This window comes from Janthinobacterium sp. GL_088, from assembly GCF_057837845.1.
This window is the reverse complement of sequence record NZ_CM174453.1, coordinates 3,477,022-3,591,440: the sequence shown is the minus strand read 5'-3', so window position 1 is coordinate 3,591,440 and position 114,419 is coordinate 3,477,022. Positions and strand designations below refer to the sequence as shown.

General features: G+C 64.5%; 93 protein-coding genes (2 of these 93 only partly in view). 58 read left to right on the top strand and 35 right to left on the bottom strand.

What is annotated here, in order from left to right; all coding sequences use genetic code 11:
• From AC3IQ7_RS16120 to AC3IQ7_RS16110, 3 genes are all read left to right on the top strand, one after another.
• On the top strand, positions 1–791 hold the 3' portion of the coding sequence (locus AC3IQ7_RS16120; protein ID WP_489206653.1) for a LysR family transcriptional regulator. It extends 121 nt beyond the left edge of the window; the window shows 791 of its 912 coding nt (coding positions 122–912); its start codon lies beyond the left edge, outside the window; it ends in the stop codon at positions 789–791.
• Positions 792–1,000: 209 nt separating this feature from the next.
• Entirely contained in the window at positions 1,001–2,998 is a 1,998-nt protein-coding gene (locus AC3IQ7_RS16115; RefSeq protein ID WP_489210465.1) for a c-type cytochrome, read from the top strand.
• Positions 2,999–3,081: 83 nt separating this feature from the next.
• Complete coding sequence (locus AC3IQ7_RS16110) at positions 3,082–4,383, top strand: NRAMP family divalent metal transporter (protein WP_489206652.1); 1,302 nt, start codon at positions 3,082–3,084, stop codon at positions 4,381–4,383.
• Positions 4,384–4,389: 6 nt separating this feature from the next.
• Here AC3IQ7_RS16110 and AC3IQ7_RS16105 read toward each other — a convergent pair whose 3' ends face one another.
• On the bottom strand, positions 4,390–5,181 hold the full coding sequence (locus AC3IQ7_RS16105; protein WP_322426899.1) for an SDR family NAD(P)-dependent oxidoreductase: 792 nt from the start codon (positions 5,179–5,181) through the stop codon (positions 4,390–4,392).
• A 71-nt stretch (positions 5,182–5,252) separates the two neighbouring features.
• Between AC3IQ7_RS16105 and AC3IQ7_RS16100 the strand changes: the two genes are divergently transcribed.
• The 7 genes from AC3IQ7_RS16100 to AC3IQ7_RS16070 all read left to right on the top strand — a co-directional run bounded on the left by AC3IQ7_RS16100 (position 5,253) and on the right by AC3IQ7_RS16070 (position 10,846).
• Entirely contained in the window at positions 5,253–5,645 is a 393-nt protein-coding gene (locus tag AC3IQ7_RS16100) for a MerR family transcriptional regulator (RefSeq protein ID WP_322426900.1), read from the top strand.
• Between the two features lie 3 nt (positions 5,646–5,648).
• Positions 5,649–6,299: an SMI1/KNR4 family protein gene (locus AC3IQ7_RS16095; RefSeq protein WP_489206651.1), complete on the top strand. Its 651-nt coding sequence runs from the start codon at positions 5,649–5,651 to the stop codon at positions 6,297–6,299.
• A 736-nt stretch (positions 6,300–7,035) separates the two neighbouring features.
• Positions 7,036–7,587, top strand: coding sequence for a DUF4142 domain-containing protein (locus AC3IQ7_RS16090; RefSeq protein ID WP_489206650.1), 552 nt, complete (start codon positions 7,036–7,038; stop codon positions 7,585–7,587).
• A gap of 103 nt (positions 7,588–7,690) precedes the next feature.
• Positions 7,691–8,077: a hypothetical protein gene (locus AC3IQ7_RS16085; RefSeq protein WP_489206649.1), complete on the top strand. Its 387-nt coding sequence runs from the start codon at positions 7,691–7,693 to the stop codon at positions 8,075–8,077.
• A 13-nt stretch (positions 8,078–8,090) separates the two neighbouring features.
• On the top strand, positions 8,091–8,528 hold the full coding sequence (locus AC3IQ7_RS16080; RefSeq protein WP_489206648.1) for a hypothetical protein: 438 nt from the start codon (positions 8,091–8,093) through the stop codon (positions 8,526–8,528).
• A gap of 239 nt (positions 8,529–8,767) precedes the next feature.
• Positions 8,768–9,235 (top strand): cache domain-containing protein, encoded by a 468-nt coding sequence (locus AC3IQ7_RS16075; protein WP_324847106.1) that lies wholly within the window; start codon positions 8,768–8,770, stop codon positions 9,233–9,235.
• Between the two features lie 60 nt (positions 9,236–9,295).
• Positions 9,296–10,846: a methyl-accepting chemotaxis protein gene (locus AC3IQ7_RS16070; protein ID WP_489206647.1), complete on the top strand. Its 1,551-nt coding sequence runs from the start codon at positions 9,296–9,298 to the stop codon at positions 10,844–10,846.
• Here the strand turns inward: AC3IQ7_RS16070 and AC3IQ7_RS16065 are convergent.
• Positions 10,843–11,925 (bottom strand): hypothetical protein, encoded by a 1,083-nt coding sequence (locus tag AC3IQ7_RS16065; protein WP_489206646.1) that lies wholly within the window; start codon positions 11,923–11,925, stop codon positions 10,843–10,845. The genes AC3IQ7_RS16070 and AC3IQ7_RS16065 overlap by 4 nt on opposite strands.
• A 10-nt stretch (positions 11,926–11,935) precedes the next feature.
• The gene (cadR, locus tag AC3IQ7_RS16060; protein WP_034787498.1) at positions 11,936–12,367 is read right to left on the bottom strand and encodes a Cd(II)/Pb(II)-responsive transcriptional regulator; all 432 of its coding nucleotides are present in this window, start codon (positions 12,365–12,367) and stop codon (positions 11,936–11,938) included.
• Between the two features lie 99 nt (positions 12,368–12,466).
• Between cadR and AC3IQ7_RS16055 the strand changes: the two genes are divergently transcribed.
• The 3 genes from AC3IQ7_RS16055 (at position 12,467) to AC3IQ7_RS16045 (ending at position 17,343) form a co-directional block, all read left to right on the top strand.
• Complete coding sequence (locus tag AC3IQ7_RS16055; RefSeq protein ID WP_489206645.1) at positions 12,467–14,746, top strand: heavy metal translocating P-type ATPase; 2,280 nt, start codon at positions 12,467–12,469, stop codon at positions 14,744–14,746.
• Between the two features lie 85 nt (positions 14,747–14,831).
• A complete protein-coding gene (locus AC3IQ7_RS16050) occupies positions 14,832–16,271 on the top strand; it encodes an alpha/beta fold hydrolase (RefSeq protein WP_489206644.1) in 1,440 nt (479 codons plus the stop codon).
• A 28-nt stretch (positions 16,272–16,299) separates the two neighbouring features.
• Positions 16,300–17,343, top strand: coding sequence for an alpha/beta fold hydrolase (locus AC3IQ7_RS16045; RefSeq protein WP_099376760.1), 1,044 nt, complete (start codon positions 16,300–16,302; stop codon positions 17,341–17,343).
• Between the two features lie 4 nt (positions 17,344–17,347).
• Here the strand turns inward: AC3IQ7_RS16045 and AC3IQ7_RS16040 are convergent, their stop codons facing one another.
• Complete coding sequence (locus AC3IQ7_RS16040; RefSeq protein WP_489210463.1) at positions 17,348–18,832, bottom strand: MFS transporter; 1,485 nt, start codon at positions 18,830–18,832, stop codon at positions 17,348–17,350.
• Between the two features lie 127 nt (positions 18,833–18,959).
• A complete protein-coding gene (locus AC3IQ7_RS16035; protein ID WP_158301090.1) occupies positions 18,960–19,544 on the bottom strand; it encodes a GNAT family N-acetyltransferase in 585 nt (194 codons plus the stop codon).
• Positions 19,545–19,641: 97 nt separating this feature from the next.
• Between AC3IQ7_RS16035 and AC3IQ7_RS16030 the strand changes: the two genes are divergently transcribed.
• Positions 19,642–20,523, top strand: a complete 882-nt coding sequence (locus AC3IQ7_RS16030) for a LysR family transcriptional regulator (RefSeq protein WP_199534239.1) — start codon at positions 19,642–19,644, stop codon at positions 20,521–20,523.
• Positions 20,524–20,560: 37 nt separating this feature from the next.
• On the opposite strand, the gene AC3IQ7_RS16025 is transcribed toward AC3IQ7_RS16030, so the two are convergent.
• The 3 genes from AC3IQ7_RS16025 to AC3IQ7_RS16015 are packed head-to-tail and all read right to left on the bottom strand — an operon-like array spanning position 20,561 to position 24,806.
• The gene (locus AC3IQ7_RS16025; RefSeq protein ID WP_489206643.1) at positions 20,561–22,696 is read right to left on the bottom strand and encodes a peptidase domain-containing ABC transporter; all 2,136 of its coding nucleotides are present in this window, start codon (positions 22,694–22,696) and stop codon (positions 20,561–20,563) included.
• A gap of 41 nt (positions 22,697–22,737) precedes the next feature.
• Positions 22,738–24,024: an HlyD family secretion protein gene (locus AC3IQ7_RS16020; protein ID WP_489206641.1), complete on the bottom strand. Its 1,287-nt coding sequence runs from the start codon at positions 24,022–24,024 to the stop codon at positions 22,738–22,740.
• Positions 24,025–24,065: 41 nt separating this feature from the next.
• Positions 24,066–24,806, bottom strand: coding sequence for a CPBP family intramembrane glutamic endopeptidase (locus AC3IQ7_RS16015; RefSeq protein ID WP_489206640.1), 741 nt, complete (start codon positions 24,804–24,806; stop codon positions 24,066–24,068).
• A gap of 958 nt (positions 24,807–25,764) precedes the next feature.
• On the opposite strand from AC3IQ7_RS16015, the gene AC3IQ7_RS16010 reads away from it, so the two are divergent.
• Complete coding sequence (locus AC3IQ7_RS16010) at positions 25,765–26,229, top strand: hypothetical protein (RefSeq protein WP_489206639.1); 465 nt, start codon at positions 25,765–25,767, stop codon at positions 26,227–26,229.
• A 17-nt stretch (positions 26,230–26,246) separates the two neighbouring features.
• Here AC3IQ7_RS16010 and AC3IQ7_RS16005 read toward each other — a convergent pair whose 3' ends face one another.
• Both AC3IQ7_RS16005 and AC3IQ7_RS16000 read right to left on the bottom strand, forming a co-directional pair.
• Positions 26,247–27,308 carry an NAD(P)/FAD-dependent oxidoreductase gene (locus AC3IQ7_RS16005; RefSeq protein ID WP_489206638.1) on the bottom strand — a complete coding sequence of 354 codons (1,062 nt, stop codon included), beginning with the start codon at positions 27,306–27,308 and terminating at the stop codon, positions 26,247–26,249.
• An 18-nt stretch (positions 27,309–27,326) separates the two neighbouring features.
• Positions 27,327–27,872 (bottom strand): GNAT family N-acetyltransferase, encoded by a 546-nt coding sequence (locus tag AC3IQ7_RS16000; protein WP_489206637.1) that lies wholly within the window; start codon positions 27,870–27,872, stop codon positions 27,327–27,329.
• Positions 27,873–27,972: 100 nt separating this feature from the next.
• Here AC3IQ7_RS16000 and AC3IQ7_RS15995 point away from each other — a divergent pair, with 100 nt between their 5' ends.
• From AC3IQ7_RS15995 to AC3IQ7_RS15985, 3 genes are read left to right on the top strand one after another with little or no spacing between them, the layout of a single operon-like run.
• Positions 27,973–29,145, top strand: coding sequence for a citrate synthase family protein (locus AC3IQ7_RS15995; protein WP_199534240.1), 1,173 nt, complete (start codon positions 27,973–27,975; stop codon positions 29,143–29,145).
• A 45-nt stretch (positions 29,146–29,190) separates the two neighbouring features.
• Positions 29,191–29,682, top strand: a complete 492-nt coding sequence (locus AC3IQ7_RS15990) for a MarR family winged helix-turn-helix transcriptional regulator (RefSeq protein ID WP_099376774.1) — start codon at positions 29,191–29,193, stop codon at positions 29,680–29,682.
• Between the two features lie 33 nt (positions 29,683–29,715).
• Positions 29,716–30,168 carry a PaaI family thioesterase gene (locus AC3IQ7_RS15985; RefSeq protein WP_034748275.1) on the top strand — a complete coding sequence of 151 codons (453 nt, stop codon included), beginning with the start codon at positions 29,716–29,718 and terminating at the stop codon, positions 30,166–30,168.
• A gap of 550 nt (positions 30,169–30,718) precedes the next feature.
• Here AC3IQ7_RS15985 and AC3IQ7_RS15980 read toward each other — a convergent pair.
• Positions 30,719–31,702 carry a tyrosine-type recombinase/integrase gene (locus tag AC3IQ7_RS15980; protein WP_489210461.1) on the bottom strand — a complete coding sequence of 328 codons (984 nt, stop codon included), beginning with the start codon at positions 31,700–31,702 and terminating at the stop codon, positions 30,719–30,721.
• 257 nt (positions 31,703–31,959) lie between these two features.
• On the opposite strand from AC3IQ7_RS15980, the gene AC3IQ7_RS15975 reads away from it, so the two are divergent.
• Positions 31,960–32,976: a DNA-binding protein gene (locus AC3IQ7_RS15975; protein WP_489206636.1), complete on the top strand. Its 1,017-nt coding sequence runs from the start codon at positions 31,960–31,962 to the stop codon at positions 32,974–32,976.
• A gap of 157 nt (positions 32,977–33,133) precedes the next feature.
• Here AC3IQ7_RS15975 and AC3IQ7_RS15970 read toward each other — a convergent pair whose 3' ends face one another.
• From AC3IQ7_RS15970 to AC3IQ7_RS15945, 6 genes are read right to left on the bottom strand one after another with little or no spacing between them, the layout of a single operon-like run.
• Positions 33,134–33,310 (bottom strand): hypothetical protein, encoded by a 177-nt coding sequence (locus tag AC3IQ7_RS15970; RefSeq protein WP_489206635.1) that lies wholly within the window; start codon positions 33,308–33,310, stop codon positions 33,134–33,136.
• The gene (locus AC3IQ7_RS15965) at positions 33,310–33,786 is read right to left on the bottom strand and encodes a DUF3592 domain-containing protein (protein WP_489206634.1); all 477 of its coding nucleotides are present in this window, start codon (positions 33,784–33,786) and stop codon (positions 33,310–33,312) included. The genes AC3IQ7_RS15970 and AC3IQ7_RS15965 overlap by 1 nt, the downstream gene beginning before the upstream one ends.
• Before the next feature lie 35 nt (positions 33,787–33,821).
• Positions 33,822–34,265 carry a GNAT family N-acetyltransferase gene (locus tag AC3IQ7_RS15960; protein WP_322426923.1) on the bottom strand — a complete coding sequence of 148 codons (444 nt, stop codon included), beginning with the start codon at positions 34,263–34,265 and terminating at the stop codon, positions 33,822–33,824.
• A 21-nt stretch (positions 34,266–34,286) separates the two neighbouring features.
• Positions 34,287–34,838 carry a hypothetical protein gene (locus AC3IQ7_RS15955; protein ID WP_489206633.1) on the bottom strand — a complete coding sequence of 184 codons (552 nt, stop codon included), beginning with the start codon at positions 34,836–34,838 and terminating at the stop codon, positions 34,287–34,289.
• Positions 34,835–35,269: a DUF1801 domain-containing protein gene (locus AC3IQ7_RS15950; RefSeq protein WP_322426925.1), complete on the bottom strand. Its 435-nt coding sequence runs from the start codon at positions 35,267–35,269 to the stop codon at positions 34,835–34,837. Before AC3IQ7_RS15950 ends, AC3IQ7_RS15955 begins: the two co-directional genes overlap by 4 nt.
• A 29-nt stretch (positions 35,270–35,298) precedes the next feature.
• On the bottom strand, positions 35,299–35,835 hold the full coding sequence (locus tag AC3IQ7_RS15945) for a hypothetical protein (protein WP_489206632.1): 537 nt from the start codon (positions 35,833–35,835) through the stop codon (positions 35,299–35,301).
• 182 nt (positions 35,836–36,017) lie between these two features.
• Here AC3IQ7_RS15945 and AC3IQ7_RS15940 point away from each other — a divergent pair, with 182 nt between their 5' ends.
• Together AC3IQ7_RS15940 and AC3IQ7_RS15935 are read left to right on the top strand one after the other, a co-directional pair.
• Positions 36,018–36,941, top strand: a complete 924-nt coding sequence (locus AC3IQ7_RS15940; protein WP_489206631.1) for a VirK/YbjX family protein — start codon at positions 36,018–36,020, stop codon at positions 36,939–36,941.
• 136 nt (positions 36,942–37,077) lie between these two features.
• Positions 37,078–38,430, top strand: a complete 1,353-nt coding sequence (locus AC3IQ7_RS15935; protein WP_489206630.1) for a serine hydrolase — start codon at positions 37,078–37,080, stop codon at positions 38,428–38,430.
• 3 nt (positions 38,431–38,433) lie between these two features.
• Here the strand turns inward: AC3IQ7_RS15935 and AC3IQ7_RS15930 are convergent, their stop codons facing one another.
• The 3 genes from AC3IQ7_RS15930 to AC3IQ7_RS15920 all read right to left on the bottom strand — a co-directional run bounded on the left by AC3IQ7_RS15930 (position 38,434) and on the right by AC3IQ7_RS15920 (position 41,941).
• Positions 38,434–38,787, bottom strand: a complete 354-nt coding sequence (locus tag AC3IQ7_RS15930) for a hypothetical protein (RefSeq protein WP_158301097.1) — start codon at positions 38,785–38,787, stop codon at positions 38,434–38,436.
• Positions 38,784–40,352 carry an EAL domain-containing protein gene (locus AC3IQ7_RS15925; RefSeq protein ID WP_489206629.1) on the bottom strand — a complete coding sequence of 523 codons (1,569 nt, stop codon included), beginning with the start codon at positions 40,350–40,352 and terminating at the stop codon, positions 38,784–38,786. Before AC3IQ7_RS15925 ends, AC3IQ7_RS15930 begins: the two co-directional genes overlap by 4 nt.
• A gap of 92 nt (positions 40,353–40,444) precedes the next feature.
• Entirely contained in the window at positions 40,445–41,941 is a 1,497-nt protein-coding gene (locus AC3IQ7_RS15920; protein ID WP_489206628.1) for an MFS transporter, read from the bottom strand.
• Between the two features lie 63 nt (positions 41,942–42,004).
• On the opposite strand from AC3IQ7_RS15920, the gene AC3IQ7_RS15915 reads away from it, so the two are divergent.
• Complete coding sequence (locus tag AC3IQ7_RS15915; protein ID WP_489206627.1) at positions 42,005–42,901, top strand: LysR family transcriptional regulator; 897 nt, start codon at positions 42,005–42,007, stop codon at positions 42,899–42,901.
• Here the strand turns inward: AC3IQ7_RS15915 and AC3IQ7_RS15910 are convergent.
• Positions 42,898–43,470: a helix-turn-helix domain-containing protein gene (locus AC3IQ7_RS15910; protein WP_489206626.1), complete on the bottom strand. Its 573-nt coding sequence runs from the start codon at positions 43,468–43,470 to the stop codon at positions 42,898–42,900. The genes AC3IQ7_RS15915 and AC3IQ7_RS15910 overlap by 4 nt on opposite strands.
• A gap of 91 nt (positions 43,471–43,561) precedes the next feature.
• On the opposite strand from AC3IQ7_RS15910, the gene AC3IQ7_RS15905 reads away from it, so the two are divergent.
• Positions 43,562–44,092 (top strand): GNAT family N-acetyltransferase, encoded by a 531-nt coding sequence (locus AC3IQ7_RS15905; RefSeq protein WP_489206625.1) that lies wholly within the window; start codon positions 43,562–43,564, stop codon positions 44,090–44,092.
• 13 nt (positions 44,093–44,105) lie between these two features.
• On the opposite strand, the gene AC3IQ7_RS15900 is transcribed toward AC3IQ7_RS15905, so the two are convergent.
• Positions 44,106–45,296, bottom strand: a complete 1,191-nt coding sequence (locus tag AC3IQ7_RS15900) for a low temperature requirement protein A (RefSeq protein ID WP_099376790.1) — start codon at positions 45,294–45,296, stop codon at positions 44,106–44,108.
• Positions 45,297–45,473: 177 nt separating this feature from the next.
• On the opposite strand from AC3IQ7_RS15900, the gene AC3IQ7_RS15895 reads away from it, so the two are divergent.
• The 5 genes from AC3IQ7_RS15895 to AC3IQ7_RS15875 all read left to right on the top strand — a co-directional run bounded on the left by AC3IQ7_RS15895 (position 45,474) and on the right by AC3IQ7_RS15875 (position 62,715).
• Positions 45,474–45,932, top strand: coding sequence for a hypothetical protein (locus AC3IQ7_RS15895; protein WP_489206624.1), 459 nt, complete (start codon positions 45,474–45,476; stop codon positions 45,930–45,932).
• Positions 45,933–46,392: 460 nt separating this feature from the next.
• Positions 46,393–46,770, top strand: coding sequence for a hypothetical protein (locus tag AC3IQ7_RS15890; protein ID WP_077404342.1), 378 nt, complete (start codon positions 46,393–46,395; stop codon positions 46,768–46,770).
• A 180-nt stretch (positions 46,771–46,950) separates the two neighbouring features.
• Positions 46,951–50,619 carry a hypothetical protein gene (locus AC3IQ7_RS15885; protein ID WP_489206623.1) on the top strand — a complete coding sequence of 1,223 codons (3,669 nt, stop codon included), beginning with the start codon at positions 46,951–46,953 and terminating at the stop codon, positions 50,617–50,619.
• Entirely contained in the window at positions 50,616–52,115 is a 1,500-nt protein-coding gene (locus AC3IQ7_RS15880) for an endonuclease/exonuclease/phosphatase family protein (protein WP_489206622.1), read from the top strand. The genes AC3IQ7_RS15885 and AC3IQ7_RS15880 overlap by 4 nt, the downstream gene beginning before the upstream one ends.
• Before the next feature lie 67 nt (positions 52,116–52,182).
• Positions 52,183–62,715: a LysM peptidoglycan-binding domain-containing protein gene (locus tag AC3IQ7_RS15875; protein ID WP_489206621.1), complete on the top strand. Its 10,533-nt coding sequence runs from the start codon at positions 52,183–52,185 to the stop codon at positions 62,713–62,715.
• Between the two features lie 15 nt (positions 62,716–62,730).
• On the opposite strand, the gene AC3IQ7_RS15870 is transcribed toward AC3IQ7_RS15875, so the two are convergent.
• Together AC3IQ7_RS15870 and AC3IQ7_RS15865 are read right to left on the bottom strand one after the other, a co-directional pair.
• Positions 62,731–63,681, bottom strand: a complete 951-nt coding sequence (locus AC3IQ7_RS15870; RefSeq protein ID WP_489206620.1) for a 2-hydroxyacid dehydrogenase — start codon at positions 63,679–63,681, stop codon at positions 62,731–62,733.
• Between the two features lie 112 nt (positions 63,682–63,793).
• The gene (locus AC3IQ7_RS15865) at positions 63,794–64,483 is read right to left on the bottom strand and encodes a hypothetical protein (RefSeq protein WP_158301099.1); all 690 of its coding nucleotides are present in this window, start codon (positions 64,481–64,483) and stop codon (positions 63,794–63,796) included.
• A gap of 233 nt (positions 64,484–64,716) precedes the next feature.
• Between AC3IQ7_RS15865 and AC3IQ7_RS15860 the strand changes: the two genes are divergently transcribed.
• From AC3IQ7_RS15860 to AC3IQ7_RS15820, 9 genes are all read left to right on the top strand, one after another.
• A complete protein-coding gene (locus tag AC3IQ7_RS15860) occupies positions 64,717–66,936 on the top strand; it encodes a TonB-dependent receptor (protein WP_489206619.1) in 2,220 nt (739 codons plus the stop codon).
• A 101-nt stretch (positions 66,937–67,037) separates the two neighbouring features.
• The gene (locus tag AC3IQ7_RS15855) at positions 67,038–67,913 is read left to right on the top strand and encodes a hypothetical protein (protein WP_489206618.1); all 876 of its coding nucleotides are present in this window, start codon (positions 67,038–67,040) and stop codon (positions 67,911–67,913) included.
• A 68-nt stretch (positions 67,914–67,981) separates the two neighbouring features.
• Positions 67,982–69,139, top strand: a complete 1,158-nt coding sequence (locus tag AC3IQ7_RS15850) for a sensor histidine kinase (RefSeq protein WP_489206617.1) — start codon at positions 67,982–67,984, stop codon at positions 69,137–69,139.
• Positions 69,140–69,267: 128 nt separating this feature from the next.
• A complete protein-coding gene (locus AC3IQ7_RS15845; RefSeq protein ID WP_322426942.1) occupies positions 69,268–70,722 on the top strand; it encodes a circularly permuted type 2 ATP-grasp protein in 1,455 nt (484 codons plus the stop codon).
• Complete coding sequence (locus tag AC3IQ7_RS15840; RefSeq protein WP_099376800.1) at positions 70,716–71,660, top strand: alpha-E domain-containing protein; 945 nt, start codon at positions 70,716–70,718, stop codon at positions 71,658–71,660. Before AC3IQ7_RS15845 ends, AC3IQ7_RS15840 begins: the two co-directional genes overlap by 7 nt.
• Positions 71,660–72,469 carry a transglutaminase family protein gene (locus AC3IQ7_RS15835; RefSeq protein ID WP_489206616.1) on the top strand — a complete coding sequence of 270 codons (810 nt, stop codon included), beginning with the start codon at positions 71,660–71,662 and terminating at the stop codon, positions 72,467–72,469. Before AC3IQ7_RS15840 ends, AC3IQ7_RS15835 begins: the two co-directional genes overlap by 1 nt.
• A gap of 91 nt (positions 72,470–72,560) precedes the next feature.
• Positions 72,561–73,439, top strand: a complete 879-nt coding sequence (locus tag AC3IQ7_RS15830; RefSeq protein ID WP_099376802.1) for a proteasome-type protease — start codon at positions 72,561–72,563, stop codon at positions 73,437–73,439.
• Positions 73,440–73,547: 108 nt separating this feature from the next.
• Positions 73,548–74,888 carry an alpha/beta hydrolase gene (locus AC3IQ7_RS15825; protein ID WP_099376803.1) on the top strand — a complete coding sequence of 447 codons (1,341 nt, stop codon included), beginning with the start codon at positions 73,548–73,550 and terminating at the stop codon, positions 74,886–74,888.
• A 102-nt stretch (positions 74,889–74,990) separates the two neighbouring features.
• A complete protein-coding gene (locus AC3IQ7_RS15820; protein WP_034787417.1) occupies positions 74,991–75,416 on the top strand; it encodes a Fur family transcriptional regulator in 426 nt (141 codons plus the stop codon).
• 14 nt (positions 75,417–75,430) lie between these two features.
• Here the strand turns inward: AC3IQ7_RS15820 and AC3IQ7_RS15815 are convergent, their stop codons facing one another.
• The 4 genes from AC3IQ7_RS15815 to zigA are packed head-to-tail and all read right to left on the bottom strand — an operon-like array spanning position 75,431 to position 79,038.
• Complete coding sequence (locus AC3IQ7_RS15815) at positions 75,431–75,949, bottom strand: GNAT family N-acetyltransferase (protein WP_489206615.1); 519 nt, start codon at positions 75,947–75,949, stop codon at positions 75,431–75,433.
• A gap of 44 nt (positions 75,950–75,993) precedes the next feature.
• Entirely contained in the window at positions 75,994–76,782 is a 789-nt protein-coding gene (locus AC3IQ7_RS15810) for a HoxN/HupN/NixA family nickel/cobalt transporter (protein WP_099376805.1), read from the bottom strand.
• On the bottom strand, positions 76,779–77,792 hold the full coding sequence (locus tag AC3IQ7_RS15805; RefSeq protein ID WP_489206614.1) for a CobW family GTP-binding protein: 1,014 nt from the start codon (positions 77,790–77,792) through the stop codon (positions 76,779–76,781). Before AC3IQ7_RS15805 ends, AC3IQ7_RS15810 begins: the two co-directional genes overlap by 4 nt.
• A gap of 19 nt (positions 77,793–77,811) precedes the next feature.
• Positions 77,812–79,038: a zinc metallochaperone GTPase ZigA gene (gene zigA, locus AC3IQ7_RS15800; RefSeq protein ID WP_489206613.1), complete on the bottom strand. Its 1,227-nt coding sequence runs from the start codon at positions 79,036–79,038 to the stop codon at positions 77,812–77,814.
• Positions 79,039–79,181: 143 nt separating this feature from the next.
• On the opposite strand from zigA, the gene AC3IQ7_RS15795 reads away from it, so the two are divergent.
• From AC3IQ7_RS15795 to AC3IQ7_RS15770, 6 genes are all read left to right on the top strand, one after another.
• Positions 79,182–79,838, top strand: coding sequence for an ABC transporter ATP-binding protein (locus AC3IQ7_RS15795; RefSeq protein WP_489206612.1), 657 nt, complete (start codon positions 79,182–79,184; stop codon positions 79,836–79,838).
• Positions 79,835–81,031, top strand: a complete 1,197-nt coding sequence (locus tag AC3IQ7_RS15790) for an FtsX-like permease family protein (RefSeq protein WP_489206611.1) — start codon at positions 79,835–79,837, stop codon at positions 81,029–81,031. Before AC3IQ7_RS15795 ends, AC3IQ7_RS15790 begins: the two co-directional genes overlap by 4 nt.
• 11 nt (positions 81,032–81,042) lie before the next feature.
• Entirely contained in the window at positions 81,043–81,510 is a 468-nt protein-coding gene (locus tag AC3IQ7_RS15785; protein ID WP_489206610.1) for a DUF3299 domain-containing protein, read from the top strand.
• On the top strand, positions 81,507–81,962 hold the full coding sequence (locus AC3IQ7_RS15780; protein ID WP_489206609.1) for a TlpA family protein disulfide reductase: 456 nt from the start codon (positions 81,507–81,509) through the stop codon (positions 81,960–81,962). Before AC3IQ7_RS15785 ends, AC3IQ7_RS15780 begins: the two co-directional genes overlap by 4 nt.
• Before the next feature lie 83 nt (positions 81,963–82,045).
• Positions 82,046–84,148, top strand: a complete 2,103-nt coding sequence (locus AC3IQ7_RS15775; protein ID WP_489206608.1) for a bifunctional 2',3'-cyclic-nucleotide 2'-phosphodiesterase/3'-nucleotidase — start codon at positions 82,046–82,048, stop codon at positions 84,146–84,148.
• Between the two features lie 56 nt (positions 84,149–84,204).
• Positions 84,205–84,897 (top strand): tetratricopeptide repeat protein, encoded by a 693-nt coding sequence (locus AC3IQ7_RS15770; protein ID WP_489206607.1) that lies wholly within the window; start codon positions 84,205–84,207, stop codon positions 84,895–84,897.
• 25 nt (positions 84,898–84,922) lie between these two features.
• Here the strand turns inward: AC3IQ7_RS15770 and AC3IQ7_RS15765 are convergent, their stop codons facing one another.
• Positions 84,923–85,804, bottom strand: coding sequence for a LysR family transcriptional regulator (locus AC3IQ7_RS15765; RefSeq protein WP_099376811.1), 882 nt, complete (start codon positions 85,802–85,804; stop codon positions 84,923–84,925).
• A gap of 112 nt (positions 85,805–85,916) precedes the next feature.
• On the opposite strand from AC3IQ7_RS15765, the gene AC3IQ7_RS15760 reads away from it, so the two are divergent.
• Positions 85,917–86,990 carry an alkene reductase gene (locus tag AC3IQ7_RS15760; RefSeq protein ID WP_489206606.1) on the top strand — a complete coding sequence of 358 codons (1,074 nt, stop codon included), beginning with the start codon at positions 85,917–85,919 and terminating at the stop codon, positions 86,988–86,990.
• Positions 86,991–87,272: 282 nt separating this feature from the next.
• Complete coding sequence (locus tag AC3IQ7_RS15755; protein WP_489206605.1) at positions 87,273–88,709, top strand: catalase; 1,437 nt, start codon at positions 87,273–87,275, stop codon at positions 88,707–88,709.
• A gap of 94 nt (positions 88,710–88,803) precedes the next feature.
• Here AC3IQ7_RS15755 and AC3IQ7_RS15750 read toward each other — a convergent pair whose 3' ends face one another.
• Positions 88,804–89,136, bottom strand: a complete 333-nt coding sequence (locus AC3IQ7_RS15750; RefSeq protein ID WP_489206604.1) for a hypothetical protein — start codon at positions 89,134–89,136, stop codon at positions 88,804–88,806.
• Positions 89,137–89,295: 159 nt separating this feature from the next.
• Complete coding sequence (locus tag AC3IQ7_RS15745) at positions 89,296–90,477, bottom strand: chymotrypsin family serine protease (protein ID WP_489206603.1); 1,182 nt, start codon at positions 90,475–90,477, stop codon at positions 89,296–89,298.
• 256 nt (positions 90,478–90,733) lie between these two features.
• Between AC3IQ7_RS15745 and AC3IQ7_RS15740 the strand changes: the two genes are divergently transcribed.
• From AC3IQ7_RS15740 to AC3IQ7_RS15730, 3 genes are read left to right on the top strand one after another with little or no spacing between them, the layout of a single operon-like run.
• Positions 90,734–92,698 carry a serine protein kinase gene (locus AC3IQ7_RS15740; protein ID WP_322426958.1) on the top strand — a complete coding sequence of 655 codons (1,965 nt, stop codon included), beginning with the start codon at positions 90,734–90,736 and terminating at the stop codon, positions 92,696–92,698.
• A gap of 2 nt (positions 92,699–92,700) precedes the next feature.
• On the top strand, positions 92,701–93,891 hold the full coding sequence (locus AC3IQ7_RS15735) for a DUF444 family protein (RefSeq protein WP_489206602.1): 1,191 nt from the start codon (positions 92,701–92,703) through the stop codon (positions 93,889–93,891).
• On the top strand, positions 93,888–95,399 hold the full coding sequence (locus AC3IQ7_RS15730; RefSeq protein WP_489206601.1) for a SpoVR family protein: 1,512 nt from the start codon (positions 93,888–93,890) through the stop codon (positions 95,397–95,399). The genes AC3IQ7_RS15735 and AC3IQ7_RS15730 overlap by 4 nt, the downstream gene beginning before the upstream one ends.
• Positions 95,400–95,543: 144 nt before the next feature.
• Here the strand turns inward: AC3IQ7_RS15730 and AC3IQ7_RS15725 are convergent, their stop codons facing one another.
• The gene (locus AC3IQ7_RS15725) at positions 95,544–96,818 is read right to left on the bottom strand and encodes an SDR family oxidoreductase (protein ID WP_489206600.1); all 1,275 of its coding nucleotides are present in this window, start codon (positions 96,816–96,818) and stop codon (positions 95,544–95,546) included.
• A complete protein-coding gene (locus AC3IQ7_RS15720; RefSeq protein WP_489206599.1) occupies positions 96,818–98,134 on the bottom strand; it encodes a nucleotide sugar dehydrogenase in 1,317 nt (438 codons plus the stop codon). Before AC3IQ7_RS15720 ends, AC3IQ7_RS15725 begins: the two co-directional genes overlap by 1 nt.
• A 219-nt stretch (positions 98,135–98,353) precedes the next feature.
• Between AC3IQ7_RS15720 and prsT the strand changes: the two genes are divergently transcribed.
• From prsT to AC3IQ7_RS15705, 3 genes are read left to right on the top strand one after another with little or no spacing between them, the layout of a single operon-like run.
• Entirely contained in the window at positions 98,354–101,137 is a 2,784-nt protein-coding gene (gene prsT / locus AC3IQ7_RS15715; protein ID WP_489206598.1) for an XrtA/PEP-CTERM system TPR-repeat protein PrsT, read from the top strand.
• 3 nt (positions 101,138–101,140) lie between these two features.
• A complete protein-coding gene (locus AC3IQ7_RS15710; RefSeq protein ID WP_489206597.1) occupies positions 101,141–103,609 on the top strand; it encodes a hypothetical protein in 2,469 nt (822 codons plus the stop codon).
• Positions 103,606–104,376 (top strand): S1 family peptidase, encoded by a 771-nt coding sequence (locus AC3IQ7_RS15705; RefSeq protein ID WP_099376823.1) that lies wholly within the window; start codon positions 103,606–103,608, stop codon positions 104,374–104,376. The genes AC3IQ7_RS15710 and AC3IQ7_RS15705 overlap by 4 nt, the downstream gene beginning before the upstream one ends.
• A gap of 4 nt (positions 104,377–104,380) precedes the next feature.
• On the opposite strand, the gene AC3IQ7_RS15700 is transcribed toward AC3IQ7_RS15705, so the two are convergent.
• Together AC3IQ7_RS15700 and AC3IQ7_RS15695 are read right to left on the bottom strand one after the other, a co-directional pair.
• Positions 104,381–105,127: an N-acyl amino acid synthase FeeM domain-containing protein gene (locus AC3IQ7_RS15700; RefSeq protein ID WP_099376824.1), complete on the bottom strand. Its 747-nt coding sequence runs from the start codon at positions 105,125–105,127 to the stop codon at positions 104,381–104,383.
• Between the two features lie 200 nt (positions 105,128–105,327).
• The gene (locus tag AC3IQ7_RS15695) at positions 105,328–105,951 is read right to left on the bottom strand and encodes an XrtA/PEP-CTERM system exopolysaccharide export protein (protein WP_099376825.1); all 624 of its coding nucleotides are present in this window, start codon (positions 105,949–105,951) and stop codon (positions 105,328–105,330) included.
• Between the two features lie 255 nt (positions 105,952–106,206).
• On the opposite strand from AC3IQ7_RS15695, the gene AC3IQ7_RS15690 reads away from it, so the two are divergent.
• The 7 genes in view from AC3IQ7_RS15690 to AC3IQ7_RS15660 are tightly spaced (at most 17 nt apart) and all read left to right on the top strand, a layout consistent with a single transcriptional unit that may run on beyond the window.
• The gene (locus tag AC3IQ7_RS15690; RefSeq protein WP_099376826.1) at positions 106,207–107,736 is read left to right on the top strand and encodes an XrtA system polysaccharide chain length determinant; all 1,530 of its coding nucleotides are present in this window, start codon (positions 106,207–106,209) and stop codon (positions 107,734–107,736) included.
• Positions 107,737–107,753: 17 nt separating this feature from the next.
• Positions 107,754–108,605, top strand: a complete 852-nt coding sequence (locus tag AC3IQ7_RS15685; protein WP_099376827.1) for an XrtA-associated tyrosine autokinase — start codon at positions 107,754–107,756, stop codon at positions 108,603–108,605.
• Positions 108,589–110,118 (top strand): TIGR03016 family PEP-CTERM system-associated outer membrane protein, encoded by a 1,530-nt coding sequence (locus tag AC3IQ7_RS15680; protein ID WP_489206596.1) that lies wholly within the window; start codon positions 108,589–108,591, stop codon positions 110,116–110,118. Before AC3IQ7_RS15685 ends, AC3IQ7_RS15680 begins: the two co-directional genes overlap by 17 nt.
• Before the next feature lie 10 nt (positions 110,119–110,128).
• Positions 110,129–111,289 (top strand): non-hydrolyzing UDP-N-acetylglucosamine 2-epimerase, encoded by a 1,161-nt coding sequence (gene wecB / locus AC3IQ7_RS15675; protein ID WP_489206595.1) that lies wholly within the window; start codon positions 110,129–110,131, stop codon positions 111,287–111,289.
• Entirely contained in the window at positions 111,286–112,146 is an 861-nt protein-coding gene (locus AC3IQ7_RS15670) for an XrtA system polysaccharide deacetylase (protein ID WP_489206594.1), read from the top strand. The genes wecB and AC3IQ7_RS15670 overlap by 4 nt, the downstream gene beginning before the upstream one ends.
• Entirely contained in the window at positions 112,146–113,225 is a 1,080-nt protein-coding gene (locus tag AC3IQ7_RS15665; RefSeq protein WP_489210459.1) for a FemAB family XrtA/PEP-CTERM system-associated protein, read from the top strand. The genes AC3IQ7_RS15670 and AC3IQ7_RS15665 overlap by 1 nt, the downstream gene beginning before the upstream one ends.
• A 15-nt stretch (positions 113,226–113,240) precedes the next feature.
• On the top strand, positions 113,241–114,419 hold the 5' portion of the coding sequence (locus AC3IQ7_RS15660; protein ID WP_489206593.1) for a TIGR03087 family PEP-CTERM/XrtA system glycosyltransferase. It continues 117 nt past the right edge of the window; only the first 1,179 of its 1,296 coding nucleotides appear in the window; its start codon is at positions 113,241–113,243; the stop codon falls past the right edge of the window.

The following is a 114,419-nucleotide window of genomic DNA, read 5'->3' as shown; positions in this document are numbered from 1 at the left end:
CTTCCGTCAGCGTGCAGCTGGGCAAGCTGCGGGCCGCTTTCGATGACCCGCTGCTCTTGCCCGGTCCGCGCGGCATGCTGCCCACGGCCCGCGCGCTGGCCCTGCTGGCGCCCTTGCAAGCCGTGCTGGCCCAGCTGGAGCAAGTCTTGCAACCGGAATCGGCGTTCGACCCGGCCACGGCCCAAGTGCGCTGGAACCTGGCGGCGGCCGACGCCACGGAATATGCGATCTTGCTGCCCCTGCTGCCCGCTCTGCGCGCGCAGGCGCCGCTGTCGCGCATGGCCGTGTTCGAAGCCGTGCCGGCGCGCATGGCGCACGAGCTGGAAAGCGGCCAGGTCGACCTGGGATTCCTGGCCCGGGAAGAAGCGCCGCCCGGCTTACGCCACCGCACCCTGTTCACCGAGCACTATGTGCTGGCGGGTCGCCGCGACCACCCGCTGTTGCAAACGCCGCCCGACCTCGATCAATTTTGCGCGCTGGAATTCATCGTCGTCTCGCCCAACGGCGGCGGTTTCCGCAGCAACGTCGATACGGCGCTGGAACTGTTGGGCCGAACGCGCAAGGTGGTGCTGTCCGTGCCGCATTTTCTGATCGTCCCGCCCCTGCTGGCGGCGTCCGACATGGTGGCCCTGCTGCCGTCGCGCCTGCTGAAAAACGCGCTGGGCGCCCTGCGCACGTGGGAGCCGCCCGTCACCCTGCCCGACTACGAGATGGCCATGGTGTGGCACGAGCGCATGCACCTGGACCCGGCGCACCGCTGGCTGCGCGAGCGCATCATGGCCAGCTTGTAGGCTGCCTACACGATTTTTCAGGCGAAAACACTAGGGAAGATTACCTAGTTAATCGAAAGAAACTCCCAATTTCCGCCGTGGCGACGACTGCGTAAGCTTGGCCCTGATAATAAAGGGTCACCATGAACGCCATTTCCATCCTGCATCGCGGTTCGCGCCGCCCTCCCGCCTTCTTCTTTTCCATCACGACCTGGCTGCTGCTCCTGGGCATGCTGGCCTTCTGCGCCAGCGCCGTGGCTGCGCCTGCGCCCACGGCGTCGGCCGAGCTGATCAAGCGCGGCGAGTATGTCGCCCGCCTGGGCGACTGCGTGGCCTGCCACACCAGCCCGAACGGCGCCGCCATGGCCGGCGGCCTGGAACTGAAAACGCCGTTCGGCACCATCTACAGCACCAACATCACGCCCGACGCGAAGACGGGCCTGGGCACGTACACGTTCGCGCAGTTTGACCGCGCCATGCGCAAGGGCGTGGCGGCCGACGGGCACAATCTGTACCCGGCCATGCCCTACCCTTCCTACGCCAAGATCACGCCCGACGACATGCAGGCGCTGTACGCCTATTTGCAGCGCGGCGTGGCGCCCGTGGTGCAGAAAAACCGCGAAACGGATATGAAATGGCCGTTCAGCATGCGCTGGGGCTTGTCCTTGTGGAATGCCGTCTTCCTCGACGACGCACCGTTCAAGCCCGACAGCGCGAAGTCTGCCCTGTGGAACCGGGGCAGCTATCTGGCCCAGGGGCTCGGCCATTGCGGCTCCTGCCACACGCCGCGCGGCGTGGCTTTCCAGGAAAAAACCATGGGGCAGGATGGCAGCGGCGGCAAACACTACCTGTCCGGCTTCACCTTCGACGGCTGGCATGCCGTCAACCTGCGCAATCTGTGGACACCGGGCGACATCGTGCAATTGCTCAAGACAGGTCGCAACAGTTTCGGCACGGCCGCGGGCAGCATGACGGAAGTCATCACGCACAGCACGCAATACTTCACGGATCGCGACCTCGATGCGCTGGCGCACTACCTGCACGGCTTGCCGGCCAAACCGGGCGCGCAAGTGTCGCAGACAAAACCGGCGCCTTCGGTCGCAGCCAGCAACGATGCGCTGTACAACACGCGCGGCGGCCTCGGCTACCTGCAGTTTTGCGCCACGTGCCACCGCCGCGACGGCCGTGGCGTGGACAACATCTTCCCGCCGCTGGCGCAGAACGACTCGGTGCAATCGAAGGATGCCACTTCCGTCATCCATATTGCGCTGACGGGCTGGCAGTCGGCCGTCACGCAGCAGTCGCCCCGCTCGTTCGGCATGCCCGCGTATGAGCGCCTGTCCGACACGGAACTGGCGGAAATCCTCACCTTTGTGCGCGGCAAGTGGGGCAACCAGGGCGCGCCCGTCACGCCTGCGCAGATCGCCAGGGTGCGCAAGGAACTCAAGCTCAAGGCGCCGGACGCGGGCGGCTTTGTCACGCCCCGCTTCGCCGCCCTGACGGCTGATCCGAATGCCAGCCAATTGATCCACGGCATGCAGCTGATGACGGAAACGCGCGCCCGCCTGCCGCAAAACGTGGGCAACGACCTCAACTGCAGCAGTTGCCACCTGAACGGCGGCACCGTGGCCAACGGTTCGCCCTTCCTCGGCATTTCCGCCTTCTTCCCGGCGGAAGCGCCGCGCGCGGGCAAGGTCATCAGCCTGGGCGAGCGTATCAATGGCTGCTTCCGCCGCTCCATGCACGGCAAGCCGCTGCCCGTGGACGGCCCCGACCTGCAGGCGATGGTCGCCTACATCGACTGGATGAAGGGCGCCACGCAGGCGAACGACAAGGTGCCAGGGCGCGGCGTGGCGAAGATATCCCGCGCCCTGCTGCCCGATCCCGTGCACGGCAAAAAAGTGTATGCCGAGCAATGCGCCGTCTGCCATGGCGCGAATGGCGAAGGCATCCGGGGCACTGGCGGCGAAGTGGCCTTCCCGCCGCTATGGGGCGAGCGCTCGTTCAATATCGGCGCCGGCATGGCCCGCACCTACACGGCGGCCGGCTTCGTCAAGGCGAACATGGTGATGGGCCATGGCCAGAAATTCCCGCTGGGACAAGGCAACCTGTCCGACCAGGACGCCGTTGACGTGGCCGAATATTTTACGCACATGCCGCGCCCGGACTTCCCCGACAAGGTCAAGGACTGGCCGAAAGGCGGCAAGCCCAAGGATGCGCGCTACTGAGCCGCATGTTTTCCCGGGCGGCGCCCTTTCTGGCCGCCGCCCGCCTGTGATACGCTGCTCGCTCCACCACACAGGAGTGACGCATGCAGATTGACAGCGGCCGCGCGAAGGCCGTCCGCCAGCAGGCGGACCCATCCGACACCTGGCTGGGCAAGCTGGGGCCGGGCCTGATCACGGGCGCGGCCGACGACGATCCCAGCGGTATCGCCACGTATTCGCAGGCGGGCGCCCAGTTCGGTTTTGGCATGCTGTGGACCGTGTGCCTGACGTTTCCCCTGATGCTGGGCATCCAGGTGATCAGCGCCAAGATCGGCCGGGTCAGCGGGCATGGGCTGGCGACGAATATTCGCCGCCATTATCCGAAATCCTTGCTGTACGCCATCGTCAGCTTGCTGCTGTTGGCCAATGTCATCAATATCGCCGCCGACGTGGCCGCCATGGGCGATGCCTTGACCCTGATCATCGGCGGTCCCACGCACCTGTACGCTGTCGGCTTCGGCCTGCTATCCCTGCTGCTGCAAGTGTTCATTCCCTATCAACAATACGTGCGCATCCTGAAATGGCTGACCCTGGGCTTGCTGGCCTATGTGGCCACCGTGCTGACGATCCACATTCCGTGGCGCGAGGTGGTGCTGCGCACCGTGTGGCCCCAGTTCACCTGGTCGACCGCCTCGGTGACCATGATCGTGGCCGTGTTCGGCACGACGATCAGTCCATACTTGTTTTTCTGGCAGGCATCGCAGGAAGTGGAAGACTTGCAGGCCGATGCTGGCGCGCAAGCCTTGCGCCGCACGCCCGAGCAGGCGCCGCGGCAATTCCAGCGCATCAAGATGGACACGGCCATCGGCATGGGTTTTTCCAACCTGGTGGCGTTTTTCATCATGCTGACGACGGCCGTGACCCTGGGCGCGCAAGGCATCACGCATATCGACACCTCGGCCCAGGCCGCCTCCGCCCTGCGCCCCATCGCTGGCGACTTCGCCTTTGCCCTGTTCAGCCTGGGCATCATCGGCACGGGCTTGCTGGCCATTCCCGTGCTGGCCGGCTCTGCCGCCTACGCCATGGCCGGCGCCTTTCACTGGAAAAACAGCCTGGAACTGGCGCCCAGGGCGGCCAAGAAGTTCTACGGCATCATCGTCACGGCCACGGTGATCGGCGCGGCCCTGTGCTTTTCGCCGCTCGACCCCATCAAGGCCCTGTACTGGAGCGCCGTCATCAATGGCGTCATTTCCGTACCCATCATGGCCCTGATGATGGTGATGGCGTCGCGCCCAACCATCATGGGCACCTTGACCATTTCGCGCCGCCTGCGGGCGCTGGGCTGGCTGTCGACCATCGTCATGGCGACGGCCGTGCTGGCCATGTTCGCCACCATGGCGTTTTGATGCGCATCAAGTCCGTGGCTTGAGCATGCCTTCCACGATGCCCAGCACGGTCTGGCGGGGCAGCAAGCGCGGCAGCCAGGCCAGCAGCCGGTTGGGCCGGCCCGCCACGTGGCTGCTGCGGCCCCGGTCCAGCGCCCGCAGCGCCTCATCGACGACGGCTTGCGGCGCCATGCGCTTGCCCACGGCCGCCTCGGGCGCGGCCACCACGTCGAAGAAGGCCGTTTCCGTGGCGCCCGGGCACAGGGCCAGCACGCGCACGCCGCGCTGGCGGTTTTCCGCCCACAACGCTTCCGAGAACGACAACACGAACGCCTTGCTGGCGCCATACACCGCCATGTAGGGATCGGGCTGCAGGGCCGCCGTGGACGCGACATTGATGACGGCGCCCCGCCCCTGGGCCAGCATGTGCGGCAAGGCGCAGTGCGTGAGTTCCATCAGGGCCGTGCAATTGACGGTTACTTCGGCCGCCTGGCGCGCGAGGTCGATGCTTTCGAAGCGGCCATGCGTGGCGAAACCCGCGTTATTGATCAGCACATCGGGCGGCATGCCCAGCGCGCACGCCTGCGCATGGGCTTGTGCAGCGGCGCCGGGCAGGCTCAGATCGGCCACCAGCGCGTGGGCGCGGATGCCGTGGCGCTGGGAAAGGTCCCTGGCCAGGCTGTCGAGCACGGCGCCGGAACGGGCCAGCAGCAGCAAATGGGCGCCGCGCGCGGCCAGCGTTTCCGCAAAGACGCGGCCGATGCCGGACGAGGCGCCCGTGATCAGCACGGTCTGCTTGGTGTAGTCGTATGGGAGCATGGCAAAAGTGTCGTAGTTGAAAGTGTTTCTACTGTAAACTGCGGTCTTTAGTCCACGGTCAAGGGAAAACGATGCGCATCGGAGAAATTACCCGCCTGACGGGCGTCAGCAAGGACACGGTGCGTTTCTACGAGCGCCAGGGTTTGCTGGACGAAGCGCCGCAGCCGGGCCTGACGAATAATTACAAGGAATATTCGGCGCAAGCCTTGCGGCGCATTGAGCTGATCGGTCACGCCAAGGCGCTGGGCTTTACCTTGAAGGAAATCGCCGAAGTCATAGTCGTCTGGCAGGAAAATGCGCTCGATGCGCAGACCAAACGAGCTATGCTGGAAACGAAAATTGCCCAGATCGACGAGAAGGCCCGTTCGATGGCCGTGCTGCGGGCCGGCCTCGTCGATGCGCTGGCCAAGGTGGAGACGGGCTGCGAGGACGGCGTGGCGGTCAAAAAAAATTTACAAGGATAATCAATGACTTATTACACGCAATACCGCCACCTTGCGCTCGAGGGCGCCAAGCCTGCCCCCACGGCGCAGCAGATCGCCGCCATCGAAGCCTTGCTGGAAGCACCGTTGCCGCCCGCCTTCCTGGCGTTCTTGCGAGTGGCCAACGGCGCCTGGTTCGACTACACCAGCGATGTGCCGGACGGTAATGGTGGCGTAGAAAAAATGGGTTTTAATACCTTTTTCAGCGCCGACGAGGGAGATTTCTGCGATGAAACCTTGGTGGGCGAGATCCGCGCCGCGCGCAAACATACGGACATGCCGGCGCGCATCCTGCCGTTCGCCCGCGATGGCGGCAATTCCATGGTCTACCTGGACTTGACGGAAGAAGGCGCCGGCCGCGTGCTGGCCTATGTGCAGGAGTTGCCGGACTGGACGGGCAAGCGCGCCCACGGCCTGATGGAATTGGCGCCCTCGTTCGACGCCTGGCTAGACAGTCTGTATATCGACCGCGATACGGTGCTCGACGAACTCGAACACAGCGTCTCGGAGCCATCGCACCTGGATGCGATGGCGGAATGGCTCGATATCGGCATGCCCGCCTGGCGCCGCGATGCCGGCATCGCCGCCTTGTTTGCTCTTAAACAAGTCGAATTGTGCGCCAACGAACAGGACTAGTCCTGTGAAGCGTGCGACAGCGGCCTCAAGACCGGCAAGATAAAATGCTGTTCAGTATTGGCTGAACAGCATCGGTTTGCAGACTGTCTTTTCACGAAACGCTATCAATGGGATTTTTTACGCCGTTGCGCAGACAAGGAAGCGGCAAATGCAATTGCATTAAAAATGATTACACTCGATAGCAGATTCCAGTCATTGAAGCTTGATGGAGACGTCATTGCCCATGCGATCAGGCCACCGCAGGTGCCAAAGGACAGAATTTTTAAGTAACGCATATTATTTTCTGGACATGGACACACGCGGTGTCGCTATCGCACCCCCGATGGCGCCACCGATGGCACCGACCGCCATGCCGAAAAGGCCACCGGCCGAGCCTGCGATCCCGCCACCGATCATTCCCCCCATCACGGCGTCGTATCGTGGGTCCGTTACAACTTTAGAACGATCAGGCGCCCTGCCGCCCATTCCGCCGGACACAGCTGCTACGTCAAGCTCACTCATCGGTATCATGACTTCCTCCTGGTGGTTACGGGTCAACAATTTAATGCTATGCGTAATGCTTCGTCCTGCATATCAGACTGGTCCTAAATTTGCCGCGGCAGTCATCTGACTGTCGCCAGCGCACAGGATCAGTCCTACGGAGATAGCCGTTCCTGTCCTATGCGTGTGTGCCGTTGGCTGCGATAACATTCGAATCAGCTTGCAAAATTCTGCGCCATACACGAAAGGAGTTCTTATGCCTATCTCCACCACCACTTCCCGCACCCCCTCCCTGAAAAACGTGGCCATCGGCGCCGCCGTGGCGCTGTTGAGCGGTATCGCCATCAACAGCATCGCGGCCGCCGCGCCGGGCGCGTATGACAAGCAATTCCTCAGCAAGGCCGCCGACGCGGGCAGCACGGAAATTGCCGCCAGCAAAGTGGCGCAAAGCAAGAGCAGCAATCCCGAGGTGAAGAAATTCGCCGACGCCATGGTCACCGATCACACGAAAGTGGCAGAGGAACTGAAACAGCTGGCCAGCAGCAAGCAGATCGAGGTCAGCGACCAGCCTGGCGCCAAGCACCAGGCGCAGATCGACAAGCTGGGCCGCCTGGAAGGCCCGGCCTTCGACAAGGAATATGCGGCCAGCATCGGCGTAGCCGCGCACAAGGAAGCCGTGAAATTGTTTACGGATGCCAGCCAGAAAGCCAGCGACCCCGATATCAAGGCTTTTGCCAGGAAGACTTTGCCAGCGTTGCAACATCACCTGGAGATGTCGAACGCCCTGCAGGCGGCATTGGCGAAATAGACAGCCATACGCGGGGAAATACTTGCCGTACGTGCTGTACAGCAAGTATTTCTGCTCTTGACATACAATGCCGCAACTTCGTTTTCGGCCATGCCATGACCTCATGCAGCTACTCAAGAAAACCGGCCTGATCGCCGCCGCCGTCCTGCTCATCTTCCTGCTGGCAGGCTGGCTCTTCATCAAGGTAAGCGCGGCGCGCAATGCCACCGTCTATGCACAGCAGTGGAACGACCAGGGCACATGCGTGATCAAGACCTATGTACCGCATTACGGCAACGGCGTGCCGCAGAACATCGTGCGCGCGCTGAGCACGTCCACCTTCTTCCGCGTGTACCACAAGGATGGCACCTTGCTGGAAAGCACGGAATGGGTGCTGGACATGCATGAAGACGGCATCCTCGACCATGCCCGCTGGGGCGAGAACCAGACCCGCGCCATCTACCCGACCGACCTCGGGGATGAAGGCTGGATCTTGCCTGTATGCGCCTGAACGGGGAACCATCATGCAAGAACTAAAACAGAAGGGCCTGCGCGGCCCCTGGAGCGACGCTCTCTACGTTCCCACCTTGTATCATTTCCTCGGCCCCTTCGACGTGTATGACCGCGAAGAAACCCTGGGCGTGGAGCTCGACGCCTGGAACATGAACGACCCGGTCCAGCGCGCGGCCCTGATACGCCGCGACATCACGTCGCAATACAAGGAACTCAGCTACCGCCACCGCCATGCACTGGTGGCCGTGCTGGCGCAGGTCTTGCAAGACCCTGATTTTGATTTCCAGGCCATCCTCGAGCACGACCCTGAGAGTACCTATGCCCTGCCCGCCTTGTGGGACGAGATGGCTGACCCGCGCGCCTTCTTTGCCGATATTTACCGCCTGGTGCAGCAGGACTGGCGCGAGGACCTGGCGCGCGCGGCGGCGGAAGACCCTGCCAACTGGTAGCGCGGCACCGGCGCCACACTATCGACTCGATAGTCTGCGCTCTCCTTTTCCCTATGAAATATCTATTGCGGCAATGTGCACGCGACGTTGCAAAAACGCCCGTCTGAAAAAATATCTGTTGCACCAGCGCATGTCCACTGGCATCGCGCTACCATGACCCGTCGGCACTTCGATAGGCGCCGCCTTACCGCACCGGTTCCCCCGCCGGATTTCCCTGCCGCAATGTGAAGGAGATTCTCATGCCCAAGTTCGCCCCTGCCATGTGCCTGTCGCTCATGCTTGCCGCCGCTACGCTACCCTGTATCGCCAGCGCTGCCGAAGGCGGCGCCACGCGCGCCGACGCGGAAGCCATGGTCAAGAAAGGCGTGTCCTACATCAAGAGCGCCGGCGACGCCAAGGCGTATGGCGAAATCACGGCCAAGTCGCCGCAATTCATCCTGCATGACCTGTACCTGGTCGTCTACAAGCTCGACGGCACGGTGGCGGCGCATGGCGCCAATCCGAAAATGGTGGGCAAGAACTTGATCGAGCTGAAAGATATCGATGGCAAGGCCTTCGTCAAGGAGCGCGTCGACCTGGCCAAGAGCAAGGGCACCTTCTGGCAGGAATACAAGTTCACGAATCCGGAAACCAAGAAAATCGAGCCGAAAGTGATGTACTGCGAAAAGCTGGCCGAGACCGTCGTCTGCGGCGGCATCTACCTGTAGCCAGCCGCCGCGCCGCCAGCGCCGCGATGGTTTTCCGCTCTCTTGACGATATGGGTTCCGATGAAAATCGCACAGAAGATGTTGATCGTCCCGGTGGTCGCGCTGGCTTGCCTGCTGGCCATGGGGGCCTTGTCCTACTTCGCCATGCAGCAGAACGAGCAGCGCATGCACGAACTGAAGGACGTCACCCTGACGGCCGAACGGCTTGCGAACCAGCAAGCTATTGCCCTGGGCCAGGTGCACGCCGACGTGTATGCGAAGATCGCCATCGCGGCCAGCCTGTCGGACGAACAGTTCAAGCAATTCGGCGCGCAAACGGATGGCCAGCTGAACGCCATCGCGCAAGGCTTGAAGGAATTGCAGAAATTCTCGGGCGCCGCCACGGAAGCGGGCCAGGCGCTGCCCGGTGTCGAGCGCTACCGCGCCAGCGTGGCGCAGGCGCTGGATCTGGCTTCGATGGACCCGAATACGGGCGTGGCCGCGATGCAAAATGCCGCCGGACACTACCAGCAAGTGCGCGGACAGCTGCGCCAGGTGCTGCTCAACCTCGACCACCGTACGGTCGATGCCTTGCAGGATACCAAGTATGCGGGCCAGCGCGCCGGCTGGCTGTCGCTGGGCACCATGGCCATCGGCTTTGCCCTGCTGGCCCTGATCGCCACCTGGGTGGCGCGCTCCGTGGTGCGGCCCATCGATGACGCTTGTCGCGCCGCCGAATCGCTGGCCGCCGGCGACCTGACGACGCGCATCGACGCCCGGGGCGACGATGAGGTGGGCAAGCTGTCGCGGGCGCTGGCCACCGTGCTGAAAAACTGGAACACCTTGTTGGGCGAGATACGCCAGGCGGGCTCCACCATCACGGTGGAAGCGAGTGAAATCGCGCTGGGCAATGCGGACTTGTCGGCCCGCACGGAGTCGCAGGCTCATTCCTTGCAAGAAACGGCAACCTCCATGCATGCCTTGACGGACACCGTGCGCGAAAATGCCAGCCACGCGCACCAGGCCAACCAGATGGTGTTGTCGACGTCGAACGTGGCACTGGAAGGCGGCCGCGTGGTGGGCCAGGTGGTCGAGACGATGGGCTCGATCAAGGCCAGTTCCGGACGCATCGTCGATATCATCGCCGTCATCGACGGCATTGCCTTCCAGACAAATATCCTCGCCTTGAACGCGGCCGTGGAAGCGGCGCGCGCGGGAGAACAGGGACGCGGCTTTGCCGTCGTCGCCACCGAAGTGCGGGGCCTGGCGCAGCGCTCGGCCACGGCGGCGCGCGAAATCAAGCAATTGATCGAGGATTCCGTGGCCCGCATAGAAACGGGCAGCGAGCTGGCCGACAGCGCCGGGCGCACCATGGAAGATATTGTCGCCTCCGTCCAGCAGGTGACGGAAATCATGAACGACATCACGGCGGCCAGCCAGCGCCAGAGCAAGGGCATCGAGGAAGTCAACAATGCCATCACGGAAATGGACGAATTGACCCAGCGCAATGCCGCCCTCGTCGAACAATCGGCCGCCGCCGCGCAAAGCATGCAGGACCAGGCGCACGATCTATTGCGCGTGGTCGACGCCTTCCGCCTGGGTGATGGCGGCCCGCCCTTGCTGCCGCGTTAGTGACGTTGCGGCAATGCGGCCCTGGCGCAGGCCAGCATGTTGCCGCCTACCGCGGCCAGCGCGGCATCCGGGTCTGCCTGCAAGACCTCGCCCCGGCTGTTCTGATCCTCGTAACTGCCCAGCATGGCCGCATACAGCGAAGCCTGATCCTGCTTGCGCCAGGTGGCGCTGGGCATATTGCCGGGAGTGACAGGTATGCCGGCGCTGAAGTAGCCATACAGTCCGCCGATTTGTTTCTTGTGCAGCCATTCCATCAATTGCACGATGCGGTACTGTTCCAGCAGGCTCAATTCGCCGACATTGACGCTGGACAAGGTGTAATACAGTTCCAATCGGGCCATCCAGTTGCCCTTTTCGCCGGCCGCCACCAGCGCATCCCAGGCGGGACCGGTACGCACCTTGCGCACGGCGCGCGGTGCGCCTATCCAGGCGTCGACAGCGGCCTGGTCCGGCACGGGACCGTAGTAGTCGGGCGCGCGGCAGACGAACTGGCGCGCGTCGGGACCGCCATCCTTGAGCGCGTCGCCAATCTGTTTGGCCACCTTGTCGCCGATGCGCAGCAGGCGCGTGCCATAGCTCTCTATTGTCCAGCTCGAAGGCAAGCGCCCCAGCCAGGCCAGCGCATCGTCGTTGGCCTGGGCCTCCACCGCGTAGGCGGCGATCCTGGCCTGCATCTTGGCTTCCTTCTGCTGCTCAGCCAGCTTGAGCGCATCCTGCTCTTCATCATGGCGGCTCGTGGTTTTGGCCAGTTGCATGCATTGCTGGAAGGCGTCAGGAGCGCCCAGCCAGCATTGCGCGGGGACCTTCAGCTGCCAGCGCATGCTGACGGTTTTCAGGATGTAGTTTTCTTCACCCGCCTCCGCCTTGACATAGGCGCGGCCGTCCGCCTTCGTCACGCCTTTGCTCAGCTGCTTGCCGCCAACCGTGCTCCAGGTGTACGGGTCATCGTCTTGCGGCACGCCGGGTGCGGCGTACAAGGTCAGGTAGTGGCCGGCTGCGGCAGGCGCATCGGCAGCATGGCAGAGTGGCGACAGCAGGGATAAGGCGAATAAAGTTTTTTTAGGCAACAGTTTCAGCATGTAGCAATCGTCAATGAAGTTCGGTATGGCAGGCGCAGTCGTGGCCGCTGGCCGCCTCGGACAGGTTTTGTAAAATCGCGCAGTCTTGCGACGGCTGCGGCTGGTCGCACTGGTGGCGCAGGGTCACCAGTTGCTGCTGCAGGGTTTGCAAATTCGCCATCTGCTCGGCAATACGCAAGATATGATGGTCGAGCAATTCATTGACGCTCTGGCAACCTTCGGCCGGGTTGTTCTTAAATTCCAGCAAGGCGCGGATATCCGTCAAGCCGATCTGCAGCGAGCGGCAATGGCGGATGAATTGCAGCCGTTCCTGGTGTTCTTCGCGGTACTCGCGGTAGCCGGCACTGTTGCGGCCCGGTTCCTGCAGCAAGCCCGCCTTTTCATAGTAACGCACGGTTTCCACGTCACAATCTGTCCGTTTGGCCAGTTCTCCGATACGCATGGCATCCCCTTTTCATTCTTTCATGCAAATTCCGCTTGACCCTGTAGCGGCTACAGGGTTTCTAATGGAAGCATACACGAAACCGGAAGGACGAATGCGATGCCGCACGATAGCCACGATCATACCCACGAGCACGAGCACGACCACAAGCATGAGCATGCCCCCAAGGCGGCCAGCTGCTGCTCCAGCCAGCACGCGTGCTCGTCCACGCCTGCCGCCCCATCCGGCCCAGCCTTGCCCAGCGCTGCCATCGCCGGCGCCAACACGGCCAAATACCGCATCGCCAACATGGATTGCCCCACGGAAGAACGCTTGATCCGCAACAAGCTGGCCACGATGGCTGGCGTCGTGGGCCTCGATTTCAACCTGATGAACCGCGTACTCGACGTGCACCACACCCTGCCTACACTGGCCACGGTGGAAGCGGCGCTGCACGGCATCGGCATGCAGGCGATTCCCATGGAGGCGGACGCCGTCGTCGCGCGCGACCCGAACGAAGGCAGCCTGTCCGGCCTGCAAAAAGGCTTGCTGGTGGTTTCCGGCCTGGCTGCGGCCGGCGCTGAGGCGCTGGCGTGGACCACGCATGAAGACAGTTCCCCTCTCGTCATCGCGCTGGCCCTGCTGTCGATCGCCACGGGCGGCTGGCCAACCCTGAAAAAGGGCTGGATTGCCCTGAAAACGTTCACCCTGAACATCAATTTCCTGATGAGCCTGGCTGTGTTTGGCGCCATCGCCATCGGCCAGTGGCCGGAAGCGGCCATGGTCATCTTCCTGTTCGCCATTGCCGAACTGATCGAAGGCTTGTCGCTGAACCGGGCGCGCAACGCCGTGCACAGCCTGATGCAACTGGCGCCCGATACGGCGACAGTGGCCGACGCCAGCGGCGCCTGGCAGCAAGTCTCCGTCGCCACGGTAGCCATCGGTACCCTGATGCGCGTCAAGCCGGGCGAGCGCATCGCCCTCGACGGCATCGTGCAAAGCGGCGAATCGTCCGTCAACCAGGCGCCGATCACCGGTGAAAGCATGCCGGTGGACAAGGCCGTGGGCGACGTCGTGTACGCGGGCACCATCAATGAACGGGGCTTGCTCGACGTCACCGTCACGGCCAACAGCGGCAACAGCACCCTGGCGAAGATCGTCAAGGTGATCGAGGAAACCCAGGGCAAGCAGGCGCCCACGCAGCGCTTTGTCGACAATTTCGCCCGCTACTACACGCCCGCCGTCGTCGTCTTCGCCATCCTCGTGGCCGTGCTGCCGCCCCTGCTGCTGGGCCAGCCATTCATGGCCTGGATCTACAAGGCCTTGGTGATGCTGGTCATCGCCTGCCCGTGCGCGCTCGTCATTTCCACCCCGGTCACCGTCGTCAGCGGCCTGACGGCGGCGGCGCGGCGCGGCATCCTGGTGAAAGGCGGGCAATTCCTGGAAACGGGTTACCGCATCAAGGCCATCGCCGTCGACAAGACGGGCACCTTGACCATGGGCAAACCGGCCGTCACGGACGTGGTGGCCATGGACGGCAGCAACCGCGATACCATCCTGCTGCTGGCCGCCAGCCTGGACGCGAACTCCGCCCACCCCCTGGCCGCCGCCATCGTCAAGGCCGGTCCGCCCGCTGGCAGCCACTTGCCCGTGACCCAGTTTGCCGCCCTGCATGGCCGCGGCGTGCAAGGCCATATCGACGGCAAGACATATTATCTGGGCAATGCCCGCCTGATGACGGAATTGCAGGTCTTGACGCCGGCCCTGCAAGCCGTCCTGGCGCGCTTGGAACAGCAAGCCTATACGGCCATGGTGCTGGCCACCTCGGCCGGTGCGCTGGGCGTCATCGCCGTGGCCGACGTGCTGCGCCCGACGGCGGCGTCCGCCATCGCCAGATTGAACGCGCTGGGCGTGACCACCGTGATGTTGACGGGCGACAATCTGCTGACGGCGCAGCGTATTGCCGCCGAGGTCGGTGTCAGCCTGGTCAAGGCGGAATTGCTGCCAGAGAATAAACTGGACGAGATCAAGGCCTTGCAGCAGCAATTCGGCGTGGTGGCCATGCTGGGCGACGGCGTCAACGACGCCCCGGCCCTGGCGCAGGCGGACATCGGCTTTGCCATGGGCGCGGCCGGCAGCGACACGGCCATCGAGACGGCGGACGTGGCCCTGATGGATGATGAACTGGGCAAATTGCCTGAATTCATCAGCCTGAGCCACCGCACGCGCAGCATCCTCGTGCAAAACATCAGCTTTGCCATCGGCATCAAGGCCGTGTTCTTCGGCCTGGCGCTAGCCGGCACGGCAACCTTGTGGATGGCCGTGTTCGCGGACGTGGGTGCCAGCCTGCTGGTGGTGGCGAACGGTCTCCGCTTGCTGCGTGGCAGCAAAAGCAACTAAATCCTGCCAGAAATATTTCAATCTGGACAATTGCTGTAAAAAACGCTACTTTGGCGGCTGATCTCCACCTTCGCCAAAGTAGCCGATGACCTTTCTGCCCCGCCTGACCCTGCTGGCCACTCTGCTGGCTGGCACCTCCCTGCATGCCGAACCGATGTACTTCACCCCCTGCTCCGATACGGCCATGCCCGGCAGCCTGTGCTCGGGCTTGAACGTGCCCGGCAGCTACGATGATCAGGGCCGCGCTGTGGGCGACAGGGACGCCATGCACGTCTTCGTGCGCAAGTTTGCTGCCGACGTGCCTGCAGGCAAGCCCGCCAGGGGCACCCTGTGGCTGGTGGCGGGCGGCCCCGGCGAATCGGGCGCCTCGTTCTACAGCTTGCTGCCCACCTTGCGCCGCAGCTTTCCCGGCTTTGAATTCCTGATCCCCGACCACCGCGGCACGGGCAATTCTTCGCGCCTGTGCAAGGTGGAAGAATCCAGAGAAAGTCCCGGCGGGCGCGCCCTGTCCGGTGCGGAATGGGGCAGCTGCTTTGCCGGCATCAACTTGATGCCGGAATACGCGGCGCAGTTTTCCATCACGATGGCCGCGCGCGATCTGAAGGCCCTGATCGAAGGCGAGCGGGGTAGCAGGAAGCCGCCGGTCTATGTCTATGGCGTGTCCTACGGTACGCAGCTGGTCTTGCGCACCTTGCAGCTGGGGCCGCTGCCCGTCAAGGGCGTCATCCTCGACTCCTTGGTGCCGCCGCAAACGGATGCGCGCTGGGATTTGAGCCAGCGCTCGCACGTGGTCAACACGGTCGGCATGCAGGTGCTGGCCGAATGCGACGCGGATGCCGCTTGCCATGCGGCATTGGGCGAGCCGGCCGCAAGCCTGTACCGCCGCGTGCTGGACAAGGCGCAAGCCGATCCCGCCCTGCTGGCGAAGATCCCCGGCAAGAACCTGAAAAACTTCCTGGGCGGCATGCTCGACGTGCCGTCCGCCCGCGTCCGCATTCCGTATCTGCTGCGCGAGCTGGACCAGGGGGGCGAGGCGGAACTGACGGCCGTGCGCGCCACCTTGACGCAGGCGGCGGCCAGCCTGGGCAGCTATTCCCAGTCGCCGCTGTCGATTCCGCTGGTCAGCATCATCAGCAATTCGGAAAACAATCTGCAGCCATCGTTGCGCCCCGGCTGGACGGCCGCCGACATCGACCGCGACGAGGAGAATTTGTTGTTTACCAGTCCCCTGCCCCGTATCCTGCTTGGCGGCGGCTTGCCGACCTACCCACGCGACGCCTATTTCGGCGCCTTGCCGGCGAAAATGCCGCCAACGTTGGTGCTGCAGGGAACCTTGGACCCGAAGACGCCGTATGCGGGCGCGCAGGCGCAAGTGCAGGCTTTGACGCAGAGCAAGGCCGGCAAGGTGGTCCTGTCTACCGTGCGCAAGGCCCCGCATTTCCTGTTGTGGACGGCGCCCGCCTGTTTTGAACAGGCCAGCACCCGTTTTATTGCCGGCAAGGCAGCGCAGGATTGCACGCTGTAGTTCCCCCCACTATATAGAAGAGGACAATATGCGCATCACAGGCCTGGCATTGCTGCTCTTAACTTGTTTCAACACGGCGCAAGCGGCTCCCGTACCTGCGTGTGCCTCGCCCACGCAAGCCGTGCGCGAACAAGGCTATGTGCCCATCAACGGCATCGAGCAATGGATCACGGTCACGGGCGCCGCCTGCGGCAATCCCGTGATCCTGTTCATCCATGGCGGCCCCGGCAATGCGCTGAGTCCCTACGCGGATGCCATCTACGCCGGCTGGGAACGCCACTACACCCTGGTGCAGTGGGACCAGCGCGGCGCCGGCATGACGTATGCGAAACAGCAGCCAACAGAAGACGTGCCCTTGACTGTAGAGCAGATGCGCGACGACGGCATCGCCGTGGCGCGCTATATCGAACAGCATCTGGGCCAGCAGAAAGTCATTTTGATGGGCAGTTCCTGGGGATCGATACTGGGCGTGCACATGGCCAAGGCGCGCCCCGACCTGTTCCACGCGTATATCGGCACGGCGCAGGTGGTCAATGCGCGGGCCAACGAGAGCGGCATGTACCGGGAAGTGCTTGCGCTGGCGCAGGCGGCCGGCGATACCACTACGGTGGACAAGCTGACGGCGCTCGGTGCGCCGCCATGGACGGACCCGCGCAACTTCGGCATCTTGCGCCGCTTCGACCGCAAATATGAAGGATTGGCAACGGATGCGCCACCGAAACACTGGTGGCAGCCGGCGCCGTTCTACGCCACGCCGCAAGCCCTGGCGGATGCCGAGGCGGCCGATGACTACTCGTACATCCAGTTCATCGGCCTGCGCGGCGACGGCATGTTTGCCAAGGTCGACCTGCCCGCGCTGGGCACGCGCTTTGACTTGCCCGTGTTTTTCATCATGGGCGAAGCGGACTTGCTGACCTCGCCCATCATCGCGCGCACCTACTTTGACAGCATCACCGCGCCGGCCAAGGATTTTAACGTGGTGAAACGGGCCGGGCACGACCCCAACCAGGCTGTGCACGACGCCCAATGGACCGTCTTGCGCGACAAGGTGGCGCCGCTGCTGAAGCGCTGATCCATTAGATCGAGATCGCCCGGCGCGCCCGCAGATGCAGGTGGCGGATGGTGGCCGCGGCCGCCATCAGGATGGCGGAAGCCGTTGCCAGCACGACAATAAACGCCTTGTCGAAGGCCGAGCGGGCCAGTTCCGACACTTGCAAGCCCAGTTCGGCCGGCAATTGCTCGGCGGCCAGCAGCGCCGCATCGAGGGTGTCATGGGCGTTCGGCAGCAGACCCGCGCTTTCCGGGATCACCAGGGTGGCGCTGTAGACGGCCGACAAAATCGTGCCCAGCACCGTCACGCCGATCACGGCGCCCAGTTCATACGACACTTCTTCGATCGAGGCGGCCATGCCGGCTTGTTGCGGCGCCACGTTCAGCATCACGGCGCTCGATGCGGCCGTCATGACGGCGCCCAGGCCCAGGCCAAGGATTACCAGGCTGGCCACTTGGGCCGAGACCGCGGCGTCATGCAGCACCAGATACGCTGCCATGCCGATGCCGGACAGCAGCAGCGAACCCCACAACACCTTGGCCTTGTCGGCGCGCGGCAGCATGAAACCCGTCAGCGGCCCCGCAAACACGGACGCCAGCGGCAATGGCAGCAGCAGCAGACCCGCTTCCAGCGGCGACAGTTCCCGCACCAGCTGCATGTGCTGGCTCAGCGCCAGTTCCATGCCGATCAGGGCGGCGGACGCCACCATGGCGGCGGCCACGGCGCTGGAAAACGGCAGTTCGCGGAACAGGGCGAAGTCGATCAGCGGCTTGGCCTGGCGCTTCTGGCGACGCACGAATTTGAGCATGAAGAAGGCGCCCACGGCGAACGACGCGGCGGCCAGCGCATACGACGGCTGCGACTTGCCCAGCTCCTTGATCGCATACACACCGCCAAGCAGACCCATCATGATTTGCAGGGAACCCTTCAAGTCCCACGGCTTGTCGCGGTTACCGGCCCGTTTTGGCAGGACGACGGCGGCCAGCACCAGGGTCAGCAGCACGATGGGCACGTTGATCAGGAAGACGGAACCCCACCAGTAATGTTCCATCAGGAAACCACCGAGCACGGGGCCGAACGCGGCGCCGCCCGAGGCGATCGCCGCCCACACGCCGATGGCGAACGAGCGCTCACGGTTGTCCGTAAAGGTCAGGCGGATGATGGACAAGGTGGCGGGCATCATCAAGGCGGCGCCGATGGCCAGCAGAATGCGCGAAAAAATCAACAGTTCCGGCGCGGGCGAAAACGCGGCGCACAGCGAAGCGATGCCGAACACGGCCAGGCCGGCAAGGAAAACGGGTTTGTGGCTCAGACGGTCACCGAGGGTGCCGAGGCCGGGCAGCAGGCCGGAGACAACCAGCGCGTACACGTTGATGATCCACAGTTTTTGCGAGGAAGTGGCCTGCAAGTCGCGCGTCAGCGCGGGCAAGGCGGTGTAGAGCACGGTCATGTCGACCACGATCAGGAACAAGGCGCTGGAGACGATGGCCAGCGTCAGCCATTTTTTCATTGAATGCATGGGTAACTCATTGATTTAGTGTAACTTTTAACAACTATCTGTTTGGATAAAGCGGGTGCTGCGCAAATATTTACGTTCCAGGCTGCCACGGGCCTGGGCTGGTCGGGGGCGGCGGGCGTCAGCCACGGTCGCCATCCTTGTCATCCACGGCGGCCGTCACTTCTGGCACGTCGAGTTCACGCAGCATGACGACGGAGACTTGCTTGAAGCCGCGGCCCTGGAAGAATTGTTGCGCCGTCAGGTTATGCGCGCCGCATTCGAGGAACAAACGGGCGATGCCGTGGCTGTGCAGCTCGTCGGCCACCCATTCCACCAGCTGGCTGCCGATGCCGCTGCCGCGCACGGAAGGCAGCAAGACCAGATCGTCCAGCGCGGCGAACGATTTCGAGGCGCGCTGGCGCGTGTCGATGGAAACCAAGGCCATGCCGACGATGGCATCATCCTGCGTGGCAACGGCCAGCAGGGTTGAATCGCCATGTGCCCAGTCATGCGACAGGGCGGCGCGGATTTCGCCACGGATGATCTCAGGCAAGTCCGCGCGCCAGTTGCCGGGCGCATCGGCGCGCTCGCCCTGCAGCTCCGAATGGGAGATATAGTCGGCGCTGACGTTATCAAGATATAACTTGCACAATGTATCTTCGGCAGTGGCGTCGTGACACCAGCTGAAGCTGATGGCGGGTGAATTGGCCTGGGCGTTTTTCATGGCGGATCTCGTGTTGTTGAAAATGTAAAGGCATTTTATGTCGCCCCTGAATGGCATTCAAGTTAAAATCCATCTGTAAAACAGATAGGTGGATGCCATGCAATGGACTTTGGAACAAATGCGCTACTTTGAAGCGGCTGTCGCGGCCGGCTCTTTCTCGGGCGCGGCGCGCCGGCTGGGCCGCGCGCAATCGGTGGTCAGCACCTCGATTGGTTTATTGGAAGCGGAATTCGGCGTGGAACTGTTCGACCGCTCGCGCCGCAGCGCCGTGCTGACGGAAGCGGGCAAGGTGATGCACCTGGAAGCGTGCGAACTGCTGCGCCAGGCCGAGCGATTGCAGCTGCGCGCCCAACTGCTGAGCGAGGCGCCCGAAGCCCGGCTGACCCTGGCGCTGGACGAAGCCCTGCCCTACCTGGCCATCGGCACCTTGGTGAAAGAACTGGCGGCGCGCTATCCGGCGCTGGAACTGGTGATGCTCAACGCCACGGCGTCGGAAGTGGCGCAATACGTGGAGCAGCAGCAAGCCGACGTGGCCTTCCACTTCGACCGCGGCCCCATCTCGCCCATACTGGAACAGCAGCACATCGGCAGCGTGGCGCAAGGTGTGTTCGTGGCAAAAGGCCATGCCATGGCGCACGGCCAGGAAGTGAGCCGCAACGAGCTGACCCGCTACCGCCAGCTGATCATGGATTCCGAGCTGAACCGCGAACATGCCTTCAGCCCCGCCGTCTGGTTTTCCGACAGTTTTTACAGTATTGCCGAGATGGTCGCGGACGAGCTGGGCTGGGCCATCCTGCCCCTGAACATCGCCAACTACGACAATTACAAGGGTTACCTGCAGGAAGTGCCCTGCCCTGCGCTGGCCTTGTCACGCCTGCCTGTGCGCAGACTATCGATACATGGCAAAAAGCTCAGCGAGACCAGTTTGTGGCTGACGACGAGGCTGGCGGAGTTGCTGCTGGATGGACCGCGGGGGTGATGGTCGCTGCGATGTAGTGGACTTGTTGCTCAGACTTTCATGAGGCATCCGGTGGTTCTTGCATGACATCCACAACGATTGTCCCTTGCTGTAGCACCACCACCCTTTGCGCCATGGCGATGGTTTCCGGGCGGTGCGCAACGATCACGCGTGTGAGCTGGATTTTCCGGATCGCGGCGTTGACGGCTTGCTCGTTGTGCGTATCGAGGTGGCTGGTCGCTTCGTCGAGCACCAGCAGTTTCGGGTTTTTATACAGGGCGCGCGCCAGCAGGATGCGCTGTTTCTGGCCGCCGGACAGGCCGCTGCCGATGTCGCCCACCAGGGTATTAAAGCCCATCGGCATGGCGGCGATTTCCGCATGCACGGCCGCCAGGTGCGCGCAGGCTTGCACCTGCTGGTAATTGGGGGAAGGGGCAAAGAAGCTGATATTGTCGGCGATCGAGCCGGCAAACAGGGTGTCTTCCTGCATGACCGTGCCCAGCAATTGGCGGTAATTCGCCAAGCCCAGGTTGCCCAGCTGGATGCCGCCGATGAGGATTTCTCCTTGCATCGGCTGCAACAAGCCCAGCAACAGCTTGAGCAAGGTTGTCTTGCCGCAGCCGGACGGGCCGGTGACGGCGATGCACTGCCCGGCGGGAATGTGCAGATTGAAGCCGCTCAATACATCCGGCTCACCATCGGCATAGCGGAACGTCAGGTTGCGGATCTCGATCGATGGCGAGATATCGTCCATGTCGACCTCGACGTCGCTGCCGTCTGCTTCCGCGTCCGTCAGGACGATGTCAGCCACGCGCTCGCCATGCAGGCGCAGCATGCGCAGCTCGAACAGTTTGTCGACCAGGCTGGCCATGCGCTGGCTGAATTGGTCCTTGTAGCTGATGAAGGCGAACAGCATGCCGACCGAAAAGCGGTTGTCCAGCACGGCCAGCGCCGCCATCCAGATGACGATCACCCGTTCGGCGCTGAAGAGCAAAGTATTGGCCGTCTGGTAGGAAACGGATAACTTGGCGATGCGCAGGTCGGCGTTGAACTGGTCGGCCAGCGCGTTGGTCCAGCTGGCGCGGCGCTCTGCGGTGCGGCCGAACAGGCGGATGCTCTGGATGCCGCGCACCGATTCCAGAAAATGCGTCTGCTGCCGGGCCGCATGGATGATCTGTTCGGCCGTCGCTTCGCGCATGGCATTGAACAGGGCCCAGCGCAGCAACACATACAGCAGCACCGCGATGCAGGCCACGCCCGCCAGCAACGGGCTGTAGAACAGCATCATGCCCAGGGTGGCGAGCACCAGCACGCCATCGATGGCGCCTTCGACGAATTGCGTCGTCAGGCTGCGCTGCATGGTCTGGATGGAATTGAAGCGCGAGACGATATCGCCTGTGTGGCGTTTTTCGAAATATGGCAGCGGCAGCTTTAATAGATGGGCAAAGGCATTGCCCAGCCATTGCAAATTCAGGTTAGTGGCCAGCACCGTGGTGATCCAGGAACGCACGGCGCCGATGGCCGTCTGTACCAGCACCAGCAGCAAGAAGCCGCAGCCAAGCACGGTGATCAGGTCGCGGTCGGCGGCCAGCAAGGCTTCATCGACCAGCCACTGCATGTAGAACGGCGCCACCAGCGCGCACACCTGCAAGGCCAAGCCCAGCACCAGCAATTGCAGCAAGCCGCGTTTCAGGCCCACCACGCGCCCCATCAGCGACAGCAAGGAAAACTGCTGTTTTTCCTCGGCCTTCTTGAACTCGGCGGTGGGCGTCAGCTCCAACGCCACGCCCGTAAAGTGTTTCGCCACTTCCGCCAGCGGCAGGCGCCGTTCGCCCACGGCCGGATCGTGGATCACCGCATGGCTGCCGGAGACGGACTTGAGCACGACAAAATGGTTCAAGTCCCAATGCAGGATGGCGGGCAGCTTCAGCTCGGGCAAATGCTGCATGTCGAGTTTCAAGGGCCGTGTATGCAGGGCCAGCCCCTGCGCCATCGCCATCAGCCCTTTTAACGTGACGCCCTTGAGGGAGACGGAAAAGCGCCGGCGCATGCTGGAAATATCGGTCTGGTGGCCCCAGTAGCTGGCCACCATGGACAAGCAGGCCAGGCCGCATTCGGCCGCTTCCGTTTGCAGCAGGACGGGCAGGCGCTGGCTGCGCCAGAAGGACAGGTGGGCAAGATCAGGGAGGTGCATGAAGCGCAGACGTAAAGTATTGTGGAAAATCAATATGGGGCTTACAGGCGCCCGGAAATGCTGAACAGGGGTTCGAGCACCCATTCATACAGGCGCCGCTGTTCCAGCAGCACGCTGGCGTCGACCAGCATGCCCGACTTCAGGGGCAGGGTTTCGCCATACGCCTGCACGCTCTGGCGCTGCAAGCTCAAGCGAATGCGGTACAAGGGTTCGCCATTCGTGCCGCTGACGGCGCCCGGCACCGCCAGCTCTTCGGGCCGCAGCGAGGTGCTGGCCACTTCGCGCACGAGCGCCGGATACTGGCCGAATTTCTGGTACGGATAGGCCTGGTAGCGCAGCAGCACCGTCATGCCCGGCTTGATGAAGCCGACCGAGCGCGACGGCGCGTAGATTTCCGCCTCCAGCTGGGCGCCTTGCGGCAGCACGGAGGCGAGCACGCTGTTGGCCGCCACCGTCTGGCCCAGTTCGGTGGTGATGGCCGTGACCATGCCGTCCTGCGCCGCGCGCACCAGGATTTCGCGGCGCGCCTCGTTTTCCGTCAGATCCTGCTCGATGGCGGACACATTGCGCTGCAAGCCTTCTGTGTCGCGCTGCGCCTGCACCTGCAAGTCGCGCACGTCCGCTTGCGTGGTGGCCAGGTCGCGGCCGCTGGCCGACTTGATGCGCTGCAATTCCGCCAGGCGCTGGTGCTGGTCCAGCAGCTCGGCCTGTTTATCCTGCAGTTGCGCGGACGAAATGTAATGGGTGGCGTGCAGATCGCCGTAGCGCTGGTAGGACTGTTCCGCCAGGGCAATACGACGCTGCTGCAGCGCGATCTGGCCATCCATGCGGGCGATCTCCGCCGCCAGGTCGCTGGCACGGCGCTGTCCCGCCGCCATGCGCTGGCGCGATTGCAGGCGCGACTGCTGCAATTCCGCGTCATAGCTGTCGCGCCGGCTTTTCAACAGGCTTGATACGACCTGCTGGGGCGCCCCCGCATTGGTGCTGCTGCGTTCGCCCGACAGCACGAACAGCACCTCACCCGCGCACACGGCCTGCCCTTCCTTGACGCGCACCCCGGCAATGACGCCAGCCTGGCCCGGCATGACGCGGATCACGCCGCTGGTCGGCAACAGCACACCTTGCGACTGCGCCTTGCGCGTGGTGCTGAAGAAGATGAAGAATGCCACGATGGCCAGCGCGATGGCGAGGAACAGCCAGGTCAGGAACAGATGGCTGACGGGCCGCGCCAGCAGCACCGTGCCGTATTGCTTGTTGCCCAGATGCTCGATTGCTTGCTGGCGGAACAGGGGCTGGGTGAGTGGGCTGGAATTGAATTGAATTTGCAAAGTTATCTACTTTATCAACGATATAAAAGTTCTTGCCATATTCATTCAGATGAAACAGTCGGTTTTCTGAAAATTCGGTCAGAAAATCCCATTGATTTCATGAAAATAGCATCCTTGAAAACAAGAAAAATAAAATAGAAAATTAAAGCCGCGCTGATAAAAAATAAACCGAAGACTGATTGCCTATATTGAAACTCAAATATAGGGCCAAACTTCGGCATAAATTCCGATCTATTACCCATTAAAAGTAGATGATTTAGATTCCAGGTAAAGTGAAATCCGATTGGCCACCATAAATTTTTTGTTCGAATCGCAACAAGTCCCATCCATAGGGAAAAGATAAATGTAGACAGAATAAACGGATTGATTTGAAATGATGACTGCAGATGTAGCCCGGAAAAAAACAATGCCTGCACAATAACTGCAAAGTAGCGAGAAGCGAATTTTTGCGACAAAATCAGGAGAACTGACATTAAAATTCCACGGAAAATTATCTCCTCAAATAATGCCGCCGTTAATGAATAGAGAATGACCGAGAATGCCGAATATACATTCATGTCAAATCCGATGAATTTGAAGCCACCGATTAACGCACAGAATATGAAAATGACGATTTTAAGTAAAAAGGCTGTCAAAGTTCCAGAAAAAAATGATTTAGCTGTTTGTCTGGCAAACAAAATTATCGGCAGCCTCGATTTTTCACGGTAAAGCCGATAAAGGAAATAGAGCAACGCCATGGTTGCACTGAACGCGAAATAATAAAAATTAATTTGACTTGGCATTGCCTCTCCGATAATCGCTTAGCAACACTCCGCCACTCTGCATATTTTATTGGCAAAACATATTTTTAAATATTAAATAAATTAACTTTTATTGCATTCCTGGGGGAGTACGGATAAATCCAATATCTTGCAATTCACCACCTTGAAAATCAAAGAATTACATACGAGTGTTGGTCGAAAATTCGAGTAAATCAGCCGCTCCCTAGTTGCATTGCTCGATCTTCTCAACTGCTCCCTTTCTTGACTTGTAAATATACAAAAAAACAAAAGTCAAGAAGATGGAAGATATGATGATTCCGTTAAAAATAAAATGATGGCGCATTGAGAAATCAAGCAGCCAATAAGAAATCAATACGCATTTACTCAATAAAAAATATAGCAAGGCAATCGATGCCACGAAAAAATTACTGAAATTACTTCACATTTATCAATATTTCTCATATATCATCAAGAGTGTTTGATGTTTATAAATATTCACGCTAGAGCTTGTCCATCGGCACTCTGCTTCTTTCAAAGTAACCAATATCGCTCAAAGCGCCCGTCGCCCACATGCCGGCAGAAACAACGCCGTGCTTCACCGTTCTCCCAAAAAATAAGTCATCAACTACGCAAGTGTCTTGCTATATTTTTATCGTAAAACCAATCATTTCCACCGTATATAAGATTGGTCCTAAAAATTTTCTCAGGGGTCTTGCGGCAACGCCTGGATGCATCCAAAAGCTGCGCGCCAGGCGGTTCCACTCGCGGTACTCAAGAAATCGGACATGTCCATCCACTCGCCGAGACGCCACCTCACTGCCGCGAAGAGCGATAGCACGTTAAACTGATGCCCCCTGTCCTCCCGTGCGCGACGGGCGCGGAACGCCAGGCGGTGCTGGCGACGTGCTGGAGGCGGGGATCGAAGCCATGCGTGGAGACTTACTGAGTTATTTACTGAATTACTTACTGGAACAATGACATGATGAATTGCAAGACAGTCAATACCTGGCTGGAGATGGCGCGAAACGATGAGGTGCTCGTTGATGCCGACGACATCAATCACGAAGCGAACACCAATATGTGGAGCTTTTCGCCGACGGAGGAGGAAACGCCGCAGATCCATGCGGCGGATATCGTCGAATTCATCAGAGAGTTGATCGCGGCGCGCGGCAGCGCGCTCGCTGGCGAAGACATGCTGTTCTATTGCTGGCACGATGCGCAATGCCGCCAGTTGCGCTTTAGTCTGGTGTCGCGCTCGCACGGCCGCTTGCCGTTTCGCTGCGAGTTGCGCGAAACGCAGGATCTGGCGCTGATCGCCGACCGCGTGGTGAACGGGGACTGGCGCAATGAACACTATATGCAGGCCCCGTCGGAGGAAGGCGATGAGCAGGAGCAGGAGCAAGTGCCGTTCGTCCTGCCCGTGTTCGTGGTGCCTGTGCCGTAGAAATCAGCGAGGAATAATCAAGCCAGGAAACGCGCGGGCCGGCAAGCTTCCAGGGCTGATGCTGGCTCGCCAGTGACGATTTCCTCGCTGGCAAGCTGGCCCACGATGGCGGCCAGCACGACGCCTGGATGCATGGCGCACACATATACGCCTCCCACCTGCGGCAAATAGCCGATGACGGGCACGCCGTCAAAGGGCATGGGCCGCAGGCCAACAGCGGCGAATTCCGGCGCGATGGCGTCGGCGCCCGCAAGTTCGTTGCGGATCGCTCTGGCCGTGCGCAGCGCCATGGCGGCGGGCTGGTTGTCCGGCGCGTCGTCCACATAGTCTTCCGCTGCCAGCACGGTGCCATCCTCACCCTGCCGCACCTCCATTGCATGACTGGAAATAATGCCGCGCACCAGACCAGGCGGTGCCTGGTAGCGCAGGAAGATGGCGGGCGAGGCGAGAATCGGCAGGCTGGCGCCCAGTTTTTCCGCCAGCGCGGCGGTACCCGTGCCTGCCGCCAGCACGACCACATCCGCTTCAATGATGCCAGCAGTCGTTTCCACGCCCGTCACCTGCGCGTCCTGGACCACAAAGCCCAGCACGGGCATATGCGTGAGGACCGTCGCGCCCAGCGCCCGGGCCGCTGCCAGCAAGGCATGCGTCGCGGCAACGGCGTCGAGCGCGCCCTGCTCCGGCTCGTGGACGGCCTGTCCCGGCGGCTGCCGCAGCTGCGGTTCAAGCTGGGCGATGCGCGAGCGGTCAATCAATAGGGACTCGGGCGACACGCGCCCATCCTGCGTGCCATACGACAAGGCGCCATGCCAGCGCACCGTCAAGCCGGGCACCTGCGTTTCCAGCCGGCGCCAGGCGGCGATGGCGCCGCCGCGCAGGGCCGCAATGGGGTCAATCCCGGCGCAGGACGTGTTAATCCAGGCAAACGAGGTGCCCGTCACACCGGAAGCGATGCCGTCCGCCTCCACCACGGTAACTTGTGTCCCCTTGCTGGCAAGGTGGTATGCGAGCGACGCGCCGACGATGCCGGCGCCGATGACGACGATGTGTTTTGGGCGTTTTGGGACTTCACGATTCATATTTGCTAACTTTGTTTTTTATAACAGGATAGAGTCTACCCCAGCCGCCCGCAAATCCAGCGCATACGCATGGCCATCGACAACGTTGCCTGCCACGATGGCAATATCGGGCACGGCAATTCCCTGCACAAAACCGCAGCGTTCCAGCACGCGGATCGATGCCGCATTGCCGTCGATGGCGTAGGCGCACAGGCTGGCCAGCCGCCACTCGCCTTGCGCCAGGGAGATCAGGTGGTACAGCGCGGCCGTGGCCAGGCCCTTGCCCGCTTGCTGCTCGCCGATGCGGTAGCCGACTTCGGCCACGCCTTGCTGCCGGTCAATGTCCTTGAGGTTGGCGCGTCCGATCAGCTTGCCATGTTCGTCAACGATGACGCAGGGGTGCATGCGGCCCTGTGCGTGCTCGTCCAGGAATTGCGCGACGTGGGCCTGGATGCCGTCAATGCTGTAAAAAGCGTCCGGACGCCGGTCGATATGGCGCTCGAACCAGGCCCGGTTGGCTTGCTCGAAGGCCAGCAGGGACCCGGCGTCGTCCGGGCGCAGGGTGCGAATGGTGTGTGTGCTCATGGATACTCCTGGAAAGGCATGAGTCTAGTGAGGCGCGGCCCGGCCCGTCAATCTTGATTCCATCAATCAATATAAAGTGACAAACGCTACAATGGCCGCCATGAACAACGATTTATCCGCCTCTGAGGCGGCGCGCCTATTGGGCGTCAGCCTGCCCACCCTGTATTCCTATGTCAGCCGGGGCTTGCTGGCTTCCGTCAGCAATGGAGCATCGCGCGGCAAGCGCTATCCGCAGGAAGACGTGCTGCGCCTGGCGGCCCGTAGAAATGACGCCAAGCGCGGTGGCCAGACGGCCGTGGCTGCGATGCACTGGGGCTTGCCCGTGCTGGAAACGCGGATTTCCCACATTCTCGACGGCCGACTGCTGTACCGGGGCTGCGATGCGACAGCGCTGGCCCGGCACGCGACCCTGGAAGCGGCCGCCGGGCTGCTGTGGGACGATAACGCAAGCGACTATTTCCAGCAAGACGCGCCTGCCCTGCCGCCAGGACTGGCCTGCGCATCCGATGCGAAGCCGCTGGCACGCGCCATGCTGGCCATGGCCATGCTGACACCAGCGGCCATTCCGCACTCACTGCAGTCCGGCCCCGCCTTGATGCGCCTGCTGGCCGCCGCCCTGCTGCAGACGGCGCCATCCGCCCTGCCGCTGCACCTGCAACTGGCGCTGGCGTGGCAGGCTGACGCGGAACAGGCGGAATTGCTGCGTGCCGCCCTCGTGCTGCTGGCCGACCATGAATTGAATGCGTCCACTTTTGCCGTGCGCTGCGTCGCTTCGACGGGCGCCAGCCTGCCCATGGCGCTCAGTGCAGGATTGGCAGCATTGTCCGGTGACAAGCATGGCGGCGGCAGCGCGGCGGCCCGGTGCATGTTGACGCAGGCGCTGGCCGCGCCAGACGCCAGGGATAACATCAATGCCTTTTACAAGAACATTGCGCCGGAATTCGCCGGCTTTGGCCATCCGCTGTATCCAGACGGCGACCCGCGCGCCGCGTATCTGCTGGAGCATCTGTCGGCGCTGTCGCATGGGTACCCGCAGTTGCGCGCCATCCTGGCGGCGTGCGCGGTGGCGGGCGAACTGCTCGATGCGCGTCCGAACGCCGACCTGGCGCTGGCGGCCATGGAGCTGGCGTTCGGCTGGCCCGAGGGCGCTGGCATGGGCGTGTTTGCCCTGGCCCGCTCCGCCGGCTGGATAGCGCATGCCGCCGAGCAAGCCGCCAGCGCGGCGCTGATACGGCCACGCGCCCGCTATATCGGACGCCACCAGCGCGACTAGCAATTGACACTTGATTTATTACGCATACGTAGTAGTATACTTCGCATGCGTACCAATACTCCCTCTACCCCAGACGTTCCCGATGCCGCCGCTTGCCCGCTGGGCGAGCGTTCGCCGCGCCTGTTCAATCTGCTCAACCTGGCGCGCCAGAACCTGTTCCGCTCGGCCGATGCCGTCTTTACCAGCGAACTGGGTTTTTCCGGCACACAAGTGGTCGCCCTGTTCGCCCTGAAGGGCGAGGAAGGCTGCCAACTCAAGGATCTGGGACGGGCGCTGCAACTGAAAAACTCGGCCGTCACGGGCCTCGTGGCGCGCATGGAAGAAAACGGCCTGATCGTGCGCGGCCAGTCGGCGCTCGATGCGCGCGCCGGCACCCTGCACATGTCGCCCAGGGGCGGCGAGGTGCTGGCCGCCGCCCTGCCCCTGCTCGACAGCCTGAATGAACAACTGAAGCAAGGTTTCAGCGAGGAAGAACTGGCCGTCGTCGCCCGCTTCCTGCTGCACGCCTCGCGCCTGCGTTTTGCGCAGGACGTCTGACCCACCCCCACACCACCACCACAGGAGTTACCCATGCACCCGAACGACATGACCGGCTTGCAACTGATGCAAGCTTTCGCGCAAGGCCTGTTCCCCCGGCCCGGCATTTCCAAGACCATGCCCATGGATGCGCACACGGTCGAACATGGCCGTGTCATCTTCACGGCGACGGCGAATGAAACGCACACCAATCCCATGGGCGGCGTGCACGGCGGTTTCGCGGCCACCGTGCTCGACACGGTCACGGGCTGCGCCACGCACACAGTCTTGCCGGCCGGCGAAAGCTACGGCACGACGGACCTGAACATCAAGATGTGCCGTCCCCTGCCCTTCAACGTGACGGTCTACGCGGAAGGCAAAGTCATCAATGCGGGACGCAACCTGGTCATTTCCGAAGGCACCATCCGCGACGAAGCCGGTAAAGTGTACGCGCACGCGACGGCCACCTGCATGATCATCCGCCCCCGGGAGCAGGCGGCTGCATGAGCCACACTGGCACCATTGCAGAAGTCTGGCGCGTGCTGCAGGCTTGAAAGCATCACGCAACGTGGATAGTGTGTATCAGCACGCTATTCTCGCTGTCTATCATGGCAGTCTTGACCTGGTTTCTCTACAAGCAGCAACACCCCTGATTGGTTTGGAGGTCAAGGGAAACGTATTGGCTTATCACTAGGGTTTCTTATTGCTGGACTGCTAACAAGCTGGGCTGCAATGGTCGCCGGCAGTCACCTGCCGTTCTGGTTTCATGTCAAGCTGTTGCGCCACGACTCCAGCGCTGGCTACGAAATAGGGCCGTGTTCGGTATCCTGGTGGGTCACTGCCGCGCTTGTCGCCTATCTTCTTGGCCCATCGTTCATTTTTATGGTGACGGGATGGCTTAGCGCAAGGCCCGGCGTTACCACATCTAAAAAACTGAGCAGACTCTTGCTGCTGGCAGTCTTTACGGTTGTACTGTATTTGCTCGGGTATGTCATCAGTTGAATGTGGGATAACAGTCGGTCAACCGGCGGTCCGCTGCACGGTGTCGTCGGGCGCTTCAGCCCGCCGCCTTCTTCTTCGCCTTCAACAAACTCCCGGCCGCATTTTCCTCGAAACGCCCTGCCTCCTCTATATAGCCATGCACGGTGCCGTCGTGGCGCCAACCGCCCTGGCGCTTGATGGCCTGGAAATCGGCGCCGGCCCGGTGGGCGCTGGTAGCCATGCCGCGACGCAGGCTGTGGCTCGATAGTTCCGGCACGTAATCGAGCTCCGCCAGCCTGGCGCAGCCCTCCAGTATCGTGTTGATGCTGCTCGCGTGCAGCGCTTTCATACTCACATGGCCCCATTGATTGACGGGGCGCAAGAGCGGCCCCGTGCGGATATGCGCCGCGGCCAGCCAGGCGCGCAAGGCCGTGGCCGGACAGCAGACGCCGTCGCCGAACGGGATCGCCTTGACGATGCCCTCCCCCAATTGATCCGTTTTCGAGCGGGGCAAGGTGATCACCATCCCCTGCGGCTCCGAACTCACGTCTTCCACCCTCAATCCCACCAGTTCGCTGCGGCGAAAACCGCCAAAAAAGCCCAGCTGCAGCAAGGCGCTGTCACGCAAGGCCTTGACGTTGCCCAGCGCGGCCAGTCTGGACACGATCGTTTCCAGGTCTTCCAGCGGCAGCGCCTTGGCCTTCTTTTTTGGCTTGCCGTGCAGGCGGGCAATGCCGGCCAGGGTCTTGCGCACGGTGGGCGTGGATGCGGGATCGGCGAAGCCCTGGTACACATGCCATTGCGACAGGGCCGTCAGGCGCAGGGCCAGGGTGCGCGCGTTCAGGCTGTCCGCATACGCCATCAGGTAACGGATGACGGTGGACTCGTCGGCGGGCAGCGCTCCGCCCCAGGCCTGGAAGTGGCGGATGGCTGAACGGTAGGTGCGGCGCGTGTTATCGGACGTGGCGGCGGCTAAAAAGGCATGATAGCGCGCGGCCAGCTCGGCATCGATCAGGGCGCCATGTAATGGCGCGGCGGCGACGGCGGTGCTTTTGGGCATGGCGGCACGGCGTTTCGAGAGGGGCAAATCGGGCATGGCGGTGGCGAAATCGCGGTTTTGTACTGGGAGAGTCACAGAATAGCATGCAAACCACCCCCATAACACGCGATAAGCGATCTTATCGCGACTTATATTTTAAAAAAATTTCGAAAATTTATATCGTAATATTATTCCATATTACGTATCATGTAATACGTTACTAAATTTCGTTCATAGGTGATTTTATGGCCCGCACCGGCATTTTGTACTCTGATGTTATGAAAGCAGCCCAAATCGTCGCTGCCGATGGCCGCAATCCCACGGTCGACAGCGTGCGCGAAGCGCTGGGCAGCACGGGCAGCAAGAGCACCATCGCGCCCCTGCTGAAACGCTGGAAGGAAGAGTTCCAGGGCGCGGGGGCCGTCAAAACGGAGGCAGGCTTGCCGGCCGAGCTGATGGAAGCGATGCGCGGCGTGTATGACAAGCAGCAGCGCGACGTGGCGCAGCAGCTGGAAACGGGCATGCAGCAAAACCGCGCCGAACTCGATGCGGCGCTGGAAAAGCTGAAGAAGACGGAAACGGAGCGCTTGAAACTGACGGAGGCGCGCGCCGCCCTCACCCAGGAATTGCGCGCCACGCAGCATGCGCTGGCGCAACTGAAAGAAGAGCACCATTTTCGCGCCGTTACGCTGGCCACCTTACACAGCGATAACGCGGGACTGACGCAGCGCCTGGCCGACCGGGGCGAGGAAATCGCGGCGCTGAATCGCCAGCTGGCGCAGGTGCGTTCGCAGTTCGACCATTACCAGGAAGCGGCCGCCACGCAGCGCAGCGAGGAACGGGCGCAGGCGCAGCAACGGATCAGCCGGCTGGAACAGGACAACGCCCAGCTGCAGCAGCGTTTGCAGGGCCAGCAAGCGACGCTGGTGCAGCAAGACATGCGCCTGAACCAGCTGCAGGCGGAACACGCGCGCCTGGCTGACGACGCGGCGGCCGACCGTACAGCGCTGGCCACCGTGCGCCCGGAGCGCGACCAGTTCGAATTTCAATACTTGCAGGCTGCCGCGTCCGCCGACGCCCTGCTGGCCAAGCTCGATACGGCCTTGCTGGCGCTGAACGATGCCAAGGTGGCGCTGGCCGCGCAAGACCGCCAGCTCGACATGCTGGCGGAGCATGGGCAACTATCGCAGCAGAAAATGGACGCATTGGCGCAGGAGCGCGACGGCTTGTTGCGCGACAACGCCGGCATGGCGGCGCGCCTGGCGCTGCACACCAAGGAGCAACGCGATGTCTGAACCCGTTTACATGGCCTGGGATATCTATGATGGCCCCCCGGACGGGCATCGCCAGTTTCCAGGTTTCGCCCCACTATTTCGCCTGCGTATGCGCAACATTTCCCCTTGACGCCGATCGGCGCGCCGCTGCTGGCGCACGCTAGCGCCGGCGCCCCTGCTACACGGCCGCGTTCCAGGAACTGCCGGGGCAGGAAGCGCTGCCTGACGGCGTGCTGCGCGCTTGCGAAGCGCCATGGTTGCCTTGCGCATCCTTCTCAGCCACGGTGGCAACAACGGCATGCTGACAGACATCGCTGCCTATCTGCGAACAGGTCGTTGCCGATGCGCCCGGCATCACGACCGGCCTTGTCGGAGCGGGTCAGCGGCTGGCTCTCGCTTGCGCGCTTCCGATACGCCGACCACGAGCAGGACGAGCGCCACGGCAACGCCAAAATAATCGAGGAAATCGAGGCCGGCGAGAAACACGGCGGTCTCGTTCGGGTCGCTCGGCCGGTAATGCACGCGGATGCGCGCGCCCGGCGCCATGCTGGCCAGCCGCCACGCGGTGACGGACTGGTCGCGGTGGCAGCCGGCGTTGCCGATGCGCGAGACGCCGATGCGCGAACTGCGGTAGGCCTCGCCCTCCACGCTGTAGCGGTAGCTCAGTTTGACGCACCAGTCCTGCGACTTGCCCGTGCGCTGATACATGCTGCTGCGTACGATTTCGGCGCTCGTCACGGGCCAGGCGGGCGATGTGAGCTTGTCGTACGCGCGCCAGAAGGAAAAATAGCCTGCCGGAATGGCAAGCAGGATCAGGAACCAGCCCATCATTCTCGCCAGAGCCGGGTCTATCGCGCCAGGATCATTCATCGCACAGGTGCCCCGGCCTGGCAACGCACGCGTATCCACGCGCCGAGGCGGTCCATGCCGCCGTCGCCTTCGTCCTCGATCCAGCCCGCGCGCGCATAAAAACGCCGCGCGCCCGTGTTGGCCAGCTGCGTCTTGAGGCTCAGGTGCGGGCCGAAACGGGCCACGACGGCCGCCAGCAGGTGCGCGCCGATGCCCAGGCCGCTGTGCGCCGGGTGCACGTACAGATGGTGCAGGAAATAATCAGGGGCATCGCCCGTGTACACGGCGGCAAAGCCGGCGACGCTGCCATCGGATTCGGCAACGAGGATCTCTTCGCCCTGCGTGGCCGCCGTGAAAACGGCGCTGTCGGCGACAGGGCCGAAGGCGTCGCGCCCGGCCAGGGCCAGGATGGCGGTGCAGAACGGCGTGTCCGCGCTGGTAAAGGACCGAATCAGGCACATGGCTGGCGCGTTATTCATTCATTACAGGCGGCGGTTCAGCACGCTGTCGATGTCGTAGGTTGTCAGTTCAAGGTCGACCATGCCGTCTTGCAGCCAGTAGCCGTTACCACCCTGTTGCAGCGCCTCCAGGTCGAGCGTGCCCAAGCCTGGCGGGATGGCGCCGGCGAGCAAAGCGGCCGCGTCGTCCCATTCCCCGTAAAACAGTTTCAGATACCAGCCGTCGTCATGGGCAAAGGCGAGGAAGCGGCCGCGCAAGGCAGGCAGCGGCGCGAGCGCGCCACGGTGGTCGAGCATTGCGGCCACTTCCACTTCATGCACAGCGGGTGCTGGGCCTTGCCAATCGGCCCAGGCATGGCTGCCGCAGGCGTGCAGGTCTTCCTGGGCCAGGGCCGCCAATTGTTGCCCCGCCAAGGTCTGCCATGCGGCAGGCTTTTTGATTGTGCCGGCGCTGCCCCTGCGCAGCACGATGCCGCCGGACTCGCCGAGGGCCGGAAGAAAATCCTTGAATTCGATGCCGGAAGCGATCAGCATGCGCTCGGCAGGGTCGTGCCAGATATACAGATATTGTCTCAAGTCGTCGTCCGTTTTGGTTTCGGCGTCGTGTTTAGCGCCACGGCGGCGCGTATCAGCGCCTTGAATGCCGCGGTATCGAGGTGCGCGCCTTCGTGCAGGTCGATGGCCCGGCGCGTGTTGCCGTCCAGGCTGGCATTGAACAGGCCGGCCGGATCGGGCAAGGCGGCGCCCTTGGCGAAAGTGAGTTTCACGGCCAGTTTATAGGTTTCGCCCGTGCAAATCATGCCCGCATGTGACCAGACGGGCACGCCGCGCCATTTGACTTCTTCGACCACGTCCGGGTCCGCCTGGCGTATCAGCGCGCGCACGCTGGCCAGGGTTTTGCCGCGCCAGTCCGCCAGCGACGCGATTTTCGCATCGATCAGGCTGGCGGCGGAGGCGCTGCTCGCCGCTTCATCATCGGGTGGCGTGCCCGGTGCTGTTTTTTTCATGGCTGGCATCTCCTTCATGCATACACGCATTACTGCGCCGCATCGGCCATGCAGGCGGCCAGCGCAGCGATGAACTGGTCGCGCAAGACCAGGTACTGCGCATCCGTCGCGAATTCCCGTTTATCTGCCGGCTGGTTGAGCAGATAGGCGGTGGCGACCGTCCCGCTGGCGGCCTGCAGCAAGGTGTATAGACTGATTACGCCGGCCGATTGCGTGATATTCGGGTTGTTCAATCCTAGCACTTCCACGCCCTGGCGCGTGTCCGTTTCCAGCGACACAAGATGCGGAGGCTTGCTGTTGGCCGCCATCTGCTGCAGCTGTGCCACGATGGTGTCGCGGTCGGCGGCAAACCTGCCTTCGGCGCTGCGTTCGATTTTCAGATTCACGAAGGGCAAGCTGCTCTTGTGGAACAACATCAGCCGATAGCCGTCGGCCACCGATACCTGCCCCTCACCCGTTGCCAGCTTGACACTGCGCGTCGTCACCTGCGCGGGCAAGCGGTCCTGCGCCTGGGCGGCCAGAGCGGCAACGAGCAGGGGAATGGCAAGCAATTGGCGATGGTTCATGAAAGGCGTCAGTGATCGAGTCAGGATGCGGCGAGCATAACCGTCCGTATTGCTAGAAGGCAAATGTTTAGTTGTCATCCTCTAAATGGAAACAGCTTCTTAATATGAACTTCACCTGGTCCACGTAGCATTCAGCTTGGCAAGGCTCTCATTGTGCAGCGCCTGCCCTCACCGGCTGAACCATGAATGACATCGCTTTAACCTTGCGCCACGGCGCCGCCGTGCCACCCGCCGTGCGACCAGCGCCCGCCAGCGGACACCGCCTGAAAGCGGCGCTGGGCGCCCTCTTCTTTCCCCGCCAGCGCACGCGCTGGCAAGCCTTCCTGGGCAGCATGCCCGGCTTGAGCTCGCTGGCGCAGCTGCATCCTTGTCTGCGCTTCAAGATTTACCGCCCGTACGCCTCGCGCCAGCTCGGTTGCACGGATCGCCTGGCCTTGCTGGAAGGACATTACCGTTTCCTGTGGCAAGCGGGCGCGCGCGCCCTGGTCGAACTGGCCGCGCGCCAGCCCGTGGTGCTGGCCGCGTTCGAAGGCAAGGATGGGGCGCTGTACCGCCTGCAGCTGACGGCCATCCACGACAGCCACCGCGAAGGCGAACTGTGCCTGCGCCTGACGCGCGACGGCCAGCCTTTCTACCTGGCCAGCTTTTTGTTCCTGCCGCGCGCCGACGGCGTGTCCCTGCAGCTGGGCGCGCTGCAAGGCTTGCGCTCCGAAGCGGGCGCGCAAGCCGTGAAGGCGGCTACGCGGGCGCTGCACGGTTGCCGTCCGAAAAACCTGATGGTGACGGCCCTGCGCGATTTCGGTGATTTTTTTGCCTGCAATAACGTGTTTTTGATCAGCAATGACAACCGCATCGCCCTGAATGCGCGGCGCCGGCGCCATATCGCCGCCGACTACGACCTGGCGTGGCAGGAATTGCACGCCTTGCGCATGCGCGACGGTAATTATCACTTGCCCTGTGCGCCCTACCGGGCGCCGGACCTGGCCGACGTGCCGTCAAAGAAACGCGCCGATGCGCGCCGGCGCGGCGACTTGTTGCAATGCATGTCCGCCGACATGCGCGCCCAACTGGCGGGCTTGCTGGAAGCGCCGATGGCTGAAAATTGAGCCAGCGCAAGCCTTGCCATGCCCGAGCCATAAAACTCAGGCAGCCTTCATGTTGGCGCCGTATCCTTCACTTGACATGCCAGAGACCTTATCCAGGCACTGGCGTGCATTCGGCCCACCCTGGACAAGGTTTCCCATGACACCCATTTTCGCCCTCCTCCCCCTTTGTCTCGCCGGCACCGCTGCACTGGCCGCCCCTGCACTCGATGACGCCGTGCGCCAGCGCGCGGAAGAACTCACGCGCACGGGCATGCACGCCAGCATCGTCATCGCCGTGATCGACGGCAAGCACAGCGCCGTGTACGGCTTTGGCAGCGTGCATGCCGGCAAGAACATCAAGCCGGGCGCCGACACCGTCTACCAGATCGGCTCCGTCACCAAAACCATGACGGCCTTGCTGCTGGCCGACGCCGTCGCCGAAAACAAGGTCAAACTCGACGAGCCGGTGGCCACATTATTGCCGGGCTATACGGTGCCCGCCTTCGACGGCAAGAAGATCAGCCTGCTCGACCTGGCCACGCATTATTCTTCGCTGCCGCGCCTGCCCGACAACTTCGCGCCGAAGGACCCGGCCAACCCGTATGCCGACTACACGGAAGCCAGACAGCGGCAGTTTCTCGCCGCCTACCATCTGCCCCACGCACCGGGGACGAAATTTGACTACTCGAACATCGGCTACGCCGTGCTGGGCACGGCACTGGCCGCACAGGCCGGCAGCAGCTATGAAGCACTGCTGCAAAAGCGCATCGCCGTGCCGCTCGGCATGCGTTCCACCTCGAACCAGCCCACGCACGGCATGCTGGCGCGCCTAGCGCCCGGCCATCTGCTGTCGGGCGAGCTGACGCCGGCCTGGGATTTGAACGTGGTGGCGCCGGCCGGCGGCGTGTATTCGAGCGCGCGCGACATGGTGGCTTACCTGCAAGCGTACATGTTCAAGCCGCTGCGCCCGTATGCGCTGGCGATCAAGCCACAGCGCCCGCTGGCACCCGACGGCGACACGAAAATCGGCCTGTCCTGGCTGCTGGAGCAGCAACAGGGCCGCAGCTACGCCTGGCACAGCGGCCAGACGGGCGGCTACGCCAGCTATGCGGCGTTTACCACGGACGGCAAGCGGGGCGTGATGGTGCTGACGAATACGGCGCGCGATGTCGATGCGCTGGGCCTGTCCACCTTGCTGCCCGGCACGCCCCTGCCGCCGCTGAAAAAGCCGCAGGCCGCCATCGAAGTACCGCGCGCCGCGCTGGCCGAGTACGTTGGCGAGTATCCATTGGACAAGGATTTCACGTTGACGGTGACCCTGGGCAAGCAGGGACTGGAAGCGGCCGGCACGGGCATGGGATCGGCGCCCTTGTTTGCCAGCGCGAAAGACCAATTCTTCTTCCGCGCCATCGATGCGGACCTGGCGTTTACACGCGATGCCGCGGGCAAGGTCGCCAGCGCCGTGCTCGAGCAAGGCGGGCAGGACGTCGTCTTGCCGCGCAAGCCGTAAAAATCAAGCTGCCGGGTCTTGCATGAACTGTTCGACCCGGGCAACAAACTCCGCCTTGCTGCGCGTGCGAAACTCGCCCAGGAAGGCGTCGCTGCCCTGGACGATCTTGCCGTGGCGGTCGTATGCCACCTTGCCCATCTCCAGCACGAAGTCGCCTTGCGGATCGTCTTCCGGCTCGAAGTGCGAGTTGAAGCAGTAGCCGGTGTCGCGGCAGCTGCCCCACAGCAGCAATGCGCTGCTGAACCATTGCATGGTCTCGGGACCTGGCTCCACTTCGAACAGGGTATTGACGGTGATATCCCAGCCGCCCGGTACGCGCAGCGGCTGCAATGGGTAGGGAAAGCGTGGCTGTTTCATGTGGACGATGGCGCGCGGCGCGCCCGGTAAAAGGCAAGGAATTCCGCGGCTGGCAGCGCTTTGGCAAACAGCCATCCCTGGCCGAATTCCACTTTGCGCTCCAGCAGATAGTCCGCTTGCTGCTGCGTTTCGATGCCTTCGGCCACGATCAGCATGTTCAAGGTGCGCGCCATGGCGATGATGTGCGGCGTGACGCTGCTGGTGGCCGCGTCCGTGCCGATGGTGTCGACGAAGGATTTATCGATTTTCAGGGCGTCGAGCGGCAGGTTTTGCAGGCTAGACAGGCTGGAATAGCCGGTGCCGAAGTCGTCGATGGCCACGGCATGGCCCCGTGCCCTGGCCTTTTCGATGGTGGCGCGGGCCGCTTCCACGTTGATGAAGCCCCGCTCCGTCGCTTCCAGCCAGATCTGCTGCGCCTCGATGCCCGTGCCGGCCAATGCCCGTTCCAGCACGTCGAGCACCCGGCCCGTTTCGATATCGCTGGCGCACAGGTTGATGGCGATGTGCAGTTCGCGGTCGGCCAGCAGCGCGGCGCGCATGTCGGCGATGACGCAAGCGATCACCTGGTCGGTGATGGGCAAAATGAGTTCGCTTTCCTCGGCCACGGGGATGAACAGGTCGGGCCGTATCATGCTGCCGTCGGGACGGCGCCAGCGTATCAGCGCCTCGGCGCCCACGCACACGCCCGTGTCGAGCGCGATGATGGGTTGGTAATGGACAAAGAATTCGCGCCGGTCGATGGCGATGCGCAACTCTCCCATCAGCGACAGGCGACGGCGCGACAGCCACACGACGATGCCGACGATGAATGCCGCCATCAGCAGGCCCAGCGGCAAGAGCAGCAACTGCTCGCGCCGCAGCCTGTCGTTCAGCTTGCTGCGCGGCTCGATCATGACGGCCGTCAAGCCGTCGCGGTACAGCATTGCGTGGATGCTGCCATCGTGCCTGATGTCGCTCGCCATGGGTGTGCCGGCAAGCAAGGCTTGCACTTGTGCGGGGTCCGGATGGTGCAAGGTGTCGAGCACGCCTTCCTTGCCGATGGCCACGGCCATCTGGATATCGCTGTCGACGATGACGTCGGAAAAGCGCACGGGATCGATCAGCACCTTATAGGCACGGTAGGACAGCCCCACCATGCGCTTGCCGCCGCTGACGACGGGGCGCAGGTTGAAATCGAGGCCGATGCCATTGTCCAGGGTAAAGTCGGCGGGCGTGACGGTGATGCGCGCCTCTTCGATACCCGTGGACGTGCATTTGAGCAAGCCGTTTTCCACATAGCCGATATCGTCGATGCTGCGCGTGGTGATGGTGATGCGGCGCAGTTGCTGGATATGCGCTTCCGAACATGGCGCCAGGTCGAGCGCATCGGCGCTGCGCAGGGCGGCGCTGGCAGAGGCGATGGAACGGTGTGCCCGCTCGAGCGCGTAGCCGGCCAGCAGGCGCAGGCGTTCCTGCTCACCCTGCTCAGCGCGCACCGACGACAGGTAGAAGGCCAGGCTCAGTGGAGCAGCCACGCCGATGACTGCGACCAGCACGCTCGTGATGATGATGCGTTTTCTGCGCATACAGTTCCCTGCGGTAGTTATATGAATGCCATGTATTGCTCGATGGCATCATATTACATGTGCTGGCCGCGCACGCGGAACTTGCTGAACAGTTACACTTTTCCCGGCGGCCTGGCCAGCACGAACACCAGCGCCGCCACCACGGCCGCCAGTCCGCCAGCCAGGTACAGCACGCTGGCAAAGCCGTCGATGAAGGCGTGGCGCGCCGCTTCCTGCGCCACGGCCTGCATCGCGGGCGGCAACTGGCCGAAGGCGTCGGCCGCGTTGCCGGCGACGATGCGGCCGATCATTTCAGGCGAGGCCTTCAAGCCGTGCAGCCACGCCAGCTTCTCGAACGAAGCGGCCGTGCGCATGGCCAGCACGGCGCCCAGCGCGCCCACGGCCAGGACGATGCCGACAAAGCGCGTCGTGGTGCTGATGCCGGAACCCATGCCCGTGCGTTCGCGGGGAATGCAGGCAAGGATGGCCTTTTGCGTCGTGCCGTTGAGCAATCCCGCTCCCGCTCCCGTGACGAGCATGCCGGCCGCCACCCAGCCGTACTGCAGGCTGGCGGCGGCCAGGGCCGTGGCCACGTTGCCGACAGCGACGATCAGCAAGCCCGTCACTAAGATGCCGCGGTCGTCCAGGTGGCGCATGGCGCGCGGCGCCAGCCGGGACAGCACCACCATGGCGACGGCAAACGGCAGCATGGCGCAGCCGGCCAGCACGGCGGAAAAACCGAAGGCGTTCTGCAGATACAGCGGTAGGAACGTCATCATCACTTGCGCGGCGATGGCGTAGCCGAACATGCCCAGCACGGCGCCGACGAATACGCGCCGGCCAAACAGGCTCAAATCGACCATCGGCGCGCGCTGGCACCGTTCCACCAGCACGAAGACCAACAGCAGCGCCGCGCCAGCCACAAAGCGCAACATGGTGGCGCGGCTGGACCAACCCGCCACGCTGGCGTCGATCAAGCCCCAGATAATGCAGAACAGGCCAGCGGAGAATAATGCCGCGCCGAATGGATCAAAACTGGCGTTGGAGGCATCCTTCGACTCGTCCACGTGCCTGCCTACCAACCACATCAGGATGGCGACAACGGGCAGGTTCAGATAGAAAATCCATCGCCAGTTGATGGCGCTCGTGATCAGGCCGCCCAGCAGGGGCGCCACGGTCATGGCCACGCCCATGGCCGCGCCCCACACGGACCAGGCGCGCGCCCTCTCCTTTTCCGCATGGAAGGTGTGGCCGATGACGGCCAGCGCGGACGTCAGCAGCAGCGCCGCACCGAGTCCCTTGATGGCGCGCGCCACGTTGAGCACGAACGGCGTCCACGCCAGGCCGCACAGCAGCGACGCCAGCGCGAACACGGCCAAGCCGAACAGCATCACCCTGCGCCGTCCCAGGCGGTCGGCGATACTGCCGGCGGGCAGCAGAAATGAGGCGAACGCCAACATGTAGGCGCTGACCACCCATTCCACATCGACGAAGCTGGCGTTCAGCGAACGGGCGATCGACGGCAGCGAGACGGCCACGACGTTGGTGTCGAGCATGATCAGCGCGCAGACGCCCGAGCAGGTATATAGGGTCCAGTTGGTATTCTTCATGCCTCGATTGTAAGCAGGCTTGTATTATTTCCTGTTATAAGACAGTCGACTTATAATTCACTGATGGTGAATATAGTCAAAGAGATGGAACTGCGGCATTTCCGCTGCGTGCTGGCCGTCGCGCACAGCCTGCACTTTGCGCGGGCCGCTGCGGAATTGGGCATTTCGCCGCCCGCGCTGACCAAGCAGGTGCAGGAAACGGAACAGTTGCTGGGCACGCGGCTGTTCCAGCGCAGCAAGCGCGCCGTGTCGCTGACGGCCGCCGGAGAATTGTTCGTCATCGAGGCTGCGCGCGCGCTGGGGCAACTGGCGCAGGCCCAGGAGGTGGCGCGGCGAGCGGGACGGGGCGAACTGGGACGGCTGGAAATCGGCTACGTGGCCTCGGCTGCCTACTCAGGCGTGCTGCAAGGCCAGTTTGTCCGCTTTCGCGCCAGCCACCCCGGCATCCACATCAGCGCGCGCGAATACGCGATGGATGCCCTGCCCGCCTTGCTGGACCAGGGCCGGGTCGACCTGGCCTTCGTGCGCCCGCCCCTGCACCTGCCGGACGGACTGGACAGCGTGGTCTTGCTGCGCGACCGTTTCGTGCTGGCCGTGCAGGCGGACAGCCCGTTGGCTTTGTTTAATGTGGCGGCGCCGGCCGCGCTGGCGCAGCAGGCGTTCATCGTGCCGGAACAGGAATTGGGCACATTGGAAGTGAGCCGGCGCGGCGGTTTTGCGGTGCAGGTGGTGTCGCGCCCGGGCAGCCTGGTGGCCGTGCTGACGGAAGTGTCGCTGGGCGTGGGCTGCGCCATCGTGCCCCATTCCGTGATGGCCAGCGTGCAATTGCCCGGCGTCGTATTCCGCGAGCTGGACGGGCCGCAGATCAGCTCGGAAATCGCCGTGGCCTTCCGCCGCCACGAACAGGCGCCCGCCGCGCGCGCCTTCATTGCCCAGTTGCGCGCGGCAGCACTGGCTTAATCTCGGTTCTTCAATACCGCCACGGCGTAGGTGCAGGCGGTGGCCGTTTCATTGCGGAACTCGCAGTCGGCCGGCGGGCCCAATTCCAGGCAGTCGCCCTCGTCCAGCACGTGGCGGGTGTCCCCTTCGATGAACACGAGGCTGCCGCTGAGCGACCAGATGAGTTGCCGCCGCGACGCATAGGCGGCGGCCGGCATGGCCACCACGGCGCCGGGCGGCAAGGTAATATGCACGAGGTCGAGCGGCATGTCGGACGCGGGCGACACGTGCCGCCGCACATAGCCGCTCTGCGGATCGACCCACACGGGCTGCTCAAGCTGGCGCAGCAGGCGCCCCGCGCGCATTTCGGCGCGGGCGATGAGTTCGGACATGCTCAGGTCAAAGGCGCCCGACAGCCGCGCCAGCAAGGTGGCCGTGGGGCTGCAGTCGCCCCGCTCCACCTTGTGCACCATCGCGCGCGACACGCCCGAGCGGGCCGCCAGGTCCGTCAGCGACCAGCCCAGGTTTTCCCGCTCAAGGCGCACCCTGGCGCCGATCCGCTGGTTCAATTCGTCTGGTTTAGTGGACATATTTCAGCTTCCATTCGGATTTTATTGGACAAGGCGTGAGCGGCAATCTATGATTTGTCCATTATAGTAGACGATTAGCAAGGAGAGCAACATGCAGATACGCGATGCCCACGCGGGCGATATCGAGGCCATCACGGCCATCTACAACGATGCCGTCAGCCATACCCTGGCCATCTGGAATGAACGGACGGTCGATGCGGCCAACCGCGCCGCCTGGCTGGCCGACCGCCAGCGGGCCGGCTATCCCGTGCTGGTCGCCATCGATGCGCAAGGAACTGTCGCTGGCTACGCCTCGTTCGGCGACTGGCGCCCGTTCGAGGGTTTTCGGCATACGGTCGAGCATTCCGTGTACGTGCGCGCCGATAGTCGCGGCGCCGGCGTCGGCAAGGCCTTGATGGGGGAATTGATCGCGCGGGCGCGCGGCCTGGGCAAGCACGTGATGGTGGCGGGCATCGAGGCGTGCAATGCCGGCTCGATCGCTCTGCACAAGCAGCTGGGCTTCGCGGAAGTGGGCTTGATGCGGCAAGTCGGCACCAAGTTCGGCGCCTGGCTGGACCTGGCGCTCCTGCAGCTGCAGCTCGACACGCGCAGCGATCCGGACGGCATTGCGCCGCCCGGTTAAAGTCAAACTGACATCAAGGATCGATCTCCGGTGGCGGACGGCGCAGCGCCATATGTTCCCACACGGCCACCAGGACCAGCACGCAGCTGGTGATGCAGGCCAGGGTCAGGGGCGCATACAGCCTTCCGTAGGCCATCGGGATCAGCGCCAGGATGATCAAAATGCCCAGCAGATGCGACAGCGGCGGCGTGGAACGGTCATTGCTGACCCATTTAAATAATGCATTGCCCAGCAGATACAGGATCGGGCCACCCAGCAAGGCGCTGATGCCGGCGAAGCTCGCTTCATCCGGGTGCACGAGGGCCAGTTCATCGGCCACGGCGCTGACGATCACGCCGCCCACGATCAGCACGTGGATATACGTGTAAGCCTTGCGGGCGATGCGGCCCGGATCCTTCGAGTGGGCGATGCGGTGGTGGCCCGCCTCGGCGCCCGTGTCGAAATATATCCACCACATGGCGATGCTGCCCACCAGGGCCGACAAAAAGCCCAGCCAGTTGGCGGCCGTCCATTCCAGCCCGGCGAAGGTGGCGCCCGTCACCAGCAGGGATTCGCCCAGCGCGATGATGACGAACAGGCCGCAGCGCTCGGCCATGTGGCCGCCGTCGACATCCCAGTCGGCCGTCGAGGAGCGGCCCAGGCCAGGAATGCCGAACTGCATCCAGGGACCGGCCAGGTCGATCGCCAGTGCCAGCACCCACCAGAAGATGCGCTGCTCGGGCGACGCGATGCCGCCGGCGATCCAGAAGATGCCGGACAACACGGCCCACAGGGCGATGCGCTGAAAATTGCGGCGGCGCGACAGTTCTTCATGGCGCACGGCCCACCAGGCGAACAGGGGCCGGCCCACCTGCATGGCCACGTAGGCGCCGGCAAAGCCCAGGCCCCGCGTGCCGAACGCTTCGGGAATCGAGGCCGACATGATCAGGCCGCCCAACATCAGCGCAAACAGGCTGATGCGCACGGGAATGCGCTCGGGGTCGAGCCAGTTGGTGATCCAGGACGTGAAGATCCACACCCACCAGACGGCCATCAGCAGCAGCCCCGTCTGCAGCCAGCCCATGGCGCTCAGGTGCGCCAGCAAGCCGTGCGACAGTTGCGTGACGGCAAATACGAACACGAGGTCGAAGAACAGCTCGATCATGCCCACCTTGCCGCTGTCCTGCGCGCCGCGCTGACGCAGCAGGGAAATGCGATTATTCATTTTTTTCCTTGCATAAATATCGGACCGGCGCCCGCGGCACCGGCCAAAACGGCACGATGATAGCAGATGGGGATGGCGGCCATGGCGGCCATGGTGACGCGCTGCGGTCGGCATGCGTTTGCTCTTCCGGCGGAATTTCGCTACGATGGGCCGTATGCGCGGCACACCACCTCCACCATGTCTCAGCTGAATTGGCGCGGCCCCTGGCTGGCTGCCGTGCTGCTGCTATCGCTCGGTGGCGACGCCCCGGCGCTGGCGCGTCAGCTGGCCGAACCGGCCCCCGCGTGCCGGGCACCGCAAACCATGGCGCTGACGGTCAACAGCGACGCCATCGCCACGGCCAGCAACGATATCAATGACAACACCCTGGTGGCGCTGCGCGCCAACGGCACCGCGTACTGGACGGTTTTATTGTCGACAGCGAATATCATGCTGCAACTGGGCGCAGACCGCGGCGATACCATCGTGACATTCCAGAAAGGATTGACCCTGCGTTTCCAGGCACTCGGTCCGCAGCAATATCAAATCCTCATCGATGGCCCCATCCTCGATGACGGCACGCAATACACGCTGACTGGCAAGGTGGTAGCCGTTTTTGAACGCTGTCCGGCCCTGCCCGCGCCGGCCGCGCAATAAAGCCGCGCATGCCATCTATTTAAATCAATAAATCGTTTATATTCAATTGCATTCCCTATCCGACTTGCATGCCGCCGCGAAAAATGGCCGGCGGCGCATTCCCGCGCAGCGTCCGGAAACCGCATTATTCTTGCCTTCGCGACAATTCGAGAGAATCGCGCAAAAAAATAGGCATAGAATCGCTACTCGTCATGCGCAAGAGCCGGCATGGTTATATTACGAATAGCCGGAAACTACTTTTTTGAATAAGCAAATACGAAATTTATTAATCAATTCCGGATTGATTAATATCAAATGTCTTGTCTTTATTTGAAATTGCGTATTGTCCCGCCATATTTTTATGGCATGGTCGCAAAGCCGTCGCAATACCATTTCTACCGACTTACCCAACTGCCCCGAACCTGTCGGCCACGGGGCGCCCACCGCAAGTGCAGGCCGATATCACCTCATGGAGAATGTCATGTCTAACTTACCTCGCGTCGAAGTCACCAACCATACGCTGGCCTCCGGCCAAAGCGTCACCACCAACACCACGCCGAACAGCATCGCGCTGTCCATCGCCAGCGGCGACAGCAACAACCAGACCGGCATCGCCTTCCAGTTCCAGGGCCGCACCACATACTGGAATCCCAGCGTCACCACCGGTTTCACCACGGCCAAGCTGGCTAGCGACACGGGCAACGGCGTCGTCACGTGGAAAGCCGGTCTGACGGTCACCTACTCGCCGCAAAGCACGGGGCTGTATAACGTGCTGCTCTCCGGCGACATCGTCGACGGCGGCACCGTGTATAGCTACACGGGCTTCGTGCTGGCCACCTTTACCTCCAACTCGCAGTAAGCGGCGGTTCCGCGCCCGCCTGCGGGCGGGCGCTCTGGATGGCCGCCCGCCACCGCATCCAGGCAAGCCGCCTGGCCATCCGACGCCCTTCCGGGCCCACCCGTTGTAAACGATTGCGAAGCCGCGCGGCCGCCATGCCGCCGCATCGCAGCCCGAGTCGCGTCTTGAGTGGAGGTAGTCATGGGTTTCAGTTTCGTCGCCACCGATCCCGCCAGCAAGGTCAGCCTGTATGAATCGCCGCCGCAGCCGGACCATGCGTGGGCCGGCTACCTGCTGCCGCCCGTCGCGCCGCCTGCCACGCCCCCGGACAGCATCAGCTATGCCGACAGCCTGTCGCCGCAGCGCATGGGCGGCTACGTGTTTGCCAGTGCCCGTCCGGCGGCGCTGGACGCGGCGCCCGGCCCCTTCATCGCCGCTCTCGCCGCGTATATCGACCGGCAGTCGTCGGCGCCGGGACTGAACCTGAACGCGCTGCTATGGCTGCGCGACGCCGATGCTGCGCCGGCCGATTCCTTCAAGAACTACGGCTGCAGCTACAGCTATAACCAGCTGACCAAGGGCTTTGCCACCAGCACCAATGTCAATTTCCGGCTGGGACAGGACCTGCTGTTCAACGTGCTGGCCAGCGTCGGCCTGTCCATCGACGCCGTCAGCGGCAGTTTGCGGCTGTCCGCGCCGCTGGCCACGCCGCCAGCGCTGGCCTTCCAGCGCAACGCCAGCGATATAGGCATACGCGTCACGGGCAGCGGCAACACGATCCGCACGTTCGTGCCGCTGACGGGTCCGAATGCGGGCTGCCTGACGTTTACGGCCACCGTCAACCCTGCCGTCACCTTCGGCCCAAGCGGCCTGGCCGTCGGCTTTCCCATGAGCGCGCGCGACACGGCCAGCGGCCAGCTGCAGCAGCTGTTCTACCCGGCGCTCAGCGCGCCCGCCGCGTTGCCGGCCAACCTGGCCTGGGTCGGCACGGTCGACCCGCTCGATCCCTACAATCAGAAGCTGTCCGCCAAGGCCAAGCTGGAAGGCGTATTACGCTGCGGCTTGCTGCCGGCCGGCCGGCCCGCGTTGCCGTCCACCTACCGCACGGCGCTGGGCCATGCGACGGCCTTGCTGCCGCTGGGCGCTGCCAGCGGGCAGCCGCCCGTGGTCGGCCTGCAGTCGGGCGCCCTGGCCTTTGGCTGCGCCGCGCCGTCTCCCTCTCGGCCCGTTACCAGCAAGGCCCTGCTGACGCCAGCCGGGCGCTTCGGCCTGAGCGCCAGCGGCCAGGCTGTCGGGATGCAGACAAACTTGTTATGCGGCATCTTTGGCTCGGAACAGCTGAGCATGACCACCTATGATGGCGCCGCGCCGGAAAATGACAGTCTGCTGTTCGTGCCCGCCTCACCCGCCTACGCGGCCGTCTTCCCGTTCCAGGCCGCGACCCTGGACTTGCCCGATTCCGGTAATGTAGCCACGCCGCTGACGGCCGATTACCTCAGTTGCTGGGCCAGCGTGCTCAAGGGCGGCGCGGCCATGCCGCAATACCATGCGGAGCCGGCGGGCAGTCCCATGTACGGCCTGCCGCCGGCCGCCCGGGCGGCCGCCTTGCTGCGCGCCGTAGCCGCCGATACCGTGCTGGCCTCGACCCCGCCCTCGTTGCCCGTGCCGCAGGGCGCCGCGCACGCCTTTCCCCTGCTGCCGTATGGCGGCGCCGTCAGCGGCGGCCCGCTGGAGATCAGCGCCTCCCTGCTGTCGAGCTTTGAAAGCAGCATCGTGGCCGCCACGCGCAAGGCCGTCATTTCCAGCGGCGCCAGCGCCACCTGGCAGGCGCGCGCGGCCGCCAGCCACCGCGTGCGCGGGCTGGCCGCCGGCGAGGCGGTGGCGGAAGCGCCGCACTACCGCACCACGCCGCAGGGCGCTGTCGCCACCGTGTCCAGCCAGGAGCAGGACCAGGACGCCTTCCTGTCGGTGACCCTGGGCCAGACCCTGGGCGACGGCGGCCAGATCTTGCCGTTCGGCTTCCGCTTCCCGGACGCTACCTTGCAGGATGCCTTGCAGACCAACCAGCTGTTCCTGGTGGCCGTCAACGCGGCCCACCTGTCGGACGGCGGCGCGCGCTTCGACAATACCGTGGGCATCGCGGGCTGGACCATGCAAGCGCAGGTGGGGCTCGGCGTGACGCCCACGTCCTACCGCAACGTGATGCTGCTCAAGTATTGCAGCGGCAGCGTCAGGGAACGCGTCACCAATCCGAACGCCTGGTCGGGCGCGCCCGATTTTTCGCTGGCCGCCGACGCCGGCCCCGGCGTCCAGGGCATCGCCTACACGGGGCTGTCGCAGTGGCTGCAGGATGTCATCGAAGCGGCCGAGGTGCTGGCGGCGGACAATCCCGAATCGCCGTACCGGCATTTCCTGGAACTGGTCAGCGATCCCGCCTGGACGGGCGTGCTGGTGCTGCAGGCGGATCTGGATCCGTCCAGTCTGCCGGCTGGCCTGCAGGGCATCGCGGCCGGCCTCGACCTGACGCGCTTCGTCGCCCACCATTTCGGCTTCACGGCCAGCCGCGTGACGGTGCATGGCGACGGCAGCATCACCCTCGACGGCAATTCCAGTACCTTCGGCCTGGTCGACTACCAGGACCCGGCCTTCGCCGCAGGCCAGCGCAACGGCTTGCCGCCCGATACCCCCATCGCCCTGCCCGACACCGACAACTATGCGTTCCGCGTGCTGCAATTGCAGGTGCTGTTCGACAATGCCGTCATCAAGACCTTCAAGAGCTACGTGCAGCTGGCCGTCAACGAGCTGCTCGGCTCGCCCGTGACGGCCACCACCTTCGGCGGCAATGCGATGCCGAACAACGGCGTGGTACTCGACGGCAGCTATATCGACCAGAATGGCACCGGCATCTACATCTTCGAGCAAGCCACGCCGTCGATATTCAGCCTCGACAGCAACCTGCTGCGCCACGTGGCTTTCCAGCGCATCCAGTTCAACTGCCTGGGCACCATCGATGCGGGCGCGACCGTGCTGAACCGCTTTTCCGTCTGGGGCACGCTGGACTTCGCCAGCCTGGACGACCGCACGGGCGCCGTGCTGGACCTGCTGTCGTTCGGCGCGCTGGCGCCGGACCTGCCGCCGGACGGCGAAGGCCTGGCCTTTTCCAACCTGGTGATCGACATGCGCTATCCGCAGACGACGCCGTCGGCCGTGCGCTTCGACGAGGTGACGGCCAACCTGGCCTACGACCTCGACGCCAGCCAGGCCAGGCCGGACAGCCTGTTCAAGGGCTTCGGCCTGGAACTGTCGGGCTTTATCGCTGCCGCCGACGGGCAAAAACCGGCCGATTTCGGCTTCCTGCCCGTCAGCACGGCACTGAACCTGAGCACGCTCGACGGGCCCTGGCACGGCGTCGTGTATGACGTCACCATGGGCGGGCCGGGCGCGCTCGTCTCGGCCGCCGGCTTCCATTCGACCCTGCTGCTGGCCTGGTCGCCCGCCAGCACCGCCGGCGACGACGCGCAAGCCGTCTTCGTCGGTCTGTCGCTGCCCGGCGCGGCGCCGGGCGCCAGGCTGATCAGCCTGCAAGGCATCTTCAAGCTGGCCATCGACAATATCGGGCTGATGCGGCAAAAAGTGCCCGACGGCGACTCCTACTATTATTGCCTGCGGCTCGACAATATCGCCATCAAGTTCCTCGGCATTGCCAAGCTGCCGCCCGACGCGAACATCCAGTTCTTCCTGTTTGGCGACCCGAAGAATACGGGCAGCCTGGGCTGGTATGCCGCGTACATCGCCGATGCGGCCGCCCGGCAGGAGCAGGCACTGGCCGCGCTGCCATTGCCGGCCATTTCATTGGGGAGCGCAGCATGACCAACGTCGTGTACTGGAATATCGAGAACTTCGGCATCAACAAGGTCAACAATCCCAGCCGCAAGCGGCCCCGCTATGGCGAAGGCGGCCGCTGCGGCGGTAACCTGCCGGCCGTGGCCGCGCTGCAGCGCCGCAACCACATCCTGACCATCCTGCGCGCAACGCAGCCCGATATTTTCGTCCTGATCGAGGTGTCGGCCAGCGCGGCCGGCGTCGGCGACCTGGCGCCCGCCACGGGCGGCCTGCAGGGCGCGATCTTCCTGCTGCAACAGCTGCGCAGCGACCCCGCCGACCCCAACCGCGATGCCTGGCGCATGGTGCCGCCGCTGAAAGTAGGCACGGGCGGGCGCACGGAATCGGTCGCCGTGCTGTACCGCGGCATATCGGGCACGGCTGGCACGGCCACGGAAGTGCGGCGCTATTTCACGGGGCCGAACGTGTGGACGGGCGGCGGCGTGTCGGCTGTGGCGGCCGGCGCCGTGCCCGCCGCCTATCCGGCCGGGGGGCCCGGCGCGCCCAACATCCAGGATTTTCTCAACCCGCAAGGCCAGCAGGCGCGCACCATCCCGGCCGGCGCGCAGTACAACGGCGGCCTGGCCGAGGGCATGGCAGCGGCGCGCATCGCCTTCGCGCCCGCGCCGGCGCCGGCCGCGCCGCCCGTCGTTGGCGGACTGGTCAATTTCAACGGCTTGCGCCAGCCCTTCATGGTCAGTTTCGTGGAAACCAACCAGGCCAACGTCATCACGCGCAACCTGACCCTGTTTGCCGTGCATGCGCCGCCCAACCACGGCGGCGCCACCAATTTCATCAATATCCTGCTGCGCGGCGTGAACGACGTGGCGGCGGCGCCTGCCGGCCCGCCGCACAATGAAATCAAGCTGATCTGCGGCGACTTCAACCTGAACGCCATCTACGCGCAGCCGCCCGGGGCGGGCGGGCGGACCACGGCCTACGACCAGTTGCGCGCGATTAAATACGTGCCGCTGCTGGACCCGCCGCCGGCCATGCCGGTGGCAGCGAACCTGACGCTGGACGCGTATCAGGGCTACCTGGCCACGCATATCCGCCCCAAGCGCACCAAGCCGCAGCTGACGCAGCAATCGCGCTTCCTGTGGTCCGACAATACGGCCGGCGGCGCGCTGCTGGCGGCCCCGTATCCGGGCTATAACTATATCGGCAGCGATATGGTGAGCAACTTTTTCTCGATCGACAATATGCTCGTCAACCCGCTGGTGCTGGCGAATAACTACCAGTTCACGGTGATGAATCCCGTGTCGGGCACGCCGTTCACGCTGGTGGGCGGCATGCCAGCGGGCGTGCCCATCGGCACGCGCCCGCTGGCCGCGCAATTTCCGAACTTGCCTGTTGGCATGGCCTGGCCGCAATCGCCGGCGGCCGTGTATGCCGTAGGCCAGGCGCGCACGCTGAATGGCTGGGCCAATTACGGCTACCTGCGCAGCACCAGCGACCACCTGGCGCTGTTTGCCGTGCTGTAGACAGAGCGTCCGGGCGGGTGCGAGCGTCCGCCCTGGACATCATGACTGATTCAAGGAGCAAGTTCGTATGGCCACCACAGATACCGCGCTGGAAAACCTGCAGCAAGCCATCGTCAACGCCGCCAGCAGTGGCCCGTTCGCCCTCGATGCCGCCTTCCTGGAAGCGGGCCTGGCCGACCCGGACGTCGCGCCGCCCGAAAAATTCGACGCCATCATCGGCCAGGCATTCCAGATCGACGCGGCACAGTTCCTGATCAGCTGCGCGGTAGCCGACGTGGGCGCCGTGAGCGACGGTGTCTTTACGGTCAGCAAGGCAAGCCTGCCCTTTATCGGCGGCCTGCTGCAAACTCCGGCCACGCTGGTGTTTTCCACGCAGCCGGCCGCCGCGCGCACGCCAGGCGAGAACGGGGATGACGACGGGGATGATGCAGCCGTGCTGGTGGTGCAGGTGGCCGCCAGTCCCGCCGACTGGAACTGGGATAGCAGCTTTCCCTTTATGGGCGGCTGGCCATTCAGCGAGTTGCCGCTGTCGGGCGCGCTGCTGGTGTTTTCCAGCGCCGACGGCGTCTATCCATGGGGCGGCGACAGCACGCTGTCCGTCACGGGCGGCGCCAAGCAGAACGTCAGCGCCAGTGTGGCCCTGCCCGCCTTTGTGACGCCATTTCTGGAACTGTTTTCCGACCTGGCGGCGCCGCCGGGCAAGCTGCAGATCGGCGGCTACCTGGACATGGCGCTGTACGACGGCAAGACGTTCGAACTGGGCGGCCTGATGCCCAGCGGCGTGCTGTCGGCCACGCTCAGCGAGCTCGACTGCACCTTCGCCGGCTACCTGCGCGTGGCTGCGCCCAGCCTGACCGTGACGATCCCGCCGCCCGTCGATGCGCCGCCGCCCGACGCCCTGCTGCTCGACGGCGGCATGCAGCTGCTGCTGGGCGGCGCCGGCGAAGGGGCCGACGAGGAAGCGGCCGACGGCGACCAGGCCGCCACGCTGGCCCTGACGGCCACGCTCAGCGTGGAAGGCGCGGGCGCCACCGACTACACGCTGTCGCTGCTGCTGCAGCCATCGAACGCCAATGGCGACGGCAACTACGTGGTCAGCCTGGAAGCGGGCAGCGACGGGCAGCCCCTCAGTCCCGGTGCCGCCATCAGCCTGATCGGCGGGGGCGCCAGCTATTTCCGCGCCACCCCGGCCGTGCTGCAGGAGTTCCTGACCTCGTTCGGCCTCGGCGGCATGACCATCAGCGGCAGCATTCCGCCCAAGGCGGCGCCCACGGTGGACCAGGTCACGCTGCAGCTGCGCAGCGTGCGCGATCTCAGCTGGCAGCCTATTCCGGCGCCCACGCCCGCGCTGAGCTTTACCGTCACCTCGTTCTTCCTCGACTGGACGGCTTACCAGCCGCTGGCGAGCAAGGCCAGCGGAAAGTCGCGCTATGAATACCTGTTCGGCACCACCTTCACCCTGTTGCCCACGGTATTTCGCAATCTCGACGGCACGCCGGGCGGCGAATTCGACGTGCAGTTCAACTCGGCGCAGCTGTTCCAGGCCAGCTTTCCCGGCAAGGCCACGCTGTCGGACTTCCTGTCCGTCGTCTCGAACGGCCTCGTCAGCCTGCCCGACAGCATCCAGGCCGAGGTGTCGAATATTGTGCTGAGCATAGACGGTGCGGCCCAGTCCTTCGCGTTTTCCAGCGACTACGCCATCAGCCTGTCCTTCCTGACGGTGGGCGGTGCGCCCATCCTGAGCATTTCGGACGGCCAGATCAGCCTGTCGGGCATCAGCGCCACGGTGGCCGCGGACAAGCAGGAAGGCGCGCTGGCCCTTGTCGAGGCCGGCAATGCGGGCGCCGGCACGGCCTGGGCCGGGTCCATTTCCGGCTTGCTGGGCGTGGGCGCCAGCCTGCAGGCGGCCGTCAGCGTGGCCTACAGCAGCCAGGAAACGCCGCCCCGCTGGACCCTCTCCGCCTCCCTCGCGCAAGAACTCGATGTGGGCGAGATGATCAAGCAATTCTTTGCCGCCGGCGGCATCTATGATTTCCCCCTCTTCTTGCCGGGCAACCTGAAGATTTCCGCGTTCGCCATCGAAGCGGTCATTCCTAGCGGCAAACCCAGCACGGACCTGGCCACCAGCTACACGGTCGACACGACGTTTACCTGGCTGTTCATGCTTGGCCAGCAAGAGATCGGCTTGCAGAAAGCCACGCTTTCGGTGCAGTATGACGGCGCCAAGCCGGCCGCGCAGCAATTCTCGGGCAAGGCCGATGCCGTATGGATCTATACCGCCATCAATCTGAAACTGGGCTTCGGCTATGCCTTCCAGCCGACGGACAAGGGGCCGAACCACACGCTGTACGTGAGCTGGGAAGGCTTCACGGCAACCTATACCAGCGGCAACGAGATGCTCAGCTTCACCCTGGCGGGCTGGTCTCTGGGCAGCCTGATCCAGGCGCTCGTGCGCACGCTGGGCGATCCGTATTTCGTGCTGCCGTCGCCGTGGGACTTGCTGAACCAGGTCACGCTGGATGGCCTGTCCATCAACGTGTCGCTGAAAACCGGCGAAAAGAACCGCCTCAGCGCCACCTACACGCTCAGTTCCCCCCTCAACCTCGGCTTCATCGTCATCCGCAGCATCGTCTTCAAGCGCAATACGGACGGCAAGGTGACCCTGGCGCTGGACGCCACCGTGCCGCCATTGCTCAAAGGCAGCATGGGCGACTTGCTGGACCCGAACAAGGGGCAGGACGTGGAAGAAATGCCCAGCGTGCCGGGCGCCGGTTCCAGCTATTTCAAGGTCTTCCTGCTGATGCTGGGCCAGCGCGTGGCCATCAACGGCGCGTCCGACTTCAGCTCGACCAAGGCCGTCATCGACGCGCTGGCCGGCGTGCCGCCCACCACGGGCAAGAACAATCCCGTCAACCCGGGCAGCGGCGTGCAGGGCCAACCGTATTACCAGCCGGACAGCAACTGGCTGATCGCCGCGCATTTCGGCGTGCTGCAGACAGCCGGCGTGTGGGCCGTCGACGTACAGATCGTCTTCAACGATCCCAACCTGTACGGCTTGCGCCTGACCCTGGGCAGCCCCAAGATGGGCGGCCTGGCCGGCCTGGTGGTCGATATCCTGTACAAGAAAATCAGCGACGACGTGGGCCTGTTCCAGATCGACTTCACCTTCCCCGACAGCATACGCAACCTGAACTTCGGCGCCGTCAGCGTGGTGCTGCCGATGATAGGCATCAAGATCTACACGAATGGCGATTTCCTGATCGACATCGGCTTTCCCTACAATATGGACTTTACGCGCTCGTTCAGCTTTAGCGCCATCGTCTACGGCGTGCCGGTGATGGGATCGGGCGGCGTGTATTTCGGCAAGCTGTCGAGCGCGACGGCAACGCAGGTGCCGAAAACCGATCTCGGCTATTTTAATCCCGTCATCGTCTTCGGCCTGGGCCTGCAGCTGGGCCTGGGCTACAACTTCGTCAAGGGGCCGCTGAAAGCCGGCTTCGCGCTGACCGTGTTCGGCATCATCGAAGGCGTAATCGCCACCTACCATCCGTACGACCGCAGCAACGCCGTCGCGCTGGCCAACGCCGGCGCGTCCGGCAGCGTTCAGGACAGCAGCTACTTCAAGCTGACGGGCACGTTCGGCGTGATCGGCATGCTGTACGGCGAAGTGGACTTGAAGATCATCAGCGCTTCGCTGCTCGTCAATATCACCGTATCGGTGCAGATCGGCTACGAATCCTACCGCGCCATCCCCCTGTCCGTGACGGCCTCGGTGCGCATCAGCCTGCGCGTCAAGATCGACCTGGGCATCTTCAGCTTCACCATTTCCGTGGGCTTTTCCGCCACCGTCAGCGCGCAATTCCGCATCGGCAGCGACAGCCGCGCGCCGTGGGATGGCGGCGGCGCGCTGCGCCTGGAAAGCCTGGCGCGGGGGCGCGCGCGCACCTTGCCGATGGAACTGCAGGCCGCCATGCTGCGCGCCGGGCCGCGCCGCCAGCCGCGACGCGTGCTGCGCACCGATGCCAAGCCGGTGCTGCAACTGGTGACGGCGCCGCAATTCACGGTGCTGGCGCCGCAGGGCGCCACCGCCAGCAGCGCGCAGCAAGGCGCGTTCGTCTGCCTGTTCGCCATGGATGCGCCGGACCCGGCCGCCGGCGGCGCGGGCACAGGCACGACCTCGTTCGACCTGCTGTGCAAGGCGTATTTCCCGTGGCTGCTCGACACGTTGCAGCCGGCGGCGCGGGCCGACGGCGCGGCGCTGGACCTGGCTGCCGCCGCGACTGCCAGCGTGACGCTGGAGCAGCTGGTGGCGGGCATCCAGGTGCTGGCCGACCCCGCCATGCAACCATTCGGCATGGGCGACCTGCTGCAATTTCTCGCCGACAGCTTCATCGTGAACATCAGCGCGCCGGGCGCCAATATGGACGGCGCCACGCTATTCCCCCTGTTCGACGGGCTGCGGCTGGACGTGCCCGACCCGCAAGGCGGCACCGGCACGCAAGCGATCGACCTCGAGACCTACGCGACGGCGACGGAACAGTACCGCAGCACGGTGGCCGGCGTGCTGCGCCAGGTGGCCGCCAAGGTGGGCAAGGCGCCCGCCAGGCCCGCGCTGCTGGCGCAGGACGACGCTGGCGCCGAATCGATGGCAGCCTTCATCTTCGTCGACGTCTTCAGCCTGATCGGTCGCGCGCTGCTGCAATCGGCCATCGATGCCTTCGACAATTACAGCTATGCGCTGCAGCCCGGCGACAGCATCGCCAGCATCGTCGCCGCCTTCAACCTTGCCGGCAACGCCATCGACGCGGACGACGTGTCGCTGCCGAATGCCACGTATCCGCTGAACGGCGCGCTGCCGCTGCAGGTCGGCGGCCTGTCCGCCGTGATCCAGGCCGGCGATACGCTGGCGGCCATCGCCGCCCGCTACACGGATCCGGCCGGCGCTGGCGGGCGCTGGCAAACCACTGCGGCCCAGCTCATCGGCGCGAATGCGGCGCCGCGTGCGCTGCGCACGGGCGTGACCCTGGTCTTCGACTTCGGCGCCGGCGCCGTCAGCCACGTCACGGCGCCCGGCGACAGCTTCGGCACCATCGCCGCCGCGCTGGACGTGCCGCTGGCCGCCCTGGCGCAGCAGGCATCGCTGTATGCGCGCGCCGACCTGCTGCTGCCGACGGCCATCCTCGCCGTGCCGCCGCTGGCGTATGCCTCGGTTGCCGGCGATACCCTGGCCGGCATCGCCAGCCGCTTCGCCGCCCCGGCCGCCGGGCTGGGACGCGACAATGCCGGCGTCGCCAATCTGTTCGCCGCGGCCCCGGGCCGGCTGGCCATCGCCCATCTCGACGCCTTGCCGCTGGAGCAGTTGTGGAGCGGCGTGCAGGCGAGCGGCGCCGTGGCCCAGGCCGCCGGCCAGGTCGCGCGCTTCATCACCTATGGCTTGCGCCTGCCGGTGGCGCCGGGCCTGAGCCTGTCGCCATCCTTCCTGTATAGCAAGACGCAGACCGACTACGCGCTGTACCAGCTGACGGGCCAGCAATTTCCCACGCCCGCCAGCGCCGCCGGCGGCTACCGCATCGGCCTGGGACGCAATGTCATTTCGCACGGCGTCGCCCTCGATTTCATCACCTTCGCCGGCGCGCCCGGCACCAGCCTGCCCATCGACCTGGACGCCGCGTACGGCTTGCTGTCGGGCGTGCTGGCGTATGCGCAGGCGGGCAGCTTCGCGCCGTCGCCTGCGCTGGACATCCTGCCGCTGGCTTCCTTGCAGCCACGGCAGTTTCCTGCGGCAGGCTACGCCGCCTGGATCACCGCCGACCTGGCGCGCCTGACGGCCGTGACGTCCGGCGCCGCTTCAGCGGCGCGCGCCGCCAGCCAGGCCGCGCCCGCGCCGTATCTGTGGCAATTGCCTGACGCCATGCTGGCCAGCATCGCCCAGCGCCAGGATACGCTGCAGGCGCTGTACACCCAGGCGCAATACGCGGACATGCTGGCCCTGATGCCCGCCTATCGTCCCCGCATCGGCAACACGCCGCCCAACAGCAGCAGCACGGTGTTCCAGGACTTGAGCGGCTATGCCTACGCCACGCGCGTGGACTTCCAGATCACGCGCATGCCGGCCGCCACCGTGGCCACCAACGACGCCAGCGGCACCGCGCTGGCCAGCGCCGCCACCCTGGCCCACGTCTACGAGCTCGTGGGACCGTCGGCCGCCGATGCCCAGCGCCTGCAATACCTGCTGAGCGGCATGGCCGCCGTGGGCGAAACCCTGGTGGCTGGCCTGTTCCTGCTGTATAGCGAAGGCGGCAGCGACCAGGTGGCGCTGACGGGCCAGGCCGATGCCGACTACCTGTGCTTCCTGACGCAAACCAATCTGTCCACGGAAAGCCATCCGCCGGCCAGCCGCATGCTGCTGGATGCGGCGCAGACGGTCTTGCCGCGCGGCATAGCCAACAGCCCCTCGCAATTCATCAAGCTGCTGTGGGAGCAATCGGTGGTGCGCGGCGGCGGCTACTATCTGTATTTCGAGGACATGGTGTCGGGCGCCGGCCTGCCCCCATCCGTCTTCGACGCCACGGGCACGGCCACGCTGACCTTGGTGGTTCCGCTGGCGCGCCCGGCGGCGGGCGCCGCCGACACCGTGCCGAACTTCGTCAACGCCCTGCTGACGACGCAGGCGATCGATCCGCAGCAGGACGTGCTGGTGTTCGAATCGCTGAGCAAGCCGGCCAGGACCCAGCCTTTGGCCCTGGCGGCCACGAGCACCCTGGCCGCCCTGGCTGCCACGTATGGCATGGGTGTGGGACAGCTGGCGCGGCAAAACGCCGTGCGGCCGCTGCGCACCGGCGCCAGCGTGCCCGTGGCCGGCATCCTGCACCAGCTGAATCAGCAAGACATGGCCGCGCCCGCGCAAGCGCTGGCGCAGCTGGCCGCGTATTACTCGGCCGGCGCCACCCCGCTGAGCGCGGCGCAGATCGCCGCCTACAATCCCGGCGTGACGGTGGCGCTGGGCGCGACCATGCGCATTCCGCCGCTCGTCTATCGCGTGCCAGCCACGGCTGACGCTCCCGGCAATACCTTCGCCGCCCTGGCCGCCTACTATGGCTTGTCGGTGGACGCCTTGGCCCTGGGCGCGGCCGCCACCGCAGGCCTGTACGCCGATGGCGCCGTGCTCGACGTCGACAGCCTGGCCTTCGATGCGCAAGCGACCTTGGCGCCGGGCAACCTGTCGTTCCAGCTCAAGCGAGCCAACGACGGCGTGCCCGTGCTCCCGCCCGATCCCACGCCGCAGCAACAGCAGCAATATGCGCAGGCAACCCTGTCTGCGCTGTACAACACGCTGTCGGCCGGCCTGGGCGCCAACCCGTATTTCCTGCCCAGTCCCTACAGCCTGCCCTTCGGACCGCAGGACCATGCGAACGACAGCGACGGCGATGGCGGCGACGATGGCGAAGCCCACCGCCGGCGCTATGCGGCCGCGGCCCTGGCCGATTACGACTACCGCCAGGCGCTGGGCTACCTGGGCAACAACAGCCAGGGACGGCCGTTCGCCACGCTCAATGCGGCGCCTGCCAATCCGCCGGCCGGCCTGCCGCCCGCAGCCGACAATCCCTACCTGGGCGTGGGCGGCCATGCGTCGCTGGCCCTGCGCTGGCAAGACCTGTTCGGCAACACCACCGTCACGCCGTTCGAGGCGCCGCCAGCCGGCTACACGGGTGCGCTGGACCAGGCCCCCGCCGCGCTGCGCTACACGGATCGCCTGCTGGGCCTGTCCGCCTGGCCGAAAGTCCAGGCCAGCTACCTGTATGACACGGATGCGGGCGGCGCGCCCGCGCTGCTGCTGACCTTGCGCATGGATGGCCTGGCCTATGCCACGCCAGCCGACGCGGCGCAAGACTTGCCCACCTACCAGCGCCTGTACTTCCAGCTGCACCAGGACTATACGGGCCTGGGCGTGCCCGGACTGAGCGGCAATGCGGTGAGCATCTCCCTCAGCAACTCCCTGCTGGCCACGCCGCTGCAGCCGCTGGGCGAGGCCCAGTCGCGGCAGGTGCGCGACTTCGTCGCCGCCTGCGCCATCTACTTGCAGGTCCTGGCCGGCGGCGGCAGCGCCACGGCGCCCGCCGCCACGCTGTCGGTGCCGGTGCCGCTGGCGCAACTGGCCAGCGTCAACCGCATCGCGCTCGACGTGGCACTGGTGCTGACGCGCCAGGCCATCCTGCTCGACCCCGTGCTGGCGGCCCTGCCGGACGGCGCCAGCGTGGTCAGCGCCGTGCTGCCGCAGGCCGACACGAATGGCGGCGCGTCCAGCTACACCACGTTTGCCAAGGCGCTCGAAGCGTGCCTGAAGACGCCGCAATGGTCGATGCGCGCGGGCGCGGGGCTGACGCGCGTGGGCAGCGCCGGCCAGCAGACGCAGCAGTTGTTCGCCGTGCGTTTCAGCGACACGCCCGGCCAGGGCATCCATTTCCGCCTGGGCCAGCAGGCCAGCTACTACGCGCCGTTGCCCGTCGCCAATTCGCTGGAAAGCCGCACGGTCAGCATCGACGCCTATCCGAGCAATACGCCGCATGCGCTGACGCTCAATAGCGTCGACCTGAACCTGTGGCTGCAAAGCTGTCTCGACGCCATCGACAAGTTCCTCTCGGCCACCTATGCGCCGCCCGCCTACATTCTCGATCGCCTCAACGGCATCGCCGATCCGCTGCAGAGCGGCCAACTGGGCCTCGTACTCAAGGCGAAGCAGACGCTGGCCGACGCCATCAGCGCCACGGTCAGCCCCGTGCTCAGCAGCAGCGCGGCGGACGAGGCCACGCGCGTCAGCGCGGCCGCCACCATGCGACAGCAGTTGCTGACCACCCTGGGGCCGGCCTTTGCCGCCGGCGCCGTGGTGGTGTACGGCGTGGACCAGGTGACGGGCGCGGACGGCAAAGACAAGGATGGGCCGCCCGCGCTGTACGGCCAGCCCGCCGGCGCCGGCACAGCCGACGGCGCGGTCGGCGACGGCAACCAGAACTACACCTTGTTCCCGACCCGGCTGCCTTTGCCAGGCACGGCCGCGCCAGACCAGAGCCGGCTGTCATTCAACTTCATCTCGAAGAATGTCGAAGGCCAGGCCTATGTGCCGCTGGACTTGCGCTATCAGATCACGCACATGGAATTCGACCAGCAAGCCGTGCCCGGCATCGAAAACTACATGCAAAGCCAGTGGCTCCTGTTCATTACCGGTCCGTTCGAGGTACCGCTGGGCAATGGCACGCAATATATCCCCGTGCTGAACCGTGCCCTGCCCGTGCCGCCCACGGTCAACCGGCAGACCGCCACCGCGTCCGCCGCGCCGCAGGCCGGTCGCATGCGCCTGGCCGCCGCTGGCTTGCAGCCGGCCCAGCTGGCCCAGTGGGATTACGGCTTCAGCTATACCTATCGCCAGGCGGCGCAGGATGCCGTGCACGTCAGCGTCGTGCTCAACGTGCCGCCGCAGACGGCCAGACTGTACGCGGCGGCCGGTCCCGACCTGTTCACGGCGCTGGCCGCCTTCGTCAGCAACTATCCGCTCATTTCGGCTGACCTCGATGCGTTCCTCGCGCCCCTCGATGGCAAGCAGGACACGGCCGATAGTATCGCCAAGGCAACACAGGCCACCACTGCCTTCCAGCAGCTGGTGACCCAGGTGGCAGCCAGCTATGGCGAGCATTTCGGCGCAGCGCAGCTGGCGGCGGCGCAAGGCGAGACCAGCGTGGCCGTGGAATTCGACGCGCGCCTGGAAGACCATGGCGGCGACGCCTGGTATGCGCTGCTCAATGTCACCGTTGGCGGCGCGCCCGCCACCTACGACCCGCAGACCGGCACCCTGAGCAACGGCGCCGTCAGCGTGCCCGTGCCCGTGCTCGACATCGATGCGCAGCAGTACCGGGCCACGCCGGCCACGCCCACGCCGCCCGGTGCGCTGCTGGCCTACCGCTACGCGGCCATCGCCGCCGACGCGCCCGACCTGTCGTTTGCCGCCGCGCTGGCCAATACCGGCCGCGAGGTGCGCATGCCGGGGCTGAACGTGATGGTGTACAAGAACGCCCAGGCCTCGCTGTACGTGCAGCGCAACCGCTACCTGTGCCCGCCCAGCCAGACGCAGGTGTCGACCATGCAGGCCTTCCTGTACCAGACGCCGGTCGTCAAGTTCAGTGACCCCATCCTGCCACGCCTGAGCTGGCAAGGCTATGATTTGCGGCAAGTCGCACCGGTGGGCGGCAGCGACGTGGCCGCCTACATGAGAGGCTTCTTCAACGCCCTCTTCACGGGCGCCTCGGGCAGCGTGCGCATCGCCATGGATGGCAGCTATTCCTACAGCGTGATGCCGGCCGTGGCGGGCTTCCCCCGCACCTCGCTGCCGGTCAGCCTGTTGCCGGCCGTGCTCGCGCCCATCGATGCGGCCCAGCCTCCCGCCGCGCCGATGGCGCTGGTGGCCCAGGTGCAGCAATGGTATGACACGCAGCAGCCGACCACGGGTGGCGGCGCCGCCATGGATTTCCGCCTGAGCTTCTTTACGGACGGCGCGCCCGAGCAACTGCTGCTGTCGCTCGAAGACGTGCGCTGGGTGGTGCGGCCCTGATGCGGCGGCGCAGCGTCAGGGCACGGGGGTGCGCAGTGGCAAGCCGGCAAAGTGGGCGGCCAGGTTATCGACCACCAGTTGCCCCATTGCATGGCGCGTTTCCACGGTCAGGCTGCCCACGTGCGGCGTGAGCACCACGTTAGGCAAGGCACGCAAGGCGGCTGGTACGCGCGGCTCGTCCGCAAACACGTCGAGGCCGGCCGCGCCCAGGTGGCCGTCCTGCAAGGCGGCGATCAAGGCCACTTCGTCGATCAGCGCGCCACGGGCAATATTGATCAGCGTGCCTTGCGGGCCGAGCGCGTCAAGCACGCTGCGGTCGATGATCTGGCGCGTGGCCGGCGTGCCTGGCGCGCAGACGATCAGGTAATCGCTTTCCTGCGCCAGGGCCAGCAAGGATGCGGCGCGCGGCACAGTAGTGCCTGCAATGGCGCGCGGCTGGAAGTAGCGCACGTGGACGCCGAAGGCGGCCAGGCGCAGTGCGATGGCTTGCCCGATCTGGCCGAAACCGAAGATGCCGGCCGTCTTGCCGCGCAGGCTCGATGCGGGGGCGATGGCCTCGCGGCGTTCCCAGCCGCCGTCGCGCACGAAACGGTCGAGCGCCACGATATGCCGCGCGCTGGCCAGCAGCAAGGCCAGCGCCACGTCGGCCACGTCATCCGTCAGCACGTTCGGCGTGGTGGTGACGGCGATGCCCCGCGCGCGCGCCTGGTCCAGCGCCACGCCGTCGAGGCCGACGCCATTGACGGCGACAATTTCCAGATTCGGCAGCAAGGCCATGTCGGTGGCGTTCAGGCCCAGCGCGCCCGTCGTGACGACGGCGCGGATGGCCGCAGCGCGCTGGGCCAGCCAGGCGTGGCGCTCTGGCGCCGGCACTTGCCAGGCGTGGTGGCAGGTGTATTGCTGTTCCAGCTGCGCGTTGACGGCAGCCGAAGGGCTGGGAGCGAGGATGAGGAGTTCGGGGAGCATGGGAGTCCTGGGTCATGTCACATGAAGTGCAGACGCAACTTAGCATATTTGACGCCTGGCCGGGGGCGGCTGCCCCGCAATCGCCGTCATGACCCTGCAGTCTGCGCGGTCTTCAGCCCGGGCAAGGCACGCGTTTGACCTTGCCGCCCGTCCTGGCCGGGTCGGCGCCGGAACCGGGATTCTCGGCCATGCCATAGCACGTGGCGCCGCCGGCGCTGACGACGCGCGTGGCGGGCCGGCCATCGGCCGTCAGAAATTCCTCCACGCGGATGACGGGGCCGCCGCGCCAGGCGGAGGCGACCAGCTTCTGGAAAGTGCTTTCGCTCTTCAGGTCGGCAGCGGCCAGCCATGGCTGGTCTTGCTTCAGTTCGCCACGCAGGGCCTTGTCGGCGGCGCCCGCCGCCAGCCGGGCGCGCGTGCGCAAGTCTGCCGTGGAAGGTGCCGTGGCCGGCGCGACAGGGAACTCCTCGGCCGGTACGGTGATGGCCTCCGCTGCCACGGCAGGCGGTGCGAAGATGACGGACGGCGCGGCGGGCGGCGCACTGGCCCGCGCGCGTGGCAAAGGAGCCGGCATGGGCATGGGCAAGGCCATCGGCGGCGTCTGCGTCAGCGGACGGGACGGCAGCAAGGTCATGAACGCCACCTCCGTGTATTGCTTGAGTTGCCGCGCCGGCAGCAGCAGGAAATACAGGCCCAGCACGTGCATGGCCAGGATCAGCGCGACGGCCGCGCCTTTCAGGCTCAAGCCGTCCCGTATGCGCAGGCGCATGGAAGCGGACGGTAGATGGCGGTGCAATGGCATGCGGTTTCCTGTGGGCGCGGGGCGCGATGGCACATTTTAGCGAAACTTGGATATGCGCATTAATAAATCCACAAGGTATCGCCTGGCGCGCCTTTTTCCGCCAGATTCCAGTCCCTGGCTGGCCCGGTGTTGTACAAATGGCGACTTTTTTGCTCGCTTTCTCACACTTTCCCACGCGCTGCGCCACGCTGGAATATAATGATAATCATTCTCATTAATATCCAGATAACTCCATGCGCACCTTCCACCTCGCCCCTACCCCGTTCGCCCTGGCCGCCTTCCTGCTGGCCAGCACCGCCGCCCACGCTCAAACCACCTCCACCGCACCGGCCGGCGACACGCAAACCATGCCGACAGTGGTCGTCAACGCGTCGGCCGATGCGTCGGCGGAAGGCTTGTCGAAGGCGTATGCGGGTGGACAGGTGGCGCGCGGCGGACGCATGGGCATCCTCGGTGCCGTGGATATGATGGACTCGCCATTCGGCAGCACAAGTTACACGCAGCAATTCATCGCCGACCAGCAAGCGCGCAGCGTGGGCGACTTGCTGCAGAGCGATCCGGCCGTGCGCGTGTCGCGCGGCTATGGCAATTTCCAGGAAGTGTATGTGATCCGCGGTTTCGCCCTCGATTCCGATGATGTGGCCTACAACGGCCTGTACGGCGTGTTGCCTCGCCAATATGTATCGCCGGAATTGCTCGAAAGAGTGGAAGTGTTCCGTGGCGCCAGCGCCTTCCTGAATGGCGCGGCGCCGGGCGGCAGCGGCATTGGCGGCGCCATCAACCTGATGCCCAAGCGCGCCGGCAATGCGCCGCTGACGGATTTGACGGTGGGCGTGGAGTCGGGCGGCCATGCCTATGCGGCCATCGACGTGGCGCGCCGCTTTGGCGAGAACCAGGAATTCGGCGTGCGCGTGAACGCCGCCAAGCGCCAGGGCGAGACCAGCATCAAGCGCGAAGACCACGACGTGGGCATGTTCTCGGTGGGCCTCGACTATCGCGGCCGCAACTACCGTCTGTCGGCCGATGCCGGCTACCAGAATTTCGACCTGACGGCGCCGCGCCCTTCCATCAACACGGGCACCCTGACAGCCTTGCCTGGCGCGCCCGATGCGTCGAAGAACTTTGCCCAGCCCTGGAGCTATTCGAAGGAACACGATGTGTTCGGCACGGCGCGCGCCGAAGTGGACCTTGCCAAGGATGTCGTGGCCTGGGCCGCGTTTGGCAGCCGTTCGACCAAGGAATCGAACAGCCTGGCCCAACCGACGTTGAGCTCGCTCAATGGCGACGCCAGCGTGTACCGCTTCGACAATGCGCGCAAGCAGGAAATTCGCACGGGAGAACTGGGTATTCGCGGCAAGTTCGTGTTGGGCGCCGTCAAGCATACGCTGGTGGCCAGCTGGTCCAATCACTGGAATGAGGCGAAGAATGCGTATGCGATCAGCGACTACGCGGGCTTGCCGACGAATATCTACCGTCCGCTGGACGTCGCCATGCCCCCCACCCTGCCCGCAAACTCGGCCGGCGTGATGAGCGACCCGCGCCTGACGCAAAAGACTATTCTCAACAGCTACGCCGTGGCCGATACCATGGCCTTCCTCGACGACCAGTTGCTACTGACCGTGGGTTTGCGCCGCCAGCAGATCAGGGATGCCGGTTACGACTACAACACCTCGGCGCTGCAAGGAAAGGCTTATGACAAGAGCGCCACGACGCCCGTGGCTGGCATCGTATTCAAGGCCAGCAAGGACGTGTCGCTGTACGCCAACTACATCGAGGCGCTGGTCAAGGGACCGGTTGTCAGCGATACCTATTTTGATGGCCAGAACTACGTGTCACTGAGCAACAAGGGAGAAATATTCTCGCCATACAAGTCCAAGCAGAAGGAAATCGGCGTCAAGTACGATAGCGGCAGGCTGGGCATGAGCGCCGCCCTGTTCTCGACGGCCAAGCCTTTGCCTGCCGTGGTCGGCTCGCGCTCCACCCTATCGGGCGAACAGCGCAACCAGGGCCTGGAGTTGTCGATTTTCGGCACGCCGATGGCGGGCGTGCGCCTGCTGGGCGGCCTGACCTGGCTCGATACGGAACAGCGCAAGACGGACAAGCCGGCCAACAATGGCAAGAACGCCATCGGCGCGCCAAAAACACAGCTCAGCGTGGGCGGCGAATGGGATGTGTCCGGCGCACCTGGCCTGTCGCTGAACGCCCGCACCGTCTACACCTCGACCCAGTATGTGGACCTGGCCAACACCAAGCAGCTGCCGTCCTGGACCCGTGTCGACATCGGCGCGCGCTACCTGACGCAGGTGGCCGGCCATGACGTGACCTTGCGCGCACGCATCGACAACGTGGCCGATCGCAGCTACTGGGCCTCGGCCGTTTCCTCGTTCGACGCCGGCAGCCTGGTGCTGGCCGCGCCGCGCACCTTTGTCGTGTCGGGCAGCGTGGCGTTCTAAATCCGCTTCCGCCAACCTGCACCCAAGCTGCCCCTTCCATGGGGCAGCTTTTTTTTCGTGCGCGCCTGTGCCGCAAGCGGCGCTTCGGCGACAATGCCCGCATGAAACAACTCCCTGCCCTGCTACTTTTGCTTTGCCTGTCCCTGCCGGCCGCTGCCCAGAAGCAAGCCGCCTGCCCGTATGCTGCCTGGAAAAGCGGCTTCAAGGGCGATGCGCGGGCGCAAGCCACGTGCTTGCTGCGTCCCGTCAAGCTGTATGCGCGCCTGGGCGACAGCGCGCCGCTGCCGGATTTTCTTGCCGCCCGCATCGGCCAGCGCACGGGCATCGACCCGGCCCGGTTGCGCGCCTGGCTGGCGGAACAGGGCATCGCCGAGGCGGACGTGGGCGGCGCCGTCGACGCCCCGCTGTCGCGCGCCGTGGGCCGGCTGGCCGCACCGATGGCCCGCTATTTCGTCATCCACGACACCAGCTACCCGAATTTCCTGCTGGAATCCATTCCCGCCCATATCAACGACGCCAGCTGGGATTTCAACGATTTTACGACGCGCAATCCGGCGCTGGGCGGCGGTCCGAAAGGCCATGTCTACGTCAACCGCCTCGGTGATTCATTGGCCGTGCGCGACTTTGGCACGGCCAGCTATGCCAGCAAGCTGGAAAAGGACAAGCCGTCGCTGACGGGCCTGTTCCTGCACGTGGAACTGGTGCAGCCGCGCCACTCCGTGCCCGGCGGCGGCAAGGGCAACGATGGCCTGGCGCCCGATCCGGGCTTTACGCCTGCGCAATACGAGCGCCTGGCCCTGCTGTATATCGCCGCCAGCGTGCGCAAGGGGACGTGGCTGATCCCCGCCTTCCACGCCGTGCTCGATACGGGCTTTGCGAATGGTCATGATGACCCACAGAACTTTTCCCTGGCCGAATGGTCAACCACGCTTTCCCGCCTGCATGCGGCCCTGCGGCTGGCCGAAACTGGACAATAAAGCGTTTCCCTGACGGCTGAATTGGCGCATACTATTAAGAGCATAGCCATTCCTGTCAGGGAGTTCAGGTGAATATTGCAACGGATCATCAGGCGGATCACCAGACCGGCGTGCGCCAGCCATTGCAGCGCGCGCAGCGCATCTTTGCCATACGCGACGCCGTCCTTGGCGCCTGGGAACAGCGCGTGCGCGCCAGCGTGCGCGGCGCGGACCGCTTGCTCACACCCATCCTCATCAACACCTTGCCAGCCTTTTTCGACAACCTGGCCGAAGCCCTCACCCCAGGTCACCCGCGCGACAATGCGACCAGCAACAGCAACGTGCCCGCCGTGCATGGCAACGAACGGGCGCGCATGACCAATTACGGCCCGGAACAGGTGATCCAGGAATACCAGATCTTCCGCGACTGCTTCGCCGCCACCGCGCATGAGTCCGGTATCACCTTGCGCAGCAAGGATTGGCAAGTGATCAACAAGTCGATCGACGTGGGCATCCGCGAATCGATACGCGAATTTACCAGCATGCACGAAGGTTTCCGGCGCCGCGTTGCGGCCGGCCTGTCGCACGACATGCGCAATCCGCTGGCCGTCATCAGCACCAGCGCCCAGTTGCTGCTGCGGCCAGCGGCCCCGGAACGGGTGGTATTGCTGGCGCACAAGATTGTCGAACACAGCAAGCGGCTCGACAGCATGATCGAGGAATTGCTCGATGGCCTCAGCTACCATCAGGGCCAGCAGTTGCCGCTGGTGCTGAGGCAGTTTGACGTGCTGCCGCTGGTACACGCCGTGGCCGGCCAGGTCAACCTGCAGCGGCCGGACAAATGCCAGGTCAGCGGGCAAGCCGTCGTCGGCTGGTGGTGCGAGAACTCGCTGCGGCGCGCGCTGGAAAACCTCGTCGGCAATGCCCTCAAGTATGGCGACGACGCACCCATCAGCGTGCACGTGGAAGCGGTCCACGAACGCCTGATCGTCACCGTGCACAATGGCGGCCACGCCATCGCGCCGGAACAGGCCGCACGCATCTTCGACTACTTGCGCCGCGAGAACGACAGCCCCGCCCCAGGCTGGGGCATCGGCCTGCCCTTCGTGCAGAGCGTGGCCGAAAGCCACGGCGGCAGCATCGCCGTCGACAGCGCGCCCGAAACGGGCACCAGCTTCATCTTCGACGTGCCCGTCGATTGCCGGCCCTTCGTCCAGCCCGCCGACGTCCCCAAGAGTGACGATTAGCGCACCAAATTAGTGCAAAGAATGGCGCAACGCCACAAAAGTGCTCATCTTTACACCTTCCCTCGGCTCCCCTGTTGGCACGCTTCCTGCTGAGCTATACGTAGACACGGCTCAAGGGAAATCACAACATGGCAAATTTTTTCAATGAAATGACTGCAAATGAAGTGGGTACGGACAGCAAGGTACGTGAACACTATCGTGAATTCAGCAATTGGCTGGAACAGCAATCCCCCGAGACCATCGCCCGCAAGCGGGCCGAAGCCGACCTGACGTTCCGCCGGGTCGGCATCACGTTCGCCGTCTACGGCGACGATGCCGGCACGGAACGCCTGATTCCGTTCGACACCATCCCGCGCATCATCCCCGCCGCCGAATGGGCGCAGATGCAGACAGGCCTGGTGCAGCGCGTGCAAGCCTTGAACATGTTCATCCATGATATTTATCATGAACAAAACATCATCAAGGCGGGTATTATTCCCGCCGAGCAAATCTACAAGAATGCCCAGTACCGCCCGGAAATGCAGGGCATTGCCGTCGCCTCCGACATCTATGCCCACATCGCCGGCGTCGACATCGTGCGCGCGGGACAGGGCGAATTCTATGTGCTGGAAGACAATCTGCGCGTGCCGTCCGGCGTGTCCTACATGCTGGAAGACCGCAAGATGATGATGCGGCTGTTCCCGGAACTGTTCGCCCGCAACCGCATCGCCCCCGTCGACCACTACCCGGACATGCTGCTCGACAACCTGCGTTCCGTCGCCCCGATGGGCATCGATGACCCGACGGTGGTCGTCATGACGCCCGGCATGTACAACTCCGCCTACTTCGAGCACGCCTTTTTGGCCCAGCAGATGGGCGTGGAACTGGTCGAGGGCAAGGATCTGTTTGTCAACGACAATTCCGTGTACATGCGCACCACGCGGGGACCGAAGCGCGTCGACGTGATCTACCGCCGTGTGGACGACGACTTCCTCGACCCGCTGGCCTTCCGCTCCGATTCCTCGCTGGGCGTGCCGGGCCTGCTGTCCGTGTACCGCGCCGGCCGGGTGACCCTGGCCAACGCCATCGGCACGGGCGTGGCCGACGACAAGTCGATCTATCCTTTTGTTCCCGACATGATCAAGTTTTACCTGTCGCAAGAGCCGATACTCAACAACGTGCCGACGTACCAGTGCCGCAAGCCGGCCGATTTGTCCTACGTGCTGGCGAACCTGGCGAAACTCGTCGTCAAGGAAGTGCATGGCGCGGGCGGCTACGGCATGCTGGTGGGGCCCGCGTCCAGCCTGGCGCAAATCGAGGATTTCCGCCAGCGCCTGCTGGCCAATCCCGGTGGCTACATCGCCCAGCCGACACTCGCCCTGTCCGCCTGCCCCACGTATGTGGACGCCGGCATCGCGCCGCGCCACATCGATTTGCGCCCGTTCGTGCTATCCGGCAAGACGATTTCCATGGTGCCCGGCGGCTTGACCCGCGTGGCGCTGGGCGAAGGCTCGCTGGTGGTCAACTCCTCGCAAGGGGGCGGTACCAAGGATACCTGGGTACTGGAAGCCACATCCGCTTTTGCAGGAGAAAAAACATGCTGAGCCGCACTGCCGATCATTTGTTCTGGATGGCCCGCTACACGGAGCGGGCGGAAAACACGGCGCGCATGCTCGACGTCAACATGCAAACGTCCATGCTGCCGCAGTCCGAGCAGGACGCGGAGCAAGGCTGGCGCGCCACCCTGGGCATTTCCGAGCTGCAAAGCGCGTACGACCACAAATATGGCCGCTTCCACACGCGCGACGTGCTCGACTTCATGGTGCGCGACCCGAACAACCCCTCGTCCATCCTCGCCTGCCTGACGGGGGCGCGCGAAAACGCCCGCGCCGTACGGGGCACCCTGACGACGGAAGTGTGGGAAATCCAGAATGCCACCTGGCTCGACATGCAGAAACGCCTGAAAAGCAATTTGCTGGAAACGGACCCCAGCCAGTTCTTCGAGTGGGTCAAGTACCGCTCGCACCTGTCGCGCGGCGTGACACTGGGCACCATGCTCAAGGACGAGGCGATTCACTTCATCCGCCTCGGCACTTTCCTGGAACGGGCCGACAACACGGCGCGCATCCTCGACGTGAAGTTCCACGGCGCGCGCGACACGTCGAAAGACATCACCCAGCGCGATTTCTACTACTGGGCGGCCCTGCTGCGCTCCGTTTCCGGCTTCGAGATCTACCGCAAGGTCTACCGCGATGTCATCACCCCGGAACGGGTGGCGGAATTGCTGATGCTGCGCGGCGACATGCCCAGGTCGCTCCTGGCCTGCATGGATGACGTGGTGGAAAACCTGAAACACATTCGCAATGATGTGTCGGCCGATACGGAGCGTTTCGCCGGGAAATTGCATGCGGAGCTGAAATTCGGCCATATCGACGACATCATGAAGGCGGGTTTGCACCATACCCTTACGGAATTTCTCGAAAACATCTATGACCTGGGCAACCGGGTCAGCCGCGACTTCCTCGTTCCCTTGGCGGCCTGATGCAGCTCATTATCCGCCACGAAACCCATTACGCCTACAGTGCGCCGCTGGCCTACACCATCCAGCAGCTGCACCTGACGCCGCGTATCGAGCCGCAGCAGCGGGCTCTCTCCTGGCAGATTTCCACGCCAGGCCAGTGCCACGCCTACACGGATGCCTACGGCAATCTGTCGCACATGCTGACGATTAACGGCAGCCATCACTCCCTGAGCCTGGTAGCGCACGGCGTGGTGGAAACCATCTACCCGCACAAGGGACGGCTGAACCTGGTCGATACCCTGTCGCCGCTGCTGTTTACCATGCCGACGCCGTTGACCCTGGCCAATCCCGCCATCCTCGACCTGGCGGCCGCCAGCCTGCCGGACCGGGACGTGACGGCCGGCACGGGCCACTTGCTGCGCCTGGCCGAGCACATCGTCGGCAAGGTGGCGTATGAAAGCGGCGCCACCATGGTCACCACCACGGCTGGCGACGCGCTGGCGCTGGGCCGCGGCGTATGCCAGGACCACGCGCATCTGTTCCTCGCCTGCTGCCACGCCTGGGGCATCCCGGCCCGCTATGTGTCCGGCTACATCGATCCGGGCACGACGGGCCATGCGGCCAGCCATGCCTGGGTCGACGCATGGACGGAAGATACGGATTTCGCGGGCTGGGTCAGCATCGACGTCACGCATGCACGGCTGATGACGGATGCGTATTGCCGCCTGGCCATCGGGCGCGACTACGATTCGGCGGCGCCCGTGCGCGGCATGCGCCAGGGTGGCGGCACGGAAACGTTACGGGTCGATGTGCAGATCGTGCCTGTCTAAAATGGCCAGGAATGAGGCTGGCCGGGCCTTGCCAGCAGGTGGCAAGGCCCGGCTGGTGTAGAATGCTTCCCCTTTGACTTGATTTACGACGATGACTTATTGCATAGGCATGCGCCTGAACGAAGGCCTGGTCTTCCTGTCCGATTCCCGCACCAATGCCGGCGTGGACCAGGTGGGCACCTTCCGCAAGATGAGCGTGTTCGAGAACCCGGGCGACCGCATGCTGGTCCTGATGACGGCCGGCAACCTGTCGATCTCGCAGGCGATCCGCCAGATCGTTTCCGAACACGTCGATGCGGACGGACGCAGCATCTGGAACGTGGCCAGCATGTACGATGCGGCGCGCATCGTGGGTGAAGCCGTGCGCACCGTGCACCTGCGCGAAGCGAAGGCCCTGGCCGACTGCGGCATCGATTTCAATGTCAGCATTATATTAGGCGGCCAGATAGGCGCCGAGCGCTGCCGATTGTTCCAGGTGTATTCGGCCGGCAATTTCATCGAATCGCACGATGAAAACACTTATTTCCAGATCGGCGAAGCGAAATACGGCAAACCCATCATCGACCGTGTCATCAACCCGTTCACGCGCCTGGACGAAGCGGCCAAGTGCGCGCTGATCTCCATGGATTCGACCCTGCGCTCGAACATTTCCGTCGGCTTGCCGCTGGACTTGCTCGTCTACGAGACGGGCAGCCTGGCCGTCACGCGCTTCGTCACCATCGATGAAAAGAACCAGTATTTCCGCATGATCCGCGACACGTGGGGCGAACAGTTGAAACATGTGTTCGAAGGCATCGTCGATCCCGTGTGGAACGCCACGCCGGAAACGACGACGAACGTATTGTCATCGGCCAATATGCACAGCAAGCCCGTGCGCGTAGCCATCCCCGAGCACGTGAGCCGCGGCGGCCTGACCGTGGCGCCCCTGCAATCCTTGGCGCAGCAGTTCAGCGACGACAAACAGCATTGATGTTAGCCGCACCCGCTGCGCGGGGCGCTGGACAAATCGCTTTTCGCGTGCTTTTATGGCAATATGGGTTGACATTCAATCCAGATTGACATGAAAGGCAGGTGGCGCATGGACTTGATCACTTCCGCTGTCGTGGCGGCCATCGGGCATGGCGCGCCGGGCCACGCTCCCGAAGCCGTGGCCAGCCACTATGAACGGCTCAAGCAGGCCATCGCCAGGTTCGACGGCGCCGCCGCCATCCTGGCCGCGATCGCCGCGCTGGAAGCCGAGCCCGCCAATACCCAGCTGCAACTGGCCCTGTCGGCCGCCCTGTCCGGCGCGAAAGTGCCGGACGACATGGGAACCCTGTTTGCCGCGCAAGGCTTGCTCGATGCGCTGCAGCGGCCTTTTTCCCAGGCGCCCGACGTGGAAGCCGTGCCCGCGCCGGCCGATAAAGGCGCCGTCGTGTCGAACTATGCCGTCGTCAAAGTGTATTTCGCCACGGACCGCCAGCGCGACGTGGGCAAGCCGCCGGCCCAGCGCTTCAGCGGCGAACGCAACATCAAGAGTGGTAATGGTCCGCTCAGCTATGGCAGCTGCGACATCAGCATCCCCCGCGACCACCGCATGGGCCAGCTGGAATCGCCGTCGCTGTGGCGCCTGGAATTTCGCGACGACCCGGCCAAGCACGTGGTGCTGCTGTCCGCCGAGGTGCAAGACCGCGCCAACTTCTTTGCCGCACTAAAAACGCAGATCCGCGCTTCGGCCGGCAAGAGCGCCTTTGTCTTCGTGCACGGCTACAACGTGAGTTTCGAGGATGCGGCGCGGCGCACGGGACAGATGGCCTACGACCTGGGCTTTGACGGCGCGCCCGTGTTCTACAGCTGGCCGTCACGCGGCGAGGTGGCCGGCTACACGATCGATGAAAACAATATCGAGTGGAGCACGCCTCACCTCACCGACTTCCTGGCCGACTTTCTTGCCAGCACGGAGGCGGCGCAAGTGTATCTGGTCGGCCACAGCATGGGCAGCCGTGGCCTGGCGCGGGCCGTGGCCGACTTGCTGGCCGCGCAGCCGCAGCTGGCGCAAAAGATCACGGAAATCATCCTGTCCGCGCCCGATATCGACGCGGCCATCTTCAAGCACGATATCGCGCCGAAACTGGCCGGCGCGCGCAATCCCGTCACCTTGTATGCCTCGTCGCAAGACCTGGCCCTGGCCGCCTCGAAAACCGTGCACGGCTACGCGCGCGCGGGCGACAGCGGCGCCGGCATGCTGATCGTGGCGGGCGTGGAAACCATCGACGCCACCGGGGTCGACACGAGTTTCATGAAACATGCGTATTTCGCGGAAAAGCGCTCCGCCCTGTCCGACATGTTTTATCTGATACGCAACCATGCGCGCGCCGACCAGCGCTTTCTCGACCCCGTCGATACGGTGGCCGGCCGCTATTGGACGTTCAAACCATGACGCCGTTCCATCGAGTGCGGCACGCATGCTAAGATACGGCCCAGAGGGTGGCAAAGGCACGGCGATGACGCCGCCAGCCGATCCCCCGCAAGCAGGCCTATCATGTTGACATCATCTTCTACACCGCAAGCAGAATCGCTGATCCGCAACACCAACGCCCGCGTCACCAAGACGCGCGTGAAGGTGCTCGACTTTTTAATGGCGCAAAGCCGTTCGCTGACCCACCATGAAATCCAGCAGGCGCTGTCGCAGGACAGCGACATCGATTCCGTCACCCTGTACCGGGTGCTGGAATGGCTGACGGAAAATGAACTGGTGCACCGCATCGCGGGCGCCGACCAGGTGTGGCGCTTCAGCGCGGGCGCCGGCCACCAGGCGCACGAACACGCGCATTTCCAGTGCACCAAATGCGCGAACGTCACCTGCTTCAATGAAGTCAAGCTGCCGCCGCCCGTGCTCTTGCCGGAAGGTTTCAGCGGCGGCGAAGTCGATTATCTGATCAAGGGCCTGTGCCCGCGCTGCAAGTAATTCTCAAAAAGACATCACCTGATCAATAGAGCCAGGTGATGCTCGTCATAGAATAAGTCGCCCACGCGCATCGAGCGCGGTTCCGTGCCATACGCGATAAATCCCAGCGATTCATACAGGCCCAAGGCGGCATTGTTTTCCGCATTTACGCTCAAATGCACTTGCATGACGGCAGGGTCCGTCTCGGCCTGTTCGATGCAGGCGTTCACGAGACGCCGCGCCACGCCCTTGCCCCGTTGCGTCACATCGACAAACACGCCCCACAGCAAGGCCTTGTACGACAGTTGCCGCATGGATTCGCGCCGCAAGCCGGCAAAACCGACCAGGCGTTCGCCATCGAAGGCGCCGAAAGCCCTGTGCAGCGGGCCGCCGGCGATGCGCTGCACATGTTCTTGCGGCGTGCGCGCCAGCTCATCCTCGCGCGACGAGGAAAACGAGCTGGGCGAATCAAGGATGGCGCGCAGGCGCAGCGCGCAAAAGGCGGCGGTGTCGGCTGGCGTCAGCAGGCGGATGACGATTTCAGGTGCGGGCATGGTGGAATCCGGCAGTTTTTTTCCATTATACCCACGCCCCCGTCTCAGGCACGCACGCGGCGCAAACCCAGCAAGGTCCAGCCGTACAGGGCCGCCATCAGCAGCACCATGGCCGCGCCGAGGGCCGCCGTCCAGCTTTCCGGCAGCGACCAGGCGGAGTCAAACTTGCCGGCCGCCATGGTGCCAGCCATGGCCACGCAGATGGCGACGATGGGCCAGCCCAGGCGGCGCCGGAAGGCGCGCACGATATCCGCCTGGCCGGTGCGCATGACTTTCGCCGTGACCCAGCCATCGAAGGTATCCGTCACGCCCATGCCGACGGCAAACACCAGGCCGGTCAGCAAGGCTGGCTGCATGCCGCCCAGAGCGACGGCCGCATAGCCCCAGGCGGCCGCCTGCAGGGCCGTGTCGAACACCAGCGCGAACAGCATGCCGACGAGGATGGCGGCCAGCGGCCCGGACGCGCCCCGCAACCAGCGTGGCAACAGCCGCCCGCGCACGTCGGCCAGTTGCGCGCCAGCCAGCAAGCTGCGCGCATTCATGCCGGCGATGAGCAGCAGCAAGGCGATGGGTAGCCATTCCAGCCAGCCAAACACGGCCTCCGACGGCGTAAATTGCTGCGACGCCACGGCGGCCACGGCCACGATGGCCAGCACGGTGAGGCCATGGCCCAGTGCAAACAGCGCACCCATCCACGGCGCCCAGCGCGGCGCTGCCGCCTGGCTGCGCAGGGTCAGACCATCGACGGCGGCCAGGTGGTCCGGTTCCAGGCCATGCCGCATACCGAGGAGAAAGATCAGCGCCAGGGCGGGCAAGCCCGCTTCCACGCTCATGCGGCCACCTCGACGGGGCTGTCCGCCGTGGCCAGCGTGGTCACGCAGCGGTTCAGACCCCGGATCAGCATATCCTGCGGCAAGTCACGGCCGATAAAGATCATCTTGCTGGCGCGCGTCTCGCCGTCGCGCCATGGCGTGCCAAGTTCCGAGCCCATCAGCATATGCACGCCCTGGAAGACGGCGCGGCATGGCATGTCGGCAACATACAAGATGCCCTTGTAACGCATCAGCTGGGCGCCGAACAGCTGTACCACGGCATCCAGAAAATTTTCCACCTGCAGCAGATCCAGGGGCTGGGACTGGTGATAGACGAACGATTGCACGCCGTCGCCATGGCGGTGGCCCAGTTCCCCCAGGAAATCCGGCTCCAGCTCGACGATGGCGTTCAAGTTGAAACCGCGAATGTTCAGGATATCGCGCAGCGGCACATTGCCAAAGCTGACTTTCTGGATGCTGGCGCGGCCATTGATGGCGACCAAGCGCTGGCGCAGCGCGGCCAGCTCGTCCTTGCTGACCAGGTCCGTTTTCGACAGCAGGATGCGGTCGGCAAAGCCGACTTGCTCCTGGGCTTCCTTGTGCGCCGTCAATTGCTGCTGCGCGTGGCGCGCATCGACCACCGTCAAAATGGCGTCGAGCATGTAAAACTCGCTGATTGACGGTTCCGCAAAGAAGGTTTGCGCCACGGGACCAGGCGCGGCCAGGCCCGTCGTTTCGATGATCACGTGGTCGAACGCGATGGTTCCGGCTTGACGCTTGGCGTGCAGTTCGCCCAGGATGCGGATCAGGTCGCCGCGCACGCTGCAACAGATGCAACCATTGTTCATTTCCACGATCTGTTCGTCGCTGTCCTGCACCAGCAAGCCATGGTCGATGCTTTCGGCGGCGAATTCGTTTTCGATCACGGCGATGCGCATGCCGTGATCGCCCTGCAATATGCGCTTGAGCATCGTGGTTTTCCCGCTGCCGAGAAAACCTGTGATGATGGTAACGGGGATCAGTTCTGTCATAGTGCATTCCTATCGATGGTTAATCTTCAAGTTCTTCCATGCGTTGCCATTCGGGAAACGGGTCGGGCAGCTTGCGCCAGGCGGCCATGCCCTGGCGCGTTTCCGTGTAGTTGAGTTGACATTTCTTCAAGTCCGCCTCGATGGCGGCCTGGTCCATGTCCTGGCCGATGAAGACGAGCTCCTGGTAGCGGTCGCCATACGTTTCGCTCCAGCCCGCTTTGACTTCCGCCAGCGAGGCCGCATCCGTGGGCCAGCGCTCTTTCGGCACGGAGGCCCACCACAAGCCCACGGGTTCGATATTCATCAGCTTGCCCGCGCCGGACAGGCTGGCCACCCATTCGGGACGGCTGGCCAGCCAGAAATATCCCTTGCTGCGCACCACGCCCTTGATTGGCTGGGCAATGTAGTCATGCAAGCGCTGCGCGTGGAACGGCTCTTTCGCCCGGTAAACGAAGCTGTTGATGCCATATGTTTCCGTCTCCGGCGTGTGGGTGCCGGCCAGCTCCTGGGCCCAGCCCGGCATGCTGGCCGCCTGCTCCAGGTCGAACAAGTGCGTGCCCAGGATGGCGTCCAGCGGCACGATGGACTGGTTGGTTTCGATGATGCGCGCGCCGGGATTGAGGGCTTTTAAAATGGCCAGCACGCGCAGGCGTTCGGCCGCATCGACCATGTCGACCTTGTTGAGGACGATGACATTGGCAAATTCGATCTGTTCCGTGAGTAAATTGGCCAGCTGGCGGTCGTCGCCCTCGCCCGCGATTTCGCCCCGCTGCTCCAGGCTGTCTTCGCTGTGGAAATCGTTGAGCAGGTTGGCACAGTCGACGACGGTGACCATGCAGTCGATGCGCGCCACGTCGTTCAGGCTGTCGCCGTGCTCATCCTCGAAGTCGAAGGTGGCGGCCACGGGCATCGGCTCGCCCACGCCCGTCGATTCGATCAGCAAATAATCGAAGCGGTCTTCCGCCGCCAGGCGCCGCACTTCCAGCAACAGATCGTCGCGCAGGGTGCAGCAGATGCAGCCGTTCGACATTTCCACGAGTTTTTCTTCCGTGCGCGACAGGGCCGCACCAGCCGCTTCCGCGCTGTCTTTCACCAGCGAAGCGTCGATATTGACTTCGCTCATGTCGTTGACGATGACGGCCACCCGCTTGCCTTCGCGGTTGCGCAAGATGTGGTTGAGCAAGGTGGTCTTGCCGGCGCCGAGAAAGCCGGACAGGACGGTGACGGGGAGTTTTCGCTGGAGCATGGGATTCCTTCGGATGGGTCGATTGAGGGAGGCAATGGACGGTCGCATTTTAAATGCAAGTCGATTGCGTTTGAATTATAATGCAGCTCAGTTGCATTTGTGCGGCAATCTTTTCCTGCCAGCCAGTTACCCGAAAGAACTCCATGCTCCACCTCGCCTCCCTGACCTATGGCTATGATCCCGCCAGCCCCGTGCTGGACATCGCCGCCTTTCACTTGCCCGCCGGGCGCCACGCGCTGCTGCTGGGGCCGTCCGGCTCCGGCAAATCGACCTTGTTGCATTTGCTGGCCGGCATCCTGGCGCCCCAGGCGGGCCGCCTCGACGTGGCGGGCACGTCCTTGCCCAGCCTCACGCCGCGCCAGCGCGACAGCTGGCGCGGCCGCGCCATCGGCTTGCTGCCCCAGCAACTGGCGCTGGTGCCCAGCTTGAACGTGCTCGATAATGTCTTATTGCCCGCCTACGCCAGCGGCCAGCGGCCCGATCCGGCCCGCGCGGCCAGCCTGCTGGGCCAGCTGGGCCTGGCCAGCAAGCTCGATGCCTACCCGCATGCCTTGAGCGGTGGCGAACGGCAGCGGGCCGCCATCGCGCGCGCCGTCGTCATGCGTCCACGACTGATCCTGGCCGATGAGCCGACGGACAACCTCGACGACATGGCCTGCGCCGCCGTCGTCACCCTGATGGCCAGCCAGGCCGCGCAGGTTGGCGCCTCGCTGGTGATTGCCAGCCACGACGCCAGGGTGCTGGCCGCCTTGCCCGATGCGCTCGTGCTGCGCCTGCCGCGCGCCAGGAGTGCGGCTTGAACGCGGCCACCCTGGCCTGGCGCGCCCTGCGCCACAAGCCGCTGGCGTCCAGCCTGAACCTGCTGCTGGTGGCCATCGGCATTGCCATGATGACGTTCATCCTTGCCGTCTCCAGCCAGCTGGAAGAGCACGCCGGGCGCGATGCGCAAGGCATCGACCTGGTGGTGGGCGCGAAAGGCTCGCCCTTGCAACTGATCCTGTCGTCCGTGTATCACGCCGATATTCCGACCGGCAATATTCCCGCCGGCGCGCTGGCGACGCTGGCCGCGCAGCCGTTGGTGAAAGCCGCGATCCCGCTTGCGCTGGGTGACAACTTTCACGGTTTCCGCATCGTCGGCAGCACCACGGCGCTGCTCGGCCATTACGGCGCGCACCTGGCGCAAGGCAAACTGTTTACGCAGCCCATGCAAGCCGTGTTCGGCGCCCGCGCCGCGCGCGAGACGGGCGCCACCCTGGGCGCCAGTTTTGCCGGCTCGCACGGGCTGACGGCGGGCGGAGAATTGCACGAGCACGCGCCCTACACGGTAGCGGGCATCCTGGCGCCCACGGGCACGGTGCTGGACAGGCTGATCGTCACACCCGTCGCTTCCGTGTGGCGAGTGCATGAAACGGATCCCGATGAGCAGTCAGCCGTACCCGCCGCCGCGCCGGAGCGTGAACTGACGGCCGTGCTGGTGCAATACGCGTCGCCCCTGGCCGCCCTCAGCCTGCCCCGCAGGGTGAACAGTCAGGCCCGGCTCCAGGCGGCGCAGCCCGCTTTCGAGGCGGCACGGCTGTTCAACCTGCTGGGCGTGGGCATCGCCGTGCTGCGGGCGATCGCCGCCGGCGTGCTGCTGGTGGCAGCCCTGTCGCTGTTCGTCGCCCTGTACGGCGCGCTGGAAGAGCGCAAGACTGACCTGGCCATCCTGCGCACCCTGGGCGCTTCGCCCGCCAAACTGCTGCGTTTGCTGCTGGCGCAAGGCTTGCTGCTGTCATTGACGGGAGCGGCGCTGGGCTGGCTGCTGGGCCATGCGGCCGTCGGCTTGCTGGGCTGGCAGGAATCGATGCACGACCTGAACCTGCAAGCGTGGCGCATCATCCCCGGCGAAGCGTGGCTGCCCGTGATCGCCGGGGCCGTGGGCTTGCTGGCCGCCGCTATTCCCGCCGCGCGCGCCTACCGCACCGATATCGCCGCCACGCTGGCGCGCCCCTGAAGGAGATGCCCATGTTGAACATCATGGTGTTGACTGCCTGCCTGCTGCTGGCCGGCATGGCCGCAGCGGTCCCGGCCGACGAGCCGCCCTCGTTCTTCGCGCCCCTGACGGACTTGCCCGGCGTCGTCTCGTGGAAATTATTGGGCCAGGTCACGACGGTCAAGGCGAAAAAGGGCCGCATGGTGCCGAAATACACGCCGGAAATCAGCGCACTCGACAATACGGAGGTGAAAGTGCAAGGCTTCATGATGCCCTTGGAACCGGGGCAAAAGCAGAAACACTTCCTGCTGACCATTACTTCAGCCAGCTGCCCCTTTTGCCTGCCAGCCGGTCCGGAAGGCGTGGTGGAAATCAAAAGCAAGACGGCCGTAAAGTTCAGCTATGCGCCGTTCATCGTGCAAGGCAAGCTGAAAGTGCTGGCCAGTGACCCCATGGGCTTGTATTACCGCATGACGGACGCGGCCGTGGTGCCGCAATGACGCGCTGGGCGGCGTTATTGCTTGTGCTGGCCGGCCATACGACTGCCGCGCCGCTCTCCTTCGACCTGCCCCGCCTAGATGGCGCTGGCAGGCTGAATCTTAGCCAGTTCCAGGGACGGGCCGTGGTGCTGAACTTCTGGGCCAGCAACTGCCTGCCCTGCATCCGGGAGTTGCCGATATTTAATGCCCGCGCCGCCAGCCTGCCGAAACGCCCCGTCATCGGCATCGCCATCGACACGCGCGCGGCCGCGCAGGCATACCTGCGGCAGCACCCGGCCAGCTATCCCCAGGCCCTGGCCCGGCCCACCCTGCTGCCCACTTTTGGCAATCAAATCAAGGGCTTGCCGTACACAGTGATTCTAAATTCTGAACATCGGATCTGTACCAGGCGGCTGGGGCCCGTCGATGCGGCCTGGCTAGCCAAGGCCGTGGCCGCCTGCGCGCGCCCCTGAATCCATGCGCCCTGCACGGCTGTCATCGCCGCGTCATATGGCGGCGTTACAGTCGCGTCCTTTGAATCTCTCCGAGGGCGGTAATGAAAACAAATTGGGTCATGCTGGCGGCGCTGGCAAGTGCAGGTCTCGTCGGTTGCAACGGCAGTTCGAATACTCCGGCGGCGCCGGCCATTCCCGAGGGCACGACGGTCACCGTGGCCTTGCTGGAAACCACCGATATCCATTCGAACGTCCTCAGCTACAACTATTACGCGCTGGCCGAAGACACGAGTCTGGGCCTGGAACGCACGTCGACCCTGATCCAGGCGGCGCGCGCGGAAAATCCGAACACCGTGCTGCTCGACGATGGCGACGTCATCCAGGGCACTTTGCTGGCCGACTTGCAAGCCGTAGCCGCGCCCGTGCCCTGCTCCGGCACGTTGGCCGTGCACAAGGCCATGAACGCGCTGAAATATGACGCGGGCGGCATGGGCAACCATGAGTTCAACTACGGCTTGCCTTATTTGAGCCAGATCACCAACACGGATTTCGGCATACCCGGCGTGGCCAAGCCGACGGGCACGTGCGGTGCGCCCGTCTTCCCTTCCGTGCTGAGCAATGTCGTCGGCGTGGCCAGCGGCAAGCCCATCTTCCAGCCCTACGCCGTGCTCCCGCGCGATTTCGCCGCCACGGCGCCCGATGGCAGCAAGCTGACCGTCAAAATCAATGTGGGCGTGCTGAGCTTTGTGCCGCCGCAAATCCTCGAATGGGACCAGAAAGTGCTCGCCGGCAAGGTCAGCGTGACGGGCGTGCAGGAAGCGGCGAAACAGTACGTGCCGGAATTGCGCAGCAAGGGTGCCGACCTCGTCGTGGCCCTGTCGCATGGCGGCCTGGATACGAGCGCCTACAGCCCGAAGATGGAAAACGGCAGCTATCACCTGACCAGCACGGGCATCGACGCGCTGATGATCGGCCACTCGCACTTGATCTTCCCGAAAGGCAAGGAAGACGGCGCGGCCGCACTGGACGCTTCGTTTGCCGCCTTCCCGGCCAGCGCAAAGATCGACGCCGTCAACGGCTTCGTGAACGGGGTGCCCACCGTCATGGCACAAAGCTGGGGCCGCCGCCTGGGCATCATCAAGCTGACGATGGTGTACCAGGGCGGTAAATGGGTGGTACAGCCAGCCAAGACGACGGTGGAATCGCGCGGCTTCAAGTACACGGATGGCAAGACCCTCGTCAAAGCCGACCCGGCCATCGCGCCACTGGTGGCCACCGAGCACGCAGCCACCATCGCCTACGCCAAGCAGCCACTGGGCATCAGCACGGATTTCGAGATGTCTGCCTATTTTGCGCTGGTGGGCGACGTCAGCGCCATCCAGCTGGTCAACCAGGCGCAGCTTGACTACGTGAAAAATTTCATCGCCACCAGCACGGATGCGACCTTGTCCAGCTACAAGAACATCCCCGTCATTTCCTGCAGCGCGCCGTTCAAGGCGGGCCGCAACGGGCCATCGGACTTCACGGACGTGGCCTCCGGCGCGACGCCTGCCGCACCGGTCGGCTTGCAAGTGCGCAATCCGGGCGACCTGTATTTATATAGCAATAACAACCTGCAAGCCGTGAAAATCAAGGGTTCGGACTTGAAAGCTTGGCTGGAAACGTCGGCCAAGCAATTCAACCAGATTGACCCGGCCAGCAGCGCCGAGCAAGACCTGGTGCCGTCGTATGGCACGATTTATAACTATGACGTGTTTTATGCGGAAAACAATGCGCTGACGTACCAGATCGACGTGACGAAAAAGCTGGGCAACCGCATCGTCAACCTCACGTACAAGGGCGCACCCGTGGCCGATGGCGATGACTTCATCGTCGCCACCAACGACTACCGTGCCGGCGGCGGCGGCGCCGTGCCGGGCATCGATGGCAGCAAGACCATCATCAAGTCGCCCGATGCGAACCAGGCCGTGGTCAGCAATTACCTGGCGTCGCTGAGCACCAAGGGCGGCAAGGTGACCCTGGCGGCGAATGGCAGCGCGCGCAGCTGGAGCTTCGTCAAGACGGCCACGGCCGGCCCCGTGATCCTGCGCTCGGCACCGGGCCACCTGGCGCTGGCGCAAGCGAGCGGCATCGCCAACGTGGCGTCCGAAGGCGGCCTCGACGCCAGCGGATTTGCCAAGTACCGCATCGACCTGAGCAAATAAGGTCCATGGGCCGGCACGAACGATGTGCCGGCCTGTTTTGATGAAAGGTGAACAAGATGAAACACGCGCTCTCCCTCCCTGCCGTCGTGCTGGCCACGGTTCTGGCCGCCTGCCAGGCGTCGCCACCGCCCACGGCGGCGGAAATCGAAGCCGTCGCCATGCATGCGCGCCAGGCGGGCGACCACCAGGCCGAGCGCAAGGTGCGCAGCTGGGCCGGCAAGGACATGCCCGTTGCCGAGCGCGAACTGGCGCTGATTTACCAACCCGGTCCCGAACGCCGCGCCGAGGCCTTGAGCCTGTTTGAACAGGCGGCCCGCGCCGGTGACACGGAAGCCGCGTTCGAGCTGGGACAAATGCTGCGCGCCGCCACGCCGGCCCAGGCCTGGCTATGGTACCGTCAGGCGGCGCAGCAAGGCCATGCGAAGGCGGCCCTGATGCTGGGCTTGCTGGCGGCGAATGGCGAAGGCGTGCCACAAGATCCCGTGATCGCCGCGCACTGGCTGGACAAGTCGAGCGAACTGGGTAATCCACACGCCATGTTCCTGCTGTACAACGCCTACCGCGAAGGCCGCGGCGTGCCGCGCGACCCGGCCAAGGGCCGTGCATTGCTGGAAGAAGCGGCCCACCACGAATACCCGCCCGCCCTCCAGGAACTGGCCATGACGGTGCAAGCCGACGACGCCCTGCGCGCCGGCCACCTGATGAAGGAAGCGACGGAGCACCGGCACAATAACTGGAACCGTTTCTGACGCGCCAGCCGCTCGGGGCTGTGTTTCAGGCCAGCCGCTCGCGCAGGAATTCGATGAAGCGCTGGGTCTTGGCCGGCAGCAAGCGCGTTTCCGTCATGGCATACACGGAGGCAGGCATGCCCTGCCATAGCGGCAGGATGCGGCGCAGCTGGCCGCTCGCCAGCTCGTCGGCAACGATTTGTTCGGGCATCAGGATGATGCCCATGTCCAGCGCGGCCAGGCGCCGGCTCATGCCCACGCTGTTGAGCGCGAAGCGGCCTCCCACGGGCACCGTGACGCCTTGCCCGCCGCCCTGCTCCCCACCTTGCAAGCTCCAGCTGCCCGCCTTGATCATGCTCAGGCATTCATGCCGCTGCAAGTCCGTTGGCTCATGCGGTTCGCCCGCGCGCGCCAGATAGCCCGGTGACGCGTATAGATTGGTGGGCAGCAAGGCCAACTGGCGCGCGATCAATTGCGAATCGGCCGATGGCCCGATGCGGATGGCCACGTCGAACGGTTCGCTGACCAGGTCCACCCGCCGTGGCGTGAAGTCGAAATCAAAGCTCAAGCCCGGATAGCGCGCGGCAAATTCGGCGATCAGCGGCGCCAGGTAAGTCACGGCAAAATCCACGGGAAACGACACGCGCAGGACGCCTGTCGGTTGCGCCAGCATGCCGCCCAATTCCTCATGGGCAAACCTCGCCTCATCGACGATGCGCTTGCAGCGCTCGAAATACTGCTGGCCCGCTTCCGTCAATTCCACCTTGCGCGTCGTGCGGTGCAGCAGGCGCAGGCCGATGGCCTTTTCCAGCGCGCTGATGCGGCGCGACAAGGTCGAATTCGACATGCCGATCGCCTGCGCCGCGCCACGAAAACCTTTCGCCTTGACCACTTCCACGAACAGGGCCATATCGTTCAGCAACTCCATCGTCTTGATTGCTCCATTTTTGCACCAATGATTCTCAATTTACCATATTTATCTCAAACGAAAAGCAGGCGATGATGTTCCCATCTTGAACCTTCACCTTTTGAGGATAACCATGTTGCCCCTGTTGACCCCCATTCATGTTGGCCGCCATAGCGTGCCGAACCGCCTGGCCATGGCGCCGATGACCCGTTCGCGCGCCGACAGCGACGGCACGCCCGGTCTGCTTGCCGCCGACTACTATGCGCAACGCGCCAGTATCGGCCTGATCGTTACGGAAGGCACGCAGCCATCCGCCGATGGCCAGGGCTACCTGAACACGCCCGGCATCCATACGCAGGCGCATGTGGCCGGCTGGCAAACAGTCACGGCGGCAGTGCATGCGCGCGGCGGCCGCCTGTTCATGCAGCTCATGCATGCGGGCCGCATGGCGCATCCGGACAATACGCCCCACCATCGCCAGCCGGTGGCGCCATCGGCCATCGCGCCGGGCACCGACATGTTTACGGCCACGGGCATGCAAGCCATACCCGTGCCACGCGCGCTGAGCACGGACGAAGTGCGGCAAACCGTACAGGATTTCCGTACTGCCGCCCGGCACGCCATCGAGGCCGGCGCCGATGGCGTGGAAATCCATGGCGCGAATGCCTATCTGGTCCAGCAATTCTTCGCCTCCAGCGCGAATGTGCGCAGCGATGCGTATGGCGGTTCGATTCAAAACCGCGCCCGCTTCGCCATCGAAGTTGCCGTCGCCATTGCCGACGAGATCGGCGCCGACCGGACGGCGATCCGCCTGTCGCCCGGCACCACCATGTGGGGCATCGACGAAGGTGAGGATGGCCCGGCGCTGTACCGCTACCTGGTGGCGGAACTCGACAAGCTGAACCTGGCTTACCTGCACGTCATGCATCAAGGCAATGAACCCTTGCTGGCCGATATACGCCAGTTGTGGCGCCAGCCGCTGATGGTGAACCGGCCTGGACGCCCGCGCGAACAGATGGGCGAGGACATCGCGGCAGGCCTGGCCGACATGGAATCTTATGGCCAGGCTGTGCTGGCCAATCCCGATTTCGTCGAGCGGTTAACGACGAATGCGCCGTTCAACGAAGCGGACCGCGCCACCTTCTTTGGCGGCACGGCTCGCGGCTACACGGATTACCCGGCGCTGGATCTGACTCAAGCGGCCTGATCCATTCATTGAAACAAGACAGCGCGCCACTTGCAGGCATCAGGAATCTGGCACAGGGCAATCGTGTTGAGCTAGTTCTTTCCCAGAGGCTATGATGGACGCGCTGCCTCCAAGGCGGCGGCGGGGCTGCTGACGGCCCCGAAATCGATTACACTGAATTTGCTTTTTAGAAATTGATTACTCTGGACCAGCCTCGGTGAGCACGTCGTACTCGCTCAACCCAGCCAGTGTTTGGGTAGGCCCTGGCTCGTCCGTTGACCTCCCCTATAAAGAAAGAGTCCAATGAAAAAGCTGACCACCGCCTTTGGCGCGCCTGTTGTCGATAACCAGAACATCCAGACGGCCGGGCCACGCGGCCCCGCCCTGCTGCAAGATGTGTGGTTCCTGGAAAAACTGGCCCACTTCGACCGCGAAGTCATTCCCGAGCGCCGCATGCATGCCAAGGGTTCCGGCGCGCACGGCACGTTTACCGTCACGCACGACATCACGCGCTACACGCGGGCGAAGATATTTGGTGCGGTCGGCAAGTCCACTCCCATGTTTGCGCGCTTTTCCACGGTGGCCGGCGAACGGGGCGCGGCGGACGCGGAACGCGATATCCGCGGCTTCGCCTTGAAGTTTTATACGGAAGAAGGCAACTGGGACCTGGTCGGCAACAATACGCCCGTGTTTTTCATGCGCGACCCCTTGAAATTCCCTGATTTGAATCACGCCATCAAGCGCGACCCGCGTACGGGCTTGCGCAGCGCCAACAGCAACTGGGATTTCTGGACCTCGCTGCCGGAAGCCCTGCACCAGGTAACGGTGGTGATGAGCGACCGGGGCTTGCCGCGCAGCTTCCGCCACATGCACGGTTTCGGCAGCCATACCTTCAGCTTCCTGAATGCGCAAAACGAGCGTTTCTGGGTCAAGTTCACTTTTAAAACCCAGCAAGGCATCCAAAACCTAACGGACCAGGAAGCCGAGGAACTGGTCGGCAAGGACCGCGAAAGTTCGCACCGCGACTTGTATGAAAGCATCGAAAACAAGGATTTCCCCCGCTGGACCCTGTATGTGCAGATCATGCCGGAAAAAGAGGCAGGCACGTATCACCTGAACCCGTTCGACCTGTCGAAAGTGTGGCCGCACGGCGACTACCCGCTGATCGAAGTGGGCGTGCTGGAACTGAACCGCAATGCCGACAACCACTTCGCGGAAGTGGAACAGGCCGCCTTCAATCCGGCCAACGTGGTGCCCGGCATCAGCTTTTCGCCAGACAAGATGCTGCAAGGCCGGCTGTTTTCGTATGGCGACGCGCAGCGCTACCGCCTCGGCGTCAACCACAGCCATATTCCCGTCAATGCGCCGAAGTGCCCGTTCCACAGCTACCACCGCGACGGCCAGATGCGGGTCGACGGCAACCAGGGCGGAACCTTGGGCTATGAACCGAACAGTGAGCAGGAATGGGCCGAACAGCCCGATTTCCGCGAGCCGCCGCTCAGCATCGAGGGTGCGGCCGATCACTGGAACCACCGCGTCGACGAAGATTACTATTCGCAGCCGCGCGCCCTGTTCCAACTGATGACCCCGGCGCAGCAGCAAGCCTTGTTCGACAACACGGCGCGCGCCATCTCGGGCGCGTCGGAGCAAGTCAAGCAACGCCACATCGGCAACTGCACCCTGTGCGACCCCGCCTATGGCGCGGGCGTGGCCGAAGCGATCGGCCGCCTGAGAAAATAAGGCAGGCTACAGGATTGCATGGAAGGCCTGGCAACAGGTCTTCCATCGCAACGCAACGCTCCGCCGCGGCAAGGTGTCCAGGCCCGCTTGCTGTCTACCAGCGCTGAATATCGATCTGGCCCGTGATGCTCGTTTCCACCGGATAACCTTCGACCTGCGAAGGCACGCGCCGCTTGACGGACGAGTCGCGCAGGTACACGACGAGCGCTTCCTTGCCCACGGTCGTTTGCCCCACGCTGACGCCTTCCACGCCATCGATGGCCATCAGCGCCCGCTCGTTGCGGCGCTTTGCCGCTTCCAGGCGGCCCTGGGGCGCGGCAGGGGCGTACTGTCCCATGCCCTGTCCAGGGGTCTCATCCGGCAAATACGGCATGGCGGCGTCCTCGAAGACGGCATATGGCGATTGTGCGAATTTACTGTTTGACATGACAGACCCTCCTGATGCTTTCCATGATACACCCGCCCATCCGGCGTTGCAGCACGCTTCGCCAGCCCGAACCAGGCGTGGCGGCGTCCCTTGTCCAAGATCATCATCGTGCAAAAAACCGTGTTATGCAAGGCGCCTCGCCTGGTCTTGAAAGCGTGCTCAGGTGTACAAATTGATGTCGAGCGCCACCACCACGCGCCGCATCTGGTTGGCAAAGGTGATGTTATTACCGCCCGCAAACAGCAGACCGACGGGATTGCGCTGCTGGTTCCAGGTCCAGATGGACGAGCCGGAGTCGCCTCCCGCGCTGAACGCCCCGCTCACGCCCGTGATGGCGATCTGGTCCTGGAACAGCGCGATCCTGCCGCCGCCGTAATTGACGTTGATGGTGGCGCCCAGGCCCGTGATGCGGCCCTGCGTCAACTGCGTCGTGCGGCCGGACTTGCCAACCATCATGCCCAGCGCGGGCGCCACCAGCGCATTGCTGATGCGGAAGTAGGCGGGCACGCCGCCACTCAGGTAGACCAGTTCGGGGCGCACCCTGTCTGGCCAGGCCCAGCCGGTGGCGCAATCGACAAAATTGACGCCGCCGCTGAAATTGATGGGCACGAAGCGCTCAAGCACGGCCACCTGGTCTTGCGGGCAGCGGCCGCCGTCGATGGGGCCAGGCTGCACGATGCAGTCGTTGAACACGCCGCCATTGGAATTGGCCAGCACGTGGTTATTGCTAAGTATCATCAAGCGGCTGTTGCGCGGCGCGCTGCGCCCCACGGCCAGGCAGCCGATGGTGCCGGCCGTGATGCGGAAATGCCCGACGGACACGCCGCCTGGCGCCGGACGCAGGCGGAAACGGTGCGGTTGCGCATCGATCACGCCCGTGACGACGATGTTGACGGGCACGCTGTCGCTGGCCACGGCGCGCACGCCCATGGCTCCCACGATGGCGGCCTTGGCGCGGTCGACGGAAGTGGGCTCGGCCACGTACAGGGTCAGGGCCGGCAAGCCTGGCTCGCCGGACGAGCTGTCGCTGGCGCCCTCGCCCAGGCCGATGGACACACCCTGGATATTGCCGCCGTCGCTGAAGGCGTCGGCCGCGCGCACGCCGCCCGCCTGGGAAATGCTTTGCCGCATGCCGTCTTCGATGCTGCGCTTGATTTCCAGCAATTCCATACTGACGCCGCTCAGGGCGTCGGGCACCTCCGCGACGGACGCGCTCTCGATCATATTGTCGTCTTCGCCCGGGACGGAAAATTGGCCGACGGCCTCTTCATCGTCCGCGCTTTGCCCCCTGCCGCTGCTACCGGGCGGGGCGCTGAAACCATTCTCGTTGCCTATCATCATGTTCTCCTCGTGGGTCGCCGCAAGCCACCAGTGTGGACGGGCCGCGCGGGCCGGTATTGATCTGGATTGAACCGCGCCCACGCATGGCGACCCGGCCCCCATGGCGGCAACGAGTGCAAAAATAGTTCCCTCGCCAAGGTTGAGCGAGATCAGGCGTGCGGGCAGAGGCGCCGCCGTATACTTGGCCGACAGGCTGGCACTGGGCCTGCTCCACGGCAGCAACGGTATGGATGGGGAAACAATGACGAGCCCTGATATGACACGCCACGACGACGCGCCCGCGGGCGAGCAGGCAGGCCAGCATGCGGATTTTGTGCACGGCATGGCGGCCTGGGCGGCAAAGCACCGCATCAGCCCCTGGCGCGGCAGTTTTGCCGACTTCATCGAGCAAATCCTGCCCGGCCGCGCCGCCCTGCTGACGCGCAGCGCGCACCAGTACCTGTGGGACATGATGCGCTGGAATGGCCAGACGGATGACAACGGGCGCTTCCGCTGCCACCTGTTCGACGACGAGCTGTTCGGCATCGACGAGGCGATCGACCGGGTCGCCGCCTACTTCAAGGCTGCCGCCGCCGGCTCGGAAGTGGGCCGGCGCATGTTGCTGTTGCTGGGCCCGCCATCGGGCGGCAAGTCGACCATGGTGATCCTGCTCAAGCGAGGGCTGGAAGAATACAGCCATAGCAGCGAAGGCGCGCTGTACGGCATCGCCGGCTGTCCCGTGCACGAATCGCCGCTGCATCTGGTGCCGCACAGCATGCGCGCCGACTTTCGCGCCAGCTATGACGCCGAGCTGCAGGGCGAACTGTGCCCCCATTGCCGCGCCCGCCTGGAAGAACAGTACGGTGGCGACTTCCTGCGCATGCCCGTCGAGCGCATCCACCTGTCGGAAGCGGGCCGTTGCGGCATCGGCACGTATGCGCCGCACGATCCCACCACGGCCGACCTGGCCGACCTGGTCGGCTCCGTCGACCTGTCGAAAGTGGCGCAATACGGCGACGAGGGCGATCCGCGCGCCTGGTCGTGGTCCGGCGCCGTGTATGCGGCCAGCCGCGGCATGCTGGAAATGATCGAAATCCTCAAGGTGAAGCGGGAATTCCTCTATTTACTCCTCACCCTGACACAGGAAAAGAATGTCAAGGTGTCGCGTTTCCCCCTGATTTACCTCGATGAAACCATCCTCGCCCACACGAATCTGGCCGAATTTCGCAAATTTCTGCAAGAAAGCGAAAACGAGGCCTTGCTCGACCGCATGGTCATCGTGCAAGTGCCCTATACGCTCAACTACCGCGAGGAGGCGCGCATTTACCGCAAGTTGATCCTGGCTGCCGCCCCCGCCTTCCGCGACGTGCACCTCGATCCCCACGTGCTGCATGCGGCGGCCGTGTTTGCCATCCTCAGCCGCTTGCCAGAGGGCGACGACAAGGAAGCCGACCTGGTCAAGAAACTGCGCATCTACGCCAACGAAGATGTGGACGACTTGCAGCCGGCCGACATCCGCCGCATGCGCGAGCGCGACAAATCGCCCGACGAGGGCCTGTCGGGCGTGTCGCCCCGTTTCGTCATCAATGCCCTGTCGCACGCCATCATTTCCGCACAGCGCAACAGCCTGTCCACCATGGACGTGCTGCTGGCCCTGAAGGACGGCATCGAGAACGATGCGCGCATCGAACCGCGGCGCAAGCGCAAGTGGGTCGATTACCTGGTGCTCACGCGCAAGGATTTCTATAACCGCTGGGTCAAGGCCGACGTGCACAAGGCCCTGTTCGTGTCGTTCGAGCAAGAAGCTCAAGACTTGCTGAACAAATACCTCGATGAAGTCGAAGCCATGCTCGACAACCGTCAGATCCGCGATCCCATCACCAGCGAAGAACGCCGTCCCGATGAGCGCTTCCTGCGCGCCGTGGAAGAAAAAATCCACATCAGCGACTCGGGCAAGCAATCGTTCCGGCAAGAAGTGGTACGCAAGGCCATGAGCGCCTTCAAACGGGGCGAGGCGTTTGGCCTGGGCAGCCATGCGCAACTGCACGACGCCATCCAGCAATATCTGTTCGAGCAGCGGCGCGACGTGCTGCGCCTCGTCGGCTCGGCCAAGCGCCCCGACGACGACGTGCGGGCGAGAATCTCCGCCGTCGAGCAGCGCCTGGTCGACGAATATGGCTATGACGCCCACAGCGCGCGTGAAGCGCTCAATTACGTGACCACCTTGCTGGCGCAGGAATAGCCATGGCCGTCGCGACCTCGCCCGCTTCCGCCGCGCCAGCCCTGGCCCGGCCGTGGTACGCGCTGTTCTCGCGCGGCGCGCGCGACTGGCTGCGCCACAACCAGAAAGTGCGCGAAGCCGTGCAGGCGCACTTGCCCGACCTGGTCGCCACGCCTGACCTGATCGGCGGGCCGCAGCAGCGCACGGTGCAAGTGCCCATGCGCCTGCTCGAACATGCGCATTTCCGCCTGGCGCCCGCGCGCAACAGCGTGGGCGCGGGCCAGGGAGACGGCCAGCCTGGCGATATCCTGCGCCCGGCCCGGCCCGCCGCCACGGGCGGGGCAGGAACGCAAGGCGAAGGCGGCGATGGCGAGGGGGCCGTGCGTCTGCTGCTCGAGTTTCCCATCGACGACATACTCGACTGGCTGTGGGACGCCTTCGAATTGCCGCACCTCAAACCCCGCCACCTGGGCGCCATCGACGACGTGCGGCTCGTGCGTAGCGGCCTGGACCGGCATGGCGCCCGTTCCCGGCTGGACCGGCGGCGCACGGTCAAGGAAGCGATCAAGCGACGCGCCTTGCAAGCGCAGCCCGTGCCCTTCACCAATGATGACTTGCGTTACCGCCAGGTGCTGCCACAGCCCCGGCCCAGCACGAACGCCGTCGTGTTTTTCGTGCTGGACGTGTCGGCCAGCATGGCGCAGGCCGAGCGCAGGCTGGCCAAATCCTTCTTTTTCTTTGCCTTGCAAGGCTTGCGCCGCAGGTATGCGCGCGTGGAAACGCGCTTTATCGCCCATACGACACGGGCCTGGGAATTTTCCGAAGCCGAGTTCTTCCTGGTCAATGGCATGGGCGGCACCATGGCTTCCACCGCCTTTCGCCTGAGCCGCGAACTGCTGCAGCAACACTACGCGCCGGGCCGCTACAACGCCTACCTGTTTTATGCCTCCGATGGCGAGAATTTCAGCGAAGACCGGGGAGCTGCCAGCCAGGCCCTGGGCGAACTGGCCGCCTTGCTCAACTATATGGGCTATGTGGAAACCATCCCCGGCGTGCCGCGCAGCCTGGAAACGGAAATGCACAGCTTGTTCGCCGAGCTGGAACGGCGCGGCTTGCCCTTGCACAGCAGCATCCTCAGCAGGACTGACGACGTGTGGGAAGCCATCCGCACCTTTTTCCGGCACGAGGCGGCCGATACGGAAGAAGTCCCATGACGCTGGCTGACACAGCCGGCCTGGACGGTTACGCGGCCCGCATCGAAGCGCTGGCGCGGGAACTGGGGCTGGAGTTCGCCCCCGTCGAGTTCGAACTGGTGCCGGACAGTTTCATGGCCGAGATCGCCATCTATGGCTTGCCAGTGCGCATGCGCCACTGGTCGTTCGGCGTGCGCTATATCCACCAGCTCGTGCATCAAAAGATGGGCAACTCGCATATGTTCGAAGTCATGTTTCCCGGCGATCCTTGCCATGCCTACATGGCCGAACACAATTCCGTTGCCGAAAACACCCTCGTCACAGCGCACGTGCTGGGCCACGCCGACTTTGCCAGCCGCAATGCGCTGTTCCTGCGTTTCGGCGCCATGGCGGGCCAGCGCATCCTGGAACAGAGCGCGGCGCGGGCGCAACGTCTGGAAATGGCGCTGCAACGCCACGGACAGGAGCAGGTGGAAGCCGTGCTCGACGCGGCACTGGCGTTGGAGCAGCACGTGGATATCCACGCCGAGCTGCACCGCCCGCCATACTCCGTACCATCCGTACCATCCGTACCATCCGCGCCGGCGAGCCTGGCCAGCAAGCAGGAAAGGACCGCCGTGGACGATCCTTTTGCACAACGCTACCGGCGCTTGCCCGGCGAAGCGGCCGCGCTGGCGGCGCACGCGGCGGCGCGGGCGCGCGTGACACAGCGCCCGCTCCTGCCGCCGCAGCCCGAATACGATTTGCTGTGGTTCCTTGCACAGCATGGGCCGGAGCTGGCCGACTGGGAACGCGACATTTTCCTCGCCGTGCGCGAAGAGTCGTTTTACTTCTACCCCGTGTACGCCTGCCAGATCATGAACGAAGGCTGGGCCTCATACTGGCATGCGCGGCTGCTGCGCGAAGCCGACTTCCTGCCGCCGGCCCTGTACCTGGCCGCCATCAAGTCGCATTCGGACGTGGTGCGCCCCTATGCGGGCGAGCACCAGCAGGCGCTGGCCGTCAATCCCTATCACCTGGGCTTTTGCATGTGGGAACACATCATCGAGCGCGAAGGACTGGCGCGGGCGCGCCAGATTTGCCGCGACGACGATGACTGCAGTTTTGTACGCAACTATCTGGACGGGGAACTGGCCGACCGCCTGGGCCTGTTCGTGCATGAAAGCCGCCGCGATGGCGAAACGCGCCTGGCCAGCCGCGACTTGCAAGCCATCCGCGAAGCCATCCTGGCGCCCAAATACAACTATGGCGCGCCGTGCATCGCCGTCACCCTGCTCAACGACGACGGCAGCCTGGTGCTGCGCCACGATCACCAGCGCGATGGGCGCGGCCTCGACCTGGAACGGGCGGAACAGGTGCTGGCGTATATCGCCCGCATCTGGCGCCGTCCCGTCACGCTGCATACGGCCGATTTTCGGGGCACGCCGCGGGTTCTGCGCAGCAAGAGCGAGGGCATACCGGAACCGCCCGCGCCGGCAGCGTCATCAACAACGTCAGCAACGCCGACAGCGCCGCCCGTGCAACACTGAACGCTCACGCACGGCCAGCGTGTCCGGCCAGCGTGTACCTCGGCCTGGGCTGCCTGTTTCTCACACTGGCCAACTGGCCGGCCGGCATCTGCCTCACGGCTGGCCAACTGACCGGCTGGCACGTGCCTCTCGCCGGCCCGGCCCTCAAGCCCGGCCCGCCTGCGCCACATACCAGGCGATGGTCTGTCGCAAGCCTTGCGCCAGGTCGTGCGTGGGGGCATAACCGAGCAAGCGGGCCGCCTTGGCGATGTCGGCCTGCGAGTGGCGCACGTCGCCGGCGCGAAACTCGCCATATTGCGGAGGCTGCGGCACGTGCTGCGGGCGGGTGGCAAGCAGCATCTGCTGCATGGTGGCGTGCAGCTGCGTCAGGCTGGTGCGGGCGTTGACGGCCACGTTGTAGACCTGGTTCACGGCTGCCGGATCGGCACACGTGGCGGCCAAGATATTGGCTTGCACGGCATTGTGCACGAAGCAAAAGTCGCGGCTGGTGACGCCATCGCCATGGATGTGCACGGCCTGATTGTCCAGCATGGCGGCGATCCAGCGGGAAATGACGGCCGCATAGGCGCCCAGCGGGTCCTGGCGCGGACCGAAGACATTGAAATAGCGCAACCCCACCGTCTGCACGGCGTAGCAGCGCGCGTACACTTGCGCATACAGTTCATTGACATACTTGCTTAGGGCATACGGCGACAAGGGCGCGCCGATGTGCTGTTCCACTTTTGGCAAGGCCGGATGGTCGCCATATGTGGCGCTGGAGGCCGCGTACACGAAGCGCTGCACGCCCGCGTCGCGCGCGGCGGCCAGCATGTTGTGGAAGCCGCTGACATTGACGGCGTGGCACAGCAGCGGGTCTTCCAGCGAACGCGAGACGGACCCGAGCGCCGCCTGGTGCAGCACATAATCGACGGCGGGGCCGCCCGGACCGGCACGACCGCGCCCGGCCAAGCTGCCGCTGGGGCCGCTGCTACCATCAGCCGCAGTTGCATCACCATCTTTCTCACCGTCTGTCTCACTGCCTGCCTCACCGTCTGTCTCACTGCCGGCCTCGCCGCCGTCAATGTTGCTGGCGGCCTGTACCGGTGCGCCGCACGCCCACGCGCACGCTAGCGGGTCGCGGATATCGCCTTCGATGAAGGTGAAGCGCCGCCACGCCTGTTCGCCCACGCTGGCGCGCACCAGTTCCAGGTTGTGCCGGTGGCCCGTCAGAAAATTATCGAGGCCACGCACTTCCTGTCCCAGCTTCAGCAAGGTTTCCAGCAGGTGCGAACCGATGAAGCCAGCCACGCCCGTCACCAGCCAGCGCCGCGGCGTTTGCGCCAGTTGCGCGCAGGCTTGCGCGTAGGCGCTGGGGGCCGGGCTGCCCGCGGCGGCGCCTTGCGCCGTGTTTGCCGCCCGATCGAAGGCATCGGCCGCCATCACAGCCGCCACACGTGCAAGCCGCCATCCTCCAGCGGACGGGGGGCGAAATGCGATTTGATGTCGATGAAGCAGCCGTTTTCCTGCACCTTGGCCTGGAAATCGGCCAGCGGGCGGGCCAGCAGGGCCTGGTGCGAGACGGCGCTGATGATAGCCTCGGCGCGCGGCAGCTGTTCCCAGCTTTCCAGCGATAGACCGTATTCTTCCAGCGCTTCGCGGCCATCGGCGACGGGATCGTGCACATGCACCTGCACGCCATACGATTGCAGTTCGTGGATCATGTCGACCACTTTCGAGTTGCGCAGATCCGGGCAATTTTCCTTGAAGGTCAGGCCCAGTACGTTGACGTGTGCCCCCTTGAGCTTGAAACCAGCGCGCACCATTTCCTTGATGGTTTTTTCCGCCACGAACTTGGCCATGCCGTCGTTGATGCGGCGTCCGGCCAGGATCACGTGCGGGTGGTAACCAAGCATTTCCGCCTTGTGCGTCAGATAATAGGGGTCGACGCCGATGCAGTGGCCGCCCACCAGTCCGGGGCGGAACGGCAGGAAATTCCATTTCGTGCCCGCCGCCTGCAGCACTTCCAGCGTGTCGATGCCGATGCGGTCGAAGATGATGGCCAGTTCGTTCATCAGCGCGATATTCAAGTCACGCTGCGTGTTTTCGATCACCTTGGCCGCCTCGGCCACCTTGATGCTCGACGCCCGGTGCACGCCGGCCTCGACCACGCCTTCGTACAGCGCTGCCACCTTGTCCAGGGTGGCAGCATCGTCGCCCGAGACCACCTTGCGGATGCTTTGAAGCGTATGGTCCCGGTCGCCGGGGTTGATGCGCTCGGGTGAAAAGCCCACATGAAAGTCTTCCTTCCAGCGCAGGCCCGAATGCTGTTCCAGGAGGGGGATGCAGATTTCTTCGGTGGCGCCCGGATACACGGTGGACTCGTAGATGACGATGGCGCCGCGCCGCATGTGGCGGCCGACGGCCGCGCTGGCGCCGGCCAGGGCGGAGAAATCGGGATTGTGCGCGCTGTCGACGGGTGTGGGCACGGCCACGACGATAAAATCGGCCAGTTGCAGCTCGGCCGGATCGCAACCGACGCTCAGCCCTTGCGCCGCCAGCAACTGTTCATGGCTGACTTCGCCTGTCGGGTCGATGTGGCGCCGGTAGCTTTCCACCTTGCGGGCCGACAAGTCAAAGCCGATCGTGCGCTGGCGCATGCCGAACGCCACGGCCAGCTGCAAGCCCACATAACCGAGTCCCACCACCGCCACCACGCCCGCCTTGCCATCTACCTTGCTATCGACTTTGCTGTCCATATGCCTGTGCTCCGAAGGGTTGCGGCCCGAGCAGCGCCGTCCGGGAAATTCTACGGTTGCCGGTTTGGCCATTCTTGAGCGGGAACAAGAAACACGGGGCGACAGCCAGCAGGCGCGCTGACAATCGGCGGCTTGTTGAGCGCAATCAAGGAGACCGGCGGCCATCTTTTTAAGCTAGGCCATGCCTATCCCTCATGCACGCCGCTACCGGAGACTTCCATGGCCCGTTCCCTGTCCCGCCCTTTCCCTGGCTTGCCGGCCGCCGCGCTGTGCTGCACCCTGCTGCTGCCCCTGCTGACGGCGTGCCACGGCACGCAGAGCAGCGAGACCCTGCTGGCCGATGCGCAGCAATACCGCCAGAAAGGCGAAGCGCGGGCCGCCATCATCCAGTTGAAGAACCTGCTGCAAAAGGAGCCGGACAACGCGGCTGCGCGCCTGCTGCTGGGCAGCATCTACATCGACACGGGCGAAGCGCTGTCGGCCGAGAAAGAATTGCGCAAGGCCAAGTCGCTGGGCCTGGCCTCGCAGCAAGTGCTGCCATTGCTGGGCAAGGCCTGGCTGATGCTGGGCCAGTTCGACAAGGTGCTGGCCGAGATCGCGGACGATGCGGCGCAGCCCGCCAGCGTGCTGGCCCTGCGCGGCGACGCCTTGCTGGCCCTGGGCCGCCAGGACGAGGCGCGCGCCCTGTTCTCGCGCCTGCTCGAAGCCCATCCCGACCAGGTCGAAGCCTTGCTGGGCCTGGCACGCCTGGCGGCGCTGCAGCAGCAGGTGACCGCGGCCGAGCTGCTCCTGGCGCAAGCGTTGAAAAGCGCGCCCGCCAACCTCGACGCCTTGCGCCTGCAGGGCGACCTGCTGCGCCTGCAAGGCAGGAATGGCGCGGCACGGCTCGCCTACATGCAGATCCTCAAAATCAAACCGGACAATACCCAGGCGCACATCGACCTGGCCAACCTCGACATCGTGGAAAACCGCTACCTGGAAGCGGCCGCCCAGCTGGCCACGGCGCGCAAGTCGGCGCCCAACAGCCTGGGTTTGCTGCAAGCCCAGGCGCTGCTCGATTTTCGCCAGGGCAAGCACAAAGCGGCCTTGCAAGGCTTGCAGCTGGTGCTCAAGGCGGCGCCCGATCACATGCCGTCCATCCTGCTGGCCGGCGCCGTGCAACTGGCGCTCGGCTCGCCCCCGCAGGCGGAAAACTACCTGCGGCGCTTCCTGGCCGTGTATCCCCGGCATTTATATGCCGTCAAGATGATGGCGTCGATCGAATTGATGCGCAACAAGACCGACGCGGCGATCGGCTTGCTGCAACCGATGCTGGCCGCCTTTCCCGAAGACGTGGAATTGCTGTCGCTGGCCGGCGAAGCCCACTTGCGCGCGCGCCAGTACGACAAGGCAACGGCGTATTTCGAACAGGCCATCACCCTGGCGCCGGACACGGCCAGGCTGCACGCGGCGCTGGGCATCAGCCGCCTGGGCATGGGCGAGAACAGCCGCGCCATCAATGAACTGGAACGCGCCAGCATGCTCGACAAGAGCACGCCGCAAGCGGGCACCATGCTGGTGATGACCTTGCTGCGCAACAAACAGAACGACAAGGCCCTGGCCAGCGTCAAGGTGATGGAGCAACAGCAGAAAGGCACGAATCCCTTGCTGCTGAATCTGAAAGGCGGCGTCTACCTGGCCTTGCGCGATGTGCCGGCTGCGCGCGCCAGCTTCGAGCAGGCCCTGAGCATGGACCCTGTGTATTTGCCCGCCCTGAACAACCTGGCGCAGATCGACCTGGTCGAGAAAAAGCCGGTGCAGGCGAAACAGCGCTTCGAAAAAGCGCTGGCGAAGGCGCCGAAAAATGCCGACCTGTGCGCGGCGCTGGCCAAGCTGGCCGCGTCAGAGGGCAAGACGGACGAGGCGCGGCGCTGGCTCGAACGCGCCCACCGCGACAATCCCGACAGCGTCGCGCCGGCCCTGCTGCTGAGTAACTTTTACCTGAAGACGGGCGCGCCCGAGAAGGCGCTGGAACTGGCGCGCACCTTGCAGGCGGGCCATCCGGGCGACGCCGATGCGCTGGCCCTGCGCGCGCAAGTGGAGTACAGCGCCGGACAGGCACCGGCCGCGCTCGACAGCTACAACAAGCTGGCCAGCATACAGACGACGTCCGCGCCCTTGCAGATGCGCATCGCCAGCCTGCACCTGGCGCTGGGCGACCAGCATAATGCGCTGCAAGCCGTCAAGCGGGCGCAAGCGCTTGACCCGGCCCTGCTGGAAGCGCGCGTGGTGGAAGTGGCGATGCTGCTGACCCTGAATCGCCAGCGCGAGGCACTTGCCGTGGCGCGGCAAGTGCAGGAACAGCAGCCGAAGCTGGCGGCCGGCTACAAGCTCGAGGGCGACGTGCTGATGGAGCAAAAGCTGCCGCAGCAAGCCGTCAAGCTGTACCAGCACGCCTTCGGCATCAGCCCCATCGGCCCCTTGCAGGTGCAGCTGTATCGCGCCTTGCAGGCGTCGGGACAGGAGCGCGAAGCCGAGGCGCGCATGGTCACCTGGCTGAAAGCGCATCCGGAAGACTTGTCGACGCGCACCTATCTGGCGGGCACCCGGCTGGCAGCGAAGCAATACCGCGCCGCCATCGAGCATTTTCAGTATGTCGTCGCCAGGGATGCGGGCAACGTGGTGGCCTTGAACGACCTGGCTTGGGCGTATCAGCAGGAAAAGGATCCGCGCGCGCAGGCCACGGCCGAGCAGGCGCTGAAGCTGGCGCCCGATAATCCCGCCGTGCTCGACACCCTGGGCTGGATCGTGCTGGAGCAAAGCGATGTCAAGCGCGCCACGGCCCTGCTGCGCAAGGCGGCGGGCCTGGCGCCGGCAGCGCTCGAAGTGCAGTACCACCTGGGTGCGGCCCTAGCGAAATCGGGCGACAAGGGCGGCGCGCGCAAGCAACTGGAACAACTGCTGGCCGCCAACAAGGACTTTCCCCAGCGGGCCGCAGCGCAGGCCTTGCTGACCCAGTTGTAGGCCATGGCTGTGCACGCGGCCATGCCCGGCGTGGCGGCGCGGCCGCTGGCCCTGCTGGCGGGCGCGGCCTGCGTGGCGGCCTTGCGCCATTATCCGCTGGGCCACGGCTGGCCCGGCCTGCTGTTTGCCATCCTGCTGCCCGCGTATTTCCTGCTGCTGTGCTGGCGTCCCGCCAGCTGGCTGTTCTGCGTGCCCGCCCTGCTGCCCGTGCTGGACCTGGCGCCGTGGACGGGCTGGTTTTTCCTCGAAGAAATCGACGTGCTGCTGTTGCTGACGCTGGCCTGCGGTTACTGGCGCCTGGGCGGGTCAGGCCAGCCGGCAGCGGCGCGGCTGTCGCCCGCTGCCCGCGCCTGTTTGCTGCTGTGCAGCCTGGCCTGGCTGGCGGCGCTGCTGCGCGGCGTCCTGCCGCTTGCGCCCCTCGACCTGAATGCCTGGGACAATTATCTGAGCCCCTACAACAGCTTGCGGCTCGGTAAAGCCTGGGCCTGGAGCATGCTGCTGCTGCCGCTGCTGCTGCGCGACGCGGACCCTTCCTCCTTGCGCCGCTACGCGTTGCCGGGCATGCTGGCCGGGCTGGCCATGGTGTCGCTGTTCGCCCTGTGGGAACGGGCCGTGTTTCCCGGCCTGCTGAACCTGTCCAGCGATTACCGCATCACGGCGCCATTTTCCGCCATGCACACGGGCGGCGCCGCGCTGGACGGTTACCTGGCCCTGAGTTTGCCTTTCGCCGGCCTGTGGCTGGCGCACGCGCGCGGCCGCTGGCAGGCGGCCCTGGCCTTGCTGCTGCTGGGCCTGGCCCTGCACGCGGCGTTCACCACCTTTTCACGGGGCCTGTACGCGGCCTTGGCGGCGGCCATGCTGCCGGTATTCTGGCAGGCCCTGCGGACGGCGCCCGGTGCGGCGCGGCAATCGCCCGGCCAGCCGTCCTGGCGCAAACCTTTACTCAAGCTGTTGCTGGCCGGCCTCGGTACCGCCCTGCTCCTATATATGTTCAACCTGGCAGGCTACCGGGGCCTGATCGCCGCCGTCGTCCTGCTCGCGGCCAGCTTCGTGCTGGCGGCGCGGCCCTTGCCATGGCGCCTGGCGCCGGCCAGCCTGCTGTGCGCGCTGTGCCTGCAGGGCTTGCTGGCCGCCTGGTGGCCGGAAGGGACAGGCCAGCAAACGGCCGGCTGGCTGAAAGGCCCGTATTTCCTGTTTTTGCTGGCGGCCGCGCTGCTGGCGGGCGCATTGTGGCCCAGCGGCACCGGCGGCAAAGGTCCAGCCAGGCTGGGCCTGGCGATGATGGCGTGGACCATGCTGGCATGCAACCTCGCCTGGATAGGCTGGCACTGGGCCGGACCGCCGGTCCTGCTGCCCGCCGGCCTGGTCGTGCTGCTGGCCATGCTGATGCTCTGCAACGGACGTTTGCACCCCCCGCTGTGGCGGCTGGACCGGGCCAGCCTCAGCCTCGCGGGTGCAGCCGGCATCCTGCTGCTGGCCATACCCGTCTCGGCCAGCTATTACGCCACAGAACGTTTCTCCACCACGGCCTTCGACATGCAAGGCCGCTTGCGCCACTGGCGGCAAGCGCTGGCCATGCAGCCGTCCGACTGGGGCGACCGCCTGTTCGGCATGGGCAGCGGCAGCTTTCCCGCCACCTATTACTGGCACAATCCCCAGCGCGAGGTGCCGGCCAGCATCGCCTATGCCGAAGAAGGCGGCAACCTGGGAAACCGCTATGTGCGCCTGGCCAGTCCCGGCTATGGCGCCGGCTATGGCGAACTGCTGCGGCTGCTGCAACGCGTGCCCGTGCAGCCGGCCACGCGCTACACCCTGTCGCTCGACGTGCGCAGGACGGGACCCATGCCCGTGCTGCTGGTGCGCCTGTGCCAGCGACAATTGCTGTATGCGCAAGGCTGCGTGCCTGTCCCCCTGCGTCTGCGTCCTCCGGCACCGGGTAATCCGGTGGAGGCCTGGCAACACTATGACGTGCCGTTCGACAGCGCCTGGCTGGGTGCGGGCCGCTGGCTGCTGAGGCCGCCCGTGCAGCTGGAACTGGCGGCCAGCGGCACGGCCACCTCGTCCGTGCTCGAAGTGGACAATGTCAGCTTGCGCGCGCCCGGTGGCGAGGAGCTGATCGCCAACGGACGCTTTACCCAGGCCAATAATTACTGGTTTTTCAGCAGCGACCACCATCACTTGCCGTGGCATATCAAGAACCTGGCGCTGCATGTGCTGGTGGAAACGGGCTGGTGCGGCGCCCTGTCCCTGCTGGCCCTGCTGACCCTGGCCGGCCTGCGCCTGCTGCGCCGCGCCGCGCGGGGCGATCCGGGCGCGCTGGCTTGCGCCGCCGCGCTGCTTGGTTTTCTCGTCGTCGGCCTGTTCGACAGCCTGCTTGACGTGCCGCGCCTCGCCCTGCTGTGCTATCTGATGCTGCTGTGCGCGCTGGTGCAGCCCGTGCCACCTCCTCCCGTTGAAAGTACGCCGCCATGAAAGCCTTGCTCTCCGCCTTGCTGTCCTGCCTTGCCTTGCTGTTCGCCAGCGCGCCGTGCCGCGCCGATGCGCCACTGGCGCACACCATTGCGCGCGTGAAACCGTCCATCGTCGGCGTGGGCAACCTGCAAAAGACGCGCACGCCGCCGATGAATTTCATCGGCACGGGTTTCGTGACGGGCGACGGCTTAAGCGTGCTCACTTGCGCCCACGTGATCCAGAAACTGCTCGACGCCAATCCGAACGAAGTCATCGGCATACTCACGGGCCAGGGCGAGGTGGCGCAATTTCGCCCCGCCAAGGTCCAGGCGCTGGACACGGAACACGACCTGGCCTTGCTGCGACTGGCGGGCGCGCCCCTGCCCGCCCTGGCGCTGGGCGACGCGGCCACGGTGCGCGAAGGCCAGGCCATGGCGTTTACGGGGTTTCCGCTGGGTACCTTGCTGGGGCTGCACCACGTGACGCACCGCGCCACCGTGTCATCGCTGACGCCGGTGGTCATGCCCAGCGAAAATGCGCAGCGCCTCGACGTACGGCGCCTGGCGCAGCTGCAAAAGGCGCCGTACACCGTGTTCCAGCTGGACGCGACGGCGTATCCGGGCAGCAGCGGCAGCCCCCTGTTCGATCCCGAGACCGGTCTCGTCTACGGCATCGTCAACATGGTGTACATCAAGGGCCTGAAGGAAGCGGCCCTCAGCGCACCGAGCGGCATCACTTACGCAATTCCGGGCAGCTACATGCAGGCGCTCCTGCTGAAAAACCCATGAGTCATCAGTTGCGCCCCTGCCTCAGCCGATCCGTAATGCCAGGCTCATCCCATGTCGGAAAAAAAAAGGGGTAAAACGACCGTTCACCCCCATGCTGTTCCATCAGGCCACCGTATTTGCGGATCTGGGCCCCCATGTAATCGAGGTCCAGCCGTAGCAGCACAGCCGGCGCCCCCACGCGCGTGCACTCGCGCTCGCCGCCGAAGTCCTGGAATCCCAGCATGCGCTTGTAAAACACCACGTGGCGCGGGTTGACTTCGATCACGTAATCCGTAAAGCCGTGAATATTGTGGGCATAGATATAAGAGATATGAATCAGCGCCGCAAATACGCGCTTGCTCACGCCCTTGTCGATGGCCAGGCGCGACGGTTCGCACAGGCGGCGGCCCTGCTCGCGCAGGATGTCGAGCTTGTCGCGGAAGTTTTCATCGGCGGGCAAGCCTGTCTCGTCATTGTCGAGGCACAGGGTCATGGTGCCGACGGTGCTGCCGGCCGTTTCCGCAAACAGCGTGATCTTGTTCAGGGCATGCGCGATGCCAGGATCGACGGCATAGCCACGCCAGCCGTACATCTTGCGGATCAGCAAACTGGCCGCCTCGCGCCGGCCGCGCGAATTGGCCATGCGGATATGAAAGCGCTGCAGGTCGAGCTCGTGCTCCATGGCCGGGTCGATCTGCCCCTCGCCCACCACCAGGTCGCTGAAAGTACCGGGCGTGTCGAAGGAAATAATGGGTTCATCTTCAAAGCTCATCTTGTCCTCACGTTCATCGGCCGCCGTCGAGACGGACTGAAGCCAATGCCTTGTGACAAGAAAAAAACTGGAGAAGTTCCCACGCCAGGCAAAAAAAACAGAAGAAATGTGCTATTCAGTAGCAAAATTGCATGCTGAAATTTGCCTGCAAGTACAAAATGTCAAATAAAAATGCTGTTTTGATATTGCCGAGGCCGCTATTAAAAAAAACTTTCCGGTATCAATAACACGTCGCCCGGCCGCATCATGACATTCGCGGAAATATCGCCGTCTTTCAATAAATCGTCGAGCCGCACGCGCAGCTGCTGCTGGTTGCCTTCGCGCATGCGGATGATGCTGGCCTTGTTGCCTGCCGCGAAATCGGTGATGCCGCCCACGGCGATGAGCACATCCATCAGCGACATGCCCAGGCGGTACGGCAGCGCCTGCGGCTTGGCCGCCTCGCCGATGACGCGGATCTGCTCGCCATACGGGCCCGAGAAATTGGTGACGATGACCGTCACCACAGGCTGCTGGATGAACTTGCCCAGGGCTTGCTCGATGTCACGCGCCAGCTGGGTCGACGTCTTGCCGCTGGCGGGCAAATCCTCGACCAGCGGCGTGGTGATCTTGCCATCGGGCCGCACGGCCACCGTCAGCGACACTTCCGGATTGCGCCAGACGATGATGTTGACGGAGTCGCCCGGTCCGATCAGGTAGTCGTGCATGGGCGCGCTGTCGTCGGAAGGGGCCAGCGGATGGGTCGTGCGGCAGGCGCCCAGCAGGCCGGCGGCAATGGCCAGGCCCAGCGTGTTGCGGACAAATGCACGGCGAAACGGATTCATGCGGAGCCTCTTCGAGTCGATGGCGCATCCATGGCCGGCCCCGCAGAACCAGCCTGGGCCGCGAACTTCCTATGATTATTAAAACTTGGCAAGAGAACCTTGAGGCGTATCAAGAAGCAATCATCTTGGGAAATCTTGCCTCACAGCCGCCCTATACTTTGCTTACTCAACAGGCAAGCATTTCTTGCAAGATGCCGTCGTTGTCCGCGCCGCCAAGCCATCTACCGTGCAGCACCGTCATCCGAAGGAAGCGACATGGAGCAATTGATACAGCAACTGCTTTCCAGCCTGAAAGGCATCTGGAAGTACCGCTGGCATGCGGTGCTGGTGGCGTGGCTGGTGGCCATCGCCGGCTTCATCCGGGTGATTACCCTGCCCGACGACTTCCAGACCTCGGCGCGCGTGTTTGTCGATACGCAAACCATCCTCAAGCCGCTGATGGCCGGCATGACCAGCGTGCCGAACACGGAACAGCAAGTGGCCATCATGAGCCGCACCCTGCTCAGCCGCCCGAACGTGGAGCGCGTCATGCGCATGGTCGACCTCGACCTCGATTCGAAGACCGCGCGCGAACACGAGGCCCAGCTGGACGACTTGATGAGCCGGATCAAGATCACGGGCACCAACGCGTATGACATCTATACCATCAGCTACAGCGGGCGCGACCCGAAGCTGGTGCGCGACGTCGTGCAAAGCCTGCTCACCATCTTTGTCGAAGGCAGTTTCCAGGGTAAAAAGGGCGATTCGCAAAAGGCCGTGCAATTCATCGACGAGCAGATCAGGAATTACGAGGACAAGCTGAGCGCGGCGGAAAACCTGGTGAAGGAATTCAAGATCCGCAACAACCTGCTGCTGCCGCGCCAGGGCATCGACTATGGCAGCCAGCTGCTGATGTCGTCCGATAGCCTGAACAATGCCAAGCTGGAACTGGTCGAGGCGGAACAATCGCGCAAGGCCATCCAGAGCCAGATCGAGGGCGACGAGCCCGTGCTCGACCTGGAGCCGAACGCGGCGGCCATCACGAATCCCGAACTCGACGAGCGCATCGCCTCGATCAACAAGAACCTCGACAGCCTGCGCATGCAATTTACGGAATTGCATCCCGACATTATCGCCTCGAAGCGCCTGGTGGCCCAGCTGGAAGAACGCAAGATCGAGGAAAGCAAGCTGAAAGCGGCCTCCGGCGACCCGGGCAAGAACTACAGCCCCATGTTGCAGCAACTGAAGGTGGCGCTGACGGACGCGGACGCCAAGGTGGCCGCCATCAAGGCCCGCGTGCAGGAATACAGCGCGCGCAACGATCGCCTGCTGGCGCAAAGCAATGCCGTGCCCGAGGTGGAATCGCAACTTGCGCAGCTCAACCGCGACTACGTCATCAACAAGGAAAACTATGAAAAGCTGATCGGCCGGCGCGAAGCGGCCAAGCTGTCGGGCGAGCTCAGTTCCACTACCGAAATGATGGCCTTCAAGATCATCGATCCGCCCACGGTGCAATATGCGCCTGTCGGCCCGAACCGCCCGCTGCTGTTCAGTGCGGCGCTGGGCGCGGCCCTGGTGGCCGGCGTCGCCACGGCCTTGCTCATCAGCCAGGTACGCCCCACCTTCCTCAGCCCCGCCGAACTGCGCGACGCCACGGGCTTGAACGTGCTGGGCACGGTATCGATGAACTGGACGGCGCTGCAGCAGGTGCGCCGCCGCCGCGCCCGCTACGGCTTTGGCGCCTGCCTGGGCAGCCTGTTCGTGCTGTACGGCGGGGTCATGACGGCCGCGCTGCTGAAATTCTAGATCCGGGGGGAGCGACGATGAGCAGCAAGGACAGCGGCAAGCAGGAACCCACGATCCTGGGTGTGGCCGAGGCCGGCGTGCCCTATGATGCGACGGGTGCGGCGGGTGCGGCGGGTGCGGATGGCGCTGACGCGGCCAGGTCGCCGCAATACCGCCCGCTGAACCTGGCCCGTCTGGCCGAACAGGGCATGCTCACGCAGGAAGGCGGACGCAGCTCGGTGGCCGAGGATTTCCGCATCATCAAGCGCCCGCTGCTGCGCCAGGCCCGCGCCAGCGGCGCCGAGGCCATCCGCCACGGCAACCTGATCGTCGTCACCAGCGCCATGCCGGGCGAAGGCAAGACATATTGCGCCGTCAACCTGGCCATGAGCATCGCCATGGAAATGGATATCACGGTGCTGCTGGTCGACGCGGATGTGGCGCGCCCGTCCGTGCTGAAAGTGCTGGGCCTGGCACCGGAGCCGGGGCTGATGGACGTGCTGCTCGACCCGCAACTGGCCATGGGCGACGTGATCCTGAAAACCAACGTGGCCAACCTGAGCATCCTGCCCGCCGGGCGCAGCAACAAGCACGCGACGGAATTGCTGGCCAGCCGCGCCATGAGCCGCTTGCTGGCGGAAATTGCCAGCCGCTATGGCGACCGCGTCGTCGTCTTCGATTCGCCGCCCCTGCTGATCACCAGCGAAGCGCACGCGCTGGTCGGGCAGATGGGGCAAGTGGTGATGGTGGTCGAGGCGGAAACGACGACGCAGCACGCCGTCAAGGAAGCGCTGCGCCAGATCGAGTCGTGCGAACACATACATTTGATCTACAACAAGACCAAATCGTTCCCCGGCAACGACTACTACGGCTATGGCTATTACGATTAGCGGCCGGGTTTCGCTGCCGCTGCTGCCGTTGCTGTCCCTGCTGATGCCCCTGCCGGCCGGCGCCGTCGACTGGCTGGTGAAGCCGTCGCTGCGCCTGCGCGAAAGCTATACGGACAATGCCTTGCGCGCGCCGCCCGGCCAGGCGCAAGCGGACTTCATCACGGAAATCGCGCCCGCCATCGCCCTCATCGGCACAGGTCCCCGCCTGCGCGTGCACCTCGATTACAGCTGGCGCAAATACCTGTCCGGACAGCGTGCCGACACGGACAACCACGAACTGCACGCCTCGGCCGACGCCGAGCTGGTCAAGGACTGGTTCTTCATCGATGCGGACGCCAGCGTCAGCCGGCGCAACGTCTCGCCATTCGGCCCGCAACTGATCGACGACCTGCCCGACACGGACAATGCCAGCACCGTGCGCACCACCGGCATCAGCCCCTACCTGCGCCACCGTTTCCGCGGCCTTGCCACGGCCGAGCTGCGCTACACGCGCAACACGGTCGACAGCGGCGGCGACCTGCTGTCGATGCACAGCGATGAGCTGGAATTACTGCTCGGCGGCGAGCCGCGCGGCAAGGGCTGGACCTGGAACGCCAGCCACGACGTGCGCCGCACGCAGGACAGCAAGCTGGCCCCCGTGCGCATGCAGCGCAGCAGCGTAGGCCTGCGCTATCCGTTCAGCAGCAAATGGGCGGCCACGGCCAGCGGCGGCATGGAAAAGGAAGGCTATATCTCGACTTCCGGCAAGGCACCGGCGGGCCGCTTCTGGTCGCTGGGCGGCGTGTGGACGCCGTCGCCGCGCACCAGCGTGGCCTTCAGCACGGGCAAGCGCTTCTTTGGCACCACCTACAGCCTGGATGCCACGTTCCTGCAGCGCCATACCAACTGGCAACTCAGTTACAGCGAAAACATCACCACCATGCCGACGCAGTTTTCGCGCCTGGGCGACCGCGATGCGGGCCGGCTGCTCGATCAATTATGGCGCGGCATCTTCCCGAATGCCCGCGACCGGCGCCTGCGCATCGATGCCTTCCTGCGCTACGCCAACAGCCTGGGGCCGGAACGGGGCGCCATCAATTACTTCAGCCACCGCTATTTCCTGCAAAAACAGCTGAAACTGACGATGGCGCGCGCCACGGCGAAAAGCACGATGATCGTCGGCGTCACGGCTGTCGACCGCACGGCGCAAACGGCCAGCGGCGTCGACAGCGGCTTGCTGCCCGGCGTGGAGTTCGGCAGCGAAGACCGCACGCGCCAGATCGGCGGCAACGTGGGCTGGAACTGGCAAGCCAATTCCCGCACCAGCCTGAATGTCAATGCCGGCTACGCCGGCGTGCGTTCGCTGAGCGCGCCCCGGCGCGACAACAACATCACCGTGACGGCTGGCTACACGCGCATCCTGCAGCCGAACATGACGGCCAGCATCGACGTACGGCATACACGGCACGCCAGCAACCGCGGCGGAGACTACCGCGAAAACGGCGTCAGCGCCACGCTCACCATGCAATTCTAAGGAGCCCGCAATGTCCGACCCCTCGCTTTCCGCCGCCGCGCCGGCGCACCTGCTGTGCGTGGTGGCCGCGCGCCCCAACCTGATGAAGATGGCGCCCATCCTGGCCGCCATGGCCCGCCAGGCGAGCGCCGTGCGCGTGACCTTGCTGCATACCGGCCAGCATTACGACACGGCCATGAACGCACAGCTGTTTATGGACCTGGAGCTGCGCCCGCCCGACATCTGCCTCGACGTCGGCTCCGGCAACCATGCGCAGCAGACGGCCGAGATCATGCGCCGCTTCGACGCCGTGCTCGACGCGCAGCCGCCGCTGGCGCCCGATGCCGTGCTGGTGGTGGGCGACGTCAATTCCACCCTCGCGTGCGCGCTGGTGGCGGCCAAGCGGGACATTCCCGTGATCCACGTGGAAGCGGGCCTGCGCAGCGGCGACCGGCGCATGCCCGAGGAAATCAACCGCGTGCTGACGGACCAGTTATCAAGCCTGCTGCTGACGAGTGAAGAAGGCGCGCGCGCCAACCTGCTGCGCGAAGGCGTCGCGCCCGAACGCATCCATTTTACGGGCAACGTCATGATCGACAGCCTGCGGCAGCAGCTGCCGCGCGCCGTAACGCCCGCCGCCACCCTGTGCACCCACGGCCACGCCTGCCCGCCCGCGTACGGCCTGCTGACCCTGCACCGCCCCTCGAACGTGGATGACCCGGCGCAGCTCGAAGCCCTGCTGCAGGCGCTGGGGCAATTGTCAGCCCGGCTGCCGCTGCTGTTTCCCATCCACCCGCGCACCCTGGCCGGCCTGCGCCTGGCGGGCCTGGAACCGCTGCTGGCGCGGCATGCCATCGCCTGCCTGCCGCCGCTGGGCTACCTGGAAATGCTGGGCCTGATGCAGGACGCCCGCCTGGTGCTGACGGATTCGGGCGGCGTGCAGGAAGAAAGCACGGCCCTGGGCGTGCCCTGCCTGACCTTGCGCGACAATACGGAGCGGCTTATCACCGTCAGCGCCGGCACGAATACCCTGGCCGGCACGCAGCCGGCCGCCATCCTGGCGCTGGCGCGCGGCATCCTGGACACGGGCGGCAAGCGCGGCCGCCTCCCGCCCCTGTGGGATGGCCACGCGGCCGAGCGCATCGCCGCCGTCATCGCACCCTGGCTGGCGGCGCGCCGGGGCACGCCATGACGCCGCCGCCTTCCTCTTTGATATTGCGCAATGCGCTCACCATCGACGTGGAAGACTATTTCCAGGTGTCCGCCTTCGCGCCGCACATCGCGCGCGCCGACTGGCCCCGCCTGGAATGCCGGGTCGAGGCGAATATCGAGCGCATCCTGTTGCTGCTGGAAAGCCGCCGCATCCACGCCACCTTTTTTACCCTGGGCTGGATCGCCGAGCGCTATCCGGCCATGCTGCGCCGTATCGCGGCGGCCGGGCACGAAGTGGCCAGCCACGGCTATGCGCACCTGCGCGCCTGCGACCAGTCGGCCGCGCAATTCGCCGACGATGTGCGCCACAGCAAGACCATCCTCGAGCAGATAACGGGGCTGGCCGTGCACGGCTACCGGGCGCCCAGCTTTTCCATCGGCGCGGCCAATCTGTGGGCCTTCGACGTGCTGCAGGAAGCGGGCTACCGCTACAGTTCCAGCATCTACCCGATCCGCCACGACCACTACGGCATGCCGGACGCTCCCCGCTTCGCCTGGCGCCCGCGCGGCCCGCTGGGCATGCTGGAATTGCCCGTCAGCACAGTACGCTTGCGCGGGCGCAACCTGCCGGCCGGCGGCGGCGGTTATTTCAGGTTGATGCCGTATGCACTGTCGCGCTGGCTTTTGCGACGCATCAATTCGCGCGACGGGCAAGCTGGCATATTCTATTTTCATCCCTGGGAACTTGATCCCGGCCAGCCGCGCCCGACGGGCTTGAGCGCCAGGACGCGCTTTCGCCACTACCTGAACCTGGGGTGCATGGAAGCGCGGCTGGGGCGTCTGACGCGCGATTTCTCCTGGGACCGCATGGACCGTATTTTTCTGGAAAGCACATGATGCACGAGGCCAGCCTTGCTCCCGACCCGCTACAGTCCCGCGCCGCCATCACCGTGCGGTCTATGCAGGGGCACGAGCATGCGCGCTGGGATGCCTTTGTCGACACGTGCCCGGAAGCGACCTTCTTTCACCGGGCCGGCTGGCAAACCATCATGCAACAAGGTTTTAACCACGACAGCTATTTTTTGTACGCGGAACAGCACGGGCGTATCGCCGGCGTGCTGCCGCTGGCCCATGTGCGCAGCCGTTTGTTCGGTTCGGCCCTCGTCTCGCTGCCGTTTTGCGTGTACGGCGGCATGGCCGGCGGCAGCGCGGCCGTGCGACTGGCCCTCGACGACGCGGCACTGGCGCTGGCCCGCCGCCTCGGCGTGGGGCACCTGGAATACCGCTGGCGCGAAGTGGACGAAAATCCGGCTTCGCCCTGGCTGCAAAAAACCCTGTACGCGACCTTCCGCCGCCCCTTGCTGCCCGATGCGGAACAGAATCTGCTGGCCATTCCCCGCAAGCAGCGCGCCGTCGTGCGCAAGGCCATGGCTGGCGGCCTGCACAGCGCCGTCGATTATGACCTCCACCATTTTTACCCGATCTACGCGGCCAGCGTGCACCGGCTCGGCACGCCCGTCTTCGCGCGCCGCCATTTTGCCCTGCTGCGCACGGTGTTTGGCGACGCCTGCCAGATCCTCACCGTGTACCACGGCCAGCAGGCGCAAGCGAGCGTGCTGCTGTTCTATTTCCGCGATGAAGTATTGCCGTACTACGGCGGCGGCAGCGTGCTGGCGCGCAGCACGGGCGCCAACGACTTCATGTACTGGGAAGCGATGCGCCGCGCCTGCGCGCACGGCTACCGCCTGTTCGATTTCGGCCGCAGCAAGCTCGGTACCGGGGCATACGATTTCAAGAAGAACTGGGGTTTTACGCCGCAGCCGCTGCCGTACGCCTACCAGCTCGTGCGCGCCAGGGCCTTGCCGGAAGTCAATCCACTGAATCCGAAATACGCGCTGTTCATCCGCGCCTGGCGCCGCCTGCCGCTGCCGCTGGCCAACCTGCTGGGGCCGCACATCGTGCGGCAACTGGGCTAAGCAAGGGGACCCACCATGCGCGAACTGCTCTTCCTCACCCACCGCCTGCCATATCCGCCCAACAAGGGCGACAAGATACGCTCGTGGCACATGCTGCAATACCTGAGCCGGCATTTCCGCGTGCACCTGGGCTGCTTCATCGACGATGACGACGACTGGCAGCACGCGAAAACCGTGGCGGCCCTGTGCGCCAGCACGCGCTTCATCGCTTTACAGCGCGGCACGGCCCGCTGGCGCGCCATGCAGGCGCTGCTGGGCCGCCAGGCCATGAGCGTGCACTATTACCGCGATGCACGGCTGCTGCAATGGGTCGACGGCTTGCTGTCCGGCGGCAAGGTGCGCCATGCGCTGGCCTTTTCCGGGCCCATGGCGCAATACATCGACGGCAGCGCGGGCCGCGCCCTGCACCGCGTGATCGATTTCGTCGACGTCGATTCCGACAAATGGCGCCAGTACGGCGACAGCAAGCCGTGGCCCATGTCGCTGCTGTACCGGCGCGAAGCGCAGCTGCTGCTGCAGTACGAGCGCCATATCGCCCAGCAATTCACGGCCGCCAGCTTCGTTTCGCCGGCCGAGGCGGCCCTGTTCCGCCAATGCGCGCCGATGGCGCGGCGCAAGACGGGACATTTCAATAACGGCGTCGACTCGGCGTATTTCGCACCCCTGCCGGCCCAGCCCGGCGTGTATCCGGCGGGCGTGCAGGCGCTGGTATTTACGGGCGCCATGGATTACTGGCCGAACATCGACGCCGTGCAATGGTTCGTGCGCCACGTCTGGCCCGCGCTGCGGCGCCAGTTTCCCCAGTTGCAGTTCTATATCGTCGGCAGCGCGCCCGTGCCCGCCGTGACGGCGCTGGCCAGGATTCCCGGCGTGGTGGTGACGGGCAAGGTGCCCGACATCCGGCCCTACCTGGCCGGCGCGGCCCTGGCCGTGGCGCCCCTGCGCATCGCCCGCGGCGTGCAAAACAAGGTACTGGAAGCGATGGCGATGGGCAAGATCGTGCTGGCCACGCCGCAGGCGCTGGAAGGCATCACCGCCCAGCCGGGCCTGGAACTGCTGCTGGCGCGCGACGACGCCGAATTCATCCACCATGCCGCGCGCGTGCTGCGCCAAGTCCAGAGCGACGCGGCCGACGGGAGCGGTGCGGCCATGGGCGCGGCGGCGCGCCAGCTGGTCTTGCAGGATTACAGCTGG

What these genes read in the sequence shown, in the direction of transcription:
- AC3IQ7_RS15880 (WP_489206622.1), top strand. Translation starts at nt 50,616, where the DNA reads ATGACCAACGTCGTGTACTGGAATATCGAGAACTTCGGCATCAACAAG.
- AC3IQ7_RS15965 (WP_489206634.1), bottom strand. Translation starts at nt 33,786, where the DNA reads ATGATGGGCTGGTTCCTGATCCTGCTTGCCATTCCGGCAGGCTATTTT.
- AC3IQ7_RS15885 (WP_489206623.1), top strand. Translation starts at nt 46,951, where the DNA reads ATGGGTTTCAGTTTCGTCGCCACCGATCCCGCCAGCAAGGTCAGCCTG.
- AC3IQ7_RS15940 (WP_489206631.1), top strand. Translation starts at nt 36,018, where the DNA reads ATGAATGACATCGCTTTAACCTTGCGCCACGGCGCCGCCGTGCCACCC.
- AC3IQ7_RS15995 (WP_199534240.1), top strand. Translation starts at nt 27,973, where the DNA reads ATGAACAACGATTTATCCGCCTCTGAGGCGGCGCGCCTATTGGGCGTC.
- AC3IQ7_RS16080 (WP_489206648.1), top strand. Translation starts at nt 8,091, where the DNA reads ATGCAAGAACTAAAACAGAAGGGCCTGCGCGGCCCCTGGAGCGACGCT.
- AC3IQ7_RS15685 (WP_099376827.1), top strand. Translation starts at nt 107,754, where the DNA reads ATGAGCAGCAAGGACAGCGGCAAGCAGGAACCCACGATCCTGGGTGTG.
- AC3IQ7_RS15775 (WP_489206608.1), top strand. Translation starts at nt 82,046, where the DNA reads ATGAAAACAAATTGGGTCATGCTGGCGGCGCTGGCAAGTGCAGGTCTC.
- AC3IQ7_RS15915 (WP_489206627.1), top strand. Translation starts at nt 42,005, where the DNA reads ATGGTGAATATAGTCAAAGAGATGGAACTGCGGCATTTCCGCTGCGTG.
- AC3IQ7_RS16005 (WP_489206638.1), bottom strand. Translation starts at nt 27,308, where the DNA reads ATGAATCGTGAAGTCCCAAAACGCCCAAAACACATCGTCGTCATCGGC.
- AC3IQ7_RS15970 (WP_489206635.1), bottom strand. Translation starts at nt 33,310, where the DNA reads ATGCCGGGCGCATCGGCAACGACCTGTTCGCAGATAGGCAGCGATGTC.
- AC3IQ7_RS15765 (WP_099376811.1), bottom strand. Translation starts at nt 85,804, where the DNA reads ATGGAGTTGCTGAACGATATGGCCCTGTTCGTGGAAGTGGTCAAGGCG.
- AC3IQ7_RS16110 (WP_489206652.1), top strand. Translation starts at nt 3,082, where the DNA reads ATGCAGATTGACAGCGGCCGCGCGAAGGCCGTCCGCCAGCAGGCGGAC.
- AC3IQ7_RS15730 (WP_489206601.1), top strand. Translation starts at nt 93,888, where the DNA reads ATGACGCTGGCTGACACAGCCGGCCTGGACGGTTACGCGGCCCGCATC.
- AC3IQ7_RS15870 (WP_489206620.1), bottom strand. Translation starts at nt 63,681, where the DNA reads ATGCTCCCCGAACTCCTCATCCTCGCTCCCAGCCCTTCGGCTGCCGTC.
- zigA (WP_489206613.1), bottom strand. Translation starts at nt 79,038, where the DNA reads ATGCTCCAGCGAAAACTCCCCGTCACCGTCCTGTCCGGCTTTCTCGGC.
- AC3IQ7_RS15815 (WP_489206615.1), bottom strand. Translation starts at nt 75,949, where the DNA reads ATGCCCGCACCTGAAATCGTCATCCGCCTGCTGACGCCAGCCGACACC.
- AC3IQ7_RS15705 (WP_099376823.1), top strand. Translation starts at nt 103,606, where the DNA reads ATGAAAGCCTTGCTCTCCGCCTTGCTGTCCTGCCTTGCCTTGCTGTTC.
- AC3IQ7_RS15810 (WP_099376805.1), bottom strand. Translation starts at nt 76,782, where the DNA reads ATGAGCGTGGAAGCGGGCTTGCCCGCCCTGGCGCTGATCTTTCTCCTC.
- AC3IQ7_RS15890 (WP_077404342.1), top strand. Translation starts at nt 46,393, where the DNA reads ATGTCTAACTTACCTCGCGTCGAAGTCACCAACCATACGCTGGCCTCC.
- AC3IQ7_RS16025 (WP_489206643.1), bottom strand. Translation starts at nt 22,696, where the DNA reads ATGCACCTCCCTGATCTTGCCCACCTGTCCTTCTGGCGCAGCCAGCGC.
- AC3IQ7_RS15875 (WP_489206621.1), top strand. Translation starts at nt 52,183, where the DNA reads ATGGCCACCACAGATACCGCGCTGGAAAACCTGCAGCAAGCCATCGTC.
- AC3IQ7_RS16070 (WP_489206647.1), top strand. Translation starts at nt 9,296, where the DNA reads ATGAAAATCGCACAGAAGATGTTGATCGTCCCGGTGGTCGCGCTGGCT.
- AC3IQ7_RS15840 (WP_099376800.1), top strand. Translation starts at nt 70,716, where the DNA reads ATGCTGAGCCGCACTGCCGATCATTTGTTCTGGATGGCCCGCTACACG.
- AC3IQ7_RS15835 (WP_489206616.1), top strand. Translation starts at nt 71,660, where the DNA reads ATGCAGCTCATTATCCGCCACGAAACCCATTACGCCTACAGTGCGCCG.
- AC3IQ7_RS16050 (WP_489206644.1), top strand. Translation starts at nt 14,832, where the DNA reads ATGACCTTTCTGCCCCGCCTGACCCTGCTGGCCACTCTGCTGGCTGGC.
- AC3IQ7_RS16085 (WP_489206649.1), top strand. Translation starts at nt 7,691, where the DNA reads ATGCAGCTACTCAAGAAAACCGGCCTGATCGCCGCCGCCGTCCTGCTC.
- prsT (WP_489206598.1), top strand. Translation starts at nt 98,354, where the DNA reads ATGGCCCGTTCCCTGTCCCGCCCTTTCCCTGGCTTGCCGGCCGCCGCG.
- AC3IQ7_RS16045 (WP_099376760.1), top strand. Translation starts at nt 16,300, where the DNA reads ATGCGCATCACAGGCCTGGCATTGCTGCTCTTAACTTGTTTCAACACG.
- AC3IQ7_RS16040 (WP_489210463.1), bottom strand. Translation starts at nt 18,832, where the DNA reads ATGAAAAAATGGCTGACGCTGGCCATCGTCTCCAGCGCCTTGTTCCTG.
- AC3IQ7_RS15770 (WP_489206607.1), top strand. Translation starts at nt 84,205, where the DNA reads ATGAAACACGCGCTCTCCCTCCCTGCCGTCGTGCTGGCCACGGTTCTG.
- AC3IQ7_RS15990 (WP_099376774.1), top strand. Translation starts at nt 29,191, where the DNA reads ATGCGTACCAATACTCCCTCTACCCCAGACGTTCCCGATGCCGCCGCT.
- AC3IQ7_RS15920 (WP_489206628.1), bottom strand. Translation starts at nt 41,941, where the DNA reads ATGAAGAATACCAACTGGACCCTATATACCTGCTCGGGCGTCTGCGCG.
- AC3IQ7_RS16090 (WP_489206650.1), top strand. Translation starts at nt 7,036, where the DNA reads ATGCCTATCTCCACCACCACTTCCCGCACCCCCTCCCTGAAAAACGTG.
- AC3IQ7_RS15725 (WP_489206600.1), bottom strand. Translation starts at nt 96,818, where the DNA reads ATGGCGGCCGATGCCTTCGATCGGGCGGCAAACACGGCGCAAGGCGCC.
- AC3IQ7_RS15720 (WP_489206599.1), bottom strand. Translation starts at nt 98,134, where the DNA reads ATGGACAGCAAAGTCGATAGCAAGGTAGATGGCAAGGCGGGCGTGGTG.
- AC3IQ7_RS15860 (WP_489206619.1), top strand. Translation starts at nt 64,717, where the DNA reads ATGCGCACCTTCCACCTCGCCCCTACCCCGTTCGCCCTGGCCGCCTTC.
- AC3IQ7_RS15905 (WP_489206625.1), top strand. Translation starts at nt 43,562, where the DNA reads ATGCAGATACGCGATGCCCACGCGGGCGATATCGAGGCCATCACGGCC.
- AC3IQ7_RS15985 (WP_034748275.1), top strand. Translation starts at nt 29,716, where the DNA reads ATGCACCCGAACGACATGACCGGCTTGCAACTGATGCAAGCTTTCGCG.
- AC3IQ7_RS15755 (WP_489206605.1), top strand. Translation starts at nt 87,273, where the DNA reads ATGAAAAAGCTGACCACCGCCTTTGGCGCGCCTGTTGTCGATAACCAG.
- AC3IQ7_RS16035 (WP_158301090.1), bottom strand. Translation starts at nt 19,544, where the DNA reads ATGAAAAACGCCCAGGCCAATTCACCCGCCATCAGCTTCAGCTGGTGT.
- AC3IQ7_RS16100 (WP_322426900.1), top strand. Translation starts at nt 5,253, where the DNA reads ATGCGCATCGGAGAAATTACCCGCCTGACGGGCGTCAGCAAGGACACG.
- AC3IQ7_RS16105 (WP_322426899.1), bottom strand. Translation starts at nt 5,181, where the DNA reads ATGCTCCCATACGACTACACCAAGCAGACCGTGCTGATCACGGGCGCC.
- AC3IQ7_RS15690 (WP_099376826.1), top strand. Translation starts at nt 106,207, where the DNA reads ATGGAGCAATTGATACAGCAACTGCTTTCCAGCCTGAAAGGCATCTGG.
- AC3IQ7_RS15935 (WP_489206630.1), top strand. Translation starts at nt 37,078, where the DNA reads ATGACACCCATTTTCGCCCTCCTCCCCCTTTGTCTCGCCGGCACCGCT.
- AC3IQ7_RS15980 (WP_489210461.1), bottom strand. Translation starts at nt 31,702, where the DNA reads ATGCCCAAAAGCACCGCCGTCGCCGCCGCGCCATTACATGGCGCCCTG.
- AC3IQ7_RS15665 (WP_489210459.1), top strand. Translation starts at nt 112,146, where the DNA reads ATGCACGAGGCCAGCCTTGCTCCCGACCCGCTACAGTCCCGCGCCGCC.
- AC3IQ7_RS15830 (WP_099376802.1), top strand. Translation starts at nt 72,561, where the DNA reads ATGACTTATTGCATAGGCATGCGCCTGAACGAAGGCCTGGTCTTCCTG.
- AC3IQ7_RS15740 (WP_322426958.1), top strand. Translation starts at nt 90,734, where the DNA reads ATGACACGCCACGACGACGCGCCCGCGGGCGAGCAGGCAGGCCAGCAT.
- AC3IQ7_RS15925 (WP_489206629.1), bottom strand. Translation starts at nt 40,352, where the DNA reads ATGCGCAGAAAACGCATCATCATCACGAGCGTGCTGGTCGCAGTCATC.
- wecB (WP_489206595.1), top strand. Translation starts at nt 110,129, where the DNA reads ATGTCCGACCCCTCGCTTTCCGCCGCCGCGCCGGCGCACCTGCTGTGC.
- AC3IQ7_RS15900 (WP_099376790.1), bottom strand. Translation starts at nt 45,296, where the DNA reads ATGAATAATCGCATTTCCCTGCTGCGTCAGCGCGGCGCGCAGGACAGC.
- AC3IQ7_RS16000 (WP_489206637.1), bottom strand. Translation starts at nt 27,872, where the DNA reads ATGAGCACACACACCATTCGCACCCTGCGCCCGGACGACGCCGGGTCC.
- AC3IQ7_RS15950 (WP_322426925.1), bottom strand. Translation starts at nt 35,269, where the DNA reads ATGAAAAAAACAGCACCGGGCACGCCACCCGATGATGAAGCGGCGAGC.
- AC3IQ7_RS15910 (WP_489206626.1), bottom strand. Translation starts at nt 43,470, where the DNA reads ATGTCCACTAAACCAGACGAATTGAACCAGCGGATCGGCGCCAGGGTG.
- AC3IQ7_RS16030 (WP_199534239.1), top strand. Translation starts at nt 19,642, where the DNA reads ATGCAATGGACTTTGGAACAAATGCGCTACTTTGAAGCGGCTGTCGCG.
- AC3IQ7_RS15960 (WP_322426923.1), bottom strand. Translation starts at nt 34,265, where the DNA reads ATGTGCCTGATTCGGTCCTTTACCAGCGCGGACACGCCGTTCTGCACC.
- AC3IQ7_RS15760 (WP_489206606.1), top strand. Translation starts at nt 85,917, where the DNA reads ATGTTGCCCCTGTTGACCCCCATTCATGTTGGCCGCCATAGCGTGCCG.
- AC3IQ7_RS15795 (WP_489206612.1), top strand. Translation starts at nt 79,182, where the DNA reads ATGCTCCACCTCGCCTCCCTGACCTATGGCTATGATCCCGCCAGCCCC.
- AC3IQ7_RS16065 (WP_489206646.1), bottom strand. Translation starts at nt 11,925, where the DNA reads ATGCTGAAACTGTTGCCTAAAAAAACTTTATTCGCCTTATCCCTGCTG.
- AC3IQ7_RS15825 (WP_099376803.1), top strand. Translation starts at nt 73,548, where the DNA reads ATGGACTTGATCACTTCCGCTGTCGTGGCGGCCATCGGGCATGGCGCG.
- AC3IQ7_RS15805 (WP_489206614.1), bottom strand. Translation starts at nt 77,792, where the DNA reads ATGACAGAACTGATCCCCGTTACCATCATCACAGGTTTTCTCGGCAGC.
- AC3IQ7_RS15680 (WP_489206596.1), top strand. Translation starts at nt 108,589, where the DNA reads ATGGCTATTACGATTAGCGGCCGGGTTTCGCTGCCGCTGCTGCCGTTG.
- AC3IQ7_RS16095 (WP_489206651.1), top strand. Translation starts at nt 5,649, where the DNA reads ATGACTTATTACACGCAATACCGCCACCTTGCGCTCGAGGGCGCCAAG.
- AC3IQ7_RS16075 (WP_324847106.1), top strand. Translation starts at nt 8,768, where the DNA reads ATGCCCAAGTTCGCCCCTGCCATGTGCCTGTCGCTCATGCTTGCCGCC.
- cadR (WP_034787498.1), bottom strand. Translation starts at nt 12,367, where the DNA reads ATGCGTATCGGAGAACTGGCCAAACGGACAGATTGTGACGTGGAAACC.
- AC3IQ7_RS15945 (WP_489206632.1), bottom strand. Translation starts at nt 35,835, where the DNA reads ATGAACCATCGCCAATTGCTTGCCATTCCCCTGCTCGTTGCCGCTCTG.
- AC3IQ7_RS15710 (WP_489206597.1), top strand. Translation starts at nt 101,141, where the DNA reads ATGGCTGTGCACGCGGCCATGCCCGGCGTGGCGGCGCGGCCGCTGGCC.
- AC3IQ7_RS15975 (WP_489206636.1), top strand. Translation starts at nt 31,960, where the DNA reads ATGAAAGCAGCCCAAATCGTCGCTGCCGATGGCCGCAATCCCACGGTC.
- AC3IQ7_RS15785 (WP_489206610.1), top strand. Translation starts at nt 81,043, where the DNA reads ATGTTGAACATCATGGTGTTGACTGCCTGCCTGCTGCTGGCCGGCATG.
- AC3IQ7_RS15695 (WP_099376825.1), bottom strand. Translation starts at nt 105,951, where the DNA reads ATGAATCCGTTTCGCCGTGCATTTGTCCGCAACACGCTGGGCCTGGCC.
- AC3IQ7_RS15735 (WP_489206602.1), top strand. Translation starts at nt 92,701, where the DNA reads ATGGCCGTCGCGACCTCGCCCGCTTCCGCCGCGCCAGCCCTGGCCCGG.
- AC3IQ7_RS15845 (WP_322426942.1), top strand. Translation starts at nt 69,268, where the DNA reads ATGGCAAATTTTTTCAATGAAATGACTGCAAATGAAGTGGGTACGGAC.
- AC3IQ7_RS15930 (WP_158301097.1), bottom strand. Translation starts at nt 38,787, where the DNA reads ATGAAACAGCCACGCTTTCCCTACCCATTGCAGCCGCTGCGCGTACCG.
- AC3IQ7_RS16115 (WP_489210465.1), top strand. Translation starts at nt 1,001, where the DNA reads ATGCTGGCCTTCTGCGCCAGCGCCGTGGCTGCGCCTGCGCCCACGGCG.
- AC3IQ7_RS16010 (WP_489206639.1), top strand. Translation starts at nt 25,765, where the DNA reads ATGATGAATTGCAAGACAGTCAATACCTGGCTGGAGATGGCGCGAAAC.
- AC3IQ7_RS15780 (WP_489206609.1), top strand. Translation starts at nt 81,507, where the DNA reads ATGACGCGCTGGGCGGCGTTATTGCTTGTGCTGGCCGGCCATACGACT.
- AC3IQ7_RS15750 (WP_489206604.1), bottom strand. Translation starts at nt 89,136, where the DNA reads ATGTCAAACAGTAAATTCGCACAATCGCCATATGCCGTCTTCGAGGAC.
- AC3IQ7_RS15670 (WP_489206594.1), top strand. Translation starts at nt 111,286, where the DNA reads ATGACGCCGCCGCCTTCCTCTTTGATATTGCGCAATGCGCTCACCATC.
- AC3IQ7_RS15855 (WP_489206618.1), top strand. Translation starts at nt 67,038, where the DNA reads ATGAAACAACTCCCTGCCCTGCTACTTTTGCTTTGCCTGTCCCTGCCG.
- AC3IQ7_RS15865 (WP_158301099.1), bottom strand. Translation starts at nt 64,483, where the DNA reads ATGCCATTGCACCGCCATCTACCGTCCGCTTCCATGCGCCTGCGCATA.
- AC3IQ7_RS16015 (WP_489206640.1), bottom strand. Translation starts at nt 24,806, where the DNA reads ATGCCAAGTCAAATTAATTTTTATTATTTCGCGTTCAGTGCAACCATG.
- AC3IQ7_RS15745 (WP_489206603.1), bottom strand. Translation starts at nt 90,477, where the DNA reads ATGATGATAGGCAACGAGAATGGTTTCAGCGCCCCGCCCGGTAGCAGC.
- AC3IQ7_RS16055 (WP_489206645.1), top strand. Translation starts at nt 12,467, where the DNA reads ATGCCGCACGATAGCCACGATCATACCCACGAGCACGAGCACGACCAC.
- AC3IQ7_RS15820 (WP_034787417.1), top strand. Translation starts at nt 74,991, where the DNA reads ATGTTGACATCATCTTCTACACCGCAAGCAGAATCGCTGATCCGCAAC.
- AC3IQ7_RS15700 (WP_099376824.1), bottom strand. Translation starts at nt 105,127, where the DNA reads ATGAGCTTTGAAGATGAACCCATTATTTCCTTCGACACGCCCGGTACT.
- AC3IQ7_RS15895 (WP_489206624.1), top strand. Translation starts at nt 45,474, where the DNA reads ATGTCTCAGCTGAATTGGCGCGGCCCCTGGCTGGCTGCCGTGCTGCTG.